The sequence below is a fragment of the Leucobacter sp. WKLB1 genome (genome assembly GCF_059696215.1).
Genome location: NZ_AP046115.1, coordinates 2972682 through 3084468, shown reverse-complemented (window position 1 = coordinate 3084468; position 111787 = coordinate 2972682). Strand labels below are relative to the sequence as shown.

Here is a 111787-nt window from a genome sequence, read left to right as displayed (position 1 = left end):
CAGCGAATACGTCAGGTGATCCGGCGCACCGACACTGCCGTTCTCGCCGAGATACTCGGTGTGCTGCTCAGGCACTGTCAGTACCGAGAGATCGGGATCGGCCGTCACAACCCAAGCTGACCCCACTGAGGCGTTCACCTCCCCGAAGTCGATGACGAGCTCGTCTCCGGGGGTGAGCTTCGCGGCGTGATCGGTGAAGTCGACCGTTACCGTTTTCGGTGCGGCCGCACACGAAATCAGTGAGAAGCAAAGGAGCGCGGTAGCGGCGGCTGCCAGGGTGCTCACTGTTCGGATCGTCATGTGCTCACGATAGCGGTGGTGCTGTTGCGGGTGCGGCACCGGTCGGGGCCGGAAAACAGAAGAACGGGCCTCATCGTGGAGGAAAAGGCCCGTTCGGAGGGGATGACGGGAATCGAACCCGCGCTATCAGCTTGGGAAGCTGAAGTTCTACCATTGAACTACATCCCCAGAGGAGCCTCTTGGCTCCAACGTTTCAACCCTAGCAGACCGGGTGCCCCGGTTCGCGCGGGTGAATCGCTACTGGCAGACCGCGGCTGCGGTGAGCTTTGCGGCCTGATCGTCGGCACTCCACCCGAGCTCGGGGGCGACACCCTGCGCCTGTGCGAGTGAGGCGAGTTGGAAGGCGAGCGCCTGCACGAAGGCGGCGCCGGCCGACGAGTTGTTCAGCGATACCACCACGGAGAAACCACTGTCGGGGTCGGTGTATGCGGCCGTCAGTGTTCCGGTGATCGCACCACTGCGGCCGTAGAGCGGGCCGATCTTCTCGACGCCGAAGCCGTAGAGGCGCCCCTCGGCCGCGACTTCTTCAGTCGGCTCGCCGTTCTTATCGCGGGCGGGGTTCGTGGTGGGCTGCACGTCAGTCACCACATTGCTCGCCTCACCGCCGAACTTGCCGCCGAGATAGTTGGTGTAGAAGTTCTTCAGATCCGACACTGTGCTCACCGTGGAGCCGGCGCCGGCCAGCATCGAGGGGGAGACCTCGGCGACCTCAACGGGGCCAGCGTCGCAGACCGCCTTACCGCCGCTCGAGGCGTATGTCAGACCTGACAGCGCGTCGCCCGAAACCGTGGTGGCGCTTTGGTTGGGGTAGTACGACGATCCCATGCCGGCCTTCGAGAAGACATGCTCGGCGAGGAGATCCGACAGTTCGATGCCGGTCTTCACGTGAATCGCGCGCGCGAGCAGCACGGCATTCGAGTCAGAATCGTGGAAATCACGGCCCGGCCACGATTCGGGCGAATGTGCGAGCCCCTGGGCCAGCAACTCCTGCTCGGCCCAAGGGCGAGACGGATTGTTGGCGAAGATGTCGGTGTATCCGGCCTTGAAGTCAGCGACCCCGGAGCGCATGTCGCAGAGCTGACGATACGTCACGCCCGAGATGCCCGACTGGCGGGTCAGATCTTCTGACACCTCGGTGTCGAGTTCCATCTTCCCCTGATCGACCAGATCGAGCAGGAGCGCGCACATCACGGGCTGGGACGCCTGTGCCGCGCGGATCCGAGTCGCACCGTCGATGCCGCTATCGCCGTATCCGCGCACGTAGGCGCCGTCATCAGTGCCCCACACGCCGACCACGGCCTCAGTCGAGCCGCTCAGCTGCATCGCATTCGCGACCGCGTCGTCGATGCTCGTCGCGAGACCTGCATCGATCGTGTTGACATCGCCGGACGCCGAGACGGTACCGCCTCCGGTGCACGCCGTGAGTCCGAGCGCGGCCACGACGAGGGCGCCGACGGCGAGCAGACGAGTGCGGTGTGCAAAGCGCGGGATCAAATTCGGCCGCCAATCTCGGGGTGAACAGGACACAGAACACCCGGGAGTCTACTGTGTGGATCTGGGAAGATCGCTGCCCGGTGGGCCGAGGTGAGGCTGTCCTTACTAGAATGATCGGGTGACCATTTTTGCGGATGACGTGATCGCCGGTGTGACCCGGCACATGAACGGTGACCACACCGATGACAATCTCCTGATCGCGAAAGCGTTTGGGTACCCCGATGCGCGCTCCAGCACGATGGTCGGCGTCACCGGTGCAGGCGGCCAATGGCGCGTCACCGACGCCACCGGTGAGCACGAGCTTTCGGTCGCGTGGCCGGGCGGCGAGATCTCCGAGCGGCCCGAGATCCGTCGCGAGGTCGTCGAGCTGTACAAGGCGGCGTGCGCGAAGCTCGGGGTTCCCGCTCGCGACGAGCATGCGGAACCTGCGGGTGAGCATTCGGGCAGTCACGCCCACGGAGCGCACGGGCATCACGGTGGAGCTTCTGAGGCTGCCGAGGTTCCTGCTGGTGAGCGGCCGTTCTCGGTCGTGATTCGCGAGAGCTCGTGGTCGGATCACTCCGATAGCGAAGGCGCCACCTTCATGGAAGACATCATGCGCGGCAAGGGTACGCTGCAGGATTACATCGACCTCGTCGCCCAGCACTACTTCATGTATGAAGCACTCGAGGCCGCCGCCGAGCAGGTCGCCGCCGACCCGCGCTTCGTCGGGTTCCACACTCCCGATCTCGTGCGCCTCCCCGCTCTTGAGGCCGACCTCGCGCACCTGATCGGCGCCGACTGGCGAGATCGCATCACGGCGGTTCCGTCGACCGTCGAGTATGCCGCGCGCATTCGGGAGGTCGCCGCTGACGGCTTCGTCGCCGGCGTCGTTGCCCACCATTACACGCGCTACCTCGGCGACCTTTCGGGCGGGCAGTACATCGCCAAGCGCGTCGCCAAGCAGCACGAGCTGCCGCGCGAGGGCATTGCGTTCTACGACTTCACTGCGCTCGGAGACCTCGGCGATTTCAAGAACGAGTATCGTGCCGCACTCGACGTGCTCGGCGAACAGCTTGACGACTCCGAGCGTGCGCGCATGCTCGACGAGGTGCGGCGTGCGTACGCGTTCAACACCGCGGTATTCCGCGACCTCGGTCACGCGAAGCTCGCTGCGGCTTAGCCGACGTCGCGAGGAAGAGGGGAACGAGCAGCGCTCGTTGCCCTCTTCCTCGCGCCCCGCGCTACGCTCCGTGGGCTGCCGCTGTGGCGGCACCGCGGGTGTGCGAAAACGCTATGCGTTTTCTTCGCGCCCGCCACCCCGCGCTACGCTCCGTGGGCCGCCGCTGTGGCGGCGCCAGGGGCGTGATGCGAAAGCTACGCTTTCTCCTCGCGCCCCTGCATAAAACGCACGACGTTGGGGTCGACGATCACGTCGCGCGGCTGCAGCGGACGCTGCAGGTACAGTCCGTCGAGTGAGCGCACGCGGCTGAGCGCAACATAAGTCTGCCCAGCACTGAATGCTCGAGGACCCAGGTCGACCACCGCAGCGTCATAGGTGTGACCCTGCGACTTGTGCACGGTGACCGCCCACGCGAGACGAAGCGGGAACTGCTCGAACTCGGCGACGACTTCCTTCTCAAGCTTTTTCGTCTCGGCATCGTAGCGATACCGGTAACGCTCCCACACCATGGGTTCGACCTCGAACTCCTCATCCCCGATCTCGACCCAGACGGTGCCATCGACGCGCGAAACCGTGCCGATGGTTCCGTTGACCCACCGGCCGTCAGAGTCGTTGCGCAGAAACATGACTTGTGCCCCGGCTTTCAACTCGAGCACTTCATCGGCCGGATACGTGTTCTCACGGAACTCGCCATTGACTTCGGCGACAGCGCGCAGTGCGGAGCCCTTGATCTCGGAGAGCCTCTGCGCATTGATGCGGTTGACCGTCGCATTCGTCGTAGCGAGCGTGATGACATCGCGGGGTGCGGGGCGAGCACCTGCGGCGTTCAGTTCGTTCGCCTGATCCTCTGCGACGACCCCGTGCCGCACCGCGCCGAGGATCTGCTTGAATCGGTCGTCGCGCTGGCGATGCACTTCGAGCAGTTCGATCGTCGAGAGCGACGTCGTGCTCCAGACGTTCGCGTCGAAGAACCAGAGTGACCGGTAGGTGTCGTCGAAGTAGGCGCGCTCGTGCGGGTCGCGCGGTGGCACGGGCGGCAACTGATACGGATCGCCGAACATGATGATCTGCGCGCCGCCGAAGGGGTCGTGCTTCTTTCCGCGAGCAAGGCGCAGCGAGCGGTCGATCGCGTCCATGAGATCGGCTGAGACCATCGAGATCTCGTCAATGACAAGCGTGTCGATCGCGGCGAGCATCTTCTTGAGCTCAGCAGGCTGGTCGAGATCGTGGTCGGCGATGATGCCCGTCGGCAGGCGGAGTAGCGAGTGGATGGTCTGGCCGCCGACATTGAGCGCGGCCACCCCGGTCGGAGCGCAGACCGCGATGATCTTGCTCGTGTTCCACGAAAGGTGATTCAGAATCGTGGACTTACCGGTGCCCGCGCGCCCGGTAATGAAGAGGTGCTCGCGCGTATGTTCGATGCGTTCGTACACGGAGAGCTGCTCGGCAGAAAGTTCAGGACGGGCCACCCGAACAGGCTACTGCCCCGGAGCGCACGTGGGGTGCGCGCTCCGGGGCAGTTGTGGATGACGCGGGATCAGCCTGCGCGACGCACCATCCTCACGACGAAGGCGGCGAGGCCTCCGAGCACGGCAAGTGCCCCGGCGATGCCTGCGACGAACGGAGCGTTCGAGCCGGTGACGGCCAGTGCGCTGGGTGCCTTGGCGCCTGCAGCCGCGGTGTCGCCTGCTCCCGGCTGATCGGTCGACGCAGGGTCGGTAGTGCCCGGGCTTGCGGTGCCGGGGTTTTGAGCACCCGGGTCAGTGGTTTCGGGGTTCTCAATACCTGGGTTTGCGGTGCCGGGATCCTCGGTGCCGGGATCCTCGGTACCGGGCGTCGGCTCGGGGTGGTTCGTCGGGGTGTGGACGATGTCGTAGTAGACGCCGGGGTTGGCTGCGTCGGGGATCACGCGGTAGGTGAACTCGGTGTCGGTGAGTTCGGTGATGGGGACGACGCGGGTGAAGAGGGGGTTGCCGTCGGCGTCGCGGGCGGTGATGGTGCGGGTGGAGCCGTCGGCTGCGACTTCCCAGTCGCCCTGCATTTTGGGGCTGTCGTCGAGGTTGTACATCGTGAAGGTGCCGTCGATGCTGTAGTAGGCCCAGCCGACGAAGTTGGAGACTGCGGCGTTGTCGAGTGCGACGGGGTTGCCGTTCTGGTCGACGGCGCTGGTGGTCTCCCACGCGGTCGAAGCGAGCGTTTCAGAGGGTGTCAGCGCGGCGGCTTCCGCAGCGGCACCGAACGCGCTTGTCGACGTTGCGGGGGCGGCCGGGCCGGAGGCGGCGAACGCAGCGCCTGCCGGAAGTACGCAGAGCGTCGCTGCGGCCACGGCGGTGGCAACCAGCAGCGGTCGACGAGTGCGCCGCGGTGTGGTGGCGGCTGCGGGGGTGGTGCGATCAGACATCGGGGTTCCTGTTCTTCGGCGATCGTGTGTTTCCACGCTACGAACGATGCAGAACAGTGGAATCAACCGATTGGTTGAACCTGCGATATATCGCGGAGTTGCGACTCAGATGCGAATTACTCCGCGCTTGACCGCCGCGGCGATCGCGGCCTGACGATTGTCTGCGCCGAGTTTGATGAAGGCGTGGTGCAGATGGGTTTTCACCGTTGCCTCGCTGACGACGAGCTGCCGCGCAAGATCTCGGTTCGACAGGCCCGTCGCCGCCAAGGTGAGCACTTCGAGTTCACGAGCCGTCAGCGCGTCGTCGGGGTGCTCGGATCGGCGACCCAAGCGCTCGGCGATATTGCCCGCGCGACCGCCTGAAGCGGCTGCTCTGATGGCGCGGAACACCTCGTCTGGCCGACTGTCTTTGACGAGGTACCCGGCGGCACCGGCATCAGCTGCTCGCACGACATCCGCATCCGAGTCGAACGCGGTGAAGACGATGACACGTGCGGCATCTGGGCTCGCTCGGATGGCCCGAGTGACGTCGAAGCCGTTGGGGAGCCCCTCACCGAGATCGAGGTCGACGAGCGCGACGTCGAACGAATGCGATTCCAGTCGCAAAATTGCCTCGTCAAGACTGCCCGCCTCGGCACTGACCTCAAGGTCGCTCTGCGTCTCGAGCAGTGCACGCATGCCGTGTCGCACGACCGGGTGGTCGTCGACCAGCAAGATTCGAATCATGGAGCGGTCGTCCTTTCGTTCGTGCAGTGCAGCGGCACGCTGGCAGCGATCACCGTACCTTGCCCGGGCTGAGATTCGATGGCGAGTTCGCCCCCGAGATCTCGGAGGCGCCACTGCATTGCTCGGAGCCCGTACCCGCCACCATCGGCGCGAGGCTCCACGAACGTTTCGGATGAGCTCTCGGCATCAAAGCCTCGTCCGTTGTCGACGATATCCACGCCGATAGAAGTTGAGAAAAATGTCACGGTGACCCGAACGGTGTCGGCCTGCGCATGCGTCGCCGCGTTGAGCAGTGCCTCCCGGGTGACTCGCTGCAAGGCATGCACCACGGGAGCGGGCACGTCGGGTTCGAAGCCGGAGATCACGAAATGCGCCCCGGCGGCTTCGGCCTCGGCGCGAAGCGCACTGGTGAGCGTCACTCCGATCGTGCGGGGATCGGCGAGACCGTGCACGAGTCGTCGAGTCTCGACGAGTGTTTCTCGGAGGGCCTCGCGAGCGTCCGCGACAGTATTGTCGGCCGAGGTTTGGTTGCCTCGCTGCTCCACTGATTCGAGGAGGAGGAGCGCGCTTGCCGTGCGTTGCACGACGGTGTCGTGCAACTCGCTGGCGAATCGATTGCGCTCGGCGAGGGCACCAGCCTCGCGTTCGAACCGAGCGAGTTGCGTCCGTGTATCGGTGAGCTCGGCGATGACGGCCCGTTTCGCCGTGATCGTCTGCGTCAGTGTGGCGTAGGCATACGACAGCACGAGGCCGCCGAAGAACGGGCCGAGCACGAGACCCAGATCTTGCCCTCGCGACATGATGAGCAGGCCAAGACTGACCGCGACCACGATGATCGTTGAGATGATCAGTGCCGTGCGCGTCGAGAGCACCCGGTGCACCGCAAAGACGAGCGCAAAAGCGCACCAACCGAATGATGGGGCGAGCACCGTGAGTGGGAGCCAGAGCGCCGTCGCGAGCAGAATGCCTAAGCGCTGCTGCGTGAGTGCCGTGTCTCGAATGAGCGGTCGCGCGACCTCGATGCCATAGGCGATTCCCGTGCCAATTGCGAGCATCAGAGCGAGTATTCCGGTGCCCTCGAGCGGGTGGTACACGAAATAGCGCCAGGTGCAGACAGCGAGCAGGATCGCAAAACCGGCGTCAACGGTCAGGTCGAGGGCCGGGCTGCGGTCGGCATCCGTGCGGGCGTCGGTCATGCCTCCGAGACTACGCGGAGCCGCCGACACTGCAGATGGGAACTAGGCGCGCGCTTTGACGGGCAGCAGGAGGAGCAGCCCGATGAGGAGTACGAGGCCGATGCCGATGATCCCGAAGATCGTCGAACCGCCAATGGCGATCGCCACGGTGAAACCGAGCGGGGCGAGGAACGACACGGCTCGGCCCGTGGTCGCATAGAGGCCGAAGATCTCGCCCTCCCGCCCGGCCGGAATGAGCCGTGCGAGGAACGATCGACTGGCCGACTGCACCGGGCCGACGAAGATGCACAGCAAGAGGCCGAAGACCCAGAACACCCAGGTGCCGAAGGAGTGCAGTGCGAAAACGAGCAACGCGCAGACCACCATGAGGAGAATCGACCAGATCATGACGCGCTTTGCGCCGAGTCGATCCTCGAAAATACCCACGCCGATCGTGGCGAGGCCGGCGACCACGTTCGCGGCTATGGCGAAGAGGATCACCGTCGTGTTGTCGAAGCCGAAGCTGCGGGCGGCGATCACACCGCCAAACGTGAAGACGCCGGCCAGCCCGTCGCGGAACACGGCGCTTGCGAAGAGGAAATAGAGCGTCTGACGGGCATTGCGCCACAGATCAGCAATGCTCCGGAACACATCTGCGTAGGCACTGAAGAACCAGCGCCCTCCGTTCTTGGGGTGGGGTGCGGCTTCGATCTCGGGGACGGCAAAAAAGACTGGGATCGCGAACACCGCGAACCAAGCGGCCGACAGAAGCATCGCGATGCGTACGTTCCAGGAGCCTTCGGCCGTGACCCCGAACCACCCGACATCAGGGAAGATGAAGCCGACCAGGATGATCGCGAGCAGCACGATGCCGCCGAGGTACCCCATGCCCCAGCCGATGCCCGAGATCTTGCCGACATTGCGATTGTTCGCGATCTGGCCGAGCATCGCGTTGTAGCTCACGCTCGCGAATTCGAATGCGACGTTGCCCACGGCGAGTAGGAAGAGGCCGAATATGAGGAACTGCTGGTTCGGGGCGACGAACACCATGAGCACGGTACTCGCGACCACGATCGCGGTGTTGACGCCGAGCCAGAATTTGCGGCGCCCGGCTTGGTCAGTGAGCCGACCGATGACCGGTGCGAAGAGTGCGACGACCACGCCGGCGATGAGGAGCGCGACGCCGAGCTGCGCGGAGACCTGCTCCTCCGGGCCGAACGGAGCGCTCGTGATGTAGACGCTGAATACGAATGTCGTGACAACGGCATTGAACGACGCCGAGCCCCAATCCCACAGTGACCAGGCAAACACGGTGCGCTTCTTCACGGATTCGATGTCTGCGGGGCCCGACGAGGAGGGGGCCGGCAGGACGTGCTCGGTCATAGGGACAGCGTAGCTGCGTGCAGGCACCGGAGCGCGGGCGATTTGCGCGGAGTTCAGTATCGAGACACCACCCGTTCTCTGGGACGGTGCGTTCGACCTCGTCGATGTCAGAGGTGCTGCGTATGCTCGAAATCCACGTTCGATTACCGCCAGGAGATCCCATGTCGCTGCAACACACCGTCGTTTTTCGTCTCGTGCATCCTGCCGGGTCGACGCAGGAGCAGGAGTTTCTGGAAACCGCTCATCGCTTGCTGCCGAGCATTCCCGGGGTGACCGAGTTCGCGGTGAATCGGCAGGTCAGTTCGAAGAGCGACCTTGCGTGGCAATTCAGCATGGTGTTCGTCGATCAGGCAGCGTACGAGGCGTACAACGATCACCCCGTGCACCAGGAGTTCGTCGCAAACCGGTGGGCCACTGAGGTTGAGTTGCATCAGGAGTACGACTTCGAAGCGCATGCCTTCGCGAGCGATTCTGAGAGTTGAGTGAGATCGACTCAAGTTTGAGCCCGCGAACTTGACCTTTAGGCGGGTCCGAGTAAACTTGAGTCCATCAGGCTCAACCTCGAACTCGTAGTTTCGCGGGTCCGCGGGCGAGTGCAGACTCCGGGTGGCGATCAGCCTCCCGAATTCAACGAACGAAGGAGAACACATGTCACGTGCAGTCGGCATCGACCTCGGCACCACCAACTCGGTGGTTTCAGTCCTCGAGGGTGGCGAGCCCACGGTCATTGCGAACGCAGAGGGCCTGCGCACCACCCCCTCGATCGTCGCTTTCACGAAAGACGGCGAGGTGCTCGTCGGTGAGACCGCAAAGCGCCAGGCGGTCACCAACGTTGACCGCACCCTTGCTTCGGTCAAGCGCCACATGGGTACTGACTGGAAGACCGATGAGATCGACGGCAAGCGCTACACCCCTCAGGAGATCTCCGCTCGCACGCTCCAGAAGCTGAAGCGCGATGCGGAGACCTACTTGGGCGATAAGGTCACCGACGCCGTCATCACGGTTCCGGCGTACTTCAACGATGCCGAGCGTCAGGCGACGAAGGAGGCCGGTGAGATCGCGGGCCTCAACGTGCTGCGCATCATCAACGAGCCGACGGCTGCTGCCCTGGCATATGGCCTCGACAAGGGCAAGGAAGACGAGCTCATCCTGGTCTTCGACCTCGGCGGCGGCACTTTCGACGTCTCGCTGCTCGAGGTGGGCAAGGATGACGACTTCTCGACTATCCAGGTGCGGTCGACCGCGGGCGACAACCGCCTCGGTGGCGATGACTGGGACCAGCGCATCGTGCAGTGGCTCATCGAGCAGTTCAAGACCTCGACCGGAGTCGACGTCGCGAATGACAAGATCGCGCTGCAGCGTCTGAAGGAAGCGGCTGAGCAGGCGAAGAAGGAGCTCTCGAACTCGATGAGCACCCAGATTCAGCTGCCGTACCTGTCGCTCACGGAGAACGGCCCGGCGAACCTTGACGCGACGCTGACCCGCGCGAAGTTCGAGGAGCTCACCAAGGATCTGCTTGAGCGCACGCGCAAGCCGTTCCAGGACGTCATCGCAGAGGCCGGCGTCAAGGTTGGCGACATCGCTCACGTCGTGCTCGTCGGCGGATCGACCCGCATGCCCGCCGTCACTGAACTCGTGAAGTCGCTCACCGGCGGACGCGAGCCCAACAAGGGCGTCAACCCCGATGAGGTCGTCGCCGTGGGCGCTGCCCTGCAGGCCGGCGTGCTGAAGGGTGAGCGCAAGGACGTGCTGCTCATCGATGTGACTCCGCTCTCCCTGGGTATCGAGACCAAGGGCGGCATCATGACGAAGCTCATCGAGCGCAACACGGCGATTCCGACGAAGCGCAGCGAGACCTTCACAACCGCGGAAGACAACCAGCCTTCGGTTGCCATCCAGGTGTTCCAGGGCGAGCGCGAGTTCACCCGCGACAACAAGAACCTCGGCACCTTCGAACTGACCGGTATCGCGCCGGCTCCGCGTGGGATTCCGCAGATCGAGGTCACCTTCGACATCGATGCCAACGGCATCGTGCAGGTGTCGGCGAAAGACAAGGGCACCGGTAAGGAGCAGACCATCACCATCTCGGGTGGGTCGACACTCTCGAAGGAAGACATCGAGCGCATGGTGCGCGAGGCGGAAGAACACGCTGCGGAAGACAAGCAGCGCCGCGAAGCCGCTGAGGTGCGTAACAACGCTGAGCAGCTCGCGTACTCGGTTGAGAAGCTCATCACCGAGAACGAAGACAAGCTGCCCGAGGACGTCAAGACCGAGGTGCAGGGCGATCTCGACGCGCTGAAGCAGGCACTGGCCGGCGAAGATGAGGAAGCGGTCAAGAACGCCTCCGAGAAGCTGGGCCAGAGCCAGACCAAGCTCGGCGAGGCCATCTACGCCGCTGCTCAGGCCGAGGCACCCGCCGAGGGGGCTGCTCAAGGCGAGTCGAACGATGACGACGTGGTTGACGCCGAGGTCGTTGAAGACGACGAGGAGAAGAAGTAACCATGGCGAACGAGGAACAGCGCACGCCCGGGCAAGACCCGAACGCTGACGAGGTTCCCGCTCAGGAGCCGGAGTCGCAGGACTCCGGCTCCGCCGGCCAGGCTTCCGAAGAAGACGCGCAGGCCGATCTCACGGTCGACGATATTCTCGGTGCCGAGCAGAGCGAGGACGCGGCGGCGGCGGATGATGCCAACAACCCGTATCTCGACGATCTGCGTCGCCTGACCGCCGAGTACGCGAATTATCGCAAGCGCACCGAGGCGAACGCGCTGCTCGAAAAGCAGCGCGCGATCGCCGCGGCCGTGACTCCGATGCTCACCGTGCTCGACGACCTTGACCGAGCCGAGAAGCACGGCGACCTCACTGAGGGCACCGCGTTTGCGACGATCGCTCAGAAGATTCGCGGCACGTTCGAGCGGCTCGGCGTACAGAGTTTCGGTGAAGCGGGCGAAGTGTTCGACCCGCAGCTTCACGAAGCGATCGCTCAGGTGCCGGTGCCCGGCACCGAGCAGCAGACCGTGCTTGACGTGGTCGAACGGGGCTATCGCATCGGCGATGTCGAGCTGCGCCCCGCCAAGGTAGCGGTGGCGGTGGGAGCGGATGGCTAGTCAGGATTGGCTCGACAAAGACTTCTACCAGCTGCTCGGTGTCTCGAAGAACGTCAGCGACGCTGACCTGAAGAAGTCGTACCGCAAGCTCGCTCGCAAGTATCACCCGGATTCGAACCCGGGCGATGCCGCAGCCGAAGCGAAGTTCAAGGAGATCAGCGAGGCGTACTCGGTGCTCTCGGACTCCGAGCAACGGGCCGAGTACGATCAGATCCGCGCAATGGGCGCCGGCGGCGCCCGTTTCACCTCGGGCGGCGGCGCGCAGGGCTTTGAAGACATGTTCGGCGGTCGTTTCGGCGGCGCGGGTGGGCGTAATACCCACTTCCAGTCGGGCGGTCCGCAGGGCTTTGAGGACCTCTTTGGCGGTATGTTCGGCGGCGGGGCCCCTCGGGGCCCGCAGCCCGGACGCGACATCCAGGCCACGACGACGCTCGATTTCGAAACTGCGGTGCAGGGCAAGACCGTGACGCTGCAGGCGTCCACCGGCTCCGTCAAGGTCAAGATTCCCGCGGGCGTGGCCGACGGTCAGAAGATTAAGGTGCGCGGCAAGGGCGAGCCCAGCCCCACCGGTGGGCCGGCGGGCGACATCATCTTGACGGTGAGCGTGCGCAAGCACCCCGTGTTTGAGCGCGACGGCCAAAACCTGCGCCTCAAGCTGCCAGTGACGTTCTCGGAGGCCGCGCTCGGCGCGACCGTCGAGGTGCCGACGCTCGGCGGAGCCCCGGTGAAGCTCAAGGTGCAGCCCGGAACCCCGAGCGGTCGGGTGCTGCGCGTCAAGGGTCGCGGAGTTTCGAGTTCCAAGGGAACCGGCGACCTTCTTGCCGAAGTGCAGATCGTCGTGCCGTCGCACCTGTCAGCCGAAGCCACCGAGGCGCTCGAAGCGTTTCGTGCCGTCGAACCGCAGGAGAACCCTCGCGAAGATTTGCTCGCGAGGGCGAAGGGGTAACCCGAACATGCAATGGGGCGAGGCGCGGTATCGAGACATGCACTCGTACCGCGCCTCGCGCCTTGCGCCACATCGACGTACAGAAAGCAGGTGAGCATCATGGCGCTTCCGCAGATGGACCGCTTCACACCGGTCTTCGCGATCGCCGCAGCCGCAGAGCTCGCGGAGATGCACCCGCAGACCCTGCGGCAGTACGACCGCATCGGCCTGGTGTCCCCGCAGCGCACCCGTGGCAATACGCGTCGCTATTCCCTGCACGATGTCGCCCGATTGCGCGAAGTAGCTCGACTCTCAGCGGAGGGCCTGAGCCTCGAAGGCATCCGTCGCGTGCTGCAGTTGGAAGACCGCGTACGCGAACTCGAAGGGCGCGTGCGCGACCTCGAACGGGCGGTCACGGAAGAGCGTCTGCAGCGCCCCGACCGACGCGTCTTCGCGGCCGGCTCGGCCGGCGGCGAAGTGGTAACGCTGAAGCGCGGTACGCGCGTGCGTCGCAACGCTGAAGTCGTCGTGTGGCACCCGTGAGCAGTGCCGATTCGCAGCCCGATCCGGTGACCGGAATACACGCTGCGGCACCGGGCGAGAACCAGCCACTCATCGATGAGACGCTGACCGCGCTGTTCACGCAGCTCACGCGCGAGCCCGACTTCGACGCCGAAGAGCTGCAGGCATACGATGCCGCAGACCACCTCATCGTGCGCACCGCCGCGACCGCAGCACCCGAACGTTTCGCAGTACCCGGCACGATCGTCGTCATCGGTGATCGACACGGCGCGCTCACCCTGGGGCTCGCGGCGCTCGGAGCGACGGCGATCCGTACCCACCAAGACCCGTTGCTCGGTGAGCGCGCGCTCGCGCAGAACGCCGAGCGACTCGGGTTCTCCGACACCTATAGTGCTCACGAACTCGGCCCCGAGCTGCTCTCCGGGGCGCGACTCGTGCTGCTGCAGCTGCCCCGAGGGCTCGACGCGCTCGATGAGATCGCGACCGCGATCGCCCGCTGGGCTGCTCCTGACGTGCGCGTCTTCGCCGGGGGCCGGGTGAAACACATGACGCGCACCATGAACGACGTGCTGGCCCGCTCGTTCGCTGACGTGTCCGCCGGGCTCGGCTGGCGCAAATCGCGGGTGCTCACCGCGAGTTCACCGCGACCGATCGCGGCTGACAACTCGCTTGCGCTCCTGCCGCGCTGGGGTGATGATGCGGCGCTCGACTTCCGGATCGCTGCCTTCGGGTCGACCTTCGGCGGGCCGGTGCTTGACCACGGCAGCCGCCTGCTGCTCGACACGCTCGTGGCCACGCCACCCGTGGCGGCGCAGATCGTCGACCTCGGGTGCGGCAACGGGGTGCTCGCGGTCGCGGCCGCGCGCGCCTTTCCGACGGCTCGGCTGATCGCGACTGATCAATCCAAGGCTGCGGTCGCGGCCACTCGTGCAACCGCTGACGCGGCAGGGGTGGCTGATCGCATCGTCGTTCGGCGGGCCGACGCGCTTGAAGCTGTGCCTGACGGGTGGGCGGACCTGATCATGCTGAACCCCCCGTTTCACACGGGCGCCACGGTGCACTCCGGTGTCGGTCAGCGACTCATCAGAACATGCCGTCGTGCATTGGCGCCGGGCGGCGAACTGCGGCTCGTCTTCAATTCTCACCTGAACTACCGGCCGCTCGTCGAGCGTGAGATCGGGTCTGCGCAGCAGCTCGCGCGCACAGCAACCTTCACAGTGCTGGCGGCACGTCGTCGGTGACCGTGCGTCTCAGGCTCCGCGGCGACGATCGTCGCCCGCCCGCGCCCGAATCAAATCGCGCACCGTGACCTGGTGGGCTCGGGTGCCGTAGTCGTCGGCGGTGATGCCGGTGAGAAATGCGCCGGGATCGACCTCGAGCGCGGTAGCGATACGCACCAGGGACTCCGCGGTCGGGCTCGACACGCCCCGCTCGATCTTGCCGATACTGGTCCAGCTGATCTGTGCCAGCTCGCCGAGATCTTCGAGCGAAATACCCAGCCGATGGCGCACCTCGCGCACGCGCCGGCCGATCTTCACGGCAGCATCTGAGTGGGTCTGGGGCACCGCACCATCGTCCAAGACCCAGGCGATCAGCACCAGAAATCAAACGCCCTGTGCGTAAACGCATCAAAGGGCGGGCCACAGTGCGTACTGCGACCACCGTCGGCGTTACCCTGGAACTCACATGACGAACTCAGCACCGGCATTTCTTCGGAAATTGGCCCCGAGCATCTACGGGCCCTCGGTGCTGTTCTCGCTCGGTGAGTACGCGATCCTGCCCCTCGTGCCCGTCATCGCCGTGCAGATGGGGGCCGGCATCGGGCTCGCGGGTGTGATCGCGTCGGCTGCCGTCGTCGGGCAGGTGCTCGGCAACCTGCCTGCGAGCTGGGTGGTCGCGCGAGCGGGGGAGCGCACCGCGATGCTGATCGCGGCGGGCGTCGCGCTGCTCGGGGCGTTCGGAATCGCCTTCGCTCCGAACCCCGCGCTACTCGGGCTCGCGGTGTTCGTGATCGGTTTCGCCGGTGCGGCTTTCGGGCTCGCCCGCCACTCGTTTATGACGAGCCGGGTACCGATCGCTTATCGGGCTCGCGCGCTGTCGCTGCTCGGAGGCACGAACCGTCTCGGTCGCTTCGCCGGGCCGTTCGCCGCGGCGGGGCTGATCGCGCTCACCGCCGACCATGAATCGCCGGTATGGGCGTTCGTCGTCTGCCTGATCCTCGCTGCCGCGCTCGTCGCATTCGCGCCCGACCCCGAACGCATCGTCGTCTCGACGCCACCCACGCTCACGGATACGGGATCTCTCCCGGCGCCTCCCCGCGATGGGGTCTGGGGAGCGATGCGCGACGGTGGGGCGGCGCTGCTGCGTGTGGGAGGCGCCTCGGCGATTCTTGCGGGTATGCGCTCGATCCGCGATGTGCTGCTGCCCCTTTGGGGAGTCTCGATCGGGCTCGACGCCACGCAGGTGGCGCTCGTCGTGGGTATCTCAGGAACGGTCGACTTCGCACTGTTCTACACGAGCGGTCAGGTTATGGACCGCTACGGGCGCCTGTGGGCGAGCTTGCCCGCCACGATCGTGATGGCCGTCGGGTTCGGGGTGCTGTCGATCAGCCACGATCTGCCGGGTGCCGGATACTGGCTGCTCGCGGTCGCCGTCGTCGTTGGGCTGGGCAACGGGCTCTCCAGCGGTATCAACATGACGCTCGGCGCCGATCTCGCTCCGCAAGGAAATCCGGCCCCGTTCCTCGCGGCATGGCGCACGCTGACCGATTTCGGTGGAGCCGTTGCTCCACTCGCGATCTCGGGTATCGCGGTTGCGTCGCTGCCGCTCGCGAGCGGCGCCGCCGGAGCGCTTGCGGTACTCGGAGCGGTGGGGTTCGCCCGGTGGATCCCGCGCTACATTCCGCACGCGCGCGGTGGGCGCGGTGCGGGCGGGCGCACTGGCGAGTGAAGCTCAGGCGCGGCGGGGCTCGATGACGCCGCCGAGCCTCAAGCCCGTTCGGATGCACGCTTTGTAGACTGGGCGCAGCTCGTCGCGCATTATCGCGCGGCTCCCGCGCGGCGTGCCGTGCGGGCTCGTACCAGCATCGACCGAAGGAACCCCGCGCACCGTGAGCACCCCAGAAGGCCCGGCACCGCTTCGCATCCTCATCGGCTGCGACACCTTTCTGCCCGATGTGAACGGTGCGGCCCGCTTTGCCGAACGCCTCGCCGCCGGTCTCGTGCAACGGGGGCACGATGTGCACGTCGTCGCGCCTTCGAAGCGCCACAATCGCACGGGGTCATTTGCCGAAACCATCGAGGGCGAGCAGATGACGGTGCACCGCTGGGCGAGCTGGCGTTGGTATCCGCATGACTGGCTGCGATTCGTGCTGCCGTGGCGCGCACGCGGGTACGCCCGCAAGCTGCTCGATCGCGTGCGGCCCGATGTGATCCACATCCAGTCGCACATCGTCATCGGCCGCGCGCTCGCCATCGAGGGATCGAAGCGCGGCATCCGCATCGTCGCGACGAACCACGTCATGCCCGAGAATGTGCTCGACTTCACCCTGCTGCCCGAGAAGGCGAAGCGCCTGTTCGTGCGGTGGGGCTGGAACGCCGCCGATCGCGTGTTGCGCCTCGCTTCCGCGGTGACCACGCCGACCCGCCGCGCCGCAGATTTTCTCGAGCGCAGCACGCATCGTCGCGGCGTGCTGCCGGTGAGTTGTGGGCTCCGTGCCTCGAACTACACGGCCGACCTCACCCCGCGCACGGCCAACCGACTCGTGTTCGTCGGTCGCGTCACGCTCGAAAAGGAGATCGATGTGATTCTCCGGGCGATCCCGCGCCTCGATGCCGAGCTCGACGTGCACTTCACCGTCGTCGGCGACGGTGACCAGCGCAAGAACCTCGAAAAGCTTGCGGCCGACCTCGGCATCGCGGATCGCGTCGAGTTCACCGGTCGTGTCACCGATGAGCAACTGCGGGCGCATCTGACGCACGCGAGTATCTTCACCATCGCATCGATCGCCGAGTTGCAGTCGATTGCGACGATGGAGGCGATGGCATCGGGGCTGCCGATCATCGCTGCCAACGCGATGGCGCTGCCCCACCTCGTGCACGATGGGGAGAACGGCTACCTCTTCCAGCCGGGTAACGACCGTGAGCTCGCGAGCCGCATCCGCCGCATTCTGTCGCTCTCGGCCGACGACTACCGCACGATGCAGCAGGCCTCGCTCGACGCCGTGCAGGTGCATGACATCGATCGCACCCTCGACACGTTCGAGGGCCTCTACCGCGGCGACGCTCGGGCCTGACCGTGCACGTGCTCATCGTCACCGACCAGCACGCCGAGTCGCTCGGCGGGGTTCAAGTGGCGATTCGGTTGCAGCGGCACGCGCTCGAGCAGCAGGGGCACCGGGTCACGATCGCGGCCCCGGCGCTGCAACGGCCGGGCTATACGACGGCAGGGCAGGATCGCCGGGCGTACATCGACTTGCCGTCGCGGGCGATCACCGCAGATCGCGAGTACGGCATCTCGTGGCCGGGGCGTCGCACGGATCGGTTTCTGGCGAGTGCACTCGCGGCGTTCCCTCCGGTCGATCTCGTGCACATTCAGGGTGACTTCTGGGGTGCTCTCATCGGCATTCGTGCGGCGCGCGGGCTCGGGGTGCCGATCGTGCATACGATGCACAATCACGTTGACGCAGGCACGCGTGCAGTGACCCCGCTCGCGCCCGTCGCGTTCGCCGGCCTGCGCGGATGGCGCGCCCTGGCGCTGAGGCGCCCCCGTGGTGCCGTTTCGCCTGCGGCGCGCGGCGCCTGGCGCTACCTCGCCGAGATCGCTGCCGAGGCCGCGATCGTTACGGCGCCGTCACAGCATTTCGCCGATGAGCTCGTCGCGCGCGGAGTGGCGGAGTCGGTGCGGGTCACTGCAGGCGGTGTCGATGATGATGCGATCACCGAGATCCGTGAACAGCCCCGCTCACCGCGCACGAGGCCGAAGCTCGTGTGGCTCGGGCGCATGAGTCACGAGAAGCGGGTACTCGAGTTCATCGATGCGATTGCGGCATCGGGCATCGATGCCGATGTCGCCTTGCACGGCGCCGGTCTGCTGCTGCCCCGCGTGCAGCAGCGCATCGCCGACCTGGGCCTCGCCGATCGCGTCACGATTCCTGGGCCCGTTCCGTACTCCCAGGCACTCGCAGCGATCCGTGACGCGGATGCGCTCGTGCAGACCTCCGTCGGCTTCGAAACCCAGGGGCTTACCCCCTTCGAAGCCGCGGCGCTCGGCACACCCACGATCTTTTGCGACCCAAACATCGCGCAGGACGTCGCGGTGACTCCGCAGTGGCTGGTTGCCGACCGCAGCGTGAACGCGCTGGCAGAGACGCTGCGCGAGGCCGTCACGGTTCTCGCCGACGCGAGCGCCGGCGAGACGCTTCGTGTCTCGGTCGAAACGTCGGCGCGTTTTTTGCAGTCGGCACGCAGCGCGGAGATGCTCGCGGTCTATGCGAACGCGCTCGACCGGCAGCGGTGAGCTGCGGGCGCAACATCCTTCGTTGCTCACCGAAGTCGCGTGGAGACGCGAGAGGCCCGCACCCCAGTGGGCGCGGACCTCTCGCGAAATCGTCGGTGGTCCGCCGACTTAGAAGCGCCACACGGCGGCGGTGAAGCCTGCCGGGGGAGCCGGGGTCCAGTTGGTCTCTTCGGTTACGAGACCGGAGCCGCCGGGGCTATTCGACTGCACGATATCGAACGTGCCGTCATCGTTCACTGCGGTGATCAGCACGGTGTGCACGCCGGTGACCCAAGAAGTGGGGGACGAGGTGTACTCGTACTGGATGATGTCGCCCGCGTCAGCGTCGGCGAGCGTCATACGAGTGGCGCCCTTGTAGTTGTTGACGGGGTCGCCGCTGCCGGTCCAAGCGGCGCCGCCGGCGAGCAGCCAACGCTGTGCCGACATGATGCACTCACCCGGGGCGCTCCAGCCCGTGGGGCGGCTCGTGCCGACCTCGCTCTTCGCGAGCGCGATGGCGGCCTTGACGTCGTAGTTGTGGGGAACCTTCGAGACCTCTTCGATCTCGAGGACCGAATCGATCGAGGTGCCGGCCAGTGCCTCGGCGGTCGTGTCGAGTTGCTGCGACACCGCGGTGGCGGGCTGAACGGAAGCGGCGGGGGAGGAGAAGTCCTCAAGAGGCGCGTCGGCTACCGCGGGTGCTGCGCCGAGGGCGAAGGTAACCGTGGATACCAGGCCGACAACGAACGCCTTGGCAGATAAATTCACTCGTAAAACTCCGGACTTTCCAACAAAAAGCGCCGGGCGGTGGCCCGTGCGCCTCAACCAGTATGCGTTACCTTTCTGTTACTTTCAAGTTCGGCCACGTTTTCTCAGATCTGCTCAGGGTTCTCACGGGATCACATCCGCCCTGAATGAGGTGCCCCTCTGTGGTGCAGTCAGGTCGATCGAGACGGAGTGATGACCTCGGTTCTGACCAGTGGTGAGAACACGCTAGACTGGATCGCGCTGGCTTCGGCCAGTGAGGAGGATTCGCCTAGCGGCCTATGGCGCACGCCTGGAACGCGTGTTGGGTTCACGCCCTCAGGGGTTCAAATCCCCTATCCTCCGCCAAGACAGAAGGTCCCGTCGCACTGCGACGGGACCTTCTGCGTTGCTGGGTATCCCCTGCGGGAGCTGCGTGAATCAGTGTCAAAAAGTGTCGCCTCAGAGCTTCAGTTGGCCGTCTCGAGAGCACAAACTGACACGGATTCGCAGGGGCGGCCCGTATCGAACGCCGTCAGTCGCTCGCCGGCACCGCGGATATCGATGGAAAGACCCAACTCCCGTCGAGAATCTCGGTGCGAGGACGATACAGGCGAACCAGGTAGTTCCACTTCTCAGGAGTGTGGATGACGTTGGGCGTCCCCGCGGGGAAGTCCCCGAAGCGGACGGTGATTGATCCGTCGGAGTTCTTGTCCGCGGTGATGTTGTTCACGGTGTAGGTGTCAGACGGGTTCGGTTCGAAGTAACCGAGCTCGTTGTAGACGGAGATCGACCAGAATCCGTCGACGGGCACGTCGCGCACGGTGAGCTCGTACCTGCCACGGGGAACACGCGGGTTCGCCCCGAAGTATGTGGCCTCGCGGGTGGGCAGCCCGCCCCAGCCGGCGGCGGTGCCGATCAAGTGGTGCACGGGTTCCGTTTCTGCGAGGGTGCCGAACATGCGGTCGAACCCGGTGAGGCGGCTCGCGAGTGCGAGGAGCGCCGACCGCGTCTCGTCGAAGGACGTCGAGTCGTACTCTTCGAGCGTGAACGGATGCGCCGAGGCGGCGTGAACATTGAGACCGTCTTGAATCTGCGCGACGGCCGCGATGTCTGCGGGGTCGTTCGGATCGACGAGTGTGCGTACGCCGATGGTGACGTGCGATGAGCCGTAGCGATCTGCGTGCAGCGGGTACTCGCCGGGGTCGTGGAAGGTATCGAGAATGTGGTGCGACGCGTTGACGATCATCGCGGAGAGGTATCGATCGCCGTGCTCGGGAATCGAGAGTGTGGCACCCTGTGTGACATCAACGACGGCGAAGCTGTACAGCGTGTCGCGATTGAGGCGGATCACGGTCTGCTTGTCGATCGCGGCCGGAGCCCGGTTGTGCGAGAAACGATTGACGCCGCCGGCGTCTCGTTGCAGATCATGAAACATGCGAGCAGTCTCTGCGGTCACGAAGTTATCGGCGTTCACGATGGTGCTCATGGTTCATTGTGAATGGATATGCATCAGCTGTGCAACCAGAACAATCAGGGAAGCGGACACCTGCGCCCGGGACAAACACGAATCGGTGTCACTTTCTGTTCGGAATCGGCAGGAATTGCCGCAGAAAGTGACACCGATCCATGCGGGGTACGCGCGGTGTAGGCGCGGGGTACGCGCGGTGCGGGTCGCCCGAGCGCCCCAGCCGGCAGCGATCAGCTGAACTGGTTCATCGTGTTCTCGGCGCCGCCGGCCTTCAGCGCCGCGTCGCCGGCGAAGTACTCCTTGTGGTTGTCTCCGATGTCGCTGCCCGCCATGTTCTGGTGCTTGACGGTGGCGATCCCCTGACGAATTTCTTCGCGCTGCACGTCGCGCACGTAGGTGAGCATGCCTTCGTCGCCGAAGTAGCCCTTCGCGAGATTATCGGTCGACAGTGCCGCGGTGTGGTAGGTCGGCAGCGTGATGAGGTGGTGGAAGATGCCGGCCCGCTGCGAGCCGTCGCGCTGGAACGTGCGAATCTTCTCGTCGGCGAGGCGACCGAGTTCGGTGCCGTCGTACTCGGCGCTCATCAGGTTGTCGAAGCTGTACGCCGAGACGTCTTCGCCCGCCGCGACGAGTGCCTCGTAGGCCTGCTTGCGGAAGCTGAGCGTCCAGTTGAACGACGGGCTGTTGTTGTACACGAGCTTCGCGTTCGGCACGACCTCGCGAATGCGATCGACCATGCCGGCGATTTGTTCGACGTGCGGCTTCTCGGTCTCGATCCACAGCAGGTCGGCGCCGTGCTGCAGTGAGGTGATGCAGTCGAGCACCACGCGATCCTCGCCGGTGCCGGCACGGAACTGGTAGAGGTTGCTTGCCAGGCGCTTCGGGCGCACCAGCTTGCCGTCGCGTTCGATGACCACGTCGCCGGTGCCGAGCTGAATGTCGGCGACGTCTTCGGTGTCGAGGAAAGAGTTGTACTGGTCGCCGAGGTCGCCGGGCGCGTGCGAGACGGCGAGCTTTTGGGTGAGCCCCGCACCGAGCGAGTCGGTGCGGGCGACGATGATGCCGTTGTCGATGCCGAGCTCGAGGAACGCGTAGCGCACGGCGTTGATCTTCGCGATGAAGTCCTCGTGCGGCACGGTGACCTTGCCGTCTTGATGGCCGCACTGCTTCTCGTCAGAGACCTGATTTTCGATTTGGATCGCGCAGGCGCCTGCCTCGATCATCTTCTTCGCGAGCAGGTAGGTCGCTTCGGGGTTGCCGAACCCGGCGTCGATGTCGGCGATGATCGGCACGACGTGGGTTTCGAAGTTGTCGATCTGCGACTGGATGAAGTCGGTGGCGGTGTCATCGCCGGCCCGGCGAGCGTCATCGAGCTGGGTGAAGAGCAGGTCGAGCTCGCGGGCATCAGCCTGGCGCAAGAAGGTATAGAGCTCTTCGATGAGTGCCGGCACGGCCGTCTTCTCGTGCATCGACTGGTCGGGCAGGGGGCCGAACTCGGAGCGCAGCGCGGCGACCATCCACCCCGACAGGTAGAGGTAGCGTTTGTTGGTGCTCTGCAGGTGCTTCTTGATCGAGATCAGCTTCTGCTGGCCGATGAAACCGTGCCACACGCCGAGCGACTGGGTGTAGACGTTCGCATCGGCGTCGTACTCGGCCATGTCGCGACGCATGATGTCGGCCGTGTACTGCGCGATCTGCAGCCCGGTGGTGAGGATGTTCTGCGCGCGCATGCGGGCGACGTGCTCGGGATTGATGGCGTCCCAGGTGCCGCCGGTCTGGCCCTTGAGCGCTTCGATCGCAGCGACGGTGTCTTGGAAATGAGTCACGGTACAACCTTCTTTGCCTGTGAAATGCGTGATGTAGTTCCACCATCCATGCCGAGGAAGCGCCGGTCACCGGGAATCCTGCTGAAAATCACGCACTATTTCTGCGATTCAGAAGGATCGTGCACTCCAGGGGCTCGACTGTGGCGAAATCCGTAAAAGCACCCGACAGGGTGAGATAAATCCCGGCTCTTCTCTTCGCGAGAAGTACACGGCAACTTCCGGGGGGCTTTCTCGGCGCGCTGGTTCGAGCGAGGCGCACGATGAGTGATGTAGCCACACATTCGCCGGTGGATCCCCACCGCACCGAAGCAGGAGATGAAGCATCGTGAGCCAAACCGCACTCGCCATTGACGCCCGCATCGAGGTGCTGGGCCGCCCCTTCGCCCGCAGCGAAGAGATCCTCACCCCCGAAGCGCTGGAGTTCGTCACGCAGCTCCACGCTCGCTTCGCGAGCATCCGCCACGAGCGTCTCGCAGATCGGCAGCGCCGCCGGTACGAGATCGGCAACGGCCGCGACCCGAAGTTCCGCGCCGACACCCGCTCGATTCGTGAAGACGCATCGTGGCGTGTGGCCGGGGCCGGCCCGGGCCTTGAAGACCGCCGGGTCGAGATCACGGGCCCGACCGACCCGAAGATGACCATCAACGCCATGAATTCGGGCGCACGCGTCTGGCTCGCCGATCAGGAGGACGCGACGAGCCCGACCTGGCACAACGTCATCGGGGGCCAGCTTTCGCTCTTCGACGCGATTCGCGAACAGCTCGCGTACACGAGCCCCGAGGGCAAGGAGTACCGGGTCACCGCGGAGCGCACGCCGACCATCGTGATGCGCCCGCGCGGCTGGCACCTGGTCGAGAAGCACCTGCGCTTCACCGACGCGTACGGTCGCGCCGGCGCGGCTTCCGGCAGCCTGGTCGACTTCGGCCTGTACGCGTTCCACAACGCGCAGGAGCTCGTCGCGCGTGGCCGCGGCCCCTACTTCTATATCGCCAAGCTCGAGTCGAGCGAGGAGGCGAAGCTCTGGGACGACGTGTTCACCTACACGGAGGAGGCCCTCGGCCTGCCCCACGGCACGATCCGCGCGACAGTGCTGATCGAGACGCTCCCTGCGGCGTTCGAGATGGACGAGATTCTCTACGTGATGCGGGATCACATCGCCGGCCTGAACGCGGGCCGCTGGGATTACATCTTCTCGATCATCAAGAACTACCGCGGCCGCGGCGCTCGCTTCGTGCTTCCGGATCGCAGCGAGGTCACCATGACGGTGCCGTTCATGCGGGCGTACACCGAGCTGCTGGTGCAGACCTGTCACAAGCGCGGCGCGCACGCGATCGGCGGCATGAGTGCGTTCATTCCGAACCGTCGCGACCCTGAGGTCACCGCGCGCGCCGAAGAGAAGGTGCAGGCCGACAAGCGACGCGAGGCGGGTGACGGCTTCGACGGCACCTGGGTCGCGCACCCTGATCTCATCCCGGTGGCCCGGGCGGAGTTCGACGCGGTGCTCGGTGATCGCCCCAACCAGGTGGATCGCCAGCGCGATGATGTCTCCGTGACTGCGGCGCAGCTGCTCGACGTGCACATCGGCCGCGAGATCACCGACGCCGGCGTGCGTGAGAACGTGTCGATCGGTCTGCGCTACATCGAGGCCTGGTTGCGCGGCCACGGCGCCGTCGCGATCGACAATCTGATGGAAGACGCGGCGACGGCCGAGATCAGTCGGTCGCAGATCTGGCAGTGGATTCACCAGGATCAGCAGACCGCCGAGGGCACCCGCATCACGCGGGAGTGGGTCGCCGAACTCGTGGACGAAGCGGTTGCGGGGTTCGCGCGCACCGATGGCGATCGGTTCGCCGATGCGGCGACGCTGTTCGCCGATGTCGCACTCGGCGAGGACTTCCCGACCTTCCTCACCGTTCCGGCATACAGCCGCTACCTCGTCGACGCGTAAGCCGTGAGCGCGCGCTCGCCCTCAGGCGAAGCGCGCGCTCACGGCCTCGCCGTGGGCCGGGAGCCCCTCTGCTTCCGCGAAGTGCACGGCGCGCGCCGATACCTCGGCCAGGGCATCGCGCGAGTACTCGATGAACTGCACCGGGCGCAGGAAGGTCAGGGCGCTGAGCCCCGAGGTGAAGCGCGAGGTGCCCGAGGTCGGCAGCACATGGTTCGACCCGGCGCAGTAGTCGCCGAGCGAGACGGGTGACCATTCGCCGACGAAGACCGCGCCGGCATTCGTCACCGTGGCGGCCACGTCGGCGGCGCGTTCGGTGTGGATCTCGAGGTGTTCGGCGCCGTAGCGATTTGCGATGACGACCGCGTCGTCGATGGTGTCGACCAGTACGATGCCCGACTGCGGGGCTTCCAGCGCGATCCCGGCGCGCTCGGCGTGCGCGGTGCGAGGGAGCAGCTGGGCGAGCTCGGTGTGCACGGCAACCGCGAGCTCCTCCGAGTCGGTGACGAGCACGCTGGCCGCGTTGGGGTCGTGCTCGGCCTGGCTCAGCAGGTCTGCGGCGACGAATCGCGGGTTGGCGTGCGCATCGGCGACGATCATGATCTCGGTCGGCCCCGCGACGGCGTCGATGCCCACGTCGGCGCGCACGAGGTTTTTCGCCGCGGCGACGAAGACGTTGCCCGGCCCGGTGATCACGTCGACGGCCTCGAGTGGGGTGCCGTCGCCGGCATCGGGGAGGCCGTAGGCGAGCGCGGCGATCGCCTGGGCCCCGCCCATGCCGTAGACCTCGGTGACGCCCAAGGCCGCGCAGGCCGCGAGCACGGCGTCGGCGGGCACACCGGTGTCGGCGTTCGGTGGCGAGACGACGGCGATCGACGTGACTCCTGCGACCTGTGCGGGGATCACGTTCATGATGACGCTTGAGGCGTAGGCGGCGAGCCCCCCGGGGGCGTAGAGGCCGACGCGGCGCACGGGCAGGTAGCGCTGGTGCACCAGGGCGCCCGTCGCGAGTTCGGTCGTGACCGATGTGGGCAGCTGGGCGCGATGCCCGGCGGTGACGCGCTCGATCGCCAGCGAGATCGCGCCGCGCACGTCGTCGGAGGCCTCGGCCCACGCGCGATCGATCGCTGCTTGGGGCACGCGGAAGCGATCAATCTCGACGCGATCGAAGCGCGCGGTGACCTCGCGCACGGCGTCGATGCCGCGGGCGCGCACATCGGCGATGATCTGGGCCGCGGCATCGGTGGCGCTCGCAAAGCTCGTCGCGGCGCGAGGAATGGCGTAGCGGTGCGCGGTGTCGGTGCCGCGCAGATCGGTGATGCGGAGGTGTGCCATCAGGAGTCCTTTCATCGGGGGGGGGGGGCGTCGCCGCGAAGCGCGCGACGCGAGTCATGCCGAACGCGCGGTGCGGCGGTGTGATTGAGTAGGTGCGAATGGTGCGAAAAGGAGTGCGCGTGGCGACACCCGAAGGAGGGCCCGGACGCCCGGGTCTGGGCAAGGCGAAGCTGTTGGCTGCGGCCAGGCTCGTCATCGCCGAGCACGGCGTGGAGGGCATTCGGGTGCGCCGTCTGGCGGCGACTGCGGGCGTCTCGGCTCCGTTGGTCTCGTATCACTACCCCGATCAGGCGGATCTGGTGCTCCACGTGCATCGCGATCTGGTCGACGACTATTTCGGGCATCGCGCTGCCCTCGTGCGCGAAGCGGATGACGCGATCGGGCAGCTCCGTGCCTGCGCGCGAGCGGGCCTGCCGCCCGGGGTCGATCCCGAACTGATCGCTCCCCTCTTCGAACTCCACGGCCTGGCCCGACGCGATGCGGCGCACGCGGAGATCATGAGCAACCTGTGGGTCTCGGAGCACGCGCTATACGCGCGCATCATCTCGGCGGGCCAGCGCACGGGGGTCTTCGCGGCCGATGCCGACGCCGAGCGGGTGGCGGCATCGCTGCTCGCGCTCGAAGACGGTCTCGCGCTGCACATCATCGGCCGCAACTCGGCGATCGAAGAGTCGTGGCCGCTCCGCAACCTGCTGCGCGTCGCGGCCCTCGAACTCGACTGCGCGCAGCTCGAGCTCGCCGACTGAGCCCGGCTCGAAGGCATCGCTGAGACCTACACCGAGGTGTTGCGGGTGTCGTCGCGCGCCCCGTCGCGAAGCACCTCGACGGGGGTCGTGAGGGTGCCAGCGCGGTGCGGCAGGAAGAGCCCGATAACGAAGGCCACCAGTAGGATCGCACCCCAGACGAATGCCGAGACGTTGCTGCCGACGAGCACGGGAAAGTTGCTGATCGAGATCGCCAGCACCCCGACGAGCCCGAGGCCGCCGAGCGCGGACGCGATGGCGACCCAGGGCGACGCCGGTGCTCGCCCGCGTTCGCGCCGCAGGAAGGCGAGTACCGCGACACTCGTCAGTGTCATCATCCAGATGACGCCGAGCGCACCGGCACCCGAGTACCAGGTGTAGATTTCGAGCACCGGATCGAGCTGCGCGAGTGCCGACACCAGCACGACGACCGAGGTCACGATGCTCACCCAGAGCGACGCGGCCGACGGGGCGCGGTGCCGCGTGTGCACGACTGCGAGCGATGCAGGGAGCACGCCGCGCTGGCCCAGAGTGAACAGGTAGCGGGTCACGATGTTGTGGAACGACAGCATGCAGGCGAACATGCTGGTCACGACGAGCACCTGCACGATGTCGCCGACGATCGGCGCGATGACGTTCGCCGCGAGGCCGATGACGACGCGGTCTGGCGCGTCGGTCGCGGCGGCTACGGCGTCATCGGGTCCGATGCCGACGATGACGAGCCATGACGAGATGAAATAGAGGGCACCGATCGAGATCACCGCGACGTAGGTGGCTCGGGGCACGGTTCGATCCGGATCCTTCGCCTCGTTGCGGAATACGGCCGTGGCCTCGAACCCGAAGAACCCGAGGAACGCGAACAGCAGGCCGAGACCCGGGGCGCCCTGCAACGCTTCCACGGGGTTCAACGGAGACGTCGAGAGCTCGGCCCCCGAGAACAGCACGCCGAGGTCGATCGCGAGCACGGCGATGACCTCGAGCACGAGCACGACGCCGAGCACCTTCGCCGACAGCTCGATGTCGCGGTAGCCGAGCAGCCCGACGATGAGCAGCATCACGGCCGAGGTCGCCCACCAGGGGGGAGCGACGCCGAGCCAGAGCTCGATCAGGTTGCCGGCCTGCACGCCGAGGTAGCAGGTCATCGAGACGGTGAGCAGTACGTACGACAGCACGGCGATCGCTGCGGTGCCGAGGCCCGCGCGGCGCCCGAGGCCACGGTGCACATACGAGTAGAACGCGCCGGCGTCGGGCACGCGCGGCGTCATCCAGGCGTACCCCACGGAGAAGAGCAGCAGAATTGCGGTCGCCGCGAGAATCATCGTCGGTGCACCGATCGACCCCGAGATCGAGATGATGATCGGGAAATTCGCGGCGACGACGGTAATCGGCGCCGCGGCGGCGATCACCATAAAGACGATTCCGGTCACTCCGAGTCGTCGTTCGAGCGTGGTGTGCACAGCTCCTCCTTCATTGGCGGGTGTTCTGTGCGGTGCGCATCACGACGCGGGCCGTCAGCGATGCCGGTTTCGTCGTGCGACACAGCAGAGAATTTCTGTTCCGTCTCAATGTACGATTCACCGCGCCACGAATTCCTGAACATCCGTTAAATGGTTTCCGGTATCCCAGACCATAGCACGACACGGGTCAGCGCCTCGGCCGACCGCCAAGAGCGGGTCTTGTTCGGTCCCTGATGAAACCGGCGATCAGGCTCGTTGCGCGCGCGAGGCCTCCGCGATGCGCTTGCCGGTCAGCCCGGCGAGACGCGACACCGCCGTCTGCAGCGTCTCCGCATCTTTCACGAACGTGAAGCGCACCCACGGCGCCAGCTCGCGCGCGGTGGAGGAGCCGTCGCGGCAGAATGCGGCGATCGGCACGCACGCCACCCCGGCCGCGTGCGGAAGGGCGCGGGCGAAGGCGGCACCATCGGGCACCTCATCGCTGAGAAACGGCGTCGCATCGGCGCAGACGAAGTAGGTGCCGCCGGGCACCACGACGTCGAACCCCGCCTCGCGCAGGCCGGCGACCAAGAAGTCCTTGCGATCCGCCAGCGCACCGCGCAATGCGGCGATGTCTGCATCGCCTTCGGCCAGCGCCCGCGCGATCGCGGGCTGAAACGGTGCGCCTCCGGTATATGTGAGAAATTGCTTCACCGCGGTGATCGCCTCGATCAGCGCCGCGGGCCCCACGGCCCACCCGATCTTCCACCCGGTCAGCGAAAACGTCTTGCCCGACGACGAGATGGTGACGGTGCGCTCGGCCATGCCGGGCAGCGCGGCGAGCGAGCGGTGCTGCTGCCCGTCGAACGTGAGGTGCTCGTAGACCTCGTCGGTGAGCACGACCGCATCGGTGCGCTGCGCGGCGGCGGCGATGCGGGCGAGCTCGTCGGCGGCGAGCACGGTGCCGGTCGGGTTGTGCGGGGTGTTGATCAGGATCACGCGTGTGCGCGCACCGACCGCCGCTTCGAAGGCGTCGAGATCGACGCGGAACCCGCCGTCGACCGGAAGCAGCGGCACGGTCACGTGCGTCGCGCCGGCGAGCGCGACGGCAGCAGCGTAGGCGTCGTAGTAGGGCTCGAGCGTGACGACCTCGTCACCCGGGCCGGCGAACGCGAGCAGCGCTGCGGCGAGCGCCTCGGTCGCCCCCGCCGTCACGAGCACCTCGGTGGCGGGGTCGACCATGACCCCGTAGTGCCCCTCCTGATGCGCGGCGATGGCTTCGCGCAGCGCGGGAATGCCGCGGCCGGGCGGGTACTGGTTCGCACCGTTCAGGATCGCCTCCGCCGCCACTCGGCGAATCCATTCGGGGCCGTCGGCGTCGGGAAACCCCTGGCCGAGGTTCGCCGAACCGGTCGCCGTGGCGAGCGCGGTCATCTCGGCGAAGATCGTCGGGCGGGTGGACCCGTCGGCGGCGGCCAGGCCTGCTGCGGTCGCCACGGATCGCCATCGCTCAGTCATGCGGCCAGTCTAGGCGGGCGCACACCGACCTCGCGGCGGGCTGCCAGCGAAGCGACATACACTCGCCGCATGTCTGCACCGACCACTCCTCGCCGCGAGCTCGGCGGGCGTCGCCGGCGACGGCTTGCGGCAGGAGCTGCGCGGCTGCGCGCCGCAATCCGCACTCGTCCCTGGCTCGATGCCGCATACCGCGTCACCGTGACCGTCGTTGGTGCGCTGGTGGTGCTCATCGGGCTGATTCTGGTGCCGCTGCCGGGCCCAGGTTGGCTGATCGTCTTCTTCGGCCTCGCCATCCTCGGCAGCGAATTCCATTGGGCGCGCCGCCTGCTCGGGTGGGCCCGGGCGACGGTCGCGCGAGGCGCCGAACGCTGGCGGGCTTGGCGAGCCGCTCGACGGGCGTACGGCACCTGAGCGGCAATGTCCGCGTGTGCAGTGACGCGGGGCGTCGCACGGCACGGAGATGTCACTGGTGCGCGATAGGATCAGGCGAATTGTTCCCGCACTCGGAGGCCGCATGACGACGCCGTTCACTCTGACCGCCGATGTGGTGGTGGTCGACCTCGAAGGCACCACGAGTGCCGCAGGCTTCATTCTCGGCGACCTCTACGACTACGCGCGCCCGCGTCTCGAAGAGGTGCTCGGGCGCGATGACGCGACCGTGCGCGAGGCTCGGGCGCAGGCGATCGCCGAGATCGGCCTTGAAACGGATGCCGATGATGCGACCGTCGCCGAGGCGCTGCGCGGCCTCATGGCCTCGGACGTGAAGTCGACGCCGCTCAAGACTCTCCAGGGCATCATCTGGGCCGAGGGCTTCGCCGCCGGTGAGATCACGTCGCATTTCTTCGACGACGTGCCGCCGCAGTTGCGCGCGTGGGTCGACAGTGGAGTACGTCTGGCCGTCTACTCGTCGGGGTCGGTCGCCTCGCAGCAGCCCTGGTTCCGTCACGCGCCGGGCGGCGACCTCTCGGGCCTGGTCTCCGGGTGGTTCGACACCGTGAATGCGGGCCCGAAGAAAGACGTCGCGTCGTATCACCGCATCGCCGAAGCGCTCGACGTTGCTCCCGAGCGCGCACTGTTCCTCACCGATCACCCCGACGAGGTGAGCGCGGCGCTCGCCGCCGGGTGGCAGGTCGTCGCGCTCGACCGGGCGGGCGAGCCCTGGGCCGGCAGCGATTTCGCTGCTCCATCCGTCGCCGCTTTCACCGAGATCGAGGTCACCCGATGAGCACCGTCACTGCACCCGCCACCGTCACCGCCGTGCAGCTGCGCGAAGCCGGCGCGACCCTGGCGCACGAAGCCGCGAGGTTCGCCGACCTTGGCTGGATGCGGGGAACCGCGGGCAACCTCTCGCTCGTGCTCGCCCGTGAACCGCTGCGTCTCGCAGTGACGGCATCCGGCCTCGACAAATCGGAGCTCACCGACGCCGACGTCGTGCTCGTCGACGCAGACGGTCGGTCTGCCGACGTCGATGACCCCAGGCGCCCGTCGGCTGAATCCGGCCTGCACGCCCACATCGCCGCCCGCACCGGGGCGAACGCGATCTTCCACGTGCACGCCCTCGACGCCGTGCTCGCGGGCGAGTACTGGCCCGACGGCATCGAGATTCGCGATCTTGAAATGCTGAAAGGGATCGGCCACCCCGCCCACGACGTGACCGTCACCATCCCGGTGATCCAGAACCACCAAGACATGGCGGTCGAATCCGAGCGCTTCGACGCGGTGTACGCGGGTGCCGCCGACGGCGCGCCCGAGGTGCCGGTGCTCGTCGTCGCCGGGCACGGCATGTACGCCTGGGGTGCGACCGCGCAGCAGGCGCGACACCACCTCGAGATCGCCGAATGGCTGCTTCGTTACCGCGTCGCGGTGCGCTGAGGCGGCCGCACTCCCCAGACCCCAGAATCACCCCGTTTGCGTACTGAACCCGAGAGTAGGACCTGATGACACTCCTCACCGTCTGGAATGAGACCGACCCGACGACTCCCATCATCGAGACCATCGACGATGTCGAAATCGGCGCCGTGCTGACCGGCCTTGGCGCCCGCTTCTCGCACTGGGAGGTGAAAGACTTCGCCGACGACGCCACGCTCGAAGAGATCCTCGCGCTCTACACCGATGAAGTCGAAGCCGTGAAGCAGAGCGAAGGCTACACGCTCGTCGACATCGTCGGCTTGAGCCCGGCGCAGGCCAACTACGACGAGGTCAAGGGCCCGTCGCGCGAGAAGTTCCTCTCAGAGCACCGTCACGACGACGATGAAGACCGCTTCTTCGCCAAGGGTGCCGGGGTCTTCTATCTGCACGTCGACGGCAAGGTGCACGCGCTCTACTGCGAGCCCGGTGACCTCGTGTCGGTGCCGGCGAACACCACGCACTGGTTCGACATGGGCACCGCGCCCGAGTTCACCTCGATCCGCTTCTTCCACGACGATGACGGCTGGGTCGGCCACTTCACCGGCAGCCCCATCGCGAGCACATTCGCGACCTTCGACCAGCTGCACGCGCGTCGCGCCGAACTCGCGGCATAGGGTATCGCCTACGCCGCTCCCCGGAAACGAGCAACGCCCCCGATCCGCGTCAGCGGGCCGGGGGCGTTGCTCGTGCCGGTCGAACTTACTTGACCAGCGGCACGTTGAAGATGAAGCCGGGCTGCTCGCCGCGGCGGAACCCGTCGCTCGCCTTGACTGCGGCGATGATGTGGAACACGAACAGCACGATCGAGCCGAGCCACAGCACGACGGCCAGGAGCCATCCGATGTAGGGGATCAGGCCTAGAATCCACGTCGCGATGCCGACGCCCACGCGCAGCAGCGAGAAATTGAGGTTCTCGCGCTGGTAGAGGTACAGGCGCTGATCGCCCTTGTCCTTATCGATGAAGAAGAAGATGAGCGCCGGAATCCAACTGAAGAACACCGACAGCCAGTAGTTCAACGTGACGTTGCTGGTCGGGTCGGCGACCGGCTGGGCGTAGCCGGGCTGCGCGTAGCCGCCGGGCGGCGGCGTCTGACCGGCCTGAGGGGCGCCGTACTGGGGCGCCGCGTATTGGGGCTGACCCGGCTGCTGGGGCTGCTGCGGCGGAACGGGCGGGGCCTGCGGGGCCTGCGGGGCCTGGAACTGCGGCTGCGCGGGCTGCTGCGGCGGCACGGGGGGTGCTGCGGGCGCCTGGTGCTGCTGCACCGGGGGAGCCTGCGGTGGCTGGGGTGCAGCGGGCGGCGCCGTCGGTGCGGCGGGCGCCACGGTTGAGGGATCGCTCGTCGGCTCGCCGCCAGTCCCCTGTCCGTGCTGACCTTCTGGTGGCAACGTCGTCATGGTGTTTCTCCTTCGACCGGTCATTTTCGCTTCTGAGGCTACTGCAGCTCGCGGGCGAGCGGTAGATGCTTGCGCGCGCGTGACGGGAAATGAAGCGGCCCGCCTCCCGGAGAGGGCGGGCCGCTTCACGAAATGTCGGGCGGCTCGGAGCGCGGAGCGCGACCGAGCGGAAGGCTCAGAACGCGTCGGGGCTCGGGGCCGAGGTGTGCAAGATCGACACGTCGGCGTGGCGGTCGAAGCGATACCCGGTGCCGCGCACCGTGCGCACGATGTCCTGGTACTGCGCGAGCTTCACGCGCAGGCGGCGGATGTGCACGTCGATGGTGCGCTCGCTGGGCGCCTCTTCGTCGCTGCCCTCGCTCCAGAGCGCGGTGATCAGCTCTTCGCGACTGATGGTGCGGCCTTCGCGCAGCACGAGGTACTGCAGCAGTTCGAACTCGCGGAAGGTGAGCGCGGCGGTCACATTGTCGAGCAGCACCCGCTTGCGCGAGAGGTCGAGGATCACGCCGCTCGCCGCGCGATCCTGCTCATCGGCTTCGTGCTGCTTCTGACGGGCGTGCGCTGCGGGATCGCCGAGCGCGAGACGCACGACATCGACGTCGCGACCACCGGTGTGCTCGGGGGCGAGCGCCACGGCGGCGTAGGTCTCGGCGGCCGGGGCCAACTCTGCGACGAGCTGCTTGATGCGGGTCACGATGGCGCCGAGCTTCGGGTCGCCGTCGGCGATCTTGTCATCGGCGAGGCCGACGTAGAGCGCGAAGCCGCGCACCTCGGTGCCGTCGGGCACGCGGCGCTCGGCGGTCGGAGTCGGCGCGAGATCTGCTGCGAGATCGGGGCGGGCGGCGCGAAGAGTCTGGGTGGTGGCGTTCATGATGATGTTCCTTACGAGGCTGTCGTTCGGGTGCGGCGCAGCGGTGCGCGGACCCGGATAGGCCGGTGTCGGCCGGGAGTGCGAGGGGAGCGGAACCGGTCTCGATCAGATACGAAAAGCCGGATGAACCGCGGTTCGGCGTTCGAGTTCAGAACACCGACGTGGACGCAGAATCAGATTCGGGAAACGTTCACATGCACATTCGACAGCGCATGACACCCTGACCGGCCATCATCATGCCGGTCTGCCCAATGTTCACCTCGAAGGCGGACTGGGGACGAGTGGTCTCATGCATAACGATAAGTTAAGCAAAGTATTGCTTCGCGTGTCAAGCGGAGCGAGCAGAAAATTGGTGGGGGTGCGGCTCGCCGTTGCGCGGCACCCCTGCACCGGTGGATCGCCCCCTCATGAGGGCGCCCCAGTAGGGCTCGTTACCGACGGTCAGTGGCCGACGGTGCCGTAGAGACGGTCGCCGGCGTCACCGAGCCCCGGCACGATGTAGGCGTTCTCGTCGAGCCCCTGATCGAGTGCCCCGAGCACCAGGGTGACCTGGCGGTCGCCGGCGGCCTCGCGAATCGCTTCGACGCCCTCGGGAGTGCCGAGCACGCAGATCGCGGTCACGTCGTCGGCGCCGCGGTCGAAGAGGAACTTGATCGCCGCCGCGAGCGAGCCGCCCGTGGCGAGCATCGGATCGAGCACGAAGCACTGGCGGCCTGCGAGCGAGTCGGGCAGACGCTCGGCATACGTCGTCGGCTGCAGCGTCTCTTCGTCGCGTGCCATGCCGAGGAAGCCGACCTCGGCGGTGGGCACGAGCTTCACCATTCCCTCGAGCATGCCGAGACCGGCGCGCAGGATCGGCACGATCAACGGCAGCGGTTCGCTCAGGCGCACGCCCGTGGTCGGGGCGACCGGGGTCTCAATTTCGTGCGGCTCGACGCGCACCTCTCGCGTGGCCTCGTAGGCGAGCAGCGTCATCAGCTCTTCGATCAGCAGACGGAACGTCGGCTGCGGGGTTTTCGCGTCGCGGAGCACCGTGAGCTTGTGGGTGATGAGGGGATGATCCGCAACGAAGACTCGCATGGTCCTATTCTATTGGCGTGACGCTGATCCCTCCATCGCAGGCCGAGCACGCCGCCATGGGCGTCGCGCTCGAGGCCGCCGTCGACGCGGCGCGAGCCGGTGAGATCCCGGTCGGGGCCGTCGTGCTGAACGCCGAGGGCGAGGTGGTGGGTGTCGGTCGCAACACGCGGGTGCACGTGCCTGATCCGACGGGGCACGCCGAAGTGCTGGCGATCCGGCAGGCCGCCGAAGCGCTCGATGATCGCGTGCTCGCCGACTGCACGCTGGTCGTCACGCTCGAGCCGTGTGTGATGTGCGCGGGCGCGATTCTCGCCGCCCGACTGGCGCGCGTGATCTTCGGAGCCTGGGATGAGAAAGCGGGCGCCGTCGGCAGCGTCTACGATCTGCTGCGCGACGGGCGCCTGCCGCACGCGGTGCCCGAGGTCGTCGCCGGGGTGCGCGCGGACGAAGCGACGGCCTTGCTGCGCGCGTTCTTCGCGCAGCGCCGGTAGCCGCTCCGCTGCTACGGGCGGGGCGCGACCGTAACCGGCTCCGGGGCGAACGCCACCTCGACGCGGTCGCCGGCGCGGAACTGCGCGTCGGCGGGGTGCTGCGAGGCGAGTTCCGTGCCATCCGCGAACTGCACGACGGTGCGGCGGATCGGCCCGAGGAACCCGCTCGAGACCACGGTGGCCGTGAGCTCGCCGGCTGATCCCGAACCCGTATCGGCACCCGCAAGACGCACGTGCTCGGGGCGCACGTACGCCGTGACCCTGGCGCCGGTGACGCCGGTCGTGCCGTGATCGGCAGAGCTGATCACCGGCAGCCACGCGCCGCGCAGGTTCACGCGATCGCCCTCGAGCACAGCCTCGAGCTGGTTCGACAGCCCGACGAAGTCGGCGACGAACGGCGATGCGGGCCGCTGGTACAGGTCTTCGGGGGTGCCGAGCTGGGCGATGCGGCCGCCCTCCATGACCGCGACCCGGTCGGAGATCGCGAGCGCCTCCTCCTGGTCGTGCGTCACGAAGACCGTCGTGATGCCGAGTTCCGTCTGAATCGCGCGGATCTGCTCGCGCAGGCGCACGCGCACCTTCGCGTCGAGGGCCGAGAGCGGTTCATCGAGGAGCAGCGCCCGCGGGCGGGTGACGAGCGCGCGCGCCAGGGCGACGCGCTGCTGCTGCCCACCCGAGAGCTCGTGCGGAAAGCGCTCGGCGAGGTGCGCGAGGCCCACGATTTCGAGCATCTCACCGATGCGAGCGATGCGCTCGGCCTTCGGCACCTTGCGCATGCCCAGCCCGAACTCCACGTTGCGGGCGACGGTGAGATGGGGAAAGAGCGAGTACTGCTGGAACACCATGCCGATGTCGCGGCGGTTCACCGGCACGTGCGTCACATCGTCGTCGCCGATGCGCACGTGCCCTGAAGTGACCTCCTCGAGGCCGGCGATGCAGCGCAGCGCTGTGGTCTTGCCGCAGCCCGACGGGCCGAGCAGGCAGATGAGTTCGCCGGGCTCGAGCGCCAGATCGATGCCGTGCAGCACGGTGGTCGAGCCGTAGGCCTTGGTGACCTGCTCGAGGCGCACCGCGGCGCCCGCACGGGTCTGGGTCAGCGTTTCGGTCATGTTCAAGACTCCTGGGAGGGGTTCGAGCGGGAGCTGCGTCGCAGGCGCCGGCGACGCGGGGCGCCACCGGTGCTGCTCACAAGCAGAAGTACGAGGAATGCGCCGACCAGTGAGAGCAACGATACCGCCACCGCGACGAACGGGTCGGACTTCGAGATCTGCAGCAGCGCGGTCTGGAGCGTCACGCGGTTGAGCAGCGACGACACGGTGAACTCGCCGAGCACGATCGCGATCGTCAACAGTGAGGCGGCGAGCAGGCCGCGACGCACCCCGGGGGTGATGATGCGCACCAGCACGGTGATCCACCCCGCACCGAGCGAACGTGCGGCCTCGGTGCGCGTGCGCGCATCCATTCCCTGCAGATCGGAGTTGATCGACCGGTACGCGAACGGCAGCACCAGCACGCCGTAGGCGAGGCAGAGCGACCACACGCCCGAACCGAACACGGTGCCGATGCCGCGGTAGATCGGTGCGAAGCCCACCACGAGCACGATCGCGGGGATCGCGATCGGCAGCACGGTCAGCAGGTCGAGGGCGCGCTCGAGCTTCGGGAATCGCAGGTGCACGAGCACGATCGTCGGGAAGAACACGACGAGCACGATCGCGAGCGTCAGGGCGGCCAGCACGAACGAATTGCCGAGGCCCTGGAACAGCGGGCGGTAGGCGCGCGCGTTCTCGGGATCGAACAGCGCGAGCCAGTGCTCGGCACCGTAGCCGCCCGCGGTCTGGCGCAGCGTGAACTCGAGCATCGCGACGAGCGGGATCATGAAGATGAGCCCGATCACCGTGATCACGGTGTAGGCGACGGGGCGCGACGGGCGCCCGGGCACGCGCGCGCTCATCGCTGCCACCGCCCCGCACGCGCCATGAGCCGGCCGTAGGCCAGCATCACGACGGTCATGACGATGATCATGCCGAGTGCGAGCACGCCGGCCGAAGCGGAGTTGGACCCACCGGTCTCACCGATCAGTGCGGCGCGAATCTGCAGCGGCACGATCTGCGACCCCTGACTGATGAGCGCTGCCGCGGTCGCGTACGACGAGAACGCGTTTGCGAAGAGCAACAGCAGCGAGCCGAGAAACGCGGGGGCGAGCACCGGTAGGCCGACGCGCGTCCAGTAGCTGAAGCTCGTGCCGCCGAGCGTCGCGACCGCCTCGGCCCAGCCGGGCTTCAGTGCGATGACCGCGGGGAGGAAGGTGATGACCATGAGGGGAACCTGGAAGTAGACGTAGGGCAGGATCAGGCCCGGCAGTTCGTAGAGCCACACGCCGTCGGCATACATGTCGACGCCGAGCCGCTCGCGCAGCATCACCGTGATGAGGCCCTGGATGCCGATGGTCGCGACAAACGCGAACGCGAGCATGACGCCTCCGAACTGGGCGAGCACCGAGCTTGCGGCGTCGAAGACGCGGCGCAGAGGGCCGCTTTCGGGGAGTGCCGCGAGCGCCCAGCAGAGGATCGCGCCGATCACGGCGCCGACGAGCGCGGTCACGACGCTCACCCAAATGCTCGCGCCGAATGCGCCGAGCGTCGCAGGGGTCGTCAGCACACCGAGGTTCGCGAGGGTGAAACCGTTCTCGTTCGAGAACCCGCTGCCGATGGCGAGCACGGTCGGAACGGCGAGAAAGAAGAAGATGTAGACGGTGAACGGGGCGAGCCCGAGGGTGGAGAGGAAGCGTTTCACTGAAGCTCCGAGCAGGGGAGAGTGGCGTGGCGTGCGTGGCGCTGAACGGTGCGGTGGACACACCTGTGCGGTGAGGGCTGACTGCGCCCCCACCGCACGAGTGGACTTACTTGATCGCTGCAGCCCAGCGCTCGGAGAGGAGCGTGTTCGCGGCGTCGGTCTGATCCATGTCGGGCGTGATCCAGTCGTCGCTCAAGGTGCCGAAGGTGGCGGCCTCGATGAGCTTCTCATCGGCCGCACCGGCCTCCTTCAGCGCGTCGACGCGCACGGGCACGGCGTTCGCCTCGAGGAAGAGCGACTGCACCTCGTCCGAGAAGATCCACTCCTGCCACAGGCGAGCGGCGGCCGGGTTCGGCGCGTCGGCGTTGATCGCCTCGTTGTAGAAGGAGACGTAGGCCGGTCCGTCGAGCACGGTGGTCTTCCAGCTCGGCTTGTCGGCCGCAGCCGCGATGTTGTTGAACGACCAGTCGAAGACCAGCGGGGTCTCGCCCGAGGCGATGGTCGCGGGGGTCGGGTCGACGGTCAGCAGGTTGCCGGCCTGGCGCAGCTCGGTGATGAAGTCGACACCGGGGCCGAAGTCGTCGACCCCGCCGCCGTTGAGTGCGGAGATCGAGCCGACTGCGGCAAAGGCCGCGCCCGCCTGCGTCGGGTCGCCGTTGAGCACGACCGCGCCCTTGTAGTCGGCGCCGAGCAGATCCTTCAGCTCCTGGGGCTCCGGCAGCTTGTCGGAGTCGTAGCCGACCGACATGACGCCCGAGTAGTTGTTCACCCAGAGGCCGGTGGCCTCCTTGTTGCCCTCGGGGATGTCATCCCAGTTCTCGACCTGGTACGGCGCGAACTTGTCGGTGTTGGTGAGGGCGACGGCCGCACCGAGGTCGAAGACATCGGGAGCGGTGTCCTGGCCCTTGAGGTTGTCAGCGGCCTGGATCTCCTCGGCGCTCGACGCGTCGGGCGAAGCCGAGTTGACAGTGATGCCGTACTTGTCTTCGAAGCCGCTGATGATCTTGCCGTAGTTCGCCCAGGTCTCGGGGAGTGCGACGACGTTGAGCTCGCCCTCTTCCTGAGCTGCGGCGATGAGTGCATCGAGGCCGCCGAAGTCTGCGGCGCTGGTCGCGGTGGCGGCGTCGGTCGACGAGCCTGCGTCGCCTTCAGCGTTGCTCGCGGTCGAGCATGCGGCGAGCGAGCCGGCCATGAGCAGCGCGGTGATCACGGCGGCGGAGCGCACGAAAGCGCGTGAGGTCACGGGAGTTCCTTCCGATACAGGGAGACGGATCGCCCAGAGGGGCGCATGCGGCATGCCTGCAGCGGCAGCCGATCCGTGACCCAACGCTAGGAGGGCGCGGTGTCGGGGAAGGAACTGATCGATAGCCTCGGAGTGAACGGTGTGTGGCGCGCGGACGGTGAGTCGTTCACCGTGCAGTGCGGCGCCGGGCCATCGGGCCTCAGTCGCTCGAGAGCATCACGATGGAGCTCGTCGACGGCGTATCCGCGTTCGGGTCGAGGTACACGTCGGGTTCGATGTAGATGACGCGCGCCGCCGGCACGGCCTCGCGTATGCGGCGCTCGGCGAGGTTGATGATCACCGAGACCTCATTCATGGTCTTCGTGGGGGCGATATCGACCTTCGCGCCGATCATGAACTCATCGGGGCCGAGGTACAGCGTCTTCATGTGGATGATGCGGCCGATGTCTTGCGACTTCAGCAGTGCGGCCTCGATCTTCTCGACGTCTTCATCAGAGGCGCCCTCGCCGACGAGCAGGCTCTTCACCTCGATACCCAGGATGATCGCCACGGCGACCAGCAGCACGCCGATCGCGATGGTCGCGATACCGTCGAAGAGACCGTTGCCGGTGAGCACGGTGAGCCCGACGCCGATGAACGCGATCACGAGGCCCGTGATCGCCGCGAAGTCTTCAAGCAGCACGACGGGCAACTCGGGAGCCTTGGAGCGGCGAATGAACTGCAGCCAGCTCGACTTGCCCTTGTGCGGGCGGCTCTCTCGGATTGCGGTGCGCAGCGAGAACCCTTCGAGCACGATCGCGACGGCGAGCACGAGCAGCGGCAGCCACCACACCTCGAGGGCGTGCGGGTGCTGCACCTTCGAAACGCCTTCGTAGACCGAGAAGACGCCACCGATGGAGAAGAGCACGATCGCGACAACGAACGCGTAGACGTAGCGCACGCGACCGTACCCGAACGGGTGCTCTTTGTCTGCGCGCTGCTGCGCGCGCTTGCCGCCGACGAGCAGCAGCACCTGATTGCCCGAGTCGGCGAGCGAGTGCACGCCCTCCGCCAGCATCGACGACGAACCGGAGAACGCCCAAGCAATGAACTTCGTCACGGCGATGCCGAGATTCGCGAGTAGTGCCGCGATGATCGCCTTACTGCCGCCTGACGCGCTCATTCCAGATGCCTCCCCATCGCGAACGTCGAGTGTCCGCGCGATGCGCCAAGTCTATGACCCCACCCGAAATCTCAGCGGTATGAAAACGGACAAGACCGCGCCCCCGATTCTGTCGGCGGTGCTCCATACACTGGGATCATGAGCGAATCGACGAATCCCCGCACCGACGCCCGTTTGCCGCGCACCGCCATGATCGGCGTCGGTTCGATGGGTGGTGCGATCCTTGCCGGGCTGCGCGCGCCCGAGGTCGATATTGAGCGGCCGATTGTCGTGACGACGCACTCGCAGGCGAGCGCGGACGTCTACGCGGGGGCGGTCGACGTCACCGCGGTGGCCTCGGAGACCGACGCCGAGGCGAATCGTGCCGCGGTGCGCGGAGCGCAGATCGTGGTGCTGGGAGTGAAGCCCTGGGCGCTCGTCGACGTTGCACGCGAGATCGCCGCAGACCTCGAACCCGGCGCGATCGTCGTGAGCGTGGCAGCTGGTGTGCCGTGCGCCGCGATCGAAGCCGTGCTGCCTGCAGGCACCGCGGTGGTGCGAGCTATGCCCAACACGCCATCGACCATCGGCCTCGGTGCGACCGGCATCGCCGGCGGCGCGGCGGCGACCGACGCACAGACTGCGCTCGTGCAGCGGTTGTTCGCCACGGTGGGCGAAGCGCTCATTGTGCGCGAAGACCAGATCAATGTTGTCGCCGCGGTTTCGGGGTCAGGGCCGGCCTACCTCTACCTCTACGCCGAAGAGATGACGGCGGCAGCTCAGCGCGCGGGCTTCGATGAGGCCCAAGCGCGCCTGCTTGTGCAGCAGACCATCGTCGGCTCCGCGCAGCTCTGGGCGACCAGTGGTGAGCTGCCCGAAACGCTGCGACGCAACGTGACGAGCCCGAAAGGCACGACCGAGCAGGCAATCCTGGTGCTGCAGCAGGGCGGCCTCGCCGACCTCTTCGATCGCGCGCTCGCCGCGAACGTGCGTCGTTCGGAAGAGCTCGAACGCGGGGAGTAGCGCGGGGTTTCGCCCGACGCGAACGTCGGCCGAAACGTGCCCGCAGGGCCTACCCGATCGCGGCGAAGCGCTCCACGTCGGCGGCGGTGCCGCTCACGATGATGAGGTCGTGCGTCGACACGACGGTGTCTTGCGTCGCGTGCGTGAACGGCTGACCCGGAGTTTTCACCCCGACCACCGTCACGCGGTAGCGCGTGCGCACCCCACTCTCGGTGAGCGTGCGATTGCGGATCGATCGCGGCGGGTACATCTTCGCGATGACGTAGTTGTCGTCGAACTGAATGAAGTCGAGCATGCTGCCGCTCAGCAGGTGGGCGACGCGCTCGCCAGCCTCGCGCTCGGGGTAGATCACGTGGTGCACGCCGATGCGCTCCAAGATCTTGCCGTGCGACAGCGAGATGGCCTTCGCCCAGATCTGAGGCACCCCGAGATCCACGAGGTTCGCGGCGATGAGCACGCTCGACTCGATCGAGGCGCCCGTCGCGACGACCGCGATCTGAAACTCGTCGGCACCGATCTGCTTCAACGCCTCCATCGAGCGGGCGTCGGCCTGCACCGCGTGCGTCACGCGATCCGCCCACTTCTGCACGAGCCCCGGATCGGTATCGACCACGAGCACTTCGCGATCCTGACGATCGAGCTGGCCCGCCGTCGCGGCGCCGAACCGACCGAGACCGATCACGATCACCGGTGCGTCACTGCGAATATCAACCAACGATCGGCCTTTCTTCGGGGAGGCGGAACATGCGGGAGCGACTGGTCGCGGCCACCGCTGCGGCTAGCGTAACCGTGCCGACGCGGCCCGCCCACATTGTGGCGGCGAGGATGTACTTGCCGGGGTCGTCGATCGACGCCGACAGACCGGTCGTTAGACCGCACGTGCCAAACGCCGAGATCACCTCGAACAGCACGATGTCGAGGGGTTCGCCGGTCATCTGCATGATGGCGACGGAGGCGGCGAGCACGATCGTCGCGCCCCAGATCAGAATTGAAATCGCGACGCGCAGCACCTCGTTCGGAATGCGACGGCCGAACGCCTGCATGTCGTGGTAGCCGCGCGCCTCGGCGTACGCGGCGAGGAACAGCACGGCGATCGTCGTCACCTTGATGCCGCCCGCGGTCGAGGCGGAGCCGCCGCCGACGAACATCAGCATGTCCATGACGAGGAGCGTCGAGCCGTGCATCTCGGTCGGGTCCATGATGCCGAGACCACCCGAACGGGTCATCACCGACATGTACGCCGAGCTGAAGAGAGTGTCGCCGAGCCCCTGCGACCCGAGCGTGCGGGTGTTGTTGAATTCGAGCCCGGCGATGGCGATCCACCCGAAGATCACGAAAAGGAGTGTGGTGGTGAGCGTGAGCTTCGCGTGGAGCCCGAGCCGCTTGTGGGCGCGCCACCCGCCGCCGATCACGTAGCGGTAAAGCGCGAAGATCACCGGGAACCCGATGCTGCCGAGGAAGACGCCGACGGCGAGCACGGAGAGCAGGTAGGTGTCGGTCTCGAAGGGGGCCAGACCGCCCGGCAGCGGCACGAAGCCGGTGTTCGTGAAGGCGGAGGCCGCCAGGTAGAAGCCGTTCCAGAGGGCATGCCAGAAGCTGTAGCCCTCCATCATGAGGCGCGGCGTGATGAACGCCGTCAGCGCGACCTCGATGACGACGAGGCTCGTTGCCACGGCTCCGAGCAGACCACCGATTTCACCGAGACCGACCGCCTGGCTTTCGGATGCGCCTTTCGCCATGCGCATCGGATTGGTGTCGCCGGCCGCGAGCAGGCGGGTACGGAGGCCGAGTCGTCGCGTCACTGTCAGACCGAGGATGCTGGCGAGCGTGAGCACGCCGATGCCGCCGATCTGCAGGCCGCCGAGAATGAGCAGATCACCGAAAAGCGACCAGTGCGTCGCCATATCGACGGTCGAGAGCCCGGTGACGCAGATGGCCGACACCGCGGTAAACAGGGCGTCGGCGAGCGGGGTGACCTCGTGCGAGCGGCTCGCGATCGGGAGCGAGAGCAAGGCAGTCCAGAGCAGGATCAGGCCGGTGAACACCAGCAGCGCGAAGCGTGCGGGTGACGAGTGAATCATGCCGCCGATCCACGACTTCGGCGAGAGCAGATCGGCGAACCGACCGCTCACAGCGCGTGTCCTCACGACTCCTGCTTTCTGGCGTTGATGGGGCGTCGAGGCCTGCCAGGGTCGCGACTCACTGCGCCCATGCTACACACGCGGGCGGGGCTTCGCGCGCACCGTGCGAGGCGAGACGACGCGTGATACCGGGACAGAGCCGCCCGCTCCGGCTACTCTGGTGCCTATGCCAGATATTTTCGGAGTCATCGCCGATGCGACCCGGCGCGACATTCTGCAGGCACTGCTCGAGAAGCACACGCAGAACGCCGAGATGAGCGTGTCCGAGATCGTCGGGCAATTGGAGATCAGTCAGCCGACCGTGTCGAAGCATCTCAAGGTGCTGCGCGAGGCCGAATTGGTCACGGTGCGCGAAGAAGGCCAGCATCGCTTCTACTCGCTGGATCCCGAGCCGCTCGAGATGGTCGAGGACTTCGTGATCCCGTTTCTCTCGGCCGGATTCGAGACCGAGGTCACGGTCGAGTACCTCTCCGAAGACGGCGAGCGCGTGGCCGGGCCCGATGAGGCGGATGAATTCGGCGAGGTGCTCCCCGAAGAGGCGACGGCCGCGGCCGAGCGCATCGGTCGTGCTGCGGCTCGTGCCGAGCACCGGGTGAAAGAGCTCGTCGCGCGCTTCAAATTGCGCGGCTGAAACGTCGTTTGACCGCTCGGTTCGCATCGAACGGCATGAGCGGCTAAGATCTATGTTTTATGGGCCCCGACTCCCAGCGGCCCGAGAGACGTTGTGAGGTTAATCGTGGGTTCAGTTATCAAGAAGCGTCGCAAGCGCATGTCGAAGAAGAAGCACCGTAAATTGCTTCGGAAGACGCGTCACCAGCGCCGCAACAAGAAGTAAGCGACGCCGCCGTGAGGCGGTGATTGCTGACACACGCCGGGCCCGATGGGCTCGGCGTTTGTCGTATGCGCGGGGCCTGGCCTGCCGCAGACCGGCTGTGCGGCTGCAGCGCGCGGATGGCGTCTGGCGCCGCGGATTGGTGTCAATATCTGCGCGAACAGCACCGGCTTTCGCGCAGATTGTGACACCGATCCGGCGCGGGTGGCCAGCGCGGTCGTAGACTGAACGCACTATGTCTGCAGTGCGCCTCACCCTCATCGGCAAGCCCGGCTGCCACCTCTGCGACGACGCGCGCCAGGTGATCGATGACGTGCGCGGGCAGCTGACGGCTCAGGGGATCGAGACCCAACTCGAAGAGCTCGACATCTTGCAAGACTCCGCGCTCGCGCGCAAGCACTCCGAGCACATCCCGGTCGTGCAGATCGAGGGGCGTCGGCATGCGACATTGCGGGTTGATTCGAGTCGCCTCACCGCGGCCATTGAGAAATCCGCGCGCAACCCGCTGCGCGCCCTGCGCCGTTCGTAACCCGGCTTCGCACCCGACTTCGCACCCGGGCTTCACACCCCAGATTCGCCCCGCCCACCACACTCACAAGGAGTACTCATGACCCTGCGCCACATCGTCAGCTGGAAGTTGTCGGGCGAGACCCGCGAAGAACGCGATGCTCAGGCCGCTCAGGCGATCCCCGCGATCGAGGCGCTCCGTGATGCTATTCCGACCGTGCGGTCGCTCACGGTGCATCGCAATGAGCTGCACGACGGTACGAACTTCGACGTGACGCTCGTTTCCGAGTTCGACGATGCCGAGGGGCTTGCGGTGTATGCGACGCACCCGGAGCACCTGCCCGTGATCGACCTGGTGAAGAGCATGACGGTCGCCCGCGCGGCGACCGACTTCACGGTGTAGGCGCGGGGCCGCCGGCCACGAGCGGGTCGGCGGCCCATCACCTCAGCAGTGGGCGCTCAGCCGGAAGAACTCCGGAGGCGCCTGCCGGCCCGACGCCGCATCGGCGAGCACCCGGCCGATCGCGGGCACGAACTTGAATCCGTGCCCCGAGAAGCCGGCACCGATCGTGATCGGTCCGACGGTGTCGAGAATGAAGCGGCTCGACTCGGTCGAGGTGTAGGTGCAGCTGATCTCGGCGGGAGTCTCAGGGTCGAGCCCTGGGAACCAATCGGCCACGTATCGACGGAGTGACGCGCGTTGCACCTCACTCGCGCGGAAGAGGCGTGAGTCGGGATCCACGACCGCCCCCACGGCGTGGAAGCCGACTTTCACGCCCTCGCCCGGACTCGGCATTCCGTACACGGGTCCCTCGTATGCGGCGAGCTGTTCGGGCGGCAGCATGTGGTTGAACGACGGCCACACCAGTGCTGCCGAACGGGCGGTGAAGTGTGCCGGGTGCTCCTCGGTGACGGTGAGCTGCGGCAGTTCGATAACACCGTCGAGCAGTGCATGCGCCCAGGCGCCGACGGTCACGGTGACCCGGTCGGCGGTGAGCTCGCGCACACCGTCGGGCCCCTCGGCGCGCACGCGCGCACCCGAGCCGTCGGCGAATGGTTCGATGTCGAGCACGCGTTGGCCGCGTTCGACGATCGCACCGTGCCGGATCGCCCCGGCTTCGAGCGCTGTGAGTGCGCGGGCAGCGTGCACGATGCCCGCTTCGCGACTGTGCAGCACGTCGCCGGCGAAGCGCATGCCCGACCAACGGTCGGATGCGTCGTCCGCGCTCAGCAGCGACACCGCTGCACCCCGGGTGATCAGCGCGTCATGTGCGGACGCCACGATCGCCGCGTCGCCGTGGGTGACGAGCCCGTGCAAGCCCAGCAGCTGCTGCCCCGACTCGGCCTCGAGTGCGCGCCACAACGTGACGGCTTCGTCGAAGAGGTCGAGGTATGCGTCTTCGGCGTAGGCGTTGTTCAGGTTGCGGGTCGAACCGTGCGATGCGCCGCGGGTGTGATGCGGTTCGAAGCGCTCGAGCAGGCGAACCTGGTGCCCGCGAGCGGCGAGATGCCAGGTCGTGGCGAGACCCATGGCGCCACCGCCGATGACGAGGTGCTCGGTGTGCAGCGTCGCACTCACAGGCGCGCGATCTCTTGGCGCGGGCGCACGGCGATATCGGTCAACTGCACGTCGGCGGGGGCATCGACGACGAAGCGCACGGTCTGGGCGACCGATTCGGGGCGAATGTAGCGCTCGGGAGTGTACTTCTCGGCAGGCACCTGCCCGCGCAGCATCTCGGTGTCGGTCTGGCCGGGAGCGACGGTGACGACGCGCACGCGGTGCGGCTCTTCGTCGATGCGCAGCACGTCGGCAACGCCGCGCAGCGCGTGCTTCGTCGCGGTGTACACCGCGCTGCCGGGCACCGCGCGGGTGCTTGCGCCCGAACCGATGAAGACGACGGTGCCGGCTGCCGCGCGCAGCAGCGGGAGCGCGGCGCGCGTGATCACGGCGGGCCCGGTCACGTTGATGTCGAAGTGCCGCTCCCAGGCGTCGGCGTCGGCGTCGGCGACGGCGAGGTGCTCGCCGATGGCTGCGGCGTGCACCAGCACGTCAAGGCGATCGAGTTCGGCGATGCGCGCGGCGAAAGCGTCGCCGTCGGTGACGTCGAGCTGCCACGCGGTCGCTCCGGTCTCGGCCGCAACGGCGTCGAGCCGGTCGGCATTGCGGCCCACCGCAATGACGGTGTGCGTGCGGGCGAGATCACGAGTGATTTCGCGGCCCATGCCGCTCGATGCGCCGGTGACGATGGCGATGGGCAGCGATTCAGTCATGGTGGGCTCCTTCGAGAGGGCGGTCGGAGATGTCGGAGACGTGGTGCTTCGAGCGTACCGATGCGACGACATCGAGCAGACTCGCAGCGACACGATCCGTCTCGCGCAGCATCTGCGGGTCGGTGCCTGGCATCGGGCTGATGATGGTGTCGTGCAGCGCCTCGTCGACCGGGATCCCGGTCACGTGCACGCGCGGATCGAGCGCGCCGTCGGAGCCACGCAACCGTCCTGTGGTCGGATCGAGGTCGAAGGCTCCGGTGCGTCGGGAGCTGCCGTCGCGAGCCGCGATCAGGAACGGACGTGCGCGACCGGTGTCGAGCAGGCTGCGCGCGAGCGGGTCGGCGGTCGCCGACACATCGTGAAAGTGCATCCAGGCGTCGATGAGGTTCGGTGCAGTGACGCGCGACGACGTCACCATCGGCGACTCCGACGCGAACCCTGCGTCGGTGACCGAGATGGGCGCACGGGGCCCGATCAGCTGCACGACTCCGACGCGCATGAGCGCCAGCAGCTGCCGATTGCGGAACGCGGGCGGGCCCGACCCCGCCATACCGCCGACCGCCTGCAGCATGGCGAACCCCGACGCCCGCGATTCAGCGTCGAAGCCGCCGAGGGCCCCGACACGATTCGCGATTCCGCGGGCCGAGCTCACCGACCACAGCCCAGCCTTGATCGCGCTGTCGTGCCCGAGTTCGGCTTCGGCGAGATCTCTCGCGACGCGCTCGGCGATCCAGTCGTTGTACGACTCGCGATCAGCGAAGGGACGGCGTACCGGATGCATTTCGCCCGCGAGATCGAAGCGGTCGCTCGGGTCGGGGATGACGCGCGCCATCGCCTCGGCGACGCTCGCCTCCACGGTATCGAGCGGGTGCGGGTCGTCAGCCTTGCCGAGGTGCGGGTCGATGGCGTGCGCGATGAGCGTTTCCAGGTCGCGCTCATCGACGGCGACAGCCGAGGGGCGCACGCGACGCAGTGTGCGGGCGTGGTCGAAGTACGCGTCGGCGACGATGCGCGGCCAGAGCTGCCGGTCGAAATCGATCGGCCGGGGCTGTGCCGACCAGTCGACGCCGGTGAGAAAGCGCTGCTCGGCGCGCGGCGGAAGCGACCCGTACAGCGTCTTCGCGCGGAACGGCACGCCGCGGCCCGAGGTGACGTGCATCACCGGCTCTCGCCCTGAGGCGCGGTAGCGCAGACCGCCGGGCTGATCCGGCGCCGCTTCGAATCTGCCGCCGCGACCGATCGTCAGGAGCGCCATGGTGTCGAAGAACCCCATGCCGAGCCCGCGCACGAGCACGTGCTCGCCGATGCCGATGCCGTCGAGGTCTTGCTCGACGGGGCTGCCCGGGCGCACCCAGGTGAGCTCGGGGCGGTGGGCGAGTGCAGCGGTGAGTTCGCGTTCGCCCGAGGTCTCCGTGCGCGGCATCCAGCCGGTGGCGAGCACGATGGCGTCCGCGCGGAGATGCTCGCCGGTGTCGAGCCGCACCAGGTCGCCGGAGTCCGGGCTCGAGCCGGGCCCGTTTTCGGCACTCGCGATGCCGATCGCGCGGGCGCAGTGCTGCACGACTGTGACGCCACCGGGCAGCTCGGCAACGGCGCGGTCGAAGCACCAGGTCAGGTACTCGCCGTAGAGCGCGCGGCTCGGATGCGACTCGGGGCGCATGGCGAGCAGCTCGTCGCGGTACTCCTCGGCGAGACCCGGGCGGTGCGGGTGCGCGTGCACGACGGTGCGGTGATCACTCGGCACGGTGGCAATGCGGGGGTCGGGATCGCCGGGCGCCTCGACGTCGTCGAAGTTCTCGAGCGCGAGCACGCACCATTCGTAGAGCGTCGGCCCGGGGCGCACCGCGCCGCGCACCGTGCTGCCGGGTTCGGTGAACAGCGTGACGGCATCGGCGAGGGTGTTCATGCAGAGCTCGCGGGTCTGATCGGTGCGCCAGATGCGCCCGGCGCCGCGCGGAGCGTCGTCGACGACGTGGATTTCGAGGCGGCGTCCGTGCAGGGGCGACTGCGGGTCGCTCAGGTGCGCGCCGAGGCGTTCGACAAGTGAGGCGCCGCGCGGACCGGCGCCGATGATGACAATGGATCCCGGTGCGGGGGCTCGCGACGCGGGTTGGGACAGCTGGGAAAAGCTATTCATGAAGTTCTGTGACACTCTGCTTCGTCTCTGGGTTATAAGAATCATAAGATAAGTGGCATTGTCATTCGTGATGGCTGCCGAGTTGCGGTGGGCCAGAAACTTTGAAGGAGCCCCATGAAGAAGCGTCGGATCGCCTGGATCGCCGGCCTCGCCGTTGCAGCCATCGCACTGACCGGTTGCTCGACGAGCGGGGGCTCGGGGAGCGGGTCGGGCGAGGCGCAGGAGGGCGGCACGCTCAGTTACCTTGAGCCGCAAACCTGGAACACGCTCTACCCGCCGGCCGCGGGCTTCTATCCCAATGGTGGCATCGTGAATCAGGTGACGGATCGCCTGCTGTGGCAGAACCCCGAGACCCTTGAGCTCGAGCCGTGGATCGCGACCGCCCTGCCCGAGGTCAACGCCGACGCGACGGAATACACCTTCACGCTCCGCGACGACGTGACGTACTCGGACGGCACCCCGCTCGACGCGGAGAATGTCGTCAAGAACTTCGATCTGTACGGCAAGGGCGACACCGACCGCGCTTTGTCGATCTCGGAAGCGATCAATAATTATGATCACGGCGAGGTCATCGACGATCACACCGTGAAGTTCGTCTTCTCGGCTCCGTCGCCCGGTTTTGCGCAGGCGACCTCGACGATCAACTCGGGTCTACTGGCCAACGCCACGCTCGATCGCACCAACGAGGAGTTCGGCCCCGGCAACGCGACGGACATCATCGGCAGCGGCCCGTTCGTCATCGCCGATGAGCAGATCGGCAAGGAGACCGACCTCACGGTGCGCGAGGACTACGACTGGGCACCGGAGTCGCGCGAGCACCAGGGCCGCGCGCACCTCGACGGCGTGAACTTCATCGTCGCTGCAGAGTCGAGCGTGCGCGTCGGCACGGTGACGTCGGGCCAGGCCCAGGTCGCACGTCAGATTCCCGCACCCGACGAGGCGCAGTTCACCGGTGACAACCTGCAGCTGGTGCACGCCGCGACGAACGGCGTGAACAACAGCCTGAGCTTCCGCTTCTCGCATGCGCCGCTCAACGACATCAAGGTGCGCCAGGCGATCATCGCGGGCATCGACCGCCAGGCGATCGTCGACACCCTCTTCACCGAGAACTACCCGCTCGCGACCGGCATCCTCGCGAAGTCGGCACTCGGGTACACCGATACCTCGAAGTTCTACGAGTACGACCCCGAACAGGCCGAGAAGCTGCTCGACGAGGCCGGTTGGAAGCCGGGCGCCGATGGCATCCGTGAGAAAGACGGCGAACGTCTCTCGATCACCTTCAATGAAGCGCTGCCGCAGCCGCGCTCGAAGGACGTAGTCACGCTGATCCAGGAGCAGCTCGCGAAGCTCGGCGTCGAGGTCAAGCTCTTCCCGGGCGATCAGGCCGCGCAGGATGAGGCCCGCCTCAGCGCCGACGAGATCCAGGTGTACCACTCCATGGTCGGCCGCGCCGACTACGACGTGCTGAAGTCGCAGCTGTTCTCGACGAACCGTAACGCGCTGCTGAACCTCGACACCGCGACCGGCACCATCGCCGACCCCGAGCTCGACGCCGACCTTGCCGAGATCGCCTCGGTGCCGACCTCCGATGAGCGCGCCGCCGCCTCCGCGAAGGCCCAGCAGCGCCTGGCCGAGCAGGCCTATGTGCTGCCGCTCTTCGAGGAGCCGCAGGTCTTCGGTCTGCTCTCGTCCGTGCAGGGTTTCAGCACCGAGTCCATCGGCCGGCCCTCGTTCTACGACGTGCAGCTCACGAAGTGACGGGAGTGGCGCTGCTGCGGCGCGTGGGCCAGGCGATCCTGGTCCTCGCGCTCGCGTACACCGCCGCGTACATTCTGCTCGCGGCGCTTCCGGGCGACGCGGTCATGGCGCGGTTCGGCAACCCTGACCTGGGGCTCTCACCCGAGCAGCTCGCCGAGATCCGCGCCAGCTACGGAGTCGATCGACCGTTCTTCGTGCGGTTCTTCGACTCCGTCGGCGCGTTCCTGCGCGGCGATCTCGGGTACTCGGTGCAGAGCGGCGCGGCCGTGTCGACCCTGCTCGCCGAGGCGCTGCCCTCGACGCTGACCCTCGCGATCGTCGCGCTGGTGCTCGCCGTCTTCCTGGCCGTGGTCATCGCGTTCACCGCGAGCTACGGCGCAGGCACGTGGCTGCGCCGTATCTTCCGCAACTTGCCGCCACTCTTCGTCTCACTGCCGGTGTTCTGGATCGGCATCGTACTCATCCAGATCTTCTCGTTTCAGCTTGGCCTCGTGCCCACGATCGGTGCGACCGAACTGCAGTCGCTGATCCTGCCCGCCATCACCCTCGCGTTCCCCATCGCGGCGCCACTCGCCCAGGTGCTGCTGCGCAGCATCGACGAGGTGAGCGAGCAGCCGTTCGTCGCGGTGGTGCGCGCACGCGGTGCGAGCACGTCGTGGCTGCTGTGGCGCAACGTCGCCCCGAACGCGCTCTTGCCCGCACTGACGATGGCGGGTCTGCTCTTCGGCGAACTCGTCGGCGGCGCCATCGTGACCGAGGCGGTGTTCGGCCGCGTCGGCATCGGCGCGCTCACGGCGCAGGCCGTCGCGAATCGCGATACCCCGGTGCTGCTCGCCGTCGTGGTGATCGCGACCGTCGTCTACGTCACCATCAATCTCGTGGTCGATTTGCTGTACCCCGTGCTCGATGCGCGGTTGCGGCAGCGCGCGGCCCGCAAGTCGGCAGGAGTGACGGCATGACCGCCATCGACGTCTCGGCCGCTCGCGCGGTGCCCGGCGGCAAGCGCCCGTTCGCCTGGAAATCGCTGCTGCGCCCCGGCGTGCTTGTGCCGGCGATCGTGCTGCTCATCGCGCTCGCCTGGGCGGTCGCGCCCGGCCTGTTCACGTCGGTGAGCCCGAACGAGAGCGTCGGTCTGTCGTTGCAGGCGCCGAGCGCCGAGCACTGGTTCGGCACCGACGCGACGGGCCGCGACCTCTACGCGCGCGTCGTGTACGGTGCCTCCCAGTCGATCACGGCGGCGCTCATCGCGGTGCTCGTCGGCCTCGTCTTCGGGTCGCTGATCGGTGTCTCGGCCGGCGCAGTGGGCGGCTGGGTCGATGAGGCCCTGATGCGATTCGTCGATGTGCTGCTCGCGATCCCGACCCTGCTGCTGTCGCTCAGTGTCGTGATCTTGCTCGGATTCGGCACGGCGAACGCGGCGATCGCCGTCGGCGTCACCTCAGTCGCGGTGTTCGCCCGGCTCTCGCGCTCGCAGGTCGTCAGCGTGCGCGCGAGCGAGTTCGTCGAGGCTGCGTATGGTTCGGGCGGCACGTTCTTCGGGGTGCTCTGGCGCCATATTCTGCCCAACTCGGTCACGGCCGTCATCGCACTCGCCGCACTGCAGCTCGGCTCCGCGATTCTGCAGATTTCGACCCTCGGCTTCCTCGGCTACGGTGCCCCGCCGCCCACCCCTGAGTGGGGCCTGCTCATCTCCGAGGGGCGCAACTACATCGCCACCTCGTGGTGGCTCACGACCCTGCCCGGCCTCGTCGTCGTGCTCGTGGTCATCGCGAGCAACCGACTCAGCCGCGCCATCAGCGAGGGAGGCAACGCATGAGCGCCGAAACTGCGCCGCTCCTGAGTATCCGCGATCTCGCGGTGCAGTACCGCACGAAGCAGGGCGCGGTCGACGCCGTGCGCGGCGTCAGCTTCGACGTGCGCGCGGGCGAGGTCACGGCCGTCGTGGGCGAGTCAGGATCGGGCAAGACCACCGTCGCCCAGTCGGTCATCGGCCTGCTCGCGTCGAACGGCAGCATCACGGCTGGAAGCGTCACGCTCAACGAGCGCCGCCTCGGCACGACCGAGCTGGTCGGTCTGCCCGAACGCCGGTGGCGCGACCTGCGCGGGCGGTGCATCGGGCTGATTCCGCAAGACCCCGGCAATTCGTTGAACCCCGTGCAGCCCATCGGCAAGAGCATCAGCGAGTCGCTGCGCATTCACGGCCGACCGAGCCGGGCCGAGGTGCAGGATCGCGTGCACGCCCTGCTCGAGCAGGTCGGCATCGACGACCCCATTCGCCGCGCGAAGCAGTACCCGCACGAGTTCTCTGGCGGCATGCGCCAGCGCGTACTCATCGCCGCGGCTCTCGCGAACGACCCCGAGTTGATCATCGCCGACGAGCCGACCTCTGCGCTCGACGTCACCGTGCAGCGCACCGTGCTCGACCTCATCGATCGGTTGCGCGAGGAGACCGGCACGGGCGTGCTGTTCATCACGCACGACTTGGCGGTGGCGGCGGATCGCGCCGACAGCGTCGTGGTGATGCGCGGCGGCGAGGTGCAGGAGTCGGGTCCCGCCGCTCAGGTGCTCGCCCAGCCGTCGTCGGAGTACACGAAACAGCTCATGGCCGATGCGCCCTCGTTCGGCACGCTCGTCGAGCGCGAGCGGGTGGTGGTCGCTGAGCGCACGGGTGGCGCTGCGGATGCCGGGTCGACCGGCGCCCTCGCACCGCTCGTTGCGGTCACCGCACTGCGCCAGGAGTTCGGTCGCGGCGACGACGCCTTCATCGCCGTCGACGACCTCTCGTTTACGGTGGCGCGCGGCACCACGCACGCGCTCGTGGGTGAGTCGGGGTCGGGCAAGACGACGACCGGCCGCGCGATCGCCGGCTTCTCGGTGCCCACCTCGGGCAGTGTGCGCGTCGGCGAATCCGAAGTGACGCAGCTGCGCGGGTCGGCGCTGCGCGAGTTTCGGCGCACGACGCAGATGGTCTACCAGAACCCGTACGGCTCCCTCGACCCTCGACTGAGTATCGGCCAGACCCTGGCCGAGCCACTGAAGAACTTCCGCATCGGCACCCGAGCCGACCGCGCCGATCGGGTTGCGAACGCGCTCGAGATCGTGTCGCTTCCCACCGAGTTCGCGGCTCGTCGACCCCGTGAACTCTCGGGTGGCCAGCGGCAGCGCGTCGCCATCGCACGCGCATTGATCGTCGAGCCCGAGCTCGTCGTGCTCGACGAGGCGGTCTCGGCGCTCGACGTCACGGTGCAGGCCCAGATTCTGCGCCTGCTCGCGCGCCTGCAGCACGATCTCGGGCTCACCTACGTCTTCATCTCGCACGACCTTGCTGTGGTGCGCCAAATCTCGGACACGGTGACCGTGCTGCAGCGCGGCCAGCAGGTCGAGCACGGCCGCACCGAAGACGTCTTCACGAACGCCCAGCACCCCTACACCCAGCGCCTGCTCGAGGCGATTCCCGGCGCATCGCTGTCGTCCGGGCACTGGGAGATCTGACCGAAGGAGCACCACCCATGACCCGCCACGCGACCGGAACCTCCGACCTCATCGCGGCCCTCACCGGCATCGCCCCCGGCGATCTGCTCGATCAGGCGCGCAATCGTCGCCCCGAATCGCGGGATCACGCCCAGGGCAGTTTCGAGGCGATCTTCGTGCCGACCGACGCATCGCAGGTGTCGCTGCCCGAGCGCGCCGCGGTGGCGCTCTTCGTCGCACGCCTGCACGAAGAGGCCGAGGCGGTCGAGTTCTACGGTGCGCTGCTGCGCGAGACGGGTGGCGGTGCGGGCCTCGAACCGTTGATCGTCGCCGAGGCCGAGCGGGCCGTCGGCCAGGGTCCGTACGGCGCCTTCCGTGCCGAGAACGCACCCGAGAGTGTTGCCGGGCCCGAGTACACGGTCGCGTCAGTGGAAGCCGCCTACGCACTCGGCGACCGCCTGTCGGCCGCGCTCGAGCACGCGCACATGCTCGTGCTGCACCCGCGCGACGCCGATCGCGGGCGCCTGGGCCGTCTGCTCGATGCCGGGTGGAGCTCCACCGGCATCGTGACGCTGTCGCAGCTCGTCTCGTTCCTCGCGTTCCAGCTGCGCGTCGCGCACGGCCTGCGCGAACTGCGCGAGAGCCTCGGGGGTGCGGCGGCGGCCGGTGCGTCGCTCGCCGAGCTCGCCGCCGACGTCGCGGCCGCCGCACGAGCACGCGCGGGCGCATCGGCTTCCGCCGCTCCGGTACCCGCGTCGGAGACGCTCCCCGCCGCACCGAAGGTCGACGAGCCGCCGCGCTTCACCCAGGATTCGCTTGGCTGGAAGCCCTGGATCGAGCCCCTGCCCGTCGCCGAATTCACCGAGCACCACTATGAGGCGCTCGTGCAGCGCGACCGCGTGCACATGCCGTACTTCCGCCTGCTGGCGCGCGACCCCGACGCGCTGCGCGAACGCACGCTCACCGACCTCGACATCTTTTACAACACTGACGCTGGTCTGCCGCGCGCGGAGCGCGAGCTCGCCGCCGCGGCCGCGTCGCGGTACAACGGCTGCGTGTTCTGCGCGTCGGTGCACTCGCGCTTCGCGACTGAGCAGGGGGCGGATCGCGCCGAGGTGCAGCGCCTGCTCGACGAGGGCGTGAGCGCGCGCGTCAACCCGCGCATCGACGCGATCGTGGACGCGACGGTGGCGCTCACGGCGACTCCGCCGCGCTTCGGTGCGGCCGAGCTCGCCGCGCTGCGCACCGCGGGACTCGACGAGCTCGAACTGCTCGACGCGATTCAGGCCGGCGCGTTCTTCAACTGGGCGAACCGCCTCATGCTGTCGATCGGCGAGCCCACGGTCTAGGTCGCGGCGCCACCCACCCGCCAACCCCCTACTCCGGATCGGGGTGACTTTCGGCCAGTGCGCGCCGCGAAAACCGCCCCCGCACCGGCCCGAAGTTACCCCGATCCGGGAGGGTGGGGTCGGTGAGATGGGCAGGGGCGGCTAGACCGGCGGGACAGATGCCGCCGACGCGCGGAACGCTGTCGGGGTGACCCCCAGTATCGACTTGAAGTCGGTCGAGAAGTGGGCCTGGTCGGTATAGCCGAGTTGCGCTGAGAGCGCGGCGATGCTGAGGTCGGGGCGATCCCGCAGCATCGCCGCCGCCTCTTGCAGCCGCCGACGTCGAATCATTGCGTGGAGTGAGATGCCGAAAGCGCGGTCGGCAAGACGCTGCAGCGTGCGCGTCGACGCGTGCAGCCGCTCCGAGAGCTGATCGACACGGGTGATCTCGGGAAGTTCGAGCAGAGCGCCGAGCGCGTTCGCGAGCGCCGCATCGCTGTCGGGGCGAGGTGTCGGCACGCGCTCTGCGATCCACCCCGACAGCAGCCGAGCCGCGAGCCCGCGCCGCTCATCGCTGGGTGCGAGCGTATCGGTCATCGCCGCATCGATCGCGCGGTGCAACGCGACGTCGGCGAGCGGTCGCGCCGCATCGCGGAGTTCGGCGGGCGCGCCCGCGGTCAACGCGAGTGCCGCCGCGGGAAGCAGTAGCGCCCCGACGGCCCAGCCACTGCCGGTGAGCACACGCTCCGACCGTCGTGTCGACGGCCCGACGAGCTCGATGCCGTCGCCCTCGACCACGAGATTGCAGGCCGGAAACGGCAGCACCGCCTGGCGCGACTCCGTACCTTCCGGAAGCTGCCACTCGGGAATCCAGATCCACCGTACGGCGTGCGCGACCTCTGGTTCGGCGGCCAACCGATGAAACTCGGGCAGACGCGCGGGGAACAGTACGCCGCGTCGATCCTGATCCATGCACTCCCCGCTCGCCGAACGTGGCGCAAATCTGCAAGACGGCGCCGCGGGTTCGATCTTACGATGAAGCCATGAATGCTGAACCTTCCTCGAACCAAGGCCCCTCGCGCGCGGCAACCGGCGCCCACACCACGAATGGTCGCCCGCACGGCTCGACCAGTCTGACGCCGTTCCTGGCCATTCCGAACGCCGCCGGCGCCATCGAGTTCTACCGTGAGATCTTCGGCGCGCGCGTGGTCGATGTCACGGAGTTCGGCGGTGTCGTCGCGCACGCCGAACTCGACTTCGGCAGCGGGCACCTGCAGCTCGGCGAGCCGATGCCCGACTACCACCTGGTCGCCGGCCCCGAGGGCGAAGACGATTGCTACTCGATGGGCATCTACGTGCCCGACGTCGACGACACGGTCGCGCGGGCCGTCGCGGCGGGAGCGACCGTGCGCGAGCCCGCGACCGACTTCGTGTCGGGAGACCGCTTCGCGAGCATCCGCGACCCGTTCGGCGTGCGCTGGTCGGTGCTCACCCGCATCGAAGACCTCTCTGAGGAGGAGAGCGCCGCCCGCGTGCGCAAGTGGGCTGAATCCTTCGCGGGCTGAGGGTGCGCGCTCGGGCCCGTGCCCGCGCGCGGAGCCGCCCCGCCCGTTTCTCTGAATCGGTGTCAGAAAGTGCGGTCACAACGCCCGAAAGCGCTCACGAGACTGCACTTTTCGACACCGATTCGCCGCTCACGCGGCTGCTCAGGCGGCCGGGCGAAACGTTGATCGATACGCGCCGGGGGTAACGCCGACCGTGCGGGCGAACTGAACGCGGAAGCTGCTGGGCGACGGAAAACCCACTTGGGCACTAATGCCGTCGACCGTGCGGTCCGTGGTTTCGAGCAGTTCTTGCGCCTGCCTGACTCGCGCCCCGCCCACCCACTGCATCGGGCTCTGACCCGTCTCAGCGTGGAAGCGGCGCGTCAGGGTGCGCGGGCTCAAACCCGCGAACTCGGCAATCGCTTCGAGCGTCAGGGCCTGGTGGGTGTGTGCATCGATCCACTCGAGCACGCGCTCGAGGGTTGCGGTGCGGTCGGTCGGGCGATTGCGCAGCATGAACTGCGCCTGACCCCCGGATCGCTGCAGCGGTGCGACCGCTAGGCGAGCGGCATCGGCGGCGACGGCCACGCCGTAGTCGCGCTGCACGAGATGCAGGCACAGGTCGAGCCCGGCCGATGCCCCGGCAGAGGTGAGGATCGGCCCCTCGCCGATGTAGAGCGCGTCGGGGTCGACCACGACTGAGGGGTATCGTCGCGCGAGCTCGTCGGCCGCCAACCAGTGCGTTGTGGCGCGTCGTCCGTCGAGCAGACCGGCATCCGCGAGCGAGAATGCGCCCACGCAGATGGAGGCCACGGTGGCACCGCGATCCGCCGCTGCTTGGAGCGCCCGTTGCTGGGACTCGGGCAACGGAGTTGAGAAGTCATTGCGGCCGGGCACGATGACGATGTCGGCGCGTTCGAGGGCCTCCAAGCCCGCGCCGGGAGCGATGCGCATGGGGCCCGCCTCGACCCAGGGGTCGTCTCCGGCGACGATGACGCGATAGCCGGGCCGACCATCGGGCAGGCGCACGAAACGAAACGTCTCGACCGGGGTGGCGAGATCGAAGCCAATCACATCGGGTACGGCGAGGACAGCGACGGTGTGCATGCGCCTACGGTACTCGCAGCGGCGGTGGTTCAGGGCCGAAGTGCGCGAATTTTGTCGTGTGGCGAGAATTCGGAGAACTGTGTCTTGAAAGCCACTCCCGCACTCGCGCACGAACCGCGACGATGGACACATCATGACTGCGTTTCTGCTCTCCGTCCATGTGCTCGCCGCAATTCTCGCCATCGGCCCGGTCGCAATTGCGGCCAGCATGTTTCCCGCCGCAGTGCGAGCAGGGGGAGCGCCGCCAGGGTCGACCGCCGTGCTGGGCGTCCTGCACCGGATCTCGCGGGTGTACGCCGTGATCGGCGTCATCGTTCCGGTGTTCGGGATCGCCACCGCCGTGAGCCTCGGCGTACTGGGTAATGCGTGGATGATCATCTCGATGGTGTTGACGGCGGCCGCCGCGGCAGTGCTGATCTGCCTCGTGCTGCCCGGCCAGCGCCGGGCGCTCGCGGCACGAGCGACGCCTGACGGGCAGGCGCTGCAGGCACCTGCTCCGGCGGCCTCACGGTTGGCGATGCACGCGGGCATCTTCAACCTGCTCTGGGCCATCGTTGTCGTACTGATGATCGTGCGGCCCGGCTCGACGACGGGCGCGGGCCTGTGAACGCGCGATCGGCCGAGCGGCTGCTCGGCATCGTCGGATGCATCGAGTTCGCGACCCTGGTGCTCATGCTCATCAACCTGGTGACGGTGCATCACCCGGTAGTGACCAGCACGCTCGGGCCGGTGCACGGATTGGCCTACACGGCGACCGTGGTCTGCGCCGTGCTCGCAATGCGGGGGCGCCACCGCGTGTGGGTGCTCGCGCTGATTCCGGGGATCGGGGGACTGCTGGCGGCTCGGGCGGCTCGATCCTCGGTGGCAGGGGAACTGGAGCACGCGGAGCACGCGGAGCACGCGGAGCACTCTGAGCACTCTGAGCATTCGGAGGCCCGCGCGTGAGTCTCGCGCGGTACGTGCGGCGGCCAGACGCGGTGTCGGTCGGCGAGGCTCGCGCGCTCATCGAGGCCGGCGCGCTGGTCGTCGATGTGCGGGGCGACCCGGAGTGGCGGCGCGCGCACGTTCCCGGGGCGGTGCACCTGCCTCTCGCGCAGATCGAAGCGCGCTGGGAGGAGCTGCCTGAGCACCGCACCCTCATCACCTTCTGCACCGGTGGATTCGTATCTGCCTGGGCGGCGAACCTGCTGGTCGAACTCGGGTTCCCAGCGGTGAACCTTTCACGCGGACTCGTCGGCTGGCGCGCGGCGGGCGGCCCTCTCGAATCGGATCCCGCAGCCTGACGCTCACTGCGCTCTCCCTGCTCACCGAATCGGGGTCAAAAAGTGCTGTCAAAGCGCTGGTTGCGCGCCTGGAGACAACAATTTCTGACCCCGATTCGCAGAATGGGCTGCGGGCTGCGGGCTGCGGGCTGCGGCTGCGGGCCGTTGGCGGCGAGGCTACGCCGCCAGTACGCTGAGGCTCCAGGTGACGCCGAATCGATCCGTGAGCATGCCGAAGCCGGCACTCCACGCCGACGCCGCGAGCGGCTCGACGATCTGCGCGCCCACGGTCAGGCCGTCCCAGTAGCCCTGTAGTTCGTCGAGCGATGCTGCGGTGAGGGAGACAAAGACCGCCTGATCGGTCCACGTGGTGCCGGATTCGCGGCGGGTCGAGCCGCCGCCCGCGATCGCACCTGTGCCAGCTCCGGAACCCGGCACGTCGTACCCCATGATGCGGAATCCGTCGGCGCTTGCCACGAGCCCGAACACCACGCGGTCGGAGCCGGGTGCCTCCGCGGGCATGCCGAAATCAGTGTAGGTGCGAATCTCGAGGTGCCCACCGAACACGCTCTGATAGTGCTCGAGCGCCGCGCGTGCATCGCCGGTGAAGTTCAGGTGGGTGGTGGTCTGAATGGTCATGTCTGCTCCTCTGATTCGTCGGGCGATTTGCCGCGAGAGATCCAGGATCGCAACCCACTAGGTCAGTTTCTGTCCGCAAAAGAATCTATTCTGGATCGCATGACGTCGACCACCCGACTCCTCGAGCTGCTCTCGCTGTTGCAGGCCCGCCGCGACTGGCCGGGGCCGGCGCTGGCGGCGCGGCTTGAGGTCGACCCGCGCACGATCCGGCGCGATATCGATCGCTTGCGCGAGATGGGGTATCGCATCCAAGCGACCGCGGGCCGCGACGGCGGCTATCGTCTGGACGCGGGAAGCGAGCTGCCGCCCCTGCTCTTCGATGAGGACCAAACCGTCGCGGTCGCGGTCGCTCTGCAGTCGAGCCCGGCGCTCGGCACGGGGCTCGAGGAGGCGGCGTTGCGTGCGTTCGGCACAATTCGACAGGTGATGCCGTCGAAGCTCAGGCATCGCCTGGATGCCTTCGACGTGACCGCGATCGTGCGAACCGGGGCGGCGCCCGCGGGCGATGTCTCAGCTGACGCGCTCACGGCGATCGCGCGCGCGATCCACGATCGGGTCGTGTTGCGCTTCGCCTACGCCGAGCGCCGTGCGGGCGGCGAGTCCGGGGAACGAGCAGCGGCCGATCCCGAACCTCGCCGGGTCGAACCCCACCACCTCGCAACCTCAGACGGCCGCTGGTACCTCGTCGCCTGGGACCTCGCGCGCGATGACTGGCGTATCTTCCGCGTCGACCGCGTCTCGCCGACCGCGCACACGGGCCCCGAGTTTCACCCGCGTCAGCTTCCGGCAGCCAGCGTCGCAGAGTTTCTCGCCGCGCGATTCCACGGTTCGGCCTCGGGGACCTGGCCATGCCGCGGCGCTGTGGTGCTCGAACGAGCGGCGCGCGACGTGCTGCCGTTCGTCGGCGACGGGGTGGTCACGGAAATTGACGCGGGATCATGCCGGCTCGAACTCGGCTCGTGGTCGTGGGGCTCGCTGGCCGCCGCATTCGGTCGGTTCGACGCGCCCATGCGTGTGGTCGGCCCACCGCAGCTCGCCGAGGCTTGCGCGGAGCTCGCTGAGCGCTTCGCGGCGGCGGCTGCGCCAGAGCGGTAGCCGCCCCTACGCGCCGTGCAGGTGCAGGCGCTCGCCCGCCGCATTGAAGATGCTGATGACTTCGCAGGGCTTGCCGCCCTCGGCGCGCAGGCGATGCGGCACCGACGTATCGAATTCGGCGGCCTCGCCCCGGCCGAGCACGTGTTCGCGGTCGTCGAGGGTGAGACGCAGTTTGCCCGAGAGCACGAAAAGCCAATCGTGCCCCTCGTGCACCTGCAGGTCTCGCTCGGGAGCATCGGGGTGGTACGTGATCTTGAAGGCCCTCACGTCAGAGGCTTCTCGGGTCAAGGGGGCGATCGTGAGGCCTTCGCGGCGCAGTGCGGTTCGGTGCACGCGCGGATCGCTGGTGGGAGCATCGAGCAGGTCGTCGACGCGGATGCCGAGTTGTCGGGTCAGTGGCAGCAGAAGCTCCAGGCTCGCCTGCCGCTTGCCCGATTCGAGGCGCGACAGGGTGCTCGCAGACATGCCCGCGCGATCGGCGAGCTCGTCGAGCGTCCAGCCGCGATCCTGCCGCGCAGAGCGCAGTCGCGGACCGAGTCGTTCCAGTTCATCCATTCGAGTCACCTTGCCATTTTCGCAAACGAGATTGCAAGTATCGCACATTGCCCCGCACACTGTCAGCATGACCCACGAACTCTACGACGCCATCGTCATCGGCGGCAGCGCCGCCGGCCTCAGCTCGGCCCAGGCCCTCGGCCGCTCCCTGCGGCGCACCCTGGTGATCGACGCCGCCCAACCCCGCAACCGCTTCGCCCACCAGATGCACAACGTGCTCGGGCTCGACGGCACGACCCCGCGTGAGCTCGTCGCCCGCGGCCGTGCCGAGGCCGAGGCCTACGGTGTGGAGTTCCGCGAGGCGACGGTACGTGTGGTGCGCAACATCGACGCCCCGGGAGCCGAAGCCGCCGCAGCAGCGGCCGCAGACCCCGCCACCCCCGGCGCCCTGCTCGAACTCGAGCTCGACGGTGGCGAGACCGTTCGCGCCCGCGGCATCGTGCTCGCGACCGGCGTCACCGACGAGCTGCCCGCGATCCCGGGCCTCGCCGAGCGCTGGGGCACGTCGGTGCTCCACTGCCCGTATTGCCACGGCTGGGAGGTGCGTGGGCAGCGCCTGGCGGTCATCACGACCTCGCCGACGGGCCTGCACCAGGCGAAGCTGATCCGCCAGTGGAGTGACGACGTCACCGTCTTCACGGCCGGGCTCGTCGACGAGACGGGCGCGAGTGTGCTCGACGCCGACACCGAACGACTCCTGCGCAGCCGAGGCGTGCAGCTCGTCGCCGAGCCGGTCGTCGAAGCGATCGGCGACGGCGCGCAGCTCACCGCCGTGCGCACCGCCGACGGGCGCGAGTACCCGCTCGATGCCGCCTTCACCGCCGGCACCCTGCGCCCCCACGACGGCTTCGTCGCGCACCTGGACCTCGCTCGCACCGACACGATCGTCGGGTCCTTCTTGGAGGTCGACATAATGCAGCGCACGAGTCATCCGCGCATCTGGGCGGCCGGAAACGTGACGAATCCGATGGCGACTGTGCCGGCGTCGATGGCAACCGGCATGATGGCGGGCGCCGCGGTCAACGCGATCCTCGTTGATGAAGACTACGCGCTCGCCGCAGCGGAGATCGCGCAGTGACGCAGCAGCAGTCGGCGCCGGATCACAAGCATGGCCATCGGCACCACGCGCAGGGTGCGGGGGCGCACGGGGTACCTGGCTCCGATACCGACGCCCCGACCGATCCCGTCGAGTTCTGGCAGCAGCGCTACGGCGGCGGCGACCGCGTCTGGTCGGGGCACGTGAACCACGCGCTGGGTGAGCTGGCCGCCGACTGGAGCCCGGGTCGCTCGCTCGATCTCGGCTGCGGCGAGGGCGGCGATGTACTGTGGCTCGCGGAGCACGGGTGGAACGCGACCGGCATCGACCTCTTGGAGCACGCGGTGGCTCGAGCGCAGGCCGCTGCGCGCGAGCGTGGCCTCGATGCTGCGCGATTCATCGCCGCGGACCTCGGTGAGTGGGCTGATGATCCCGCACGCATCGATGGTCTCGATGACACGCCCGATCGCGAGGGGTTCGATCTGGTCACCGCGAGCTTCTTCCAATCGCCGGTAGAGCTGCCGCGCGAGCGCATCTTGCGGGCGGCAGCGCGCAGCGTGGCCCCCGGTGGTCGCGTCGTCGTCATCGCGCACGCCGCGGCTCCCGACTGGGCGCCCGGGCACGGCGGCGACTTCCCGACCCCCGAACAGGATCTCGCGGCGCTGTCGCTCGATCCGAACGATTGGGACGTCGAGGTTGCCGAAGTGCGCGAGCGCGAGGGTCGCGCGCCCGATGGCACTTCTGCAAAGTTGCTGGATTCGGTCGTTTCGGTACGCCGTCGGTGAACCCGTCCGCGGCCCCGTTGCCTCGCGGCCGGGTCTGCGCGATTGTGGAGGCATGATCTCTGAATCGACGCAGTCCCAGCACGCAACCTCAGCTGAGCACCCCACCATGATCGCGATCACGCAGACGGCGCTCGGTGATCCCGACGTGCTCACCGCGGAGCGGGTCGCGGTGCCGGTGGCCCGACCGAACGAGGTGCTGGTGCGCGTGCACGCGGCTGGCGTGAACCCGACCGACTGGAAGCATCGCCGCACCGGCGGCTTTCTCGGCGACCCGCCGTTCGTGCTCGGGTGGGACGTATCGGGCGTGGTGATCGCGACGGGGATCGGCGTCGCGCGCTTCGCCGTCGGCGATGAAGTGTTCGGCATGGTCTCGTACCCGTTCGGGCACGGCACGCACGCGGAGGTGATCGCGGTACCCGCACGGGTGCTCGCGCACAAACCTCTCGAGATCGACCACGTGCAGGCGGGTGCGCTGCCGCTCGTCTCACTGACCGCGTGGCAGGCGCTGCACGACTACGCGCACCTCGAAGCGGGGCAGCGGGTGCTCGTGCACGCTGCCGCAGGTGGGGTCGGTCACGTCGCGGTGCAGATCGCGAAGGCTGCAGGCGCGCACGTGATCGGCACAGCGAGTGCGGCCAAGCACGAGTTCCTGCGGAGTCTCGGCGCGGATGAGGTGATCGACTACCGCTCCCAGGAGTTCGATGAGGTGGCCTCAGACGTCGATGTGGTGCTCGACACCATTGGTGGTGACACCTCGCTGCGCTCGCTGCGGGTGCTGCGCCCCGGGGGTATCGTCGTGTCGACGCTGCCGGCCGGCTCAGAGGCATTCTTTACCGAGGCTGACAGGCTCGGCGTGCGTGCGACGCGCATGCTCGTGGATTCATCGCACCACGATCTTGAATGCATCGCGGAGCTCGTGCGGTCGGGTGGTCTGCGCGCGTCGATCGCACAGACCTACCCGCTCGTGGAAGCGGCGAGGGCGCACGCGGCCGGTGAAACCGACCGCACCACCGGCAAACTCGTGCTCGTCACCGATGCGCTGACGGAGTAGCCAGACGGCGCATCTTGCGCGTGTTCGCCGAGGGCCTTGCCGAAGTTTGGAGCGTCATTTCAGACGATTGTCCGAATTTTGGCAAGGCCTTTTTTATTTCATGCCTTCGCAGTACGCTCTGAACATAGTGCCGACATAGGAAGGATGTTGGTGCGCGTACAAAGGGGTAATGCAGATGTCTGTTGAACACGTGGAAGCGACAACGAAGCCGCGCAGGGGCTGGACGAAGGTTCGAGCCATTCTCGCGGGCGGTCTGGTGCTCGGAGTCGGGGCGGCGATCACGCTCGCGGCCTGGACCGACAACGAGTGGGCGCGCGGCATCTTCGCCAGCGGTCAGTTCGGGATCGAGGGATCGACGAACGGTACGACGTGGGCGGATCACCCGACGTCGGGCACCCCGGCGACGCTGAGTTTTCAGGTCGGCGCTGACAAGCTGGCTCCGGGCAGCGTCGTTTACGCTCCGTTCGCGGTGCAGCTGAAGACCGGTTCGACGAACGCGGCGACGGTTGCGGTGGTGCAAGACAACTCGAGCGCGATCGTGGGCACCACGGCCTCGTACGTCTACACGACGAGCGCGACGTGCAACGCGACGACGTATGCCGCGGGCACCAACACGAACGGCACGTCGTTCTTGCTCGCGACGGTCACGACGCCGACGTACCTGTGCTTCCAGGTCACCGCGGGCCCGACGCTCGCACCGGCGTCGACCGGATCGTTCACCTGGACGTTCAACGCCACCTCCGGCGCCACGTTGTAGGCCATCGTGTTCCGCCGAAGCCAGCGAACGCGAGTTCGGGGTCGGCGGAGGGCATCCGCGAACTGGTTCACCCGAGTGCGGGCGCTCCTAGCCGGAGCGCTCGTGCTCGGGGTGGGCAGCACGCTGACCCTCGCCGCCTGGACAGACAGCGAGTACGCGCAGGCCACGTTCACCGCGAGCACGTTCGGCATCATCGGATCCACTGATGGCACGAATTTCTCCGAGCATGCAACGGGAGCGACAGCAGCCGCGCTGACGTTCGTGGCAACGCCCACCGGCATGTCGCCGGGGGTGACCACGTACGCGAAGTACACGGTGAAGACGACGCCCGGCACCAATGTCGGCGGCACCGCACTCATGGCCGCACCGGTCGTGACGGGCTCAGGTCTCGGCACGTACCTGCGCTACGGGGTGAGCACGATCGATCCGGCGGCGGGCACCGCCTGCAACGCGACGACATTCGGCACGGGGAACATCGTCGCGGCGAACAGCGCATTGACAGTGGCCCCGACGGCCACGCAGGCGCTCTCCGCGGCAGGTGCGAATGCGGCGGCCTATTGCATCGCGGTCACGCTGCCCGCGGGCACCGCGAACGCGGCGCAGGGGCTCAACGCAACGCTCGCGTGGACCATCACCGGGACGTCGACTTCGTAGCCGGCGCGCAGCGCCCAGGGGCGGCAATGGAGATCAGCAGGTGAAGGAGGGAGAGATGACCGACACGAAGCGCACTGCAGGGGGAGTGATCGGCGGCCTGCTGCTTAATGTGGCCGCGTTCGCCGGTCTGGTCTGCATCGTGCTCGTGCTCCTCGCGGCCTTCTTCCAGGTCACGCTCATCATGTTCAAGACCGGGTCGATGTCGCCGACGATTCCGGCTGGTTCGCTCGCGGTCGTGCACAAGATCCCCGCGAGCGACATCGCCGTCGGCGACGTGCTTACCGTGGATCGCCCCGGAATGCTGCCGGTGACGCACCGCGTGACCTCGGTTGAGGGTGCCGGCGACGGGCGCACGATCACGATGAAGGGCGACGCGAACGATGCGGAGGATCCGTCACCGTACACCGTGACCGAAGCGCGACGCGTGATCGTCTCGGTGCCGTATCTGGCGCACGTCGTGGTCTGGTTCGCGAACCCGTGGGTGCTCGGCGGGCTGACGGTCGGCGCATCAGTGCTGGTGACCTGGGCATTCTGGCCCCGCGAGTCGAAGCGTGCGAACCGCAGTCGCGGTGATGGTGGCGGAGCGCCGCGTCACGGCGAGCCCGAGCAGACCATCGCCGATACCGATCAATCCCGGTCGCGGGTGCCGGATCGCGTGAGCGCAGCAGCGGCCCCCGTTATCGGTGCGGTGCTGGTCGTTGGCGCCCTCGCATTCGCGCCGACGGTGCCGGCGCATGCCGAGGCGACCGCCGATTCCGCACCCGCGCCAGTCGTGACGCGCGGCGCACACATCACCCTGACCTCCATCGGTGATGCCGATGAAATGGCCTCGATGCGACCCGGAGTTCCGGTGCTCTGGCAGATCGGTGTGCGAGTGGACTCGCTCGACCCCGGTGCGGTGCAGGTGTCGCTCGAATCTGCGGGGTCTCAGGAGCTCGGGCTGGAGCTGAACGTGCGCAGCTGCAGCGTGCGATGGAGCGGGGAGGCCTGCTCAGGGGTCGAAACGCCGGTCGGTGGCGATGGCCGGGTCGAGATCGCGTCGCCTGCGGTGCCCGTCGCCGAACTCGAGAGCGCCGAAGAACAGTGGTATCTGGTGACGGCGTCGATTCCGACGGCCGCTCGCGGTGCCGTCGCGCTGACGATGCGGGCGTCCGGGGGAAGTGACGTCGTCTCCACGTCGCCCGGCCCGATCGGCACCATTCCGGTCACCGGTGCTGATGCGTCGCCGATGTGGTTGCTCGGAGTCGGTGGGGTTGCCGCCGGGCTCGGGGTGGCTGGAGTAGCGGCGTTCCTGCGCCGACGCCGATCGGCGGGTGGCTCGTGAGCGGCGCAGGGATCCGGCACCGGTCGATGCGCACCCGCATCGCTGCGGGGATGGTCGCGCTCGCCCTCGGGGTGCTCGTGCTCGCCCCGAAGCCGCAAGAGACCGAGGCGACTTGGAGCGACCCCGAGGTCGCCGCGGGCACGTTCACTGCGCTGACCGTGCCGTCGTCACCTTATGGCGGAGAGTGTGCTGTCACGGGATCTCTGCTCAACCTCGGTGCGTCTACGCTCACGATTCGTTGGCGATTGCCCTCGGGGTACGCCCTGACCGAGGTCTTCATTAATTACACCGGCGCGGTGAACCCGGTCGCGGCATCGGCTACATTCACGCCAGCGGGAAGTGAATTACGCACGGTCGCCGCGGCGGGAGGAGTGTATGAGACCACGATCTCGGGGGGACTGTTGAGTGTGACGCTCGGGGCGAGTCGAACGATACAGGTGCAGACGCGTCATTCCAGCGGGTGGACATCAGAAACCCGTTCGGTCACGGGCCAATGGGTCATACTCGGCTTGTTCCAGGCAACCTGCGCAATGACCCCCGCGACGTAACCCGCGTACACGCGAACGGCGCCCGCCCGCCGAAGCGGAGGGGCGCCGTGCACCGGTGCTGCGCGATTACGGCAGCAGGCGGTTCGGGCCGCGGAACAGGTAGGTGACCTCGCGGATCGACTGCTGCTTGAGCAGCAGCATCAGCACGCGGTTGAGACCCATGCCGAAGCCGCCGTGGGGCGGCACGCCGTAGCGGAAGAAGTCGAGGTAGAAGCCGAGCTCTGCCGGGTCCATGCCCTTTTCGACGGCCTGCGCCTCGAGCACCTCGATGCGGTGCTCGCGCTGGGCACCCGTAGAGATCTCGGTGCCGCGGTAGATGAGGTCGTAGCTCTGCGTGAGCTGCGGGTTCTCGGCGTTGCGCATGTGGTAGAACGGGCGGATCGACGCGTCGTAGTCGGTGAGGAAGACGAAGTCGTGGCCGTACTTCTTCTGCACGTGCGCTGCGATCCGACGCTCGCCCTCCGGGTCCATGTCGGCGTCGGCACGCGGCACCTCATAGCCCTCGGCCTTGACGATCTCTTTGGCCTCGGCCAGCGGGATGCGCGGGAACGGGCGCGACGGCACCTCGACCTCGATGCCGAAGAGCTTCTGAATCTCTTCGCCGTGCTTCTCCTTGACCGCGGTGAGGCCGGCGACGATGAGCTCCTCGTGGAGTTCCATGACGTCTTCGTGCGAATCGATCCAGCTCAGCTCGGTGTCGACCGAGGTGAACTCGGTGGCGTGACGCGACGTGAACGACGGGTCGGCGCGGAACGCCGGGCCGACCTCGAAGATGCCGCCGAACCCGGCGGCCTGAGCCATTTGCTTGAAGAACTGCGGGCTCTGCGCGAGGAAGGCCTTGCCCTCGAAGTACTCGACCTCGAAGAGCTCGGCGCGCGACTCGGAGGCGCTGGCCATGAGCTTCGGGGTCTGGATTTCGATGAAGCCGCGGTCGACCCAGACCTGGCGCAGCGCGTGCAAGAATGCGGTCTGCACGCGGAACACGAGGTTCTGCTCGGGGCGGCGCAGGTCGAGGAAGCGCCAGTCGAGGCGAACGTCGATGCCCGAATCGCCGGCGACGGGGTTGTCGGGGAGCGACGCGGCGACGACCTCGATCTCATCGATCTGGATCTCGACGCCGCCGAGCTTCACGCGCTCGTTGTGCTCGAGCTGACCCACGACCGTGACGAAGGTGCCCTGCGTCAGCTCAGAGATGGTGGTGGTGCGCGGCACGAGAATGTCGGAGCGGGGATTCTCGGGGTCGGGCTCGCGCAGCACGCCGCCGTTCACCAGCTGCACGGCGCCGGTCTCGTCGCGGAGCACGACGAACTGCACGTACCGCTGGTCGCGCACCTTCTCGACCCACCCCGAAACGCGGACGGTGCCGTCTTCGCGGGCGGCCAGATCCTTGATCAATACACGCTCAGTCACCCCGACAGTCTAGCCGTCGCGTCCTCGCCCACCCGCACCCCCGGTTTCGGGCTCGCGCGAAGGCGCTCGGTGATCCTCGCTCGCGTCAAGGTGCGCAACATTCGTGAATGCCACCCATAAAGATCAGTAATGTGATGGGACATGCGACGCGCATCCGCGCGGAGTAAGTATCGAGCGCAGGAGGACCGCAGTGGGGCAACCGTTCATCGTCGGCATCCATATTGACGGCCGGGGGTCACACCCCGCGGCCGCAGACCCGAGTATCGCGGTCGCAGCGCACGACGATGCCGCACGAGTGCCCGACGCGATCGGCCGGGCCGAAACGGCTGGGCTCGCCTTCGTCACGCTCGCGGGCGCGCACCTGCCGCCGACCGGAGCCGGTGCCCGACTCGACCCCGTGCAGCTCGCCGCCTTCGCCGGGCCGCGCACGTCGCGGATCGCGCTGATCCCGGAAATCCCGGTCACCTTCGTCGAGCCGTTTCACACGGCAACCCAGCTCGCGAGCTTGGACTACGCGGCGGGCGGCCGCGGCGGCTGGCTGGTGTCGGGCGAGAACTCACAGCTCGCTGCGCGGCAATTCGGGCGCGACGCTCTCACCGAAGATGAGCTTGCGGACGAACTCGTCGATGTCATCGCCGCCGTGCGCGTCATCTGGGATACCTGGGAATCCGACGCGGTGATCAAGGATTTTCCGACCGGGCGCTACATCGACCGCGACAAGCTGCACTACGCCGACTTCACCGGCCGCTCGTTCTCGGTGAAGGGCCCCGCGATCACGCCACGACCACCGCAGGGGCAGCTCCCGGTACTCGCGCCGCTCGCATTCTCCATCGGGGTCGATGCTGACGCGATCCTCATTCCCGGCGGCGCCACGTTAGCCGCCGACGCCGCGACGGCCCGGGCCGACGGCGCCGCACGGGTGATCGTCGACCTCGAAATCGTGCTCGACTCCCGCGGTGAGGCGGCGCAGGATCGCCTGGCCCGGCTCGACGCCGCGCGTCCGTGGGCAGCGAGTTCGGCCGAGCGCTTCGTCGGGTCGACCGATGTACTCGTACAGCGTCTCATCGCGCTCGCCCCGCACGTCGACGGGGTGCGGCTCATTCCGGCGGTCACCGACGACGAGCTCGACGAGGTGCAGCACCGCGTCGTGCCGGCGCTGCTCGCGTCCGGCCTTGCCGTGCCGCAGCCCGCGGTCCACACCACCGCCCGCGAGGTCTTCGGCCTCCCCGCGGCGCAGAACGCCTTCGCGAACGAGGGGAACCACTGAGCATGACCACCACACCCGAGACCATCGCCGCACCGCACCAGGCCGCGCAGCCCGGGCAGATCCAATTCGGCGTCTTCTTTCAGGGCGTGAACTTCTCGACGATCTGGCACTGGCCCGAATCAGGGGATCACGTCGCGTTCGAGTCGTTCCGCCGCGTCGTGCAGACCGCCGAGCGCGGGGTGTTCGCCGCGTTCTTCTTGGGTGAGGGGCTGCGCCTGCGCGAGCACCTCGGTCACCTGCACGATCTCGACGTCGTCGGCCGCCCCGACGCGCAAACGCAGCTCGCCGCGCTCGCCGCAGTAACCTCGCGCATCGGCCTCGCGGCCACGCAGAGCACCACCTTCAATGACCCTGCCGACCTCGCCTACCGCCTCGCGAGCCTGAGCCACCTCAGCGGGGGTCGCGCCGCGTGGAACATCGTGACGACCCACAACGCCTGGACGGGCGAGAACTTCAGGCGCGGCGGGTTCGTCGCCGATGCCGATCGCTATCGCAACGCCGACGCGTTCGTGACGGCGGTGAAAGCGATCTGGCGCGCTGCAGAGACCGAGGGTGGCCTGCCGCTCGAGGTGCGCAACGAGTTCTTCGACCTCGACGTGGAACGCGCCCTGCCGCTCGTGCCCGGCGGGCGACCGGTGCTCATTCAAGCGGGCGACTCCTCGGAGGGCCGTGATTTTGCCGCGAAGCACGCCGACCTCGTCTTCACCGGCGCGACGCAGTACGAGCGAGCCGTCGAGTTCGGCGCAGACATCGATCGTCGCGCCGTCGCGCGCGGGCGCCGATCGGGCTCGGTGCTGCCCTTCCCCGGCGTCACGATCGTGATCGGCGACAGTGACGCGGAGGCGCACGAAAAGCTGCACGAGATCCGGCGAGCCCAGGTCACCGAACAGACGGCGCTCGCGTACCTCGAACAGTTCTGGGGTACCGACCTCAGCGCGTACGACCCCGACGGGCCGTTGCCCGACATCGATCCCGTGCAGCAGACCTCCAGCGTGACCCGCGGCAGCGCCTTCCAGAACGCGAAGGCCAAGCAGTTGGCCGACGAGTGGCGCGCCGAGTCTGCCGACCGGGGCCTCAGCATTCGCGACTTCGTGATCGAGCACGCCACGCGCGGCAACGACCTCACCGGCTTCGTCGGCAGCGCGCAGACCGTCGCCGACCACCTGCAGCGCTACGCCGAGCGACGTGTCGTGGCGGGCTTCAACATCACGCCCTACCTCAGCCCGACCGGTCTCGACGACATCGTGAACCGGCTCGTGCCCGAACTGCAGAGCCGCGGCGTCTACCCGAGCGAATACGCTGGTGCCTCGTTGCGCGAGCACCTCGGGCTCGATCCCGAACTGCCCTGACCTGTCGGAGTTCGGGGCGCCCCGGCGTCCGGTGATCCGACGCCCCGAACTCCCAGATACGGCGAACGTAGAATGGACCCGTGAGCGACAAACTGCTGCATTTGGTGCGCCATGGCGAGGTCCACAACCCCGACCGGGTGCTCTACGGACGCATTCCGGGCTTCCGCCTGTCTGAACGCGGGCACCAGATGGCCGAAGCGGCCGCGCTCGAACTCGCCGGCAGCGACCGCGCGGTCGCGAAACTCTACGCGTCACCGCTCGAGCGCGCCCAGCAGTCGGCGCGACCGATCGCGAGTGCGCTCAGCCTCGAGATCGCGACCGAAGAGCGCATCATCGAGCCGACCAACGCGTTCGAGGGCCTCGTCAACTCTGGCCCCGACGCGGCATTCAAGCAGCCGCGCTACTGGCATCGGTTCTGGAACCCGTTCCGCCCGAGCTGGGGCGAGCCGTACCGCCAGGTCGCCGCGCGCGTGCGCGAAGCGATGGATGCGGCATGGGATTCGACCCGCGAAGGCGACATCGTGATGGTGTCGCACCAGTCGCCGATCTGGATGGCCCACCTCGATATCGCCGGCAAGCCCCTCTTCCATAACCCTGCGTCGCGACGGTGCGACCTGTCGAGCATCACCACGTTCGAACGGCGCGGCGAGCGCTGGTTCGAGGTGGAGTACCGCACCCCCGCCGCCGGCCTGCTCGACGACGCCGTAGATGTAGGAGCCGTATGAGCCTGCGACGCACCGCAACCGCACTCGCACTGACCGCCGCCGTCGCGTTCACCCTCGTCGGGTGCAGCACCGAAGGCAGCGACCTCGCTTCCCAGTACCGCGAGGGCAGCGGCAAAGGCTACATCGAGGGCGACGGCTCGACGCTCAGCATTCCCGTGTCCAAGCGTGCTGAAGCCGTGGAGTACTCGGGAGTCGACGAGAGCGGTGCCACCTACGGCTCCGCTGACACGCTCGGCGAGGTCACCGTCGTGAACTTCTGGTACGCCGGGTGCGCGCCCTGCCGCGTCGAGGCTCCCGATCTCGTCACCAACTACGACGAGTTCTCGTCGCAGGGCGTGAAATTCGTCGGAGTGAACACGCGCGATCAGGTGGCCCAGGCTCAGCAGTTCTCGCTCGAATTCGGTATCGAGTACCCCTCGATCATGGACAATGCGGGCGGTCGTTCCGTGCAGCGCGCCTTCGCGGGCCAGGTACCGCTGAACGCCGTGCCGACCACGCTGGTGCTGGATCGCGAGGGGCGTGTCGCGCACCGCGTGCTCGGGCAGATCGCGGGCGAGTCCCAGCTGCGCACCCTGATCGACGAGACACTCGCCGAATCGGGCGACGACGCGTCTGCCGCCGATTCCGGTAGTACCGAGCAGTAGCCGGTGGATCTGCAGGGAATCGTCGCCGACGGGCAGCTGCTCGTCGCCTCGCTCATCGCGGTCGCGGCCGGGCTGCTCTCGTTCCTGTCGCCGTGCGTACTGCCATTGGTGCCCGGGTACCTCGCGTATGTCGGTTCGACGGCCGGCTCGGCACCGGGCGAGAAGTCACCGCGCGGTCGCGTGCTGCTCGGCTCCGTGCTGTTCGTGCTCGGCTTCACGGCGGTCTTCGTCGCGATCCTGGCGGCTGCAGGCACCGTCGGAGTGTTCATCACTCAGTGGGAACCGGTCATCACGCGCGTGATGGGTGCGGTCATCATCATCATGGGGCTCGTGTTCATCGGCCTGTTCACGAAGATGCAGACCACGCGAAAGATGCGCGTGAAGCCGAAGTTCGGTCTCGCCGGAGCACCCTTGCTCGGCGCAGTCTTCGCGATCGGCTGGACGCCCTGCATGGGGCCCACGCTCGCGGTGATCATGGGCCTGAGCCTGCAGCAGGCGTCGGTGAGTCGATCCGTCGTGCTCGCGATCGCGTACTGCATCGGCCTGGGCCTGCCCTTCATCCTTGCGGCATTCGGCTTCACCTGGTTGACGCAGACGATGACATTCTTCAAACGGCATATCCGTGCCGTGAACCTGATCGGCGGCGGGCTGCTGATCCTCATCGGTCTCCTCATGGTGACCGGCATCTGGAGCCAAATGATGTACGCACTGCAGGCGGTGATTGGCGGCTATGTCACGCCCATCTGATTACGACGACGGCACCGGAGCCGGCGGGACCGGTCGCATCGAGTCGCCCGAATTGGGCGTGAAGGGCTGGGCGCGCTGGTTCTGGCGGCAGCTCACGAGCATGCGCGTGGCACTCGTGCTCCTGCTCATGCTGGCCGTCGCCGCCATTCCGGGTTCGCTGCTGCCTCAGCGCAGCGCCGACCCCAACGGAGTGATCCAGTATCAGTCCGATCACCCGAAGCTCTTCCCTGTGCTCGATGCCTTCCCGATCCAGGCGTTCGACGTTTACGGGTCGGTCTGGTTCTCGGCCATCTATCTGCTGCTCTTCATCTCGCTTATCGGCTGCGTGCTGCCGCGCATCTTCCATCACTGGAAGGCGTGGCGGGGCACCCCGCCCAAGACGCCGGCCCGGTTGCAGCGCATGGCCGGGTTCTCCGAAGTGCGGGTCTCGAACCCCGAAGCGAGCGCCGAAGATCGCGTCGCCTTCGCCGAGCGCGCGATCGAGGAGGCCTCGCGCGTACTGCGGAAGGCACGGTATCGCACCGAGATTCAGCGCACTTCGCGACGCGGTGTCGAGACCGTCTCGGTGTCGGCCGAGCGCGGCTACCTGCGCGAGACGGGCAACCTGATCTTCCACATCTCGCTGCTCGGCGTGCTCATCGCCGTGGGCGTCGGTGGGGTGTTCACCTTCAACGGGCAGAAAGTGCTCGTCGAGGGCGAGACGATGGTGAACCAGCTCATCGACTACGACACCGTGAACACCGGTCGCGGGTTCGATTCCTCGAGTCTCGATCCATTCGGCCTGACATTGGACTCGCTCGACGTGACCTACGTCACTCCCGACGACGGCAACACGCACGCGATCGGGCAGGTGCGCGATTACACCGCGAACCTGCAGCTCATCGATCCCGAGACCGGCGAGGAGTCGCCCGAGACGATCCGCGTGAACCACCCGCTGCGCGTGCACGGATCGCCGATCTACCTCATCGCCAACGGGTACGCTCCGCGCATCACGATCAAGAACGCCGAGGGCACGGTCGTCTACAGCGAGGCGATGCCGTTCATTCCTCAAAACAACATGACGATGCTCTCGCTCGGCGTCGTGAAAGTGCCGTACGGGCTGCAAGACGACGGCAAGAATGTGCAGATCGGTCTGCGCGGGTTCTTCTACCCGACGAAGGCCGACCTCGACACGGGTGCGTACACGTCGAACTATCCCGATCTCGAGAACCCCGTGCTCACACTCGACGTCTTCGAGGGAGACCTGGGCATCGATGGCGGTATTCCGCGATCGGTATATTCGCTCGACACGACCGACATGCAGCAGCTGACCGGACGTGCAGTCGACAAGGATTCGATCGAGCTCACTCCGGGCGAGACGACGAATCTGCCCAACGGTATGGGCACGATCACGCTCGATGATGTGCCGCGCTACGCGTCGTTCGACGTCATGCGCAACCCGGCTCAAACGTACGTGCTCATCTTCGCGCTCCTCGCCCTCGGCGGTCTCGTGTGGTCGCTCTTCGTGCCGCGCCGTCGCATGTGGGTGAAGGCCGTGCAGAGCGATGACGGCGTGGTGCTCCAGTACGCTGCGCTCGCCCGCGGCGACGACCCGGCACTCGAGCGCGCGGTCGAAGACCTGCGCGACCGGCACCGCGACCGCTTGTAGCGGGCCGGGTGATCCGGCACCGGTTACGCGAGCGGCTGCTCTGCCCCTCGGGCCCGCTCGGCCGTGCTGCTCAAACGCGCGCGACCGCGCGGCTGCTCCGTCGCGCCGCTGCTCGGCCGTTCCGCCTCTCCGCCGTTCGCGCTCACCCCAATCAGCGGAGATTCACCAGATCGCTGACCGATTCGGCCACATCGCTCAGCGATTCCCGGAATCTCCGCTATCTGGGACGGTAGGGCGGCAGTGCGTCAGGGCGGCAGAGCGTCAGGGTGTCAGAACGGCGGTGCGGTGTTGCATCAGTGCGGCGGGCCGGGTGATCCGGCACCGGTTACTCCGCGGCAGGATCACCCGCTCCAAGCGCGCGCGACAGCTCTGCGGCGACGTGAGCCGCGTAGGCGCCGGCCCGTTGCAGGTTGGTGCCGAGGCGGCTCTTCGGCGCGCTGATGTTGATCGCGGCCACCACTTTGCCGCGAAAGTCGGTCACCGGGGCTGACACGCCCACCACGCCGGATTCGAACTCTTCGTCGACGGTGGCGAAGCCCTGCTGCTGCACCAGATGAATCTCTGTCAGAAAGCTGCGGAGGTCGGTCACCCGCAGTTTCTCGGGTGGCGGCGGGGGTGCCTGCATGAGCGGCACGCTCGTCGCCTGGTCGACCGGCTCGGCTGAGAAGTCGGCGGCACTCGCGAGGCTTCCGGCGCGCGCGACCTCGTCGGCGATGTGTGCGTGGTACCAACGTCCCAGCTCCTCGTCGCTCCAATCGCTCATGAGGGCGCGCCCCGAGGAGGTGCGCCAGGCCGACGTGCGCACTCCCTCCCAACCGAGACCTCGGAAGGCGTGCTCGCTGATCTCGCTGGCAAGCGTCAGCACGCTGCCCCCGCGCAGGGCGCAGAGGTGGGTGGTTTCGTGGGTGGCTGCGACGACCCGGCGCAGAAATGGGGCGCTCGTCTTGACGAGTCGAGCCTCAGCCGTCTGCGCGGCGAGAGAGAAGATGCGGGATCCCAGGGTGTAGACGAGAGTCTCGGTATCGCGGTCGACGAACCCGGCCTCGTCGAGGGTCGCGAGGGTGCGCGAGACCTGGCCCTTGTCTCGGCCGGTGAGCTCGGCAAGGCGAGTGACCCCGAGGCCGTTGCGGGCCTCGCTGCTCGTGAGCGCTTCCAGGAGGTCGAGATCGCGGCGGAGGCCGGAGGCGTTACGGCGCGGTATGGATGACTCGGTCATGGCGACAGACTAGAACGATTTCACGCAAGTTGTCATATGCACAACCCAACTTGTCGAAACGACATCAACACGATTACAGTCCAGCTACCGCCGTAACGTGCTCGAAACCAACTCAACGATGAGAGAGAGGAGTGGCGTACGTGGACGCATTCACTTTCGACGGGCTGCTCACATTCTGGAGTCGCCGGTGGGACGACGTGCTCGAACTCGTGGGAGAGCATCTCGCCGTGGTCGGGATGTCCCTGCTGATCGCCACCGTGCTCGGGGTGCTCCTCGGCGTCGCCGTGTGGAACCGCCCGATGCCGCGTGCGCTGGTCATCGCGGCTGCGGGTGTCGCGATCACGATCCCGTCCCTCGCGCTCCTCGCACTGCTCACCCCGGTCTTCGGGCTCGGGTGGACGCCGACCGTGTTCTCACTGGTCTTTTACTCGCTCCTGCCGATCGTGCGCAATACGGCGGTCGGGCTGCGAGAGGTGCCCCCGGCGATCATGGAGTCGGCAAAGGGCATGGGCATGTCGCCCATGAAGATTCTGATCAGTGTGCAGCTGCCCCTCGCCTGGCCCATCATCTTGACCGGGGTGCGGGTCGCCGCCCAACTCACCATCGGCATCGCCGCGATCGCCGCTTACGTGGCCGGGCCCGGCCTCGGTCAGCTCATCTTCCAGGGGCTCTCGAGCCTCGGTTCGAAGAATGCGCTCAACTTCGCGCTCACCGGCACCGTCGGTGTCGCTGCGCTCGCACTCATCGTCGACGGCATCTTCGTCATCGTCACCAAGTACACGACTTCAAGGGGGCTCCGTGCCTGAATCGACCGCCACCGGCATCACGCAGATCGCCTCGAACGCCTCGGGCGTCGAGATCGTACTCGACAACGTCGTCAAGAAGTACCCGGGCCAGGAGGTCGCGGCCGTCGACCAGTTCTCGATGCGCATCGACCCGGGCGAGCTCATCGTCTTCGTCGGCCCGTCGGGCTGCGGCAAGACCACCACGATGAAGATGATCAACCGCATCATCGAGCCCACATCGGGGTCGATCAGCATCGACGGGCGCGACGTGCTGTCGCTCGACCCGAATGAGCTGCGGCGTCACATCGGATACGTCATTCAGCAGATCGGTCTGTTTCCGCACATGACGATCGCCGAGAATATCGCGGTGGTGCCGAAGCTGCTGGGCTGGGACAAGAAGCGCATCGCGAATCGGGTCGACGAGTTGCTCGACACCGTGCAGCTCGACCCGTCGATCTTCGCGGGCCGCTACCCGAAGCAGCTCTCGGGCGGGCAGCAGCAGCGCGTGGGCGTCGCACGCGCTCTGGCCGCAGATCCGCCGGTGATGCTCATGGACGAGCCGTTCGGCGCTACCGACCCGATTACCCGCGAGCGCTTGCAGGCCGAGTTCCTGCGCCTGCAGGAGTCGATCGGCAAGACGATCATCTTCGTCACGCACGACTTCGACGAGGCGATCAAGCTGGGCGACCGCATCGCGGTGCTCTCCGAACGATCCCAGATTCAGCAGTTCGACACCCCGGCCCGCATCCTCGCGCAGCCCGCGAACGAATACGTCGGTTCGTTCATCGGCCAGGGGGCGGCGCTCAAGCGTCTCGCCCTGATTCCGATTCACGAGACCGGGTTCGCCCCCGCGGTGGCGGGAGCGCTGGAGGTGCCGATCGCTGGCAACCTGCGCGACGCGATCGATGCACTGGTGCTCTCGGGTCGCGACGCGGTCAACGTGGTCGACGAGCGCGGTGGCATCGCGGGGTCGTTGACCGTCGAGCGCATCTCGCTCGCGCTCGGCGGCGAGCTGCCCGGCGGTGTCGGGCGCGCTGCGGGAGCGTCGTCATGAGCGTGGCATCCGCGACGCAGGTGATCGGCATCGCACCCAAGCCGGTGCGCCGCCGAATCTCGCTGCGACGGTTCACGACGCCGCTCGTCGTCGTCGTGATCCTCGGTCTCCTGCTGCTCTGGGTGTCATCGCTCGACCTCGACTCGATCGAGCAGCGCACGCTCAACTGGAACTACATCATGCTGCGGGTCGGCGAGCACCTCAGCCTGACGGTGGTCGCCTCGGCACTCGTCGCGCTCCTCGCGATTCCGCTCGGCGTGCTGCTCGCGAAGTCGCCGTCGAAGGTGTTCCGGTCGGTCGTACTCGGCCTCGCGAACATCGGGCAGGCCGTGCCCGCGGTCGGCGTGGTGATCCTGCTCGCCATCGTCTGGCAGACCGGCTACACCACGGCGCTCGTCGCGCTCGTGATCTATGCCTTCTTGCCGGCGCTGCGCAATACGATGATCGGCATTCAGCAGGTCGACGCCAGCGTGCGAGAGTCGGCACGCGGTATGGGCATGACCAGCTTCCAGGTGCTCTGGCGCGTCGAACTGCCGCTCGCGGTTCCCGTGATTCTCTCGGGTCTGCGCACCGCGCTCGTCTTCTGCGTCGGCGTCGCGACAATCGCGACGTTCATCAACGCGGGTGGGCTCGGTGACATGGTCGTCAACGGCCTGAAGCTGCAGCGCTACCCCGTGCTCGCCGTGGGCGCGGTGCTCGTCGCCTGCATCGCGTTGCTCATCGACTGGGTCGCCGGTATCGCCGAAGACCTCTTCACTCCCAAGGGCGTGTGATTCCGCCCGGGATCGCCCCCACTCGCTTCCACTCACCAGCGACGGCACCCACCGTCGCACCCCGCACGCATTCGCTTTCGAAGGAGAAAACAGATGAAGACCTCACGCGCACTGCTCTCAGCACTCGCCCTCACCGCGGCCGGGGCGCTCGCGCTCACCGGCTGCTCGAGCGGGGGAGGCGGCGGTGCCGGCTCCCAGGGCACCGAATTGGAGGGCCTGACCGGGGAGATCGGCGCGAAAGACTTCGCGGAGCAGTTCATTCTCGCCCACCTCACCACCGAGTTGCTCAACGCGCACGGCGCCGACGTCGAGGCCAACACGAAACTCGTCGGGTCGGCCAACGTGCGCCAGGCGCTCGAGAACGACGAGTTTCTCGGGTACTGGGAGTACTCGGGCACGTCGTGGATCACCTACAACGGCAACACCGAGCCGGTGAAGGGTGCCGAGGCGCAGTTCGAGGCTACAAAGAAGGCCGACGCGGCGAAGGGCATCGCGTGGCTCGACCCCGCAGCGCTCAACAACACCTACGCCTTCGCGATTCGCGCGGACAAGGCGAAGGAGCTCGGTGTCAAGACGCTGAGCGACGTCGCCAAGCTGCCCGTCTCCGAGCAGACGTTCTGCGTGGAGAGCGAGTTCTCGACGCGTGACGACGGCTGGCCGGGGCTCAAGGCCGCGTACGGCTTCGACGTGCCCGATGCGAACGTCGCTTTGCTCGACACCGGCGTGATCTACTCGGCCACGGCGAAGGGCGACGACTGCAACTTCGGCGAGGTGTTCCAGACCGATGGGCGCATTCCGGGGCTCGACCTCGTGGTGATGGAAGACGATCTGCAGTTCTTCCCCGCCTACCAGGGCGCCTTCACGCTGAAGCAGACAACACTCGACGAGTACCCCGAGATCGCCGACATCGTGGGCGAGCTGACGCCGCTGCTCACCACTGAGGAGATGCAGAAGCTCAACGCGCAGGTCGATGTCGACGGCGAAGATCCGCAGGATGTCGCGATCGACTTCCTCACCGACCAGGGACTCATCTAAGGCGCATCAATGAAAATCACTTCCATCACCCTCACCCGGATGGTCCAGCCGCTGGACCCGCCCTTCAATGCAGCGTGGGATCCGGATCCCCGCACCGAGTTCACCGCCACGCTCGTGACCGTGCGCACCGATGACGGACTCGTCGGGTACGGGTCGGGCGACACCATGGACGGCTTCGAAGCGTTCGAGCACCTGTTCCTCGGCACCGATCCGCTGCAGATCCTCAACCAGGTGCGCCGCATCGAGACGATCAACTTCCACGGCGGGCGGTACTGGCCGCTGGAGGCGGCGCTCTGGGACATCATCGGCCAGGTCGCCGGGCTCCCCGTCAGCGTGCTGTTCGGCGGTGCGCGGGATCGCCTCCCCGCGTACGCTTCGAGCGGTGAGCTGAAAGCCCCCGAGGCGCGTGCCGAATCGGCGCTCGCTGCGCGCGAGTTGGGCTTTCGTGCGATGAAGATTCGCATTGCGCGGGATCGCCTCGCCGAGGGCGTCGCCTCGGTGCGGGCGGCCCGCGAGGCCGTCGGCGACGACTTCGACCTCATGGTCGACCTCAACCAGATGTGGCGCATGTCGGGCGACATCGACGCGGCGCTGCCGCTCGCGAAGGTGCAGCGTCTCGCCGCAGAACTGCACGAGCTCGGGGTGCTGTGGCTCGAAGAGCCGTTGCCGCAGGTCGATGTGACCGGGGCGCGCCGCGTGCGCGCCGAAACCGGCATTCAGGTCAGCGGTGGCGAGATGGTGCGCAGCATGCCCGAGATGGTCGCGCTGATCGAGGCCGATGCGTACGACATCTATCAGCCCGATGTCGCGCTCGCCGTGGGCATGTACCGGGCGCGCCAGGTCGCCGAATCGGCGAACCTGCGGCACCGGTTCTTCACCCCGCACACCTGGTCGAACGGGCTCGGTCTGCTCGCGAACCTGCACGTCGCCGCCGGCGTCGACGCCGGCCCGTATCTCGAGTTCCCGTTCGATCCGCCCGGGTGGACCCCCGAACGGAGAGACTTCTTCATGGAACCGCTCATGATCGACCGTACGGGTGACCTGCTCGTGCCGCAGACCCCGGGGCTCGGCGCGAAGATCGACCACGACGCCGTCGCCCGCTTCACCATCGCCTGACGAAGAAGGAGCCCACTGCAATGACCGATTGGATCGCTGCCGCCGCGGTCGTGCGACCCGAGACTCGACTGTTCATCAACGGTGAGTTCCGCGCCGCCGAGGGTGACGCCGTCTTCGCCACCGTCGCCCCGCGCGACGGATCGACGATCGCCGAAGTGAGCAGCGCGAGTGCGGGCGATGTCGACGACGCCGTGCGAGCGGCCGCGCGCGCGTTCGCTTCCGGGGTGTGGTCGCGAGCCGATCGTCGGGAGCGTCAGCGCGTGCTCGTCAGGCTCTCCGACCTGATGCTCGAGCACCTGGACGAGCTCGCGCTGCTCGAATCGCTCGACTCTGGGCACCCGATCGGTGACTCGCTGCGGGTCGACGTGCCCAACGCCGCGCGAGTGTTCCGCTGGTACGCCGAGGCGCTCGATAAAGTTTCGGATGAGATCGCTCCGGCCCCCGAGCAGGCGCTCGCGCTCGTCACCCGGGAGGCGCTCGGCGTGGTCGCCGCCGTCGTGCCGTGGAACTACCCGCTCATCATCTCGTCGTGGAAGCTCGCGCCAGCGCTCGCCGCAGGCAACTCGGTCGTACTGAAACCGGCGGAGCTCACCAGCCTTTCGGCGCTGAAGCTTGCGGAGCTGGCGCACGAGGCGGGCGTGCCGGCCGGCGTGCTGAATGTCGTCCCCGGCCTTGGCGCCGTGGCGGGCCAAGCACTCGGCCGCCACCCTGGCGTCGACAAGATCGCGTTCACGGGATCACCCCGGGTGGGCCTGGAATTCATGCGCTACTCGGGGGAGTCGAACGGCAAGCAGGTGTCGCTCGAGCTCGGGGGCAAGTCGCCCCAGATCGTGCTCGACGACGTGGCCGACCTCGAGGCCTGCGCGAGTGCGGTGGCCTGGGGCATCTTCTACAACGCCGGGCAGACCTGTCACGGCGGCAGCCGCCTCATCGTGCAAGAAGGGGTGGCCGACGCGCTCGTCGCTGCGGTGCAGCGCATCGGGTCCGAGCTGGTGCAGGGAGACCCGCTGCTCGAATCGACGCAGATCGGCACGATCGCGAGCGAGACGCAGTTGCAGCGCGTGCTCGAATACGTCGATGTGGCTCGCGGCGAGGGAGCCGAGGTTTGGGGCGGTGATCGCGTGCGACTCGATGGGCTCGACGGCGGCTACTACGTCAGCCCTACCGTGTTTACCGGCGTCGACAATGCCAGTCGCGTCGCCCGCGAAGAGATTTTCGGGCCGGCACTCACCGTCATCCGCGTCTCCGACGCCGCCGAAGCACTGCGGGTCGCCAACGACTCGGAGTACGGGCTCGCCGCCAGCGTCTGGACCCGCGATCTCACCACGGCGCATCGCATCGCGCGCGGCTTGCGCGCCGGCACCGTCTGGGTCAATACCTTCGACGTCGCCGACGTGATCACGCCGTTCGGGGGCTTCGGCGGTTCGGGATCGGGCCGCGACCGCTCCCTCCACGCGCTCGACAGCTACACCGCCCTCAAGACCACCTGGATCGACCTCGGAGGAGACCTGTGAACACCTCGAATTCGGCGCCCGCTGCACCCGTGATCGCCGATGCCAGCCGGTTGGCGCTATTGCCTCGGCCCCTTGCCGAGACCGAACTCACCCTCGACTCGAAGCCCATCGCCTATTTCGGGCGCGGGCGAGTCGTCGAGATCGGCGCGATCGTCGCCGGGCTCGGTGCCCGGTCGGCACTGATCGTGACCGATCCATTTCTCGCCGCGTCCGACATCGTCGCGCGGGTGCGGGCGTCGATCGACGCCGCGGGCGTCGCCGTGGAGATCTACGGTGAAGTCACGCCCAATCCGACAACGCTCAATCTCGACGCGGGCAGCGATCTCGCCACCGCAATCGGGGCGCAGGCGATCGTGTCAGTGGGTGGGGGCTCTTCACTCGACGCGGCGAAGGGCATCGCGCTCGGCGCGGTGAACCCGGAGCGCGGCATCGCACTCGACTACGCGACGCCATTCGCGGCATCCGCCCTGCCGATCGTCGCAGTGCCGACCACCGCCGGCACAGGTGCCGAGGTGAACGCGTTCGGCGTGATTACCGATGTCGACGCTCACCGCAAGTTCTACGTCGGGCACGAGAGCGCGCTGGCCCGGGCCGCCGTGCTCGACCCTGAACTCACGATCGGGCTCCCCGCGGGCGCGACGGCAGCGACCGGGTTCGATGCCTTGACGCACGCGCTCGAGTCGTATCTCTCGGTGCGCGCGAACCCCTACTCCGACGGCATCGCGCTGCAGGTCATCGCGACAGTGTCGACGTACCTGCCCCGCGCTGTGCGCGACGGCTCCGACCTCGAAGCGCGCTCCGAGCTGCTGCTCGCGAGTCACGTCGCCGGCGTCGGGTTCTCGCACACCGGCCTCGGCCTGGTGCACGGCATCGCGCACCCCCTGGGCGGGCGCTTCAACATTCCGCACGGTCTCGCACTCGCGCTCGTGGTCGAGGGCGTGCTCGCCTTCACGCTGCCCGCACGCACCGAGCGGCTCGCCCGTGTCGCATTCGCGCTCGGCGTCGGGCGCACCGATGTCGACACCGCGGCGAACGCTGCCGCCGCCGTTGATCGCGTTGTCGGCTTTGCCCGCGAGGTCGGGCTGCAGGCCCCGCTCGCGCAGTTCGGCGTGACCGAGGCCGACTTGCCCTCGCTCGCGGCCGACACGCTCGCGGACGCGGTCACCGTGAATGCGCCCGTGCAGCCGACCGCGGATGACGTGGTGGCGATCCTGCGCGCCGCATTGCACGGCTGAGTGGTTCGGCCCGGGCCCGAGTCGTCACCGCAGCCGGGCCCGGGTTCGCCCCTACTTCGCGTTGCCGACTGCCGACATCTTCTGCGAGAAGTAGACGGGAATGAGCGACAGCAGAATCATCACCGTTGCGACCACGTTCACCTGGTTGACCTCGTTGGGGCGAGCCATCTGGTTCATGATCCAGAGCGGCAGCGTCTCTACGCCGGGCGGTGCCGTGAAGATGGTGACGACGATCTCGTCGAACGAGAGGGCGAAGGCGAGCAGACCGCCGGCGATGAACGCGCTGCGGAACTGCGGAAACGTGACGAGCCGGAAGGTCTGGCCGATGCCGGCCCCGAGATCCATCGACGCCTCCTCGAGGTTCGGGTGCATGCGACGCAGACGCGCGATCACGTTGTTGAACACCATGACCACGCAGAACGTGGCGTGCGCGATGATCATGCCCCAGTAGCCGACATTGATGCCCATCGGTTTGAGCACCTGGAAGTAGGTGTTCGAGAGGGCGACACCGGTGACGATGCCGGGGAGCGTGATCGGCAGCACGATGAGCAGGTTCACCGTCTGCTGCCCGAAGAAGCGGAACCGCTGCAGTGCAAAGGCGGCGAGGGTGCCGAGCAGGAGGGCGAACGCGGTGGCGACCGCGGCGACGACCACCGAGTTGAGCAGGGCGGCATGCACCGCCGGGTTGGTGAGCGCCTTGCCCCACCACTCGAGCGAGAACCCGGGAATGGGCCAGCCAGAGACGCGGCCGGAGTTGAACGAGTTCATGACGATCACGAACAGCGGGATGTACATGAACCCCAGCGCGATGACCGTGATGACGGCGAGCGCGACGCGGGTCGAACGATTGAGTCGAAGCATGGCGGGGCTCCCTGGTCAGAGATTGTTGATCGCGCCGGTGCGGCGCACGAGGCCGAGGTAGATCACGACGAGCACGATCGGCACGAACGAGAACGCGGCGGCGAGTGGCGGGTTCAGGTTGATGTTCTGCGCGATGATGCTGCCGATCATCTGTGTCGAACCGCCGACGTACATGGCGGCGATGTAGTCGCCGAGGCTCAAAGAGAACGTGAAGATGGAGCCGGCGACGAGCGCAGGGAGCAGCAACGGGGCGACGACCGTGCGAATCGTGCGGGCACCACTCGCGCCGAGGTCGGACGAGGCGTCGAACAGGTTCGCGGGAATCTGCGACACCGCTGCGTACACCGGAATCGCCATGTACGGGAACCAGAGGTACACCAGGGTGAGAACGACCGTGAGTACCCCGAATCCCGGCCCCTCGATGCCGAACGGCGACAGTGCCCAGTTGAAGAAGCCCTCCTCGGTCCAGACGAGTCGCATCGCGATGATCTTGACGAGGTATCCGGCCCACAGCGGCAGCGTCACGAGGACCGCCAGCACGGCGCGAAGGCGGGGGCCGGCGACCTTCGCCATGAAGACGGCGAGTGGGATCGCCACCGCCGCGCAGATCACCGTGACCGCGAGGGCGATGCCGAGGGTGCGAAGCGCCGTCGCGAGATACGCCGGCACGGTGATCAGCTGTTGAAAGTTGTCGAGGGTGAACCCCGGCTTCACGCGCGAGGTGAAGGGATCGGTGGTCCAGAACGCGGTGAGCAGCAGCAGAGCCAGCGACAGGATGTAGACGCCGACGAGCCAGGCCATCGGCAGCGTGAGCAGTGCGGCGAGTCGGCCGCGCGGGTGGCGGTGGAGAACGGTGGAGACGGGCTTGGAGCGGCGCTCAAGAGTGGGCGTGTGCGACACGATGGGTCCTCGCTGACGGTCGTGGATCGGGAAGAGCGGGTGGTCGGGCCGGCGTGCGCCCCGACCACCCGCGGGCGGGCGGGTTAGCCCTTCACCGTGGCCCAGGCGTTGGTCCAGTCCTGGTAATTCGTGCACTGCACGTCGGTGCGGCCGTCGAGGCACTGATCGATGGGAGTGGTCCAGAACCACACCTGCTTGAAGTACTCCTCATCGGTTGCGTTGTAGTACTCGCAGTGCTCGCGAGCCTCATCGCTGGTCTCGCAGAATGCGGCGTTGGCCGGAGCCATGCCGAAGTTCATCGCGATCTGTCCGTTGACTTCGGGGCTGCTCGTGTAGTCCATCCACGCGTAGGCGCAGTTCGGGCTCTCGGAATCGGTCGCGAGCATCCAAGCATCCGACCACCCGGTCGAGCCCTCCTCGGGCAGCACGCTCTTGAACTTGTCCTCCTGCGTCGCCTTGCGCAGCACCTCCCACGAGGTGCCGACCACCGAATTGCCGCCGGTGAACGAGGTCACGTTGGTCGCGGGCGACCAGTACTCGGACACCATGCCGTTCTGCTGCTTGAGGAGATCAGTCGCGGCGGCCAGCTGCTCGTCGTCGAGCGCGTAGGGGTTTTCGATGCCGAGGTCGGGCTGGGTCGCCATGAGGTAGATCGCGGCGTCGGCGATGTAAATCGGGCTGTCGTAGGCGGCGATCTTGCCGGCGTAGGGGCTGTCGGCCTCCCACACCACGTCCCAACTCGTCGGCTCTTCGGTGACGACGTCGGAGTTGTACTCCAGAATGTTGGCGCCTCTGCCGATCGGAATGCCGTAGATGTTGCCGTTCAGTGTGTCGTACAGCTGCCCCTTCATACCCTCGACGATGTCTTCGCCGAAGTTCGGGATCAGCTCGGTGTTGAGCGGCTGCACGTTGCCGTCGACGATGAGTCGCAGGCTCGCGTCGCCCGATGCCGAGACGAGGTCGTATTCGCCGGTGCGCATCAGCTGCACCATTTCATCGCTGGTCGCGGCGACCTTGCGGTTGACCGTGCAGCCGGTGTCGGCGGTGAACTGGTCGGTCCATGCGGGCTCGACGAACCCCGACCAGGCGACAATGTTGAGCTCGGATTCGGTGTCGCCAAGGGTGTCGATCATCGGCACCTCGGGAACATCGATCGAGAGCCCTCCGGCTTCGGCGTCTCCGCCTCCGGTGCTGGCGCAGCCCGACAGGGCAAGGCCGACCGCGGCGATGAGGGCCGCGGGGGCGAGCAGTTTGGTGTGCATCGTTACTCCTTCGTAGACGGTGGATCGGGTGATTTCAGGCTGGAATGGGTTCGGCGACCGGGGTCGGGGCCGCGGTGCCGGGCACTTCGACCGCGTGGTCGCGGGCGAAGCGCACGCTCACCGCATCGCCTCGTCGCACGCTGGGGTCGGTGCGCGGCGTGTGCGTGTTCTGCTGCTCCGAGATGAAACGCGTACCGCTCTCGGTTTCGATGAGGTATCGCGTGTGCGCGCCCGCGTAGACGGTTTCGAGCACCACGCCTGCGATCGCGATCTGACCGGGTTCGAGCGGGGTGGTCGGGTCGACGAGACGCACCCGCTCGGGGCGCACACTGTGCGGTGTGCTGACGCCGAGAATGCGCTCGGCGGTTGATCCCGTGAGCAGATTCGTGATGCCGAGAAACGTCGCCACGAACTCCGTTTGCGGAAACTCGTAGACCTCGCGGGGGCTGCCGACCTGCTCGATCTTGCCGTTGTTGAAGACGGCCACGCGATCCGACAGCGTCAGCGCCTCCTCTTGATCGTGAGTCACGAAGACGAAGGTGATGCCGGCGTCGCGCTGAATCTGCTTGAGCTCGAACTGCATCTGCTCGCGCAGTTGCTTGTCGAGCGCGCCGAGCGGCTCGTCGAGCAGCAGCACCTGGGGGCGCAGAATGAGTGCCCGAGCCAGCGCGATGCGCTGCCGCTGACCGCCCGAGAGCTGAGCCGGCGAGCGGTCGGCCACGTGCGCGAGTCGCACCTGTTCGAGTGCTTCGCCGACCAGGTGCCGGCGTTCTTGGCCCGAAACTCCCCGCACCCGGAGCCCGTACGCGACATTTTCGGCGATCGTGAGGTGTGGGAAGAGCGCGTAATCCTGGAAGACCGTGTTCACCTCGCGGTCGAACGGTGCGGCATCGGTCACATCGGTGCCGCCCAGCAGAATGCGCCCGGCGGTCGGGGCTTCGAAGCCCGCGATCATGCGCAGCACCGTCGTCTTGCCCGAACCCGACGGGCCGAGCATGGAGAAGAACTCGCCGGCGCGGATCTCGATGTCGAGGTCGTTCACGGCGACGAGATCGCCGAACTGCTTGCGCACGCCGCGCACGGACACCGCGGTGTCGCTCGCTGCGGTGCCGGGGGTCGTGCCGGGGGCAGTGCCCGGGGTGTCTCGGGTCATGCGAGTGCTCCTCAACGTCGTTGTCGAACCGATGCCAGAAAGCATAACATATGTTTTTATAGGATTTGTTTCGGGGTCGAATCGGCACGATCACGGTTCGGTCACGGCGCGGTAGTGGCGTGCACGTTCTCTGGGCGAGCGTGGGGTCGGAGCGGGCTGGCGCCCGCCCGCTCCTGTTCACCCCGCCCCCTGCCGCGGAGATTCACGGAATCGCGGACCGATTTGGCCGAAACGGTCGGCGATCCGGTGAATCTCCGCCGAATGGGGTGCCCGCATCGAGTGGGGTGCCCGTATCGAGTGGGGTGCCGGCGCTTGCGGGGTGCAGGTATCGAGTGGGGTGCAGGGGCGGGCGGGGCGACAGAGGCGTGCGACCGGGCGAGGCGAGCGGGCCGGCACGGAGTGGCGCAGGGAAAACTCACTGCGGGGCGTGGGAAACTCGATGAGCCCGCGAGAATCGGAGGAGATACGGTGGTCAGTCTGATTCCGTCCGCGCCTCCGAGCCGATTGCGCACCGCGGCGCTCGCCCCCATCGGAGACGAAGGGCGCATCGAGCTCGTCGAGTCGCGCATCGTGCAAGCCATCTCGGTCGGGGCATTCACCGAGGGAGAGCGCCTGCCGAGCGAGACCGAGCTTTCGGCACTGCTCGGCGTGGCCGTCGTCACCGTGCGCGAGGCGCTGAGCGGCCTGCGTCACCGCGAACTCATCGAGACCCGACGCGGCCGCAACGGAGGGAGCTTCGTGCGTCCCAGCCACGGCGCCGTCGAAGAAGTGAATGCGCGATCGCTCATGGCAATGCCCCGTGTCGCGCTCGCCGACCTTGCCGTGCTCTACGAGGCGATCGCGTGCGCGTGCGCCGAATACGCCTGCCAGCGCGCGACACCCGACGAACTCGACATCGTCGCGCTTGTGCTCGAACGCTCAAGAGGCCTCGACGCGGTGACCTGGCGCCGGCGCGTCACCGAGGTGCAGCTCGAACTCGCAGCGCTCAGCCAGTCCGTCCGCCTGACGAACGAGCACGTGCGCGTGCAGACGGAATTCACCCCGCTGCTCGCCCTGCAAGACATCGATACTGCGGCGCGACTGCAGACGCACGAAGCGTTGGCCGCGCAGATCCGCTCGACACGGCTGGGTGATGCCGACGCCGCGCGATCCGCCGTGCGCGAGACCGTGCGCGCCTCGGCGCGGTGGCTGGTCCAGTTCCGCAACGAACTCATCGCCGCTCCACAAGATGGTGGGGTTCGTGGCACACTGGAATCGCGTCGTGGGGGCGTTTGACAATCTCGCGACCTCGAAGAAGAGGAAGAGAGAGCCGTGACTGCCGCGCCTGACACTGCCGAAGCGCCACTCCAATCTGCGCTGCAGTGCGTCGACGACTTCTTCGATGGCGTGTTCGCACCTCTCGATACCTGGCTGCCTCGACTCGTCTCGGTGCTCCGGCGTCGACGCGAAGATGACGCGCATCTGACGGGAGCGCAGCTCGCGGCGCTCGTCGAGAACGGCGCGCACGAGGTGCTGGATACGGTGGATCGGCCGCTGTACGGCGCAGGATTCTGTGCCAGCGGCGATCTGGTCACCGAGGGGAATCCACTCGCCTGGTGGCAGGGTCGTGATCGCAATCTGCTCGCCTCATCGACGTTCGGCCCTGGGCAGGCCGCGATCGATCTGATGCGTCTCGAGTGGTACAGGGTCCCGGAAGCCACGGGCGACCGACACGTCGCCGGCCCCTTCGTCGACTACCTCTGCTCGAACGAGATCACCATCACCTCAGCCGTGCCGGTGCTCGTCGACGGTGACTTCTGGGGCGTCGTGTGCGCCGACGTGCTCGTCTCCTCGCTCGAAGACGCGCTGATGCCCGTGCTCGCGGGCCGATCGGGAACCACCCTGGTCAACGCGAACGGCCGCGTCGTGCTTTCGAACAACCCCGACTTCGAAACGGGCGATCGCTATGCGGGCGCCGACCCCGAAAGCGGCCTCGCCGGCCTAGTGCACACGGGTGTGGGGCCGCAGATCGTCTCGTCGCGGCGGTACCCGTTCTCGCTCGTCGCCGCGTAGCGGCGCCCATGGCGGATCGCACTGCGAAGCCCCGACTGGAGCGCTCGACATGGCGCTGTAGCAAGAGCTGAGGCAACCCCGTTACAGCAGGTGCCCGCCTCCGGTCACCTTCATGCGGCTGACGAGGTTTTTCACGTCTTGCGCGCGGTTCTTCGTGGTGACGAGCAGCACATCTGCGGTGTCGACGACGACGATGTCTTCAACGCCGACCAGCGCGACGAGGCGGTCGCTTTCGGAGACGACGATGCCGCTTGACGCGTCGGAGAGCACCTGAGCTCCGTCACCGAGCACGGCGAGGTCGCTGCCGCGCCCGCGGGTGAGCAGGTTGGCGACCGAGGCGAAATCGCCCACATCGTCCCAGTCGAAGTGGGCGGCGACACAGACCATCTTGCCGGCCGCGGCGGCGGGCTCGGCGACGGTGTAGTCGACCGCGATCTTCGGAAGCGTCGGCCAGAGCCGCTCGCGCACCTCGGCGCCGCGCTCCGTGTCCCAGGCCGCGGCGATCTCGCGGAGCGCCTCGACGAGTGCGGGCTGGTGCAGTGCCATCTGTTCGAGCAGCACGGTGGCGCGCGCGATGAACATGCCCGCGTTCCAGAGGTACCCGCCGTCGGCGATGTATGCTTCGGCCTGCTCGGCGTCGGGCTTCTCGACGAACGAGGTCACGTCGTAGACATCGAAGGGCGCAATATCGCGCCGCGCTGCGCCCGCGGCGATGTAGCCGAAGCCTGTCGCGGGGTGCGATGGGTGAATGCCGATGGTGGCGATGTACCCGAGGTCGGCGGCCTGCACCGCCGTCGTGACGGCGCGCTGGAAGAGCACATCGCCGCGGATCACGTGATCGGCAGCGAACGAGCCGAGAATCGCATCCGGGTCGCGCAGCTCAAGAATGGCGGCGGCGAGCCCGATGGCCGCCGACGAATCCTTGGGCTCGCTCTCGGTGACGAGATTCTCGGGGAGCAGTTCGGGGAGTTGCTCGGCGACCGAATTGCGGTGCGAAATGCCGGTCACGACCATGGTGCGTTCGGCCGGAACGAGGGGAGCGAGACGATCCCAGGTCGCGCGCAGCAATGAGTCTCCCGACCCCGTGAGATCGAGGAGGAACTTCGGGGCATTCGCGCGCGACAGCGGCCACAAGCGCGACCCGACCCCGCCCGCCGGAATGACGCAGGTGAACCGCTCGATGGCGGGCGTGGTCGAGGTCTGCTCGGTCATGGGAATCAGCCTACTGCGCGCCCCCAGGAAAGGGACTGACCGGCGGCGCTCCTTGACTGCGGCACGCCCAGAGGGTTCGCATCGCGCAGCGCCTCCGGAAGGAAGGCTGCAGGGGCGTTCTGGTACGCGACCGGGCGCAGAAAACGCCCGAGCGCCGCGGTGCCCACCGAGGTGCTGGCGTCGTTCGTGGTCGCGGGCCACGGGCCTCCGTGCTGCTGTGCGGGCGTGACGGCGACGCCGGTCGGCCAGCCGTTGAAGAGCACGCGACCGGAGTGCTCGGCCAGTTCGGCGACGAGCTGCTGCAGGGCGGCCGGGGGAGCGGCGGCGGATCCCTCGGCCTCGCCGAGGTGCACGGTGCCGGTGAGGCTGCCCTCGACGAACTCGCTGACGAGCGGCGCGAGTGCTGCGCCGGCCGGTACTTCGATCACCACTGAGAACGGACCGAACAGCTCTTCAGCAAGCATCTCGCGGTGTGCGCGGAGCGTGTCGAGGGAGACGCGCACGATGGTCGGGGTGACCCATCCCTGGCCGTCGGTGTCGATCCGGATCGCGCCCGCCGTGAGCTCTTCCACATCTGCGAGGGCGCGCACCGCGTCGAGCCCGGTCGCGTATGCCGCGGCGATGCGGGGCCCGAGCAGTCGGTGCTCGGAAACCGACGCCGTGCCGGCCGCGACGCGGACCGCCTCGGCGAAGCCGGACCTTTCGGTCACGAACACCAGCCCGGGCTTCGTGCACAGCTGGCCGGCTGATCCGCCGACGCTTGCGAGATAATCGCCCGCGAGCGCACTGCCGCGCTCCATGATCGCCGCATCGGTGATGAACACCGGGTTGATGCTGCCGAGTTCGCCGTAAAACGGGATTGGTGCCGGGCGTGCGGCCGCGATGTCGGCCAGGATGCGCCCGCCGTGCGTGGAGCCGGTGAACGATGCTGCGCGCACCCGTGAATCGCGCAGCGCCGCCACACCTGTCTCCTGACCGTGGATCACCTGGAGGGTGCCACCGGGGAGATCGGCAGCGGCGATGACGCGCTGGGCGAGCGCTGCGGTCGCGTCGGAGAGCTCGGGGTGGCCGGAGTGGGCCTTGACGATCAGGGGGCAGCCCGCTGCGAGGATCGAGGCGGAGTCGCCGCCGAGCACCGAGAACGCGAAGGGGAAGTTCGACGCCGAGAAGTTCAGCACCGGGCCGACCGGAATGTGCGTGCGGCGCAGGTCGGGTCGCGCGCCGAGGGCGAAGTTGGTGTCCGCTTCATCGATGCGGGCGTCGAAGTGCGCACCAGACACCACGGCTTCGGCGAAGAGGCGCAACTGCACGGCGGTGCGTGTCACCTCGCCGGTGAGCCGCGCGCTCGTGAGGCCGGTCTCGCGCTCGGCGATCGCGACGAGTGATTCGCGCTCCGATTCGAGCGCGTCGGCGAGGTCGACCAGCAGTGCGGCGCGACGGCGAGGGGGCAGTGCGGCGAGCTCGGGGGCGGCCGCATCGGCCGCGGCCAGCACCGAGTCGAGATCCGCGTCGAGCGAGCCTGGCCCGCCGTGAGACGTCGCCCCGGGGTCGACGGCGGGCGTGTGAGACGCTCCCGTCTCATCATGGAGCCCAACGACCAGATCGAGTTCGACGGTGGCGTTCTTCGGGAGGCGGGGGACGCCGAATGCGGTGCGCGCATGCGCGCCCGCTTCGCCGAGAACGTCGCGCAGCAATCGGGAGGCGCCCTCGGCGACGGCAGGCTGATCGTCGAAGTCGGGCCCGCTCGCGACGTACACGGTGAGCTTGAGTACCTGTGCGACGCGGTCGAGGCCGATGGAGTGCTCGATCTGCGCGAGCGCTCCCAGCGCTGCCAGCTGCGCCGCGTCCTGGGCGCGCGCCACAGCGTCGTTATTGTGCACGGCACCGGTGTACGCGACGGCGCCGTCGCGCTTCGGAATCTGTCCGGAGACGTGTCCGACGCCGTTCGCGGCGACGAACGGCGTGTACGAGTACTGGCCCGGCGTGGGGGCGGGCAGCTCGAGGCCGAGTGCGGCGAGTCGGTCGAGTGCGGAGGATGCTGCCATCGTGGGAGTCCTTTCTTCGGGGAAGCACGGGCGCCCGCGCGAGATGCCCGATGCAGCCAGTGAAGCGAGTCGTTCCTCCTACGTCCAGTATTGATTCGGTCTCGAATAATGCCCTCTGGGTATTGCAAGCGGGATGACGCAGCGAGCGACAGGGTCATACCGTGAAGGACTCAATGAATGCCGAAAGGGTGTTAGACAGGTATCTTCACCGGCTTCAATACTGAGGACCATGCTTCGTCCGCCTCATCGTCGAGGACTCGTCGAGAGTGGATGCGCGACCCATCAGACCTGCACACCTGCACGTCTCCACGCTTCGAACTTGGGAAGGTCATGAACATCGATACCTCGCACCCCACCGCGGTCAGGGGACCTCAGAGCATCGCCGCTCCGACGAGCCTCACCGAGTCCATCGCCATCGCACCGGCCCGCAAGCGCAGGGTTCTGCCGAGCGGCGTCGACAAGGCCATCAAGGCCGTCGTCGGCATGCTCGGCATCCTGGCGATCTGGGAACTCATCGTCCGCGTCTTCCAGATCCCGACGTACCTGCTGGTCGGCCCGATCGCGGCCTTCGAAAAGCTCTTTACCCAGCCCGACTACTTCGCGCACCATGCCTGGGTCACGATTACGGAGGCGCTGGCCGGCTTCGGGCTCGGAACGGGGCTGGGGGTGCTCTGCGGCGCGACTCTCTTCTATATCCCTGCGGTGCGGCACTTCCTCTACCCCGCGCTCATCGCGGTCGACACGATTCCGAAGGTCGCGCTCGCTCCGCTCTTCATCGTGTGGTTCGGGTTCGGCTTCGAATCGAAGGCCTTTGTCGCCATGGCGATCGCGTTCTTCCCGCTGGTCATCAACACGTTTGACGGGCTTTCGGCCGTGCCGAACGAGCTCAAGGAACTGGCGCGCATCAACAACGCGAGCACCTGGATGCGGATGCGCAAGATCGAATTCTGGTACGCGCTGCCCTCGATCTTCTCGGGCGCGAAGATCTCGATCTCGCTCGCCGTCGGCGGCGCGGTCGTCGGCGAGTTCATCGCGGGCACCGACGGCCTCGGCCAGGTGATCCTGCGCGCGAACGCCCAGAGCGACCTCGCCACCATGTTCGCGGCGTTCATGGTGCTCGCGGCGATCTCGCTCCTGCTCTTCTACCTCATCACGGTGATCGCGCAGCGACTGCTGCCCTGGCGCAACCACGTCAAGTAGTCCACGCGATCCTCCACGAACTGCAGTACCTCTCTGTCAGAAAGGAAGCACGCACATGCGCGCACAGAAAACAGTGGTTGCGGCAATGATCGCCGCGACCGCGCTCCTCGCCACCGGTTGCTCGGGATCAGGGTCGGGGGCCTCCGCCGACGGCGGCACCGACCAGGTCAACTTCATGCTCGACGTCGCGGTGCTCCCGAAGCACGCCCCCTTCTACGCCGCGGTCGAAGCCGGGTTCTTCAAGGATCAGGGCATCGACGTCGAGATCATGCCGGGCTCAGGATCGGCCAACACCGTGGCATCGGTCGATACGGGCCGCGTCGACTTCGGGTGGGCCGACTACAACGTGTCGATTCTGAACCGCGCCCAGGGCGCCTCGATTCGCCAGATCAACCTGGTGCAGGGCAAGTCGGCGTACGCCGCTCTCGCGCTGCCCGACTCGGGTATCAAGGATTGGGATGACCTCAAGGGCAAAACCGTCGCAACCGAGGGCAACGGTGCCATGGTCGCGATGTGGCCCGCGGTGCTCGACAAGCTCGGGTGGCAGGAGGGCGACGTGAGCATCGTCTCGGCCGCCGGCGAAGCGAAGATCCCCGGGCTCATCGCCAAGCAGTGGGACGCGAACCTGGCGCTCTCGGTTTCGGACGGCCCGACGCTCATCGCGGAGGGGTACGACCCCGTCATTCTGAACTGGGCCGACCTCGGATTGCTCTACTACGGCAATGGCGTCATCACTTCCGACAAGACCATCGAGCAGAACCCCGACCTCGTGAAGCGCTTCAGCACTGCCATGCAGCGCGGCTTCGCATGGGCGTGCCAGAACCAAGACGAGACGGCGAAGATCTTCGACGAGCAGGTGCCGGGCTTCGACGCCGATGCGGTCGACGATGCCGTGCAGGGCCAGTGCGATCTGATGTGGGACGACGAGAACACCGAGGCCGGCTTCGGCACCATGAGCGACGCCGGCGTGCAGAAGCAGATCGACCTCGCCGCCGAGTACCTCGGTCTTGAGCACCCCGACGAAATCTCGCCCGCAGACATCTACACGAACGAGTTCCTCGAGCCCCTCGGACCCGACGACACGATCGAGCAGCCGTCCGCGTAAGCGGCGCGGCAGAAAGGACCGTCAACATGACGATCACCGAACCGGTCATCAGCGTCCGCGACGTCGGCATGACCTACACCGCCCGCGACGGCGCGACGAACACGGTGCTGCGCGGCTGCGAGTTCGACATCGCCCCCGGCGAGTTCGTCTCCATCGTGGGGCAGTCGGGCGGCGGCAAGACTACGCTGCTGAAGATCATCTCGGGCCTGCTCGAGAACACGGAGGGCGAAGTGCTCGTGCGCGGTCGCGGGGTGAAGGAAGCGCTGCGCGACATCGCGATGGTGTTCCAGAGCCCCACCCTGCTGCCCTGGCGCAACAACCTCGCCAACGTGCTGCTCCCCATGGAGTTCCGCAAGCGTTCGACGAAAGAGGCGAAGGCCCACGCGCAGGAGCTGCTCGAGATGGTGGGCCTCGGCGACAAGGCGAAGAACTACTCGTACGAATTGAGCGGTGGCATGCAGCAGCGCGTCTCCATCTGCCGCGCCCTAGTCTCGCACCCCGAGATTCTGCTCATGGACGAGCCGTTCGGAGCGCTCGACGCGATGACTCGCGACTCGATGAACTTCGAACTGCAGCGCATCTGGCAGGAAACAAAGCGCAGTGTGCTGTTCGTGACGCACAGCATCCCGGAGGCCGTGTGGTTGGCGGATCGCGTGCTCGTCGTCGGCGACCGCCCCGGGCGCATCATCGCGGACATCAACGTCAACCTGGCCCGACCTCGGTCGAAGGACACCCGGTACGCCGACGAGTTCGCCGAGCTCGTTTCGCAGGTCGAGGGGCTGCTCGGCGTCGAGGCCGGCATCAGTTGAGCACCGCACCGGCAACCGCACCCGTATCCGCACCGGCACCGCGCACCGAAGAGAAGAGGAAGAAGACCATCACCATGGCGAAGATTATCTGCGACCCCCAGGCCGTCACCGAGCGCTACGGCTTCGTGCCCAACGAACGACTGCTGTTCTCGGCGATCCGCCTCGATTCGTTCCCGTTCGTCACCCCGCTCATCTTCGAGGACGGCGGCACTGAAGTGATGTTGGCCCGCCAGCAGGAGCAGGGCAACATCGTGACGGGCGGCGGCGTAAACCCGGCGAAGATCCGCTTCTACGAGCCGTGGGTCACGATCGATCCGCGCCCCGTCGCCGACTACCCGGCAGCCGCGAATCTGCCGGCGCTCGTGAAAGAGCTCGTGGGCGACCGCCCGGTCGACCTCGACCCCCGGGCGCCCTACACGCACTACCTCAAGCTCACGGGCGAGGTCGACGTGCGCGTCGAGCTGCCCGAGCAGCGCCCGGTCGTCGTCGTCGAGGTCGACCAGGCCGCCGTGCTCCAGCAGTTCGCCGGTTGGCGCGCCGCGGGCGTGCCCGTCGCCCAGCGACTGATCGGGGAGGTCGATCACCTCGCCGGCCTCGAGCGCGAGCTCCGCGCCGATGTCGACACCCGGTTCTCGGCGCTGCCCGAGGTCGCCGAGGCGCTCGGGGTCGATGCGATTCTGCTCTCATCGGCACCGAACTTCAGCGAGGTCACGGGCACCGTCTGGCAGCCGGCCGCCGCCGCCCTCTGGGCGGGCGGGTCGCTGTACGTCGTCTCCGAGCACGCTGTACCCGGAATCGTCGGCACCGAGACCGGCCAGTACGGATCGACGGCCGAAGCGATCACGGCGCTCGCCGCCGGCCCGCGCATTGCCTTCGAGGAGCAGTGGGAGCAGAGTCAGCTCGGTCTCCGCCTCACCGACGCGGGTGCGGTGCTCGTATCGGCATCGCGGGCGCTCGGCTCGTGGCGCGACGAGCGCGACCACGAGGATCTGCCGTTCCAGCTCATCGCGGCGCGCGCCTCGACCACCGCGATCGAACAGACGGTCGACTGGGCGCACGCGCAGCTCGACGCAGGGGAGGCGTTCACCGAGAACATCATGTACGCGCGATACCTCGAGTTCCTGGAGCGGTTCGTCACCGAATCGGGGATCCCGTTCACAGTGGAGCCCTACTTCACGAACCTGCACTCATCGCAGCGCATGCTCTTCCCGGGCCCGCCGACCGACTTCCCGCTCGACGCCAGTACCACCTGCATCCAACTCGATGCCGGCGTGCGCGTGGTCATCGACGGCGTGGTCGTCGCGACCTCCGACATGGCGCGATCCGTGCTGCGCACCCCCGAGGGGCGCGAGGCCTACGGCATCCTCACGACCGCGGTGCGAGAGGCGATCATTCCGCAGCTGCGCCCGGGTGTCGTCTGCGAAGACGTGCACGCGAAGACCCTCGAATATCTCGCGACCGTGCGGCCGCGAATGCAGGAGATCGGGCTACTCGGCGACGAGGTCGACTTCGACGCCGAGTACAGCAAGCGCAACGTCGGGCACCTCATGGGCAAGCAGGAGTCGTTCGCGAACGAGCTGCGCCCCGGCTACCGCTTCGTGCTCCGCGAGGGCTCCTACGGTGCCGCGGAGATCCCGTGGCGCTACGACCGGCACGCGATCGGCACCGAGGACCTCTGGTACATCGGCGCAGAACGCACGTACAACCTCACGCTCCGGGAGCACTGAGCTCCCGTTTCCCCGCGCGGCGATCGTCGACCTTTTATGCGTCGGCGGCCGCCGCGCGCAGTTCGTGCACGATGCGGCGCGTCAGCGGTCGCGTATCGTCTTCGCGCCAGACGGCGTGGAGCTCGACCGGACGCGGCTCGAGTGTGACGAGCGGCGCGTAGGTGACCCCACGAATGCCGAGCGTCTCGGCCGACTCGGGCACGAGTGCGACACCCGTGCCCGCCGAGACCAGCGCGACCATCGTCGACACCTGGCTCACGGTGAAGCGGTGCTTCCACCGCGAGATCGGCATCATGCGCGTCGCGATGTCGTAGAAGTATCTGGCCTCGATCGGCGAGTGCATGATGATGTCTTCGTTGACGAGATCTTCGACCCCGATCGGGCTGGTGCGGCGCGCGAGCAGGTGCCCCTCGGGCAGTGCCACCAATAGGCGTTCGCGGTGGATGCGCTTCGAATCGAATCGGGCCGGGTCGAACGGGGGGCGACCGATGGCGACGTCGATCTCGCTCTTCGTCAGCGCCTCGAGCTGGTGCTTCGTCACCATCTCCTGCAGCTCGATCGTCACGTCGGGCAGCACCTGCGAGATGCGGGCGAGCATCGGGCCGAGCAGGGTGAAGGCACTCGAAGCGGTGAAGCCGATGCGCACGATGCCCGAGAGCCCGGCAGCGACGGTGCGTGCGATTTGCGGGGCGCCGTCGGCGATCGCGAGGATGCGCCGGGCCTCGTCGAGAAACGCGCGCCCGGCGTCGGTGAGCTCCACGCGGCGGTTGCTGCGGCGCAGCAGTTGCACGCCGACCGTCGCCTCGAGTCGCTGGATCTGCCGGCTGAGTGGTGGCTGCGTCATCTGCAACCGTTCGGCGGCGCGACCGAAGTGCAACTCCTCCGCCACAGCGACGAGTGCTCGAACCTGATCCAGGGTGTACGACATGCGGCCCTCCGTTGCGCTGCGGCCGGGTGATCCGGCACTCGAATAACGATACCTTCTGTGCATGAAATGATCTAGAAGGGATGTTGGACAGGTATGCATCAGGGAACTTAGCGTGAAGTCATCGGATACCTGAAGCCCGATCGCCACCGCTCGCGGTGCGTGACCCACACCCACAGGAGGTTGAACGCCGTGCCCCACTTGGAACCCGTCGAACTCGCGAGCCAGATCGGCTCCGGGCTGCTCTCATTCCCCGTCACCCACTTCGATGCGCAATTGCGCTTCGACGAGTCGCAATACCGCGAGCACGTCGAATGGCTGAGTGCCTACCCCGTCGCGGGCCTGTTCGCCGCCGGGGGCACGGGTGAGTTCTTCTCACTCACCGTCGATGAGGTCGCACAGGTCGTGGCCGCCGCCGTGCACCAGGTGGGCGGACGCACGGCCGTGCTGGGGCCCGCAGGCGGGTCGCTCGCCACGGCCATCGCGCACGCTCAGGCCGTGGAGGCGGCCGGTGGAGACGGCATTCTGCTCTTCCCCCCATACCTCACCGAAGCGGGTCAAGACGGGCTGGCCGCCTACGTCGAGGGCGTCTGCCGCGCCACGAAGCTCGGCGTCATCGTCTACCACCGCGCGAACGCCCAGTACTCGGCCGAGACGCTCGTGCGCCTCGCCGACCGACTGCCCAACTTCATCGGGTTCAAAGACGGCGTCGGTTCGATCGAGCAGATGACGCAGATCTATTCAACGCTGGGGGATCGCCTCACGTACGTCGGCGGCTTGCCGACCGCAGAGACCTTTGCCCTGCCGTATCTCGAGCTCGGCGTGACCACGTACTCATCGGCGATGTTCAACTTCGTGCCGGAGTTCGCGATCGACTTCTACAACGCCGTGCGCCGCCGCGATCACGCGACAGTCTTCACCGCCTTGCGCGAGTTCGTGCAGCCGTACCTCGACGTGCGCAACCGCATGCCCGGGTACGCGGTCTCGATCGTGAAGGCCGGCCTCGACGCCGTCGGCCGCACCGGCGGGCCCGTGCGCCCGCCGCTGCAGGAGCTTACGACGCAGGATCGAGCCGACCTCGTGCGGGTCGTCGAACGGGCGGTCGTGCCCGCGCTGGTCTAGGCGCAGGGAACGATTCGGGGTTGAACACCGAGAGGTGTTCAACCCCGATCTGTTTCCGCCTCGCCCGCGTGGGCGTCACGCGGGTCGAATCATCAGATGAAAGTAAGGCCACGTAAGGCATCCGGAGGGTGCCGGAGGCGCTCCCGAATGGTGACATAATGGGTGCGCAGTGGATTCTCAGCCATGCTCTATGACGGGGAAACCCATGCGTGGCGAGATGGCGATGTCAGCCGCCGGGATGCCTCTCGGCGAAGCCGGACGAAGGAGGAAGCCCGTGTCAGCCCAAACGGCAGCAGCCGCACCCGCGGTGAAAAAGAAGGTCCGCCCCGGCGGTACCCTCTATCGCGGGAACGAAGGAATGTGGTCCTGGGTGCTGCACCGCATCACGGGTGTCTCCATCTTCTTCTTCCTGCTCGTGCACGTGCTCGACACCGCACTCGTGCGGGTCAGCCCCGAGGCGTACAACGCCGTCATGAGCACCTATAAGACGCCGGTGATGGGTCTGGGAGAAGCGGTGCTCGTCGCCGCCATCGTGTTCCACGCGTTCAACGGCATCCGCATCATTCTGGTCGACTACTGGAGCAAGGGCGCCAAGTACCAGCGCACCATGTTCTGGGTCGTCATGGCGCTCTGGGCGGTTACGATGGCCGGCTTCCTGCCGCGCCACCTGATGAACGTATTCGGGCACTGAGGGCGAGGAGAAACGCTATGTCATTGACGATTGACGCTCCGCGCTCACAGGCGCCGGCCAAGAAGCGCACGAACTGGGAGAAGTGGGGCTGGATCTACATGCGCGTCTCCGGCGTGCTGCTGGTCGTCCTGGTCTTCGGCCACCTCTTCTCGAACCTCATGATCGGCGACGGCGTGCACGCCATCGACTTCGGCTTCGTGGGCGGCAAGCTCTCGCAGCCGTTCTGGAAGGTCTGGGACACGCTGCTGCTCTGGCTCGCGCTGATCCACGGCGCCAACGGCATGCGCACCATCGTGAACGACTACGTCGTTCGCCCCGGTCTCGCCAAGGCCTTCAAGGTCTCGCTCTTCCTCTCCGCAGCGCTGCTGATCCTGCTCGGCACCATCGTGATCTACACGCTCGATCCGTGCCCCGCGGGCGCCGACCCGGCACTCGTCGCATCGTTCTGCCCGGTGCCGTAGGCCCCGCGCAGCACCGGATTTCGCATCGAAGAATAGGACACACGTGACCACCAACACCCACCAGGGCGAGGACATCACCGTCAAGGACGGCGTCACCTATCATCAGTTCGACGTCGTCATCGTCGGCGCCGGTGGCGCAGGCATGCGCGCCGCGATCGAGGCGGGCCCCAAGGCCAAGACCGCGGTCATCACGAAGCTCTACCCCACGCGCTCTCACACGGGTGCGGCGCAGGGCGGCATGGCCGCGGCGCTCGCGAACGTCGAGGAAGACAACTGGGAGTGGCACACCTTCGACACCGTCAAGGGCGGCGACTACCTCGTCGACCAGGACGCGGCCGAGATTCTCGCGAAGGAAGCCATCGACGCGGTCATCGACCTCGAGAACATGGGCCTGCCGTTCAACCGCACGCCCGAGGGCAAGATCGACCAGCGCCGCTTCGGCGGGCACACCCGCGATCACGGCAAGGCGGCCGTGCGCCGCGCCTGCTACGCGGCTGACCGCACCGGTCACATGATTCTGCAAACGCTGTTCCAGAACTGCGTGAAGCTCGGCGTCAACTTCTTCAACGAGTACTACGTGCTCGATCTCGTCATGACCGAGGTCGACGGGGTGCGCAAGCCCTCCGGCGTCGTCGCCTACGAGCTCTCGACTGGCGACCTGCACGTCTTCCAGGCGAAGTCGATCGTCTTCGCGACCGGCGGCTTCGGCAAGATCTTCAAGACGACTTCGAACGCGCACACCCTCACCGGTGACGGCGTCGGCATCGTGTGGCGTCAGGGCCTGCCCCTCGAAGACATGGAGTTCTACCAGTTCCACCCGACGGGCCTCGCAGGCCTGGGCATTCTGCTGACCGAGGGTGCGCGAGGCGAAGGCGCGATCCTGCGAAACGCCTCGGGCGAGCGCTTCATGGAGCGCTACGCCCCGACCATCAAGGACCTCGCACCCCGCGACATCGTCGCGCGCTCCATGGTGCAGGAGGTGCTCGACGGCCGCGGCGCCGGCCCGCACAAGGACTACGTCTACCTCGACTGCACCCACCTGGGTGCCGAGGTGCTCGAGACCAAGCTCCCCGACATCACCGAGTTCGCGCGCACGTACTTGGGCGTCGACCCGGTGACCGAGCCCGTACCGGTGTTCCCCACGGCGCACTACGCCATGGGCGGCATCCCGACGAACAACGACGCCGAGGTGCTCTCTGACAACACCACCGTGGTGCCCGGCCTCTACGCAGCCGGCGAGTGCGCCTGCGTCTCCGTGCACGGCTCGAACCGTCTCGGCACGAACTCGCTGCTCGACATCAACGTGTTCGGCAAGCGCTCGGGCAACAACGCGGCCGATTACGCCAATCGGGCCGAGTTCGTTCCGCTGCCCGAAGACCCCGCCAAGATGGTGCGCGACATGGTCGAGGGCTTCCGCAACGGCACCGGCACGGAGCGCGTCGCAGACCTCCGCCGCGAGCTGCAGGAGGCCATGGACCGCGGCGCTCAGGTGTTCCGCACTGAGGAGTCGCTCACCGAGGTGCTCGGCGTGATTCACAATCTGCGCGTGCGCTACCTCAACGTCGGGGTGCAGGATCGCGGCAAGCGCTACAACACGGATCTGCTCGAGGCCATCGAACTCGGCTTCCTGCTCGACCTCGCGGAGGTGCTCACCTACACGGCGCGCAACCGCAAGGAGAGCCGCGGCGGCCACATGCGCGATGATTACCCCAAGCGCGACGACGAGAACTACATGCAGCACACGATGGCGTACCTGTCGGGTGATCCTCACTCGGCCGATGCGGAAGATCACATCCGTCTGGATTGGAAGCCCGTCGTGGTGACGAAGAATGAGCAGGGCGAGTTGAGGTACCCGCCGCTGGAGAGGAAGTACTAGGTCATGAGCACTGCTACTGCACCCGCCGAGGCCGCGACGACCGACGCTCCTGAAGCGCCGAAGCCGTTCACCGTCACCCTGCTGGTACGCCGCTACAACCCCGAATCGGGTCGTGAGGCGTACTGGGAGGACTTCGACGTCGAGATGTACCCGACCGACCGAATTCTTGACGCGCTGCACCGCATCAAGTGGGACCAAGACGGCTCGCTCGCGTTCCGCCGCTCCTGCGCGCACGGCATCTGCGGCTCGGATGCGATGCGCATCAACGGCCGCAACCGCCTGGCCTGCAAGACGCTGATCAAGGATCTCGACATCTCGAAGCCGATCTACGTCGAGGCGATCAAGGGCCTGCCCCTCGAGAAGGACCTCATCGTCGACATGGAGCCCTTCTTCGCGGCCTACCGTGAAGTGCAGCCCTTCCTCGTCTCGGGCACAGCACCCGAGGGCGGCAAGGAGCGCATCCAGACGATCGAAGATCGCGAGCGATTCGACGACACCACGAAGTGCATCCTGTGCGCCGCGTGCACGACGAGCTGCCCCGTGTTCTGGACCGATGGCCAGTACTTCGGCCCGGCCGCCATCGTCAACGCGCACCGCTTCATCTTCGATTCGCGCGACGAGAACGCCGAGGTGCGTCTCGATATTCTCAACGACACCGAGGGCGTGTGGCGCTGCCGCACCACCTTCAACTGCACCGACGCGTGCCCCCGCGGCATCCAGGTCACCAAGGCGATTGCCGAGGTCAAGGCCGCGATCCGCACCGGCAAGGTCGCGTAATCCGCGCCGAGGCCTGCGCCTCGGATACAGTGGCTGCATGACGACGCCCCGCACCTCCTCCGATATCACGGAGGGGAGCGGGGCGTCTCGCTTTTCGGGGGCAGCCGAGCGCGGGCGTCGCCGATGGAGCGCGCGCTGGGTGTGGGTGCAGCGCCTGCGGCCGGTGCGCACCTATCTGCACTTCTCCGATGTCGGCGGCGTCGTGCTCTCGGGCGGCATGAGCTATCAAGCGTTGTTCGCGGTGTTCGCCGCGCTGTGGCTCGGCTTCGGCGTCTTCGGCATCACGCTGCGCAGTCGGCCAGAGCTGCTCGACTCGGTCATCGAGCAGATCAACCTGTTCATTCCCGGCCTCGTCGGTGAAGACGGTGTCGGTGTGGTGCCGATCACCGAACTCATGAGCGCGCGCACACTCGATTGGGCCAGTGCGATCGCGGGGGCGGTGCTGCTCTGGGTGGCGCTCAACTGGTTTACCGGAACGCGCCGCTCCATCCGCATCATCTTCGGGCTCGAGGTGCGGCAGTACCGCAACCCCGTGCTGCTCAAGCTGCGTGACTTCGTGCTCGCCATCATCTTTTTCCTGGCGATCCTCGTGTCTGCGGCGCTCGCCGTGCTGAGTTCGAACCTCGCGGACCAGTTCTTCACGTGGATCGGCGCAGGATCCGACTCGTGGCTGCTCGGCACCCTGGGTACGTTCGCACGATTCGGTGCCGTCTACGTGTTCGACGTCATCCTGCTGATTGCAATGCACCGCTACTTGGCGGAGGTACGGGTACCGCGGTGGCGCCTCGTCGTCGGCTGCGGGCTCGGCGCGCTCGTGCTGCTCGGGCTGAAGATTCTGGGCGGGGTGCTGATCGGTGGCACGACGAGCAATCCGCTGCTCGCCACGTTCGCTGTATTCGTCGGCCTGCTGATCTGGTTCAACCTGATCTGCCGCACCCTGCTGCTCACGTCCTCATGGATCGCCACGGGTCTCGACCACGAACTCGGGCTGCCGCCGGAAGGGTTGCCGGCGCACTCGGCCGACGTGTGACGTCGCGTTGCGAGCGCGACGAGGAGTGAAGGCGCTTCCGCCTACGCTGGGCTCCACGGGATCGTGAGGAGCGAGTGTGACCCTGTCAGCAGTGCAGCCTGGTAACGCGGAGTTCGGTGAGCCGCGCATCGAACTCATCGATGTCGAATGGGCGGACCCCCGAGTCGTGGCGCTGCACGAGGCCATGAGCGCCGAGGTCGGCCCTCGTTACGCGGAGTTCATCGGGCAGCGCGCACCCGTGCTGGTCGATGCCGCCGATATCATCGCTACGGTACTCGCCCTGCGCGATGGCGAGCCGGTGGGTACGGCGGCGCTGAAGCGCACGGGGGCGGTCGCCGAAGTGAAGCGGGTGTTCGTGCACGCGCACGGACGACGGCTCGGGCTCGCGAGTCGCCTGTTGCGTGCGGTGGAGGATCACGCCGCCGCCTGGGGCTACCGAGTTGTGCATCTGCAAACCGGGTTTCGGCAGCCCGACGCGATTGCGCTCTATGAGCGCGAAGGATGGCGCGCCGTAGAACGGTTCGGCCCGTACATCGATGACGCCGTGGTGAGTCGCTGCTACGCGAAAGACCTCGGTTCGGCCTGACTGCGCAGATGCCGCGCGTTAGGGCACGGGGCAGCCGGGAACGAACTCGGCTTCGTTCTGCGTGAGGTCGATCGGTATGCGTGCTGACCAGGTGCCGTCTTCGTGCAGCAGTTGCACGAAGAGCATCAGCGAGGATCGATCTGAGGGAATGTACCCGGTGTACACCGGCGCGGGCGATGACCACCCTGTGTCGCCCAGCACCACGAACGGATTCCAGAATGTGACGAATATCCCGGGAAAGATCTCCTGCAGTGTGTACATCGTCCCTGATTGCGCTGAGAAACCCGATATCCAGATCTGATCGGGAGTGCCGCACAGCGACCAGCTCTGCACCACTGGAGGTATGACTTCTTCGACTGGATCCGCTCCGCCTGATGCATCCGAGGTGCCTTGCGCGTCGACGGAGGATTCCGCTGAGACCCCGGCGTCGGGGCCAGAGTCGATGCCGGCATCAGCGTCGACGCCACTGCCAGAATCGGCATCGGCGTCAACGGCGGCACCGTCGCTTCCGGCGTCGCCTGAACTGTCCGCAGCAGTGCCGCCGCTTGCGTTGTCGTTCCCGGAGGCGCCCCTGCTATTCGCGTCTGCGCTGGCGGCAGCCGTAGCTGCCGTGTTCGCCGCCGCGGTCGAGCTCGCGTCGGATGCGGCGTTCGCACGAGCATGTGCAGCGGCCGCAGCTGCCGCTTCGGCGCGGGTGTCAGCGTTCGCCCGCGTGTCTGCAGTCGAGCGAGACGATGCGGAGGAGTTCGCCGCGGAACTCGCGGATGCGCCGCTGCCGTGTGCGTTTCCGGTACTGTGCGCGTCACTCCCGGTGCCGCTTTCCGCACCCGCCCCCGAACCCGAGCCGGCACCAGCGCCGGATCCGTCAGCGCTGCCGTGAGCCGCGACCGATGCCGATGCCGCGGCTGAGGCGTTCGCTGCGGCCGATGCATCGTTGCCACTCGCGCTCGCACTTCCGGAGCCGGCCGCACTCGCGGAACCGTCCGCGGTTCGTGTTGGCGATGACTGCTGCTGGTCTGCTGCCGGCTCGGGCGTCGTGCGTTGATCCTGCGCGGCCTTTGCCGGAGTCGACGCGACGGAATCGCGCGTCGACTTCGTCGACTCGCCGCTGCTCGGAGCCGCATCCGAGGGTGCTGCGGGTTCCGCTGCAGCGGCGACCTCGGTCGACACCGATCCACTCTGCACGGCATTCGTGATCCAGATCGCCCCGCCACCGATCACGAGCGCACCCGCGACGGCTGCGGCGAGCACCATCCCCGACACCCCGCCGAGCACCCCGCCTGCGGCTCCGGCAGCCGCTGCTCCGGCACTGCTCCCGGCGGCCGCCGAACCTGATCCCGCCGCCCCACTCGATCCCGAGCCCGCGGCACTGCCCGAACCCGGATCGATCGGAGTCACTCCGCTGGCACCATCGACCAGCGTGACGGCGCTCGCGGGGGCGGTTGATCCGACACCGCCCAAGAACGTGACGACGGAACCGCCGCCCAGTACCGCCCCGGCCAAGACGAGCGCAAGCTGGCGATTGAGTCCGCTGAGTTCCGCTGCTGCCCCTGCGCAGGCATCACAGGTCTCGAGGTGCGCTTCGACCTCGCGGCTCAGGGCGGCAGTGAGCTTGCCGCGCTGGTAGCGCTGGAGATGCGCGAGCGTTGATTGGCAGGCCGCCTCAGCGAGCTCGCGGTTGATGTGCTCGTCGACCCAAGCTGACTGGAGCGCCTCGCGAGCCCGCTTGGCGAGCGCGGAGACGCCGTTGGGTGAGATGCCGATCAGTTTTGCCGCTTCGCGAGGCGGCAACCCTTCCACCTCGGTGTACCAGAGTACCGATTGCCAGCGCTCCGAGAGTGACGCGAACGCGCGTGCAGCGGCATTGCGATCGAATGCCCCGTCTTCCCACGGGCCGGCTTCCGTGAGATCGGGAATGACGTCGAGGTTTTCGGCGGCGTCTTCGGGGCGCCGCCAGTGGTCGACGGCGATCGACTGGATGGTGCGATACAGGTAGGGGCGGAAGGAACCGCGAGGGCCGCGCCCGTCGAGCGTGAGCTCCATGATGCGGAGGTACGCTTCCGAAACGACGTCGTCGGCATTCGTGGGGTTGCCCAGGTGACGGGCGGCAACGAGCCCGGCGCGGCTGTGCCGTTCCCAGAGCACAGAGAATGCCGAGGTATCGCCGGAGCGTGTCGCGTCGAGCAGCTCCGCATCGGAGCGACCAGTGTGCGCTGATCGGGGCATCGGGGTCCTTCGCTGTTCATCCCCTGTCGAAGCGCGCGTGTGACGCGCTGCTCCATATCGCCGCGCCCCATGCGCGACGAACCCCCGCTCTCTAGTATGCGCTCTTTCTGTGTGTTCCACATGGCGCTGCAGAATCCTCCAAAAAAGTTTCGTATGCGTGCGTCACGTTTCGTGCCGTTCGACGTGTTACTTGCGAGCTCGGTTCCTGCCTGTCCCCCCCATACCCCAGTGCGGGAACCGGGCTCGATTACTCGGGGGAGTGGTGGGTCGTTGCGGGGCATCGCGTCGCAACGACCTCGGGCGCGTCGTCGGGCCTCGCGATTACGCTGGAAACATGACTGAACTCGTCTCTGCTCAGCGTGCGGTGGAGCCGCACGACGTTGTCGACCTGATCACCGCGAAGCGCTTCGGTCGAGCCCTCGCGACCGACGAGATCGACTGGCTGGTCGATGCGTTCACGCGCGGAGTTGTCGCGCCAGAGCAGATGAGCGCGCTGCTGATGGCCATCATGATTCAGGGCATGGAGCGCGATGAGATTCGTTCGCTGACGGCCGCCATGATCGCGAGCGGTGAGCGCATGGACTTCACGGGTCTCGACCGACCCGCGATCGACAAGCATTCGACGGGCGGTGTCGGCGACAAGATCACGCTGCCGCTGGTGCCGCTGCTCGCGTCGCTCGGGGTGGCCGTGCCGCAGCTCTCGGGCCGCGGGCTGGGGCATACGGGCGGTACCCTCGACAAGCTCGAATCGATTGCCGGCTGGCAGGCAGCGCTCTCGAACGAAGAGATGCTTCGGATGCTGACGGAGGTCGGAGGCGTGATCTGTGCTGCGGGCTCGGGGCTGGCGCCGGCGGATCGCAAGATGTACGCCCTGCGTGACGTCACTGGCACCGTCGCGGCGGTGCCGCTGATCGCATCTTCGATCATGAGCAAGAAGATCGCTGAGGGGGCCGGCGGGCTGGTGCTCGACGTGAAGTTCGGTTCGGGTGCGTTTCTTCCGGACGTGGCTGACGCACGCGAATTAGCAACGACCATGGTGCGGCTCGGTGAAGACTCCGGGTTGCGTACCGTGGCGCTACTCACCGACATGGATACCCCGCTCGGCCGGGCCGTCGGCAATGCGAACGAGGTGCGCGAGTCGGTCGAGGTGCTCGCGGGCGGTGGGCCGGCTGATGTGGTCGAACTCACGCTGGCGCTGGCGCGCGAAATGCTCGACCTCGCGGGGATGCCCGATGTCGACCCGGCGCCGGCCCTTGCCGACGGCCGAGCGATGGATGCGTGGCGCGCACTCATTGCCGGCCAAGGCGGCGACCCCGATGCGGCGTTGCCCGCAGCGCACGAGCAGCACATCGTTCGCGCGGAGGCAGACGGGGTGGTGCAGCGCGTTGACGCGCGTGCGGTCGGGGTCGGTGCGTGGCGCCTCGGTGCCGGGCGCGCTCGTCCTGGCGATCCGGTCGACCACGCGGCCGGCGTCGAAGTGCTCGTGCGCCCCGGCGACCGAGTGAGCGCCGGCGACCCGCTGTTCATCGCCGCCTGCGACAATGCGGCGCGCCTGGCGCGCGGGCTCGAATCGCTCGGTGCCGCGGTCGAACTCGGTGCTTCGGCGCCACCGGTGCGCCCGCTCATCGCCGGCCGCATCGCCATCGACGACTGACGCGCTCCTCCGGATGGCGCGCGGCGCGGGTCGTCAGCGGCTTTGCGCGTGCGCGAGTTCTGCCCACGCAGTCGGGAGTGCCGCCGCGACATCTGAGGCGGTGACGGGCCGCCCCGCACCGGCCCCCGGTTCGCCTCGATCAGACGCGGCGATACGCGCAGCGCGATCGTGGAGCAGTGCGGCGGTGGCGCCGACCGGCCCCAACAACTCGGGGTTCGCACGCACGGCTGATGCGTGACCCGCGACCAGGGCTCCGAGCGCGCCCGCGAGCACATCTCCGGTACCCGCCGCGGCGAGCCATGGGGTGGCGGGGCCGGCGCGACGCACCCAGCCGCCCGGGGTCGCGCAGATCGTCACCGACCCTTTGAGCAGCACGGTCGCCCGGAGTGCGGAGGCGAGCTGCGCGGCAAGTGTGCCGCGCAGCTCGGGGTCGAGCCCGCGCGCGTCCCACGCATCGGGCAGTGCTCCCAGGTCGCTCGCGCGCCAGAGACGCTCGAATTCGCCCCCGTGCGGGGTCAGGATCGCCGCAGCGTGAGCACCCCGCGCGTCGGGCATGAGACCGGGCACGAGGTCGAGCGCGCCGGCGTCGACGACGAGCGGCGCATCCCCACCGAGCAGGGAACGCAAGTCGTCGTCTTCCGTGGCCGACCGAGTGTGCGCATCGGTGCCCGACCCGATCACCCACGCGTCGCACGATCGGCCGGTCGGCGCACCGAACACGGTTTCGGGGTGTGCAGTGAGCACGGCGGCCATAGGCGACGGCAGACCCCAGGGAGCGGGTTGTTCATCGACGGGTGGCACGTAGCGCACCATGCCCGCCCCGGCTCGCCAGGCGGCAGAAACTCCGAGCACCGCTGCACCCGGATACTGCGCGCCACCCGTGCGCATCCCCAGCACGCCGCGGCGGTATTTGTCGTCACTCGGGCCGGGCGAACGCAGCAGTGCCGCTGCGTCGGCGTCGGCCCAGCGGTCGATCATGACCCGGCCGGCTCCGACTGCAACTGCTCAAGCAGTTCGCGCACCGCGACCTCGAGCGATGCGAGCGATCGTTCGGCGGCGTCGCGGCGTTCGCGTGCGGTACCGGTCTCGTTGAACGTGTCGAGATACACCTTGAGCTTCGGCTCCGTGCCGCTCGGCCT

Annotated in this window: 109 protein-coding genes and 2 tRNA genes (2 of these 111 only partly in view); 67 read left to right on the top strand and 44 right to left on the bottom strand. The window is 67.4% G+C overall.

All coding sequences use genetic code 11. The features are described from left to right. From ACZF5Y_RS14170 to ACZF5Y_RS14160, 3 genes are all read right to left on the bottom strand, one after another. Positions 1 to 300, bottom strand: the 5' portion of a protein-coding gene (locus ACZF5Y_RS14170) for a hypothetical protein (protein WP_497533358.1). Its footprint begins 123 nt before the window's first position; the window shows 300 of its 423 coding nt (coding positions 1-300); its start codon is at positions 298 to 300; its stop codon lies off the left edge, out of view. Between the two features lie 97 nt (positions 301 to 397). Continuing rightward, positions 398 to 468 (bottom strand) — tRNA-Gly (locus tag ACZF5Y_RS14165). A gap of 69 nt (positions 469 to 537) precedes the next feature. Continuing rightward, positions 538 to 1794, bottom strand: coding sequence for a serine hydrolase domain-containing protein (locus ACZF5Y_RS14160; protein ID WP_497533357.1), 1257 nt, complete (start codon positions 1792 to 1794; stop codon positions 538 to 540). Positions 1795 to 1912: 118 nt separating this feature from the next. Between ACZF5Y_RS14160 and ACZF5Y_RS14155 the strand changes: the two genes are divergently transcribed. Next, positions 1913 to 2956: a biliverdin-producing heme oxygenase gene (locus ACZF5Y_RS14155; RefSeq protein ID WP_497533355.1), complete on the top strand. Its 1044-nt coding sequence runs from the start codon at positions 1913 to 1915 to the stop codon at positions 2954 to 2956. Between the two features lie 194 nt (positions 2957 to 3150). Here ACZF5Y_RS14155 and ACZF5Y_RS14150 read toward each other — a convergent pair whose 3' ends face one another. The 5 genes from ACZF5Y_RS14150 to ACZF5Y_RS14130 form a co-directional block, all read right to left on the bottom strand. Next, positions 3151 to 4425 (bottom strand): ATP-dependent DNA helicase, encoded by a 1275-nt coding sequence (locus ACZF5Y_RS14150; RefSeq protein WP_497533353.1) that lies wholly within the window; start codon positions 4423 to 4425, stop codon positions 3151 to 3153. A 68-nt stretch (positions 4426 to 4493) separates the two neighbouring features. Further along, positions 4494 to 5357 (bottom strand): DUF4822 domain-containing protein, encoded by an 864-nt coding sequence (locus tag ACZF5Y_RS14145; RefSeq protein ID WP_497533351.1) that lies wholly within the window; start codon positions 5355 to 5357, stop codon positions 4494 to 4496. A 105-nt stretch (positions 5358 to 5462) separates the two neighbouring features. Next, positions 5463 to 6083, bottom strand: a complete 621-nt coding sequence (locus ACZF5Y_RS14140) for a response regulator (protein WP_497533350.1) — start codon at positions 6081 to 6083, stop codon at positions 5463 to 5465. Next, positions 6080 to 7279, bottom strand: a complete 1200-nt coding sequence (locus ACZF5Y_RS14135; RefSeq protein WP_497533348.1) for a sensor histidine kinase — start codon at positions 7277 to 7279, stop codon at positions 6080 to 6082. The genes ACZF5Y_RS14140 and ACZF5Y_RS14135 overlap by 4 nt, the downstream gene beginning before the upstream one ends. Positions 7280 to 7321: 42 nt before the next feature. Beyond that, on the bottom strand, positions 7322 to 8641 hold the full coding sequence (locus ACZF5Y_RS14130; protein ID WP_497533347.1) for an MFS transporter: 1320 nt from the start codon (positions 8639 to 8641) through the stop codon (positions 7322 to 7324). 161 nt (positions 8642 to 8802) lie between these two features. Here ACZF5Y_RS14130 and ACZF5Y_RS14125 point away from each other — a divergent pair, with 161 nt between their 5' ends. The 6 genes from ACZF5Y_RS14125 to ACZF5Y_RS14100 all read left to right on the top strand — a co-directional run bounded on the left by ACZF5Y_RS14125 (position 8803) and on the right by ACZF5Y_RS14100 (position 14436). Continuing rightward, the gene (locus ACZF5Y_RS14125; RefSeq protein WP_497533346.1) at positions 8803 to 9123 is read left to right on the top strand and encodes a Dabb family protein; all 321 of its coding nucleotides are present in this window, start codon (positions 8803 to 8805) and stop codon (positions 9121 to 9123) included. 166 nt (positions 9124 to 9289) lie between these two features. After that, positions 9290 to 11140 (top strand): molecular chaperone DnaK, encoded by a 1851-nt coding sequence (gene dnaK / locus ACZF5Y_RS14120; RefSeq protein WP_497533344.1) that lies wholly within the window; start codon positions 9290 to 9292, stop codon positions 11138 to 11140. A 2-nt stretch (positions 11141 to 11142) separates the two neighbouring features. After that, positions 11143 to 11748: a nucleotide exchange factor GrpE gene (locus ACZF5Y_RS14115; RefSeq protein WP_497533342.1), complete on the top strand. Its 606-nt coding sequence runs from the start codon at positions 11143 to 11145 to the stop codon at positions 11746 to 11748. Next, positions 11741 to 12694 carry a DnaJ C-terminal domain-containing protein gene (locus tag ACZF5Y_RS14110; protein WP_497533340.1) on the top strand — a complete coding sequence of 318 codons (954 nt, stop codon included), beginning with the start codon at positions 11741 to 11743 and terminating at the stop codon, positions 12692 to 12694. Before ACZF5Y_RS14115 ends, ACZF5Y_RS14110 begins: the two co-directional genes overlap by 8 nt. Before the next feature lie 99 nt (positions 12695 to 12793). Then, a complete protein-coding gene (locus ACZF5Y_RS14105; protein ID WP_497533339.1) occupies positions 12794 to 13216 on the top strand; it encodes a heat shock protein transcriptional repressor HspR in 423 nt (140 codons plus the stop codon). After that, a complete protein-coding gene (locus ACZF5Y_RS14100) occupies positions 13213 to 14436 on the top strand; it encodes a class I SAM-dependent methyltransferase (RefSeq protein WP_497533337.1) in 1224 nt (407 codons plus the stop codon). Before ACZF5Y_RS14105 ends, ACZF5Y_RS14100 begins: the two co-directional genes overlap by 4 nt. 9 nt (positions 14437 to 14445) lie before the next feature. Here the strand turns inward: ACZF5Y_RS14100 and ACZF5Y_RS14095 are convergent, their stop codons facing one another. After that, a complete protein-coding gene (locus ACZF5Y_RS14095; protein WP_497533335.1) occupies positions 14446 to 14760 on the bottom strand; it encodes a helix-turn-helix domain-containing protein in 315 nt (104 codons plus the stop codon). 121 nt (positions 14761 to 14881) lie between these two features. Between ACZF5Y_RS14095 and ACZF5Y_RS14090 the strand changes: the two genes are divergently transcribed. From ACZF5Y_RS14090 to ACZF5Y_RS14080, 3 genes are all read left to right on the top strand, one after another. After that, positions 14882 to 16144, top strand: coding sequence for an MFS transporter (locus tag ACZF5Y_RS14090; RefSeq protein WP_497533334.1), 1263 nt, complete (start codon positions 14882 to 14884; stop codon positions 16142 to 16144). A gap of 160 nt (positions 16145 to 16304) precedes the next feature. Next, positions 16305 to 17489: a glycosyltransferase gene (locus ACZF5Y_RS14085; protein WP_497533333.1), complete on the top strand. Its 1185-nt coding sequence runs from the start codon at positions 16305 to 16307 to the stop codon at positions 17487 to 17489. A gap of 2 nt (positions 17490 to 17491) precedes the next feature. Then, positions 17492 to 18712 carry a glycosyltransferase gene (locus ACZF5Y_RS14080; RefSeq protein WP_497533331.1) on the top strand — a complete coding sequence of 407 codons (1221 nt, stop codon included), beginning with the start codon at positions 17492 to 17494 and terminating at the stop codon, positions 18710 to 18712. A 108-nt stretch (positions 18713 to 18820) separates the two neighbouring features. Here ACZF5Y_RS14080 and ACZF5Y_RS14075 read toward each other — a convergent pair whose 3' ends face one another. Beyond that, a complete protein-coding gene (locus ACZF5Y_RS14075; protein ID WP_053352078.1) occupies positions 18821 to 19459 on the bottom strand; it encodes a hypothetical protein in 639 nt (212 codons plus the stop codon). A gap of 257 nt (positions 19460 to 19716) precedes the next feature. Between ACZF5Y_RS14075 and ACZF5Y_RS14070 the strand changes: the two genes are divergently transcribed. Further along, positions 19717 to 19804 (top strand) — tRNA-Ser (locus tag ACZF5Y_RS14070). 166 nt (positions 19805 to 19970) lie between these two features. On the opposite strand, the gene ACZF5Y_RS14065 is transcribed toward ACZF5Y_RS14070, so the two are convergent. Together ACZF5Y_RS14065 and ACZF5Y_RS14060 are read right to left on the bottom strand one after the other, a co-directional pair. Then, positions 19971 to 20924, bottom strand: a complete 954-nt coding sequence (locus ACZF5Y_RS14065; protein ID WP_497533329.1) for a DUF1254 domain-containing protein — start codon at positions 20922 to 20924, stop codon at positions 19971 to 19973. A gap of 212 nt (positions 20925 to 21136) precedes the next feature. Then, the gene (locus ACZF5Y_RS14060; RefSeq protein ID WP_497533327.1) at positions 21137 to 22732 is read right to left on the bottom strand and encodes an isocitrate lyase; all 1596 of its coding nucleotides are present in this window, start codon (positions 22730 to 22732) and stop codon (positions 21137 to 21139) included. Positions 22733 to 23057: 325 nt separating this feature from the next. Here ACZF5Y_RS14060 and aceB point away from each other — a divergent pair, with 325 nt between their 5' ends. Continuing rightward, positions 23058 to 24680, top strand: a complete 1623-nt coding sequence (gene aceB, locus ACZF5Y_RS14055; protein WP_497533326.1) for a malate synthase A — start codon at positions 23058 to 23060, stop codon at positions 24678 to 24680. A gap of 21 nt (positions 24681 to 24701) precedes the next feature. Here the strand turns inward: aceB and hisD are convergent, their stop codons facing one another. Further along, positions 24702 to 26012, bottom strand: a complete 1311-nt coding sequence (hisD, locus tag ACZF5Y_RS14050) for a histidinol dehydrogenase (protein WP_497533325.1) — start codon at positions 26010 to 26012, stop codon at positions 24702 to 24704. A gap of 119 nt (positions 26013 to 26131) precedes the next feature. Between hisD and ACZF5Y_RS14045 the strand changes: the two genes are divergently transcribed. Next, positions 26132 to 26758, top strand: coding sequence for a TetR/AcrR family transcriptional regulator (locus ACZF5Y_RS14045; RefSeq protein WP_497533324.1), 627 nt, complete (start codon positions 26132 to 26134; stop codon positions 26756 to 26758). Positions 26759 to 26784: 26 nt separating this feature from the next. On the opposite strand, the gene ACZF5Y_RS14040 is transcribed toward ACZF5Y_RS14045, so the two are convergent. Beyond that, positions 26785 to 28212: an APC family permease gene (locus ACZF5Y_RS14040; protein WP_497533322.1), complete on the bottom strand. Its 1428-nt coding sequence runs from the start codon at positions 28210 to 28212 to the stop codon at positions 26785 to 26787. Positions 28213 to 28458: 246 nt separating this feature from the next. After that, positions 28459 to 29709 carry an aminotransferase class I/II-fold pyridoxal phosphate-dependent enzyme gene (locus ACZF5Y_RS14035; RefSeq protein ID WP_497533320.1) on the bottom strand — a complete coding sequence of 417 codons (1251 nt, stop codon included), beginning with the start codon at positions 29707 to 29709 and terminating at the stop codon, positions 28459 to 28461. 69 nt (positions 29710 to 29778) lie between these two features. Here ACZF5Y_RS14035 and ACZF5Y_RS14030 point away from each other — a divergent pair, with 69 nt between their 5' ends. The 4 genes from ACZF5Y_RS14030 (at position 29779) to ACZF5Y_RS14015 (ending at position 32231) form a co-directional block, all read left to right on the top strand. Beyond that, positions 29779 to 30120 (top strand): TIGR02611 family protein, encoded by a 342-nt coding sequence (locus tag ACZF5Y_RS14030; RefSeq protein WP_497533318.1) that lies wholly within the window; start codon positions 29779 to 29781, stop codon positions 30118 to 30120. 103 nt (positions 30121 to 30223) lie between these two features. After that, complete coding sequence (gene mtnC / locus ACZF5Y_RS14025; protein WP_497533317.1) at positions 30224 to 30934, top strand: acireductone synthase; 711 nt, start codon at positions 30224 to 30226, stop codon at positions 30932 to 30934. Beyond that, complete coding sequence (gene mtnB, locus ACZF5Y_RS14020) at positions 30931 to 31581, top strand: methylthioribulose 1-phosphate dehydratase (protein WP_497533315.1); 651 nt, start codon at positions 30931 to 30933, stop codon at positions 31579 to 31581. Before mtnC ends, mtnB begins: the two co-directional genes overlap by 4 nt. 65 nt (positions 31582 to 31646) lie before the next feature. Then, complete coding sequence (locus tag ACZF5Y_RS14015; RefSeq protein WP_497533313.1) at positions 31647 to 32231, top strand: 1,2-dihydroxy-3-keto-5-methylthiopentene dioxygenase; 585 nt, start codon at positions 31647 to 31649, stop codon at positions 32229 to 32231. Between the two features lie 85 nt (positions 32232 to 32316). Here the strand turns inward: ACZF5Y_RS14015 and ACZF5Y_RS14010 are convergent, their stop codons facing one another. The 3 genes from ACZF5Y_RS14010 to upp all read right to left on the bottom strand — a co-directional run bounded on the left by ACZF5Y_RS14010 (position 32317) and on the right by upp (position 34963). Then, positions 32317 to 33012 (bottom strand): magnetosome magnetite crystal formation protein family, encoded by a 696-nt coding sequence (locus ACZF5Y_RS14010; protein ID WP_497533311.1) that lies wholly within the window; start codon positions 33010 to 33012, stop codon positions 32317 to 32319. A 175-nt stretch (positions 33013 to 33187) separates the two neighbouring features. Continuing rightward, positions 33188 to 33883: a winged helix-turn-helix domain-containing protein gene (locus tag ACZF5Y_RS14005; protein WP_497533310.1), complete on the bottom strand. Its 696-nt coding sequence runs from the start codon at positions 33881 to 33883 to the stop codon at positions 33188 to 33190. A 441-nt stretch (positions 33884 to 34324) separates the two neighbouring features. Next, on the bottom strand, positions 34325 to 34963 hold the full coding sequence (gene upp / locus ACZF5Y_RS14000; protein ID WP_053352093.1) for a uracil phosphoribosyltransferase: 639 nt from the start codon (positions 34961 to 34963) through the stop codon (positions 34325 to 34327). 56 nt (positions 34964 to 35019) lie between these two features. Between upp and ACZF5Y_RS13995 the strand changes: the two genes are divergently transcribed. Continuing rightward, positions 35020 to 35454: a nucleoside deaminase gene (locus ACZF5Y_RS13995; protein WP_497535342.1), complete on the top strand. Its 435-nt coding sequence runs from the start codon at positions 35020 to 35022 to the stop codon at positions 35452 to 35454. 11 nt (positions 35455 to 35465) lie between these two features. On the opposite strand, the gene ACZF5Y_RS13990 is transcribed toward ACZF5Y_RS13995, so the two are convergent. The 5 genes from ACZF5Y_RS13990 to ACZF5Y_RS13970 form a co-directional block, all read right to left on the bottom strand. Beyond that, positions 35466 to 36563: an ABC transporter ATP-binding protein gene (locus ACZF5Y_RS13990; RefSeq protein WP_497533307.1), complete on the bottom strand. Its 1098-nt coding sequence runs from the start codon at positions 36561 to 36563 to the stop codon at positions 35466 to 35468. Positions 36564 to 36565: 2 nt separating this feature from the next. Beyond that, a complete protein-coding gene (locus ACZF5Y_RS13985; protein ID WP_497533306.1) occupies positions 36566 to 37405 on the bottom strand; it encodes an ABC transporter permease in 840 nt (279 codons plus the stop codon). After that, entirely contained in the window at positions 37402 to 38247 is an 846-nt protein-coding gene (locus ACZF5Y_RS13980) for an ABC transporter permease (RefSeq protein ID WP_497533304.1), read from the bottom strand. The genes ACZF5Y_RS13985 and ACZF5Y_RS13980 overlap by 4 nt, the downstream gene beginning before the upstream one ends. A gap of 106 nt (positions 38248 to 38353) precedes the next feature. Continuing rightward, on the bottom strand, positions 38354 to 39490 hold the full coding sequence (locus ACZF5Y_RS13975) for an ABC transporter substrate-binding protein (protein ID WP_497533302.1): 1137 nt from the start codon (positions 39488 to 39490) through the stop codon (positions 38354 to 38356). Between the two features lie 199 nt (positions 39491 to 39689). After that, the gene (locus ACZF5Y_RS13970) at positions 39690 to 40652 is read right to left on the bottom strand and encodes a cation diffusion facilitator family transporter (protein WP_497533300.1); all 963 of its coding nucleotides are present in this window, start codon (positions 40650 to 40652) and stop codon (positions 39690 to 39692) included. Positions 40653 to 40790: 138 nt separating this feature from the next. On the opposite strand from ACZF5Y_RS13970, the gene proC reads away from it, so the two are divergent. After that, a complete protein-coding gene (gene proC / locus ACZF5Y_RS13965; RefSeq protein WP_497533299.1) occupies positions 40791 to 41654 on the top strand; it encodes a pyrroline-5-carboxylate reductase in 864 nt (287 codons plus the stop codon). Positions 41655 to 41703: 49 nt separating this feature from the next. Here proC and ACZF5Y_RS13960 read toward each other — a convergent pair whose 3' ends face one another. Together ACZF5Y_RS13960 and ACZF5Y_RS13955 are read right to left on the bottom strand one after the other, a co-directional pair. Further along, positions 41704 to 42369, bottom strand: coding sequence for a potassium channel family protein (locus ACZF5Y_RS13960; protein WP_497533297.1), 666 nt, complete (start codon positions 42367 to 42369; stop codon positions 41704 to 41706). Continuing rightward, a complete protein-coding gene (locus ACZF5Y_RS13955; protein WP_497535341.1) occupies positions 42362 to 43735 on the bottom strand; it encodes a TrkH family potassium uptake protein in 1374 nt (457 codons plus the stop codon). Before ACZF5Y_RS13955 ends, ACZF5Y_RS13960 begins: the two co-directional genes overlap by 8 nt. A gap of 226 nt (positions 43736 to 43961) precedes the next feature. On the opposite strand from ACZF5Y_RS13955, the gene ACZF5Y_RS13950 reads away from it, so the two are divergent. The 4 genes from ACZF5Y_RS13950 (at position 43962) to ACZF5Y_RS13935 (ending at position 45537) form a co-directional block, all read left to right on the top strand. Then, positions 43962 to 44426, top strand: a complete 465-nt coding sequence (locus ACZF5Y_RS13950) for an ArsR/SmtB family transcription factor (protein WP_497533295.1) — start codon at positions 43962 to 43964, stop codon at positions 44424 to 44426. Between the two features lie 105 nt (positions 44427 to 44531). Further along, positions 44532 to 44630, top strand: coding sequence for a 30S ribosomal protein bS22 (locus ACZF5Y_RS13945; RefSeq protein WP_005504750.1), 99 nt, complete (start codon positions 44532 to 44534; stop codon positions 44628 to 44630). Positions 44631 to 44862: 232 nt separating this feature from the next. Further along, positions 44863 to 45156, top strand: a complete 294-nt coding sequence (locus ACZF5Y_RS13940; RefSeq protein WP_497533294.1) for a glutaredoxin family protein — start codon at positions 44863 to 44865, stop codon at positions 45154 to 45156. 78 nt (positions 45157 to 45234) lie between these two features. Next, positions 45235 to 45537 (top strand): Dabb family protein, encoded by a 303-nt coding sequence (locus tag ACZF5Y_RS13935; RefSeq protein ID WP_497533292.1) that lies wholly within the window; start codon positions 45235 to 45237, stop codon positions 45535 to 45537. Between the two features lie 42 nt (positions 45538 to 45579). Here ACZF5Y_RS13935 and ACZF5Y_RS13930 read toward each other — a convergent pair whose 3' ends face one another. The 3 genes from ACZF5Y_RS13930 to ACZF5Y_RS13920 are packed head-to-tail and all read right to left on the bottom strand — an operon-like array spanning position 45580 to position 49542. Continuing rightward, positions 45580 to 46713: an FAD-dependent oxidoreductase gene (locus ACZF5Y_RS13930; RefSeq protein ID WP_497533291.1), complete on the bottom strand. Its 1134-nt coding sequence runs from the start codon at positions 46711 to 46713 to the stop codon at positions 45580 to 45582. Then, the gene (locus ACZF5Y_RS13925; RefSeq protein ID WP_497533289.1) at positions 46710 to 47405 is read right to left on the bottom strand and encodes an SDR family oxidoreductase; all 696 of its coding nucleotides are present in this window, start codon (positions 47403 to 47405) and stop codon (positions 46710 to 46712) included. Before ACZF5Y_RS13925 ends, ACZF5Y_RS13930 begins: the two co-directional genes overlap by 4 nt. After that, complete coding sequence (locus tag ACZF5Y_RS13920; RefSeq protein ID WP_497533288.1) at positions 47398 to 49542, bottom strand: FAD/NAD(P)-binding protein; 2145 nt, start codon at positions 49540 to 49542, stop codon at positions 47398 to 47400. The genes ACZF5Y_RS13925 and ACZF5Y_RS13920 overlap by 8 nt, the downstream gene beginning before the upstream one ends. Positions 49543 to 49656: 114 nt before the next feature. Here ACZF5Y_RS13920 and ACZF5Y_RS13915 point away from each other — a divergent pair, with 114 nt between their 5' ends. The 5 genes from ACZF5Y_RS13915 to ACZF5Y_RS13895 are packed head-to-tail and all read left to right on the top strand — an operon-like array spanning position 49657 to position 56120. Next, positions 49657 to 51300: a TIGR04028 family ABC transporter substrate-binding protein gene (locus tag ACZF5Y_RS13915; protein ID WP_497533286.1), complete on the top strand. Its 1644-nt coding sequence runs from the start codon at positions 49657 to 49659 to the stop codon at positions 51298 to 51300. Then, a complete protein-coding gene (locus tag ACZF5Y_RS13910) occupies positions 51297 to 52259 on the top strand; it encodes an ABC transporter permease (RefSeq protein WP_497533285.1) in 963 nt (320 codons plus the stop codon). The genes ACZF5Y_RS13915 and ACZF5Y_RS13910 overlap by 4 nt, the downstream gene beginning before the upstream one ends. Next, positions 52256 to 53116, top strand: coding sequence for an ABC transporter permease (locus ACZF5Y_RS13905; protein WP_053387235.1), 861 nt, complete (start codon positions 52256 to 52258; stop codon positions 53114 to 53116). The genes ACZF5Y_RS13910 and ACZF5Y_RS13905 overlap by 4 nt, the downstream gene beginning before the upstream one ends. Further along, the gene (locus tag ACZF5Y_RS13900; protein ID WP_497533284.1) at positions 53113 to 54792 is read left to right on the top strand and encodes a dipeptide ABC transporter ATP-binding protein; all 1680 of its coding nucleotides are present in this window, start codon (positions 53113 to 53115) and stop codon (positions 54790 to 54792) included. The genes ACZF5Y_RS13905 and ACZF5Y_RS13900 overlap by 4 nt, the downstream gene beginning before the upstream one ends. Positions 54793 to 54809: 17 nt before the next feature. Continuing rightward, on the top strand, positions 54810 to 56120 hold the full coding sequence (locus ACZF5Y_RS13895) for an alkylhydroperoxidase domain protein (protein ID WP_497533283.1): 1311 nt from the start codon (positions 54810 to 54812) through the stop codon (positions 56118 to 56120). Between the two features lie 141 nt (positions 56121 to 56261). Here ACZF5Y_RS13895 and ACZF5Y_RS13890 read toward each other — a convergent pair whose 3' ends face one another. Beyond that, a complete protein-coding gene (locus ACZF5Y_RS13890; RefSeq protein WP_497533282.1) occupies positions 56262 to 57071 on the bottom strand; it encodes a helix-turn-helix transcriptional regulator in 810 nt (269 codons plus the stop codon). 71 nt (positions 57072 to 57142) lie between these two features. On the opposite strand from ACZF5Y_RS13890, the gene ACZF5Y_RS13885 reads away from it, so the two are divergent. Next, positions 57143 to 57664 (top strand): VOC family protein, encoded by a 522-nt coding sequence (locus ACZF5Y_RS13885; RefSeq protein ID WP_497533280.1) that lies wholly within the window; start codon positions 57143 to 57145, stop codon positions 57662 to 57664. A gap of 141 nt (positions 57665 to 57805) precedes the next feature. On the opposite strand, the gene ACZF5Y_RS13880 is transcribed toward ACZF5Y_RS13885, so the two are convergent. After that, positions 57806 to 58750, bottom strand: a complete 945-nt coding sequence (locus tag ACZF5Y_RS13880) for a GlxA family transcriptional regulator (protein WP_497533279.1) — start codon at positions 58748 to 58750, stop codon at positions 57806 to 57808. 133 nt (positions 58751 to 58883) lie between these two features. Here ACZF5Y_RS13880 and ACZF5Y_RS13875 point away from each other — a divergent pair, with 133 nt between their 5' ends. The 3 genes from ACZF5Y_RS13875 to ACZF5Y_RS13865 are packed head-to-tail and all read left to right on the top strand — an operon-like array spanning position 58884 to position 60033. After that, the gene (locus ACZF5Y_RS13875) at positions 58884 to 59357 is read left to right on the top strand and encodes a DUF2269 family protein (protein ID WP_497533278.1); all 474 of its coding nucleotides are present in this window, start codon (positions 58884 to 58886) and stop codon (positions 59355 to 59357) included. After that, positions 59354 to 59695 (top strand): hypothetical protein, encoded by a 342-nt coding sequence (locus tag ACZF5Y_RS13870; RefSeq protein WP_497533277.1) that lies wholly within the window; start codon positions 59354 to 59356, stop codon positions 59693 to 59695. The genes ACZF5Y_RS13875 and ACZF5Y_RS13870 overlap by 4 nt, the downstream gene beginning before the upstream one ends. Next, a complete protein-coding gene (locus ACZF5Y_RS13865) occupies positions 59692 to 60033 on the top strand; it encodes a rhodanese-like domain-containing protein (RefSeq protein ID WP_497533276.1) in 342 nt (113 codons plus the stop codon). The genes ACZF5Y_RS13870 and ACZF5Y_RS13865 overlap by 4 nt, the downstream gene beginning before the upstream one ends. A gap of 156 nt (positions 60034 to 60189) precedes the next feature. Here the strand turns inward: ACZF5Y_RS13865 and ACZF5Y_RS13860 are convergent, their stop codons facing one another. Next, the gene (locus tag ACZF5Y_RS13860) at positions 60190 to 60651 is read right to left on the bottom strand and encodes a VOC family protein (protein WP_497533275.1); all 462 of its coding nucleotides are present in this window, start codon (positions 60649 to 60651) and stop codon (positions 60190 to 60192) included. A 99-nt stretch (positions 60652 to 60750) separates the two neighbouring features. Between ACZF5Y_RS13860 and ACZF5Y_RS13855 the strand changes: the two genes are divergently transcribed. After that, the gene (locus tag ACZF5Y_RS13855) at positions 60751 to 61746 is read left to right on the top strand and encodes a helix-turn-helix transcriptional regulator (protein ID WP_497533274.1); all 996 of its coding nucleotides are present in this window, start codon (positions 60751 to 60753) and stop codon (positions 61744 to 61746) included. 6 nt (positions 61747 to 61752) lie between these two features. Here the strand turns inward: ACZF5Y_RS13855 and ACZF5Y_RS13850 are convergent, their stop codons facing one another. Further along, positions 61753 to 62301, bottom strand: coding sequence for a helix-turn-helix domain-containing protein (locus tag ACZF5Y_RS13850; protein ID WP_497533273.1), 549 nt, complete (start codon positions 62299 to 62301; stop codon positions 61753 to 61755). Positions 62302 to 62368: 67 nt separating this feature from the next. Between ACZF5Y_RS13850 and ACZF5Y_RS13845 the strand changes: the two genes are divergently transcribed. From ACZF5Y_RS13845 to ACZF5Y_RS13815, 7 genes are all read left to right on the top strand, one after another. Next, positions 62369 to 63379: an NAD(P)/FAD-dependent oxidoreductase gene (locus ACZF5Y_RS13845; protein ID WP_497533272.1), complete on the top strand. Its 1011-nt coding sequence runs from the start codon at positions 62369 to 62371 to the stop codon at positions 63377 to 63379. Then, positions 63376 to 64122 carry a class I SAM-dependent methyltransferase gene (locus tag ACZF5Y_RS13840; protein ID WP_497533270.1) on the top strand — a complete coding sequence of 249 codons (747 nt, stop codon included), beginning with the start codon at positions 63376 to 63378 and terminating at the stop codon, positions 64120 to 64122. Before ACZF5Y_RS13845 ends, ACZF5Y_RS13840 begins: the two co-directional genes overlap by 4 nt. A gap of 52 nt (positions 64123 to 64174) precedes the next feature. Continuing rightward, entirely contained in the window at positions 64175 to 65173 is a 999-nt protein-coding gene (locus tag ACZF5Y_RS13835; protein ID WP_497533269.1) for an NADP-dependent oxidoreductase, read from the top strand. Between the two features lie 169 nt (positions 65174 to 65342). Next, positions 65343 to 65930: a SipW-dependent-type signal peptide-containing protein gene (locus tag ACZF5Y_RS13830; RefSeq protein ID WP_497533267.1), complete on the top strand. Its 588-nt coding sequence runs from the start codon at positions 65343 to 65345 to the stop codon at positions 65928 to 65930. Positions 65931 to 65936: 6 nt separating this feature from the next. Next, the gene (locus ACZF5Y_RS13825; RefSeq protein WP_497533265.1) at positions 65937 to 66584 is read left to right on the top strand and encodes a SipW-dependent-type signal peptide-containing protein; all 648 of its coding nucleotides are present in this window, start codon (positions 65937 to 65939) and stop codon (positions 66582 to 66584) included. A gap of 55 nt (positions 66585 to 66639) precedes the next feature. Then, positions 66640 to 67908 carry a signal peptidase I gene (locus ACZF5Y_RS13820; protein ID WP_497533263.1) on the top strand — a complete coding sequence of 423 codons (1269 nt, stop codon included), beginning with the start codon at positions 66640 to 66642 and terminating at the stop codon, positions 67906 to 67908. Positions 67909 to 67934: 26 nt separating this feature from the next. Then, positions 67935 to 68456: a hypothetical protein gene (locus ACZF5Y_RS13815; RefSeq protein WP_497533261.1), complete on the top strand. Its 522-nt coding sequence runs from the start codon at positions 67935 to 67937 to the stop codon at positions 68454 to 68456. Between the two features lie 66 nt (positions 68457 to 68522). Here ACZF5Y_RS13815 and aspS read toward each other — a convergent pair whose 3' ends face one another. After that, the gene (aspS, locus tag ACZF5Y_RS13810) at positions 68523 to 69866 is read right to left on the bottom strand and encodes an aspartate--tRNA(Asn) ligase (protein WP_497533260.1); all 1344 of its coding nucleotides are present in this window, start codon (positions 69864 to 69866) and stop codon (positions 68523 to 68525) included. 190 nt (positions 69867 to 70056) lie between these two features. Here aspS and ACZF5Y_RS13805 point away from each other — a divergent pair, with 190 nt between their 5' ends. The 6 genes from ACZF5Y_RS13805 to resB all read left to right on the top strand — a co-directional run bounded on the left by ACZF5Y_RS13805 (position 70057) and on the right by resB (position 76246). Next, on the top strand, positions 70057 to 71133 hold the full coding sequence (locus ACZF5Y_RS13805; RefSeq protein WP_497533258.1) for an LLM class flavin-dependent oxidoreductase: 1077 nt from the start codon (positions 70057 to 70059) through the stop codon (positions 71131 to 71133). A 2-nt stretch (positions 71134 to 71135) separates the two neighbouring features. Beyond that, on the top strand, positions 71136 to 72482 hold the full coding sequence (locus ACZF5Y_RS13800; RefSeq protein WP_497533256.1) for an NtaA/DmoA family FMN-dependent monooxygenase: 1347 nt from the start codon (positions 71136 to 71138) through the stop codon (positions 72480 to 72482). Between the two features lie 80 nt (positions 72483 to 72562). Further along, complete coding sequence (locus ACZF5Y_RS13795; RefSeq protein ID WP_497533255.1) at positions 72563 to 73207, top strand: histidine phosphatase family protein; 645 nt, start codon at positions 72563 to 72565, stop codon at positions 73205 to 73207. Continuing rightward, a complete protein-coding gene (locus tag ACZF5Y_RS13790; RefSeq protein ID WP_497533254.1) occupies positions 73204 to 73851 on the top strand; it encodes a TlpA family protein disulfide reductase in 648 nt (215 codons plus the stop codon). The genes ACZF5Y_RS13795 and ACZF5Y_RS13790 overlap by 4 nt, the downstream gene beginning before the upstream one ends. Before the next feature lie 9 nt (positions 73852 to 73860). Then, positions 73861 to 74598 (top strand): cytochrome c biogenesis CcdA family protein, encoded by a 738-nt coding sequence (locus tag ACZF5Y_RS13785; RefSeq protein ID WP_497535340.1) that lies wholly within the window; start codon positions 73861 to 73863, stop codon positions 74596 to 74598. After that, positions 74582 to 76246 carry a cytochrome c biogenesis protein ResB gene (gene resB / locus ACZF5Y_RS13780; RefSeq protein ID WP_497533252.1) on the top strand — a complete coding sequence of 555 codons (1665 nt, stop codon included), beginning with the start codon at positions 74582 to 74584 and terminating at the stop codon, positions 76244 to 76246. Before ACZF5Y_RS13785 ends, resB begins: the two co-directional genes overlap by 17 nt. 325 nt (positions 76247 to 76571) lie before the next feature. Here the strand turns inward: resB and ACZF5Y_RS13775 are convergent, their stop codons facing one another. After that, positions 76572 to 77462: an IclR family transcriptional regulator gene (locus tag ACZF5Y_RS13775; RefSeq protein ID WP_497533251.1), complete on the bottom strand. Its 891-nt coding sequence runs from the start codon at positions 77460 to 77462 to the stop codon at positions 76572 to 76574. 140 nt (positions 77463 to 77602) lie between these two features. On the opposite strand from ACZF5Y_RS13775, the gene ACZF5Y_RS13770 reads away from it, so the two are divergent. The 7 genes from ACZF5Y_RS13770 to ACZF5Y_RS13740 all read left to right on the top strand — a co-directional run bounded on the left by ACZF5Y_RS13770 (position 77603) and on the right by ACZF5Y_RS13740 (position 84974). Beyond that, positions 77603 to 78268 (top strand): ABC transporter permease, encoded by a 666-nt coding sequence (locus ACZF5Y_RS13770; RefSeq protein WP_239683950.1) that lies wholly within the window; start codon positions 77603 to 77605, stop codon positions 78266 to 78268. Then, positions 78261 to 79301, top strand: a complete 1041-nt coding sequence (locus tag ACZF5Y_RS13765) for an ABC transporter ATP-binding protein (RefSeq protein WP_241488042.1) — start codon at positions 78261 to 78263, stop codon at positions 79299 to 79301. Before ACZF5Y_RS13770 ends, ACZF5Y_RS13765 begins: the two co-directional genes overlap by 8 nt. Then, entirely contained in the window at positions 79298 to 80074 is a 777-nt protein-coding gene (locus tag ACZF5Y_RS13760) for an ABC transporter permease (protein ID WP_497533250.1), read from the top strand. Before ACZF5Y_RS13765 ends, ACZF5Y_RS13760 begins: the two co-directional genes overlap by 4 nt. Before the next feature lie 93 nt (positions 80075 to 80167). Beyond that, entirely contained in the window at positions 80168 to 81109 is a 942-nt protein-coding gene (locus tag ACZF5Y_RS13755; protein ID WP_497533249.1) for a glycine betaine ABC transporter substrate-binding protein, read from the top strand. Between the two features lie 9 nt (positions 81110 to 81118). Beyond that, positions 81119 to 82225, top strand: coding sequence for a mandelate racemase/muconate lactonizing enzyme family protein (locus ACZF5Y_RS13750; protein ID WP_497533248.1), 1107 nt, complete (start codon positions 81119 to 81121; stop codon positions 82223 to 82225). Positions 82226 to 82245: 20 nt separating this feature from the next. Next, positions 82246 to 83739 (top strand): aldehyde dehydrogenase family protein, encoded by a 1494-nt coding sequence (locus ACZF5Y_RS13745; protein WP_497533247.1) that lies wholly within the window; start codon positions 82246 to 82248, stop codon positions 83737 to 83739. Continuing rightward, positions 83736 to 84974 carry an iron-containing alcohol dehydrogenase family protein gene (locus ACZF5Y_RS13740; protein ID WP_497533246.1) on the top strand — a complete coding sequence of 413 codons (1239 nt, stop codon included), beginning with the start codon at positions 83736 to 83738 and terminating at the stop codon, positions 84972 to 84974. Before ACZF5Y_RS13745 ends, ACZF5Y_RS13740 begins: the two co-directional genes overlap by 4 nt. Before the next feature lie 51 nt (positions 84975 to 85025). On the opposite strand, the gene ACZF5Y_RS13735 is transcribed toward ACZF5Y_RS13740, so the two are convergent. The 4 genes from ACZF5Y_RS13735 to ACZF5Y_RS13720 all read right to left on the bottom strand — a co-directional run bounded on the left by ACZF5Y_RS13735 (position 85026) and on the right by ACZF5Y_RS13720 (position 89150). Next, entirely contained in the window at positions 85026 to 85835 is an 810-nt protein-coding gene (locus ACZF5Y_RS13735) for an ABC transporter permease (protein ID WP_497533244.1), read from the bottom strand. A gap of 15 nt (positions 85836 to 85850) precedes the next feature. Next, on the bottom strand, positions 85851 to 86735 hold the full coding sequence (locus tag ACZF5Y_RS13730; protein ID WP_497533242.1) for an ABC transporter permease: 885 nt from the start codon (positions 86733 to 86735) through the stop codon (positions 85851 to 85853). 83 nt (positions 86736 to 86818) lie between these two features. Then, entirely contained in the window at positions 86819 to 87997 is a 1179-nt protein-coding gene (locus ACZF5Y_RS13725) for an ABC transporter substrate-binding protein (RefSeq protein ID WP_497533241.1), read from the bottom strand. A gap of 34 nt (positions 87998 to 88031) precedes the next feature. Then, on the bottom strand, positions 88032 to 89150 hold the full coding sequence (locus ACZF5Y_RS13720) for an ABC transporter ATP-binding protein (RefSeq protein WP_497533239.1): 1119 nt from the start codon (positions 89148 to 89150) through the stop codon (positions 88032 to 88034). Positions 89151 to 89618: 468 nt separating this feature from the next. Here ACZF5Y_RS13720 and ACZF5Y_RS13715 point away from each other — a divergent pair, with 468 nt between their 5' ends. Next, a complete protein-coding gene (locus ACZF5Y_RS13715) occupies positions 89619 to 90425 on the top strand; it encodes a FadR/GntR family transcriptional regulator (RefSeq protein ID WP_497533237.1) in 807 nt (268 codons plus the stop codon). A 36-nt stretch (positions 90426 to 90461) separates the two neighbouring features. Further along, positions 90462 to 91202, top strand: a complete 741-nt coding sequence (locus ACZF5Y_RS13710) for a PDC sensor domain-containing protein (protein WP_497533235.1) — start codon at positions 90462 to 90464, stop codon at positions 91200 to 91202. An 81-nt stretch (positions 91203 to 91283) separates the two neighbouring features. Here ACZF5Y_RS13710 and ACZF5Y_RS13705 read toward each other — a convergent pair whose 3' ends face one another. Together ACZF5Y_RS13705 and ACZF5Y_RS13700 are read right to left on the bottom strand one after the other, a co-directional pair. After that, a complete protein-coding gene (locus ACZF5Y_RS13705; protein ID WP_497533233.1) occupies positions 91284 to 92414 on the bottom strand; it encodes a mannose-1-phosphate guanylyltransferase in 1131 nt (376 codons plus the stop codon). 5 nt (positions 92415 to 92419) lie between these two features. After that, a complete protein-coding gene (locus tag ACZF5Y_RS13700) occupies positions 92420 to 94459 on the bottom strand; it encodes an aldehyde dehydrogenase family protein (protein ID WP_497533232.1) in 2040 nt (679 codons plus the stop codon). Between the two features lie 330 nt (positions 94460 to 94789). Here ACZF5Y_RS13700 and ACZF5Y_RS13695 point away from each other — a divergent pair, with 330 nt between their 5' ends. From ACZF5Y_RS13695 to ACZF5Y_RS13680, 4 genes are all read left to right on the top strand, one after another. Further along, positions 94790 to 95659, top strand: a complete 870-nt coding sequence (locus tag ACZF5Y_RS13695) for an ABC transporter permease (protein WP_497533230.1) — start codon at positions 94790 to 94792, stop codon at positions 95657 to 95659. 55 nt (positions 95660 to 95714) lie between these two features. Next, entirely contained in the window at positions 95715 to 96764 is a 1050-nt protein-coding gene (locus ACZF5Y_RS13690; RefSeq protein ID WP_497533229.1) for an ABC transporter substrate-binding protein, read from the top strand. 26 nt (positions 96765 to 96790) lie between these two features. Next, positions 96791 to 97573 (top strand): ABC transporter ATP-binding protein, encoded by a 783-nt coding sequence (locus ACZF5Y_RS13685; RefSeq protein WP_497533227.1) that lies wholly within the window; start codon positions 96791 to 96793, stop codon positions 97571 to 97573. A 74-nt stretch (positions 97574 to 97647) separates the two neighbouring features. Next, entirely contained in the window at positions 97648 to 99300 is a 1653-nt protein-coding gene (locus ACZF5Y_RS13680; RefSeq protein WP_497533226.1) for a M24 family metallopeptidase, read from the top strand. A 34-nt stretch (positions 99301 to 99334) separates the two neighbouring features. Here ACZF5Y_RS13680 and ACZF5Y_RS13675 read toward each other — a convergent pair whose 3' ends face one another. Then, complete coding sequence (locus ACZF5Y_RS13675) at positions 99335 to 100228, bottom strand: LysR family transcriptional regulator (RefSeq protein WP_497533225.1); 894 nt, start codon at positions 100226 to 100228, stop codon at positions 99335 to 99337. Between the two features lie 189 nt (positions 100229 to 100417). Here ACZF5Y_RS13675 and kdgD point away from each other — a divergent pair, with 189 nt between their 5' ends. From kdgD to ACZF5Y_RS13640, 7 genes are all read left to right on the top strand, one after another. Next, complete coding sequence (gene kdgD / locus ACZF5Y_RS13670; protein WP_497533223.1) at positions 100418 to 101347, top strand: 5-dehydro-4-deoxyglucarate dehydratase; 930 nt, start codon at positions 100418 to 100420, stop codon at positions 101345 to 101347. Positions 101348 to 101621: 274 nt separating this feature from the next. After that, positions 101622 to 102038 carry a succinate dehydrogenase, cytochrome b556 subunit gene (gene sdhC / locus ACZF5Y_RS13665; protein ID WP_075205244.1) on the top strand — a complete coding sequence of 139 codons (417 nt, stop codon included), beginning with the start codon at positions 101622 to 101624 and terminating at the stop codon, positions 102036 to 102038. A gap of 17 nt (positions 102039 to 102055) precedes the next feature. Then, on the top strand, positions 102056 to 102499 hold the full coding sequence (locus tag ACZF5Y_RS13660; RefSeq protein ID WP_497533221.1) for a succinate dehydrogenase hydrophobic membrane anchor subunit: 444 nt from the start codon (positions 102056 to 102058) through the stop codon (positions 102497 to 102499). Between the two features lie 43 nt (positions 102500 to 102542). Continuing rightward, positions 102543 to 104375, top strand: coding sequence for a succinate dehydrogenase flavoprotein subunit (gene sdhA, locus ACZF5Y_RS13655; RefSeq protein ID WP_497533220.1), 1833 nt, complete (start codon positions 102543 to 102545; stop codon positions 104373 to 104375). A 3-nt stretch (positions 104376 to 104378) separates the two neighbouring features. Beyond that, positions 104379 to 105152 (top strand): succinate dehydrogenase iron-sulfur subunit, encoded by a 774-nt coding sequence (locus tag ACZF5Y_RS13650; RefSeq protein WP_497533219.1) that lies wholly within the window; start codon positions 104379 to 104381, stop codon positions 105150 to 105152. 37 nt (positions 105153 to 105189) lie between these two features. After that, the gene (locus tag ACZF5Y_RS13645) at positions 105190 to 106182 is read left to right on the top strand and encodes a YihY/virulence factor BrkB family protein (protein ID WP_497533218.1); all 993 of its coding nucleotides are present in this window, start codon (positions 105190 to 105192) and stop codon (positions 106180 to 106182) included. A 76-nt stretch (positions 106183 to 106258) separates the two neighbouring features. Beyond that, positions 106259 to 106768: a GNAT family N-acetyltransferase gene (locus ACZF5Y_RS13640; RefSeq protein ID WP_497533217.1), complete on the top strand. Its 510-nt coding sequence runs from the start codon at positions 106259 to 106261 to the stop codon at positions 106766 to 106768. An 18-nt stretch (positions 106769 to 106786) separates the two neighbouring features. Here ACZF5Y_RS13640 and ACZF5Y_RS13635 read toward each other — a convergent pair whose 3' ends face one another. Next, positions 106787 to 108994: a sigma-70 family RNA polymerase sigma factor gene (locus ACZF5Y_RS13635; RefSeq protein ID WP_497533215.1), complete on the bottom strand. Its 2208-nt coding sequence runs from the start codon at positions 108992 to 108994 to the stop codon at positions 106787 to 106789. A gap of 334 nt (positions 108995 to 109328) precedes the next feature. On the opposite strand from ACZF5Y_RS13635, the gene ACZF5Y_RS13630 reads away from it, so the two are divergent. Then, positions 109329 to 110648, top strand: a complete 1320-nt coding sequence (locus ACZF5Y_RS13630; protein WP_497533214.1) for a thymidine phosphorylase — start codon at positions 109329 to 109331, stop codon at positions 110646 to 110648. A 33-nt stretch (positions 110649 to 110681) separates the two neighbouring features. On the opposite strand, the gene ACZF5Y_RS13625 is transcribed toward ACZF5Y_RS13630, so the two are convergent. Further along, the gene (locus ACZF5Y_RS13625) at positions 110682 to 111626 is read right to left on the bottom strand and encodes an ADP-dependent NAD(P)H-hydrate dehydratase (protein ID WP_497533213.1); all 945 of its coding nucleotides are present in this window, start codon (positions 111624 to 111626) and stop codon (positions 110682 to 110684) included. Beyond that, positions 111623 to 111787, bottom strand: the 3' end of a protein-coding gene (locus ACZF5Y_RS13620; RefSeq protein WP_497533211.1) for a phospho-sugar mutase. Its footprint extends 1692 nt past the window's final position; 165 of the gene's 1857 nt are visible here — the last part of the coding sequence; the start codon falls outside the window, past its right edge; it ends in the stop codon at positions 111623 to 111625. Before ACZF5Y_RS13620 ends, ACZF5Y_RS13625 begins: the two co-directional genes overlap by 4 nt.

Excerpts from the sequence above, each read along its gene's own strand:
- ACZF5Y_RS14145 (WP_497533351.1), bottom strand. The coding sequence starts at position 5,357 with ATGTCTGATCGCACCACCCCCGCAGCCGCCACCACACCGCGGCGCACT.
- ACZF5Y_RS14140 (WP_497533350.1), bottom strand. The coding sequence starts at position 6,083 with ATGATTCGAATCTTGCTGGTCGACGACCACCCGGTCGTGCGACACGGC.
- ACZF5Y_RS14135 (WP_497533348.1), bottom strand. The coding sequence starts at position 7,279 with ATGACCGACGCCCGCACGGATGCCGACCGCAGCCCGGCCCTCGACCTG.
- ACZF5Y_RS14130 (WP_497533347.1), bottom strand. The coding sequence starts at position 8,641 with ATGACCGAGCACGTCCTGCCGGCCCCCTCCTCGTCGGGCCCCGCAGAC.
- ACZF5Y_RS14125 (WP_497533346.1), top strand. The coding sequence starts at position 8,803 with ATGTCGCTGCAACACACCGTCGTTTTTCGTCTCGTGCATCCTGCCGGG.
- dnaK (WP_497533344.1), top strand. The coding sequence starts at position 9,290 with ATGTCACGTGCAGTCGGCATCGACCTCGGCACCACCAACTCGGTGGTT.
- ACZF5Y_RS14115 (WP_497533342.1), top strand. The coding sequence starts at position 11,143 with ATGGCGAACGAGGAACAGCGCACGCCCGGGCAAGACCCGAACGCTGAC.
- ACZF5Y_RS14110 (WP_497533340.1), top strand. The coding sequence starts at position 11,741 with ATGGCTAGTCAGGATTGGCTCGACAAAGACTTCTACCAGCTGCTCGGT.
- ACZF5Y_RS14105 (WP_497533339.1), top strand. The coding sequence starts at position 12,794 with ATGGCGCTTCCGCAGATGGACCGCTTCACACCGGTCTTCGCGATCGCC.
- ACZF5Y_RS14090 (WP_497533334.1), top strand. The coding sequence starts at position 14,882 with ATGACGAACTCAGCACCGGCATTTCTTCGGAAATTGGCCCCGAGCATC.
- ACZF5Y_RS14065 (WP_497533329.1), bottom strand. The coding sequence starts at position 20,924 with ATGAGCACCATCGTGAACGCCGATAACTTCGTGACCGCAGAGACTGCT.
- hisD (WP_497533325.1), bottom strand. The coding sequence starts at position 26,012 with ATGGCACACCTCCGCATCACCGATCTGCGCGGCACCGACACCGCGCAC.
- ACZF5Y_RS14035 (WP_497533320.1), bottom strand. The coding sequence starts at position 29,709 with ATGACTGAGCGATGGCGATCCGTGGCGACCGCAGCAGGCCTGGCCGCC.
- ACZF5Y_RS14030 (WP_497533318.1), top strand. The coding sequence starts at position 29,779 with ATGTCTGCACCGACCACTCCTCGCCGCGAGCTCGGCGGGCGTCGCCGG.
- mtnC (WP_497533317.1), top strand. The coding sequence starts at position 30,224 with ATGACGACGCCGTTCACTCTGACCGCCGATGTGGTGGTGGTCGACCTC.
- mtnB (WP_497533315.1), top strand. The coding sequence starts at position 30,931 with ATGAGCACCGTCACTGCACCCGCCACCGTCACCGCCGTGCAGCTGCGC.
- ACZF5Y_RS14015 (WP_497533313.1), top strand. The coding sequence starts at position 31,647 with ATGACACTCCTCACCGTCTGGAATGAGACCGACCCGACGACTCCCATC.
- ACZF5Y_RS14010 (WP_497533311.1), bottom strand. The coding sequence starts at position 33,012 with ATGACGACGTTGCCACCAGAAGGTCAGCACGGACAGGGGACTGGCGGC.
- ACZF5Y_RS14005 (WP_497533310.1), bottom strand. The coding sequence starts at position 33,883 with ATGAACGCCACCACCCAGACTCTTCGCGCCGCCCGCCCCGATCTCGCA.
- upp (WP_053352093.1), bottom strand. The coding sequence starts at position 34,963 with ATGCGAGTCTTCGTTGCGGATCATCCCCTCATCACCCACAAGCTCACG.
- ACZF5Y_RS13995 (WP_497535342.1), top strand. The coding sequence starts at position 35,020 with ATGGGCGTCGCGCTCGAGGCCGCCGTCGACGCGGCGCGAGCCGGTGAG.
- ACZF5Y_RS13990 (WP_497533307.1), bottom strand. The coding sequence starts at position 36,563 with ATGACCGAAACGCTGACCCAGACCCGTGCGGGCGCCGCGGTGCGCCTC.
- ACZF5Y_RS13985 (WP_497533306.1), bottom strand. The coding sequence starts at position 37,405 with ATGAGCGCGCGCGTGCCCGGGCGCCCGTCGCGCCCCGTCGCCTACACC.
- ACZF5Y_RS13970 (WP_497533300.1), bottom strand. The coding sequence starts at position 40,652 with ATGAGCGCGTCAGGCGGCAGTAAGGCGATCATCGCGGCACTACTCGCG.
- proC (WP_497533299.1), top strand. The coding sequence starts at position 40,791 with ATGAGCGAATCGACGAATCCCCGCACCGACGCCCGTTTGCCGCGCACC.
- ACZF5Y_RS13955 (WP_497535341.1), bottom strand. The coding sequence starts at position 43,735 with ATGATTCACTCGTCACCCGCACGCTTCGCGCTGCTGGTGTTCACCGGC.
- ACZF5Y_RS13950 (WP_497533295.1), top strand. The coding sequence starts at position 43,962 with ATGCCAGATATTTTCGGAGTCATCGCCGATGCGACCCGGCGCGACATT.
- ACZF5Y_RS13940 (WP_497533294.1), top strand. The coding sequence starts at position 44,863 with ATGTCTGCAGTGCGCCTCACCCTCATCGGCAAGCCCGGCTGCCACCTC.
- ACZF5Y_RS13935 (WP_497533292.1), top strand. The coding sequence starts at position 45,235 with ATGACCCTGCGCCACATCGTCAGCTGGAAGTTGTCGGGCGAGACCCGC.
- ACZF5Y_RS13925 (WP_497533289.1), bottom strand. The coding sequence starts at position 47,405 with ATGACTGAATCGCTGCCCATCGCCATCGTCACCGGCGCATCGAGCGGC.
- ACZF5Y_RS13920 (WP_497533288.1), bottom strand. The coding sequence starts at position 49,542 with ATGAATAGCTTTTCCCAGCTGTCCCAACCCGCGTCGCGAGCCCCCGCA.
- ACZF5Y_RS13915 (WP_497533286.1), top strand. The coding sequence starts at position 49,657 with ATGAAGAAGCGTCGGATCGCCTGGATCGCCGGCCTCGCCGTTGCAGCC.
- ACZF5Y_RS13905 (WP_053387235.1), top strand. The coding sequence starts at position 52,256 with ATGACCGCCATCGACGTCTCGGCCGCTCGCGCGGTGCCCGGCGGCAAG.
- ACZF5Y_RS13900 (WP_497533284.1), top strand. The coding sequence starts at position 53,113 with ATGAGCGCCGAAACTGCGCCGCTCCTGAGTATCCGCGATCTCGCGGTG.
- ACZF5Y_RS13895 (WP_497533283.1), top strand. The coding sequence starts at position 54,810 with ATGACCCGCCACGCGACCGGAACCTCCGACCTCATCGCGGCCCTCACC.
- ACZF5Y_RS13890 (WP_497533282.1), bottom strand. The coding sequence starts at position 57,071 with ATGGATCAGGATCGACGCGGCGTACTGTTCCCCGCGCGTCTGCCCGAG.
- ACZF5Y_RS13885 (WP_497533280.1), top strand. The coding sequence starts at position 57,143 with ATGAATGCTGAACCTTCCTCGAACCAAGGCCCCTCGCGCGCGGCAACC.
- ACZF5Y_RS13880 (WP_497533279.1), bottom strand. The coding sequence starts at position 58,750 with ATGCACACCGTCGCTGTCCTCGCCGTACCCGATGTGATTGGCTTCGAT.
- ACZF5Y_RS13875 (WP_497533278.1), top strand. The coding sequence starts at position 58,884 with ATGACTGCGTTTCTGCTCTCCGTCCATGTGCTCGCCGCAATTCTCGCC.
- ACZF5Y_RS13860 (WP_497533275.1), bottom strand. The coding sequence starts at position 60,651 with ATGACCATTCAGACCACCACCCACCTGAACTTCACCGGCGATGCACGC.
- ACZF5Y_RS13855 (WP_497533274.1), top strand. The coding sequence starts at position 60,751 with ATGACGTCGACCACCCGACTCCTCGAGCTGCTCTCGCTGTTGCAGGCC.
- ACZF5Y_RS13850 (WP_497533273.1), bottom strand. The coding sequence starts at position 62,301 with ATGGATGAACTGGAACGACTCGGTCCGCGACTGCGCTCTGCGCGGCAG.
- ACZF5Y_RS13845 (WP_497533272.1), top strand. The coding sequence starts at position 62,369 with ATGACCCACGAACTCTACGACGCCATCGTCATCGGCGGCAGCGCCGCC.
- ACZF5Y_RS13835 (WP_497533269.1), top strand. The coding sequence starts at position 64,175 with ATGATCTCTGAATCGACGCAGTCCCAGCACGCAACCTCAGCTGAGCAC.
- ACZF5Y_RS13830 (WP_497533267.1), top strand. The coding sequence starts at position 65,343 with ATGCAGATGTCTGTTGAACACGTGGAAGCGACAACGAAGCCGCGCAGG.
- ACZF5Y_RS13820 (WP_497533263.1), top strand. The coding sequence starts at position 66,640 with ATGACCGACACGAAGCGCACTGCAGGGGGAGTGATCGGCGGCCTGCTG.
- ACZF5Y_RS13815 (WP_497533261.1), top strand. The coding sequence starts at position 67,935 with ATGCGCACCCGCATCGCTGCGGGGATGGTCGCGCTCGCCCTCGGGGTG.
- ACZF5Y_RS13800 (WP_497533256.1), top strand. The coding sequence starts at position 71,136 with ATGACCACCACACCCGAGACCATCGCCGCACCGCACCAGGCCGCGCAG.
- ACZF5Y_RS13790 (WP_497533254.1), top strand. The coding sequence starts at position 73,204 with ATGAGCCTGCGACGCACCGCAACCGCACTCGCACTGACCGCCGCCGTC.
- resB (WP_497533252.1), top strand. The coding sequence starts at position 74,582 with ATGTCACGCCCATCTGATTACGACGACGGCACCGGAGCCGGCGGGACC.
- ACZF5Y_RS13775 (WP_497533251.1), bottom strand. The coding sequence starts at position 77,462 with ATGACCGAGTCATCCATACCGCGCCGTAACGCCTCCGGCCTCCGCCGC.
- ACZF5Y_RS13760 (WP_497533250.1), top strand. The coding sequence starts at position 79,298 with ATGAGCGTGGCATCCGCGACGCAGGTGATCGGCATCGCACCCAAGCCG.
- ACZF5Y_RS13755 (WP_497533249.1), top strand. The coding sequence starts at position 80,168 with ATGAAGACCTCACGCGCACTGCTCTCAGCACTCGCCCTCACCGCGGCC.
- ACZF5Y_RS13750 (WP_497533248.1), top strand. The coding sequence starts at position 81,119 with ATGAAAATCACTTCCATCACCCTCACCCGGATGGTCCAGCCGCTGGAC.
- ACZF5Y_RS13745 (WP_497533247.1), top strand. The coding sequence starts at position 82,246 with ATGACCGATTGGATCGCTGCCGCCGCGGTCGTGCGACCCGAGACTCGA.
- ACZF5Y_RS13735 (WP_497533244.1), bottom strand. The coding sequence starts at position 85,835 with ATGCTTCGACTCAATCGTTCGACCCGCGTCGCGCTCGCCGTCATCACG.
- ACZF5Y_RS13725 (WP_497533241.1), bottom strand. The coding sequence starts at position 87,997 with ATGCACACCAAACTGCTCGCCCCCGCGGCCCTCATCGCCGCGGTCGGC.
- ACZF5Y_RS13720 (WP_497533239.1), bottom strand. The coding sequence starts at position 89,150 with ATGACCCGAGACACCCCGGGCACTGCCCCCGGCACGACCCCCGGCACC.
- ACZF5Y_RS13705 (WP_497533233.1), bottom strand. The coding sequence starts at position 92,414 with ATGACCGAGCAGACCTCGACCACGCCCGCCATCGAGCGGTTCACCTGC.
- ACZF5Y_RS13700 (WP_497533232.1), bottom strand. The coding sequence starts at position 94,459 with ATGGCAGCATCCTCCGCACTCGACCGACTCGCCGCACTCGGCCTCGAG.
- ACZF5Y_RS13695 (WP_497533230.1), top strand. The coding sequence starts at position 94,790 with ATGAACATCGATACCTCGCACCCCACCGCGGTCAGGGGACCTCAGAGC.
- ACZF5Y_RS13690 (WP_497533229.1), top strand. The coding sequence starts at position 95,715 with ATGCGCGCACAGAAAACAGTGGTTGCGGCAATGATCGCCGCGACCGCG.
- ACZF5Y_RS13685 (WP_497533227.1), top strand. The coding sequence starts at position 96,791 with ATGACGATCACCGAACCGGTCATCAGCGTCCGCGACGTCGGCATGACC.
- ACZF5Y_RS13680 (WP_497533226.1), top strand. The coding sequence starts at position 97,648 with ATGGCGAAGATTATCTGCGACCCCCAGGCCGTCACCGAGCGCTACGGC.
- ACZF5Y_RS13675 (WP_497533225.1), bottom strand. The coding sequence starts at position 100,228 with ATGTCGTACACCCTGGATCAGGTTCGAGCACTCGTCGCTGTGGCGGAG.
- ACZF5Y_RS13660 (WP_497533221.1), top strand. The coding sequence starts at position 102,056 with ATGTCATTGACGATTGACGCTCCGCGCTCACAGGCGCCGGCCAAGAAG.
- ACZF5Y_RS13650 (WP_497533219.1), top strand. The coding sequence starts at position 104,379 with ATGAGCACTGCTACTGCACCCGCCGAGGCCGCGACGACCGACGCTCCT.
- ACZF5Y_RS13645 (WP_497533218.1), top strand. The coding sequence starts at position 105,190 with ATGACGACGCCCCGCACCTCCTCCGATATCACGGAGGGGAGCGGGGCG.
- ACZF5Y_RS13635 (WP_497533215.1), bottom strand. The coding sequence starts at position 108,994 with ATGCCCCGATCAGCGCACACTGGTCGCTCCGATGCGGAGCTGCTCGAC.
- ACZF5Y_RS13630 (WP_497533214.1), top strand. The coding sequence starts at position 109,329 with ATGACTGAACTCGTCTCTGCTCAGCGTGCGGTGGAGCCGCACGACGTT.
- ACZF5Y_RS13625 (WP_497533213.1), bottom strand. The coding sequence starts at position 111,626 with ATGATCGACCGCTGGGCCGACGCCGACGCAGCGGCACTGCTGCGTTCG.